Annotated in this window: 93 protein-coding genes (2 of these 93 cut by a window edge); 50 read left to right on the top strand and 43 right to left on the bottom strand. The window is 74.4% G+C overall.

Going from position 1 to position 115,343, the window contains the following annotated elements:
- Positions 1-87 carry the 5' portion of an ion transporter gene (locus ACZ501_RS15375; RefSeq protein ID WP_362456141.1) on the bottom strand. It extends 837 nt beyond the left edge of the window, so the window shows 87 of its 924 coding nt (coding positions 1-87); it begins with the start codon at positions 85-87; its stop codon lies off the left edge, out of view.
- 212 nt (positions 88-299) lie between these two features.
- Here ACZ501_RS15375 and ACZ501_RS15380 point away from each other — a divergent pair, with 212 nt between their 5' ends.
- Positions 300-1,487, top strand: coding sequence for a sensor histidine kinase (locus ACZ501_RS15380; RefSeq protein ID WP_468795678.1), 1,188 nt, complete (start codon positions 300-302; stop codon positions 1,485-1,487).
- A complete protein-coding gene (locus tag ACZ501_RS15385) occupies positions 1,484-2,155 on the top strand; it encodes a response regulator (protein WP_468795680.1) in 672 nt (223 codons plus the stop codon). Before ACZ501_RS15380 ends, ACZ501_RS15385 begins: the two co-directional genes overlap by 4 nt.
- Positions 2,156-2,242: 87 nt before the next feature.
- Here ACZ501_RS15385 and ACZ501_RS15390 read toward each other — a convergent pair whose 3' ends face one another.
- Positions 2,243-2,662: a DUF5997 family protein gene (locus ACZ501_RS15390; RefSeq protein WP_362456135.1), complete on the bottom strand. Its 420-nt coding sequence runs from the start codon at positions 2,660-2,662 to the stop codon at positions 2,243-2,245.
- Positions 2,663-2,720: 58 nt separating this feature from the next.
- Between ACZ501_RS15390 and ACZ501_RS15395 the strand changes: the two genes are divergently transcribed.
- On the top strand, positions 2,721-3,500 hold the full coding sequence (locus ACZ501_RS15395) for a LysR substrate-binding domain-containing protein (RefSeq protein ID WP_361608393.1): 780 nt from the start codon (positions 2,721-2,723) through the stop codon (positions 3,498-3,500).
- Between the two features lie 91 nt (positions 3,501-3,591).
- Positions 3,592-4,992, top strand: coding sequence for an NADP-dependent succinic semialdehyde dehydrogenase (locus ACZ501_RS15400; protein WP_468795683.1), 1,401 nt, complete (start codon positions 3,592-3,594; stop codon positions 4,990-4,992).
- Between the two features lie 4 nt (positions 4,993-4,996).
- Here the strand turns inward: ACZ501_RS15400 and ACZ501_RS15405 are convergent, their stop codons facing one another.
- Positions 4,997-5,590, bottom strand: coding sequence for a TetR/AcrR family transcriptional regulator (locus ACZ501_RS15405; RefSeq protein ID WP_468795686.1), 594 nt, complete (start codon positions 5,588-5,590; stop codon positions 4,997-4,999).
- 78 nt (positions 5,591-5,668) lie between these two features.
- Positions 5,669-7,678 carry a galactose-binding domain-containing protein gene (locus ACZ501_RS15410; RefSeq protein ID WP_361608409.1) on the bottom strand — a complete coding sequence of 670 codons (2,010 nt, stop codon included), beginning with the start codon at positions 7,676-7,678 and terminating at the stop codon, positions 5,669-5,671.
- Between the two features lie 322 nt (positions 7,679-8,000).
- On the opposite strand from ACZ501_RS15410, the gene ACZ501_RS15415 reads away from it, so the two are divergent.
- Positions 8,001-8,267 (top strand): hypothetical protein, encoded by a 267-nt coding sequence (locus tag ACZ501_RS15415; RefSeq protein WP_361608399.1) that lies wholly within the window; start codon positions 8,001-8,003, stop codon positions 8,265-8,267.
- Here ACZ501_RS15415 and ACZ501_RS15420 read toward each other — a convergent pair whose 3' ends face one another.
- Positions 8,268-8,723 carry a GNAT family N-acetyltransferase gene (locus ACZ501_RS15420; RefSeq protein ID WP_361608401.1) on the bottom strand — a complete coding sequence of 152 codons (456 nt, stop codon included), beginning with the start codon at positions 8,721-8,723 and terminating at the stop codon, positions 8,268-8,270.
- 169 nt (positions 8,724-8,892) lie between these two features.
- On the bottom strand, positions 8,893-12,372 hold the full coding sequence (locus ACZ501_RS15425; protein ID WP_468796598.1) for a M28 family peptidase: 3,480 nt from the start codon (positions 12,370-12,372) through the stop codon (positions 8,893-8,895).
- Between the two features lie 169 nt (positions 12,373-12,541).
- Here ACZ501_RS15425 and ACZ501_RS15430 point away from each other — a divergent pair, with 169 nt between their 5' ends.
- The 9 genes from ACZ501_RS15430 to ACZ501_RS15470 all read left to right on the top strand — a co-directional run bounded on the left by ACZ501_RS15430 (position 12,542) and on the right by ACZ501_RS15470 (position 26,317).
- Positions 12,542-13,501, top strand: a complete 960-nt coding sequence (locus ACZ501_RS15430) for a LysR family transcriptional regulator (RefSeq protein WP_361608405.1) — start codon at positions 12,542-12,544, stop codon at positions 13,499-13,501.
- Between the two features lie 126 nt (positions 13,502-13,627).
- Positions 13,628-15,073, top strand: a complete 1,446-nt coding sequence (locus tag ACZ501_RS15435) for a glyceraldehyde-3-phosphate dehydrogenase (protein WP_361608407.1) — start codon at positions 13,628-13,630, stop codon at positions 15,071-15,073.
- Between the two features lie 518 nt (positions 15,074-15,591).
- Positions 15,592-15,777, top strand: a complete 186-nt coding sequence (locus ACZ501_RS15440) for a thiazolylpeptide-type bacteriocin (protein ID WP_362456123.1) — start codon at positions 15,592-15,594, stop codon at positions 15,775-15,777.
- Positions 15,778-15,886: 109 nt separating this feature from the next.
- A complete protein-coding gene (locus tag ACZ501_RS15445) occupies positions 15,887-18,556 on the top strand; it encodes a lantibiotic dehydratase (protein ID WP_468795689.1) in 2,670 nt (889 codons plus the stop codon).
- Between the two features lie 29 nt (positions 18,557-18,585).
- Positions 18,586-19,725, top strand: a complete 1,140-nt coding sequence (locus ACZ501_RS15450; protein WP_468795692.1) for a hypothetical protein — start codon at positions 18,586-18,588, stop codon at positions 19,723-19,725.
- Positions 19,722-21,572, top strand: coding sequence for a hypothetical protein (locus tag ACZ501_RS15455; protein ID WP_468795695.1), 1,851 nt, complete (start codon positions 19,722-19,724; stop codon positions 21,570-21,572). Before ACZ501_RS15450 ends, ACZ501_RS15455 begins: the two co-directional genes overlap by 4 nt.
- Positions 21,572-23,506: a TOMM precursor leader peptide-binding protein gene (locus ACZ501_RS15460; RefSeq protein WP_468795697.1), complete on the top strand. Its 1,935-nt coding sequence runs from the start codon at positions 21,572-21,574 to the stop codon at positions 23,504-23,506. The genes ACZ501_RS15455 and ACZ501_RS15460 overlap by 1 nt, the downstream gene beginning before the upstream one ends.
- A gap of 89 nt (positions 23,507-23,595) precedes the next feature.
- Positions 23,596-25,248 carry a thiopeptide-type bacteriocin biosynthesis protein gene (locus ACZ501_RS15465; protein ID WP_468795700.1) on the top strand — a complete coding sequence of 551 codons (1,653 nt, stop codon included), beginning with the start codon at positions 23,596-23,598 and terminating at the stop codon, positions 25,246-25,248.
- 130 nt (positions 25,249-25,378) lie between these two features.
- Positions 25,379-26,317: a DMT family transporter gene (locus ACZ501_RS15470; protein ID WP_468795703.1), complete on the top strand. Its 939-nt coding sequence runs from the start codon at positions 25,379-25,381 to the stop codon at positions 26,315-26,317.
- Here ACZ501_RS15470 and ACZ501_RS15475 read toward each other — a convergent pair.
- Positions 26,314-27,711, bottom strand: a complete 1,398-nt coding sequence (locus ACZ501_RS15475) for an STM4012 family radical SAM protein (RefSeq protein ID WP_468795706.1) — start codon at positions 27,709-27,711, stop codon at positions 26,314-26,316. The genes ACZ501_RS15470 and ACZ501_RS15475 overlap by 4 nt on opposite strands.
- Before the next feature lie 235 nt (positions 27,712-27,946).
- Here ACZ501_RS15475 and ACZ501_RS15480 point away from each other — a divergent pair, with 235 nt between their 5' ends.
- Positions 27,947-29,059: a DUF1152 domain-containing protein gene (locus ACZ501_RS15480; RefSeq protein ID WP_468795709.1), complete on the top strand. Its 1,113-nt coding sequence runs from the start codon at positions 27,947-27,949 to the stop codon at positions 29,057-29,059.
- A gap of 58 nt (positions 29,060-29,117) precedes the next feature.
- Positions 29,118-31,142, top strand: a complete 2,025-nt coding sequence (recQ, locus tag ACZ501_RS15485) for a DNA helicase RecQ (RefSeq protein WP_468795712.1) — start codon at positions 29,118-29,120, stop codon at positions 31,140-31,142.
- A 277-nt stretch (positions 31,143-31,419) separates the two neighbouring features.
- Here the strand turns inward: recQ and ACZ501_RS15490 are convergent, their stop codons facing one another.
- Both ACZ501_RS15490 and ACZ501_RS15495 read right to left on the bottom strand, forming a co-directional pair.
- Positions 31,420-33,801, bottom strand: a complete 2,382-nt coding sequence (locus ACZ501_RS15490; RefSeq protein WP_468795715.1) for an ATP-binding cassette domain-containing protein — start codon at positions 33,799-33,801, stop codon at positions 31,420-31,422.
- 134 nt (positions 33,802-33,935) lie between these two features.
- Positions 33,936-34,967 (bottom strand): saccharopine dehydrogenase NADP-binding domain-containing protein, encoded by a 1,032-nt coding sequence (locus ACZ501_RS15495; protein ID WP_361608546.1) that lies wholly within the window; start codon positions 34,965-34,967, stop codon positions 33,936-33,938.
- Positions 34,968-35,064: 97 nt separating this feature from the next.
- On the opposite strand from ACZ501_RS15495, the gene ACZ501_RS15500 reads away from it, so the two are divergent.
- From ACZ501_RS15500 to ACZ501_RS15510, 3 genes are all read left to right on the top strand, one after another.
- Positions 35,065-36,012, top strand: coding sequence for a GlxA family transcriptional regulator (locus ACZ501_RS15500; protein WP_468795718.1), 948 nt, complete (start codon positions 35,065-35,067; stop codon positions 36,010-36,012).
- Positions 36,013-36,108: 96 nt separating this feature from the next.
- Positions 36,109-37,050 (top strand): NAD-dependent epimerase/dehydratase family protein, encoded by a 942-nt coding sequence (locus tag ACZ501_RS15505; RefSeq protein WP_361608542.1) that lies wholly within the window; start codon positions 36,109-36,111, stop codon positions 37,048-37,050.
- On the top strand, positions 37,047-40,382 hold the full coding sequence (locus ACZ501_RS15510; RefSeq protein ID WP_468795721.1) for an aminotransferase class I/II-fold pyridoxal phosphate-dependent enzyme: 3,336 nt from the start codon (positions 37,047-37,049) through the stop codon (positions 40,380-40,382). The genes ACZ501_RS15505 and ACZ501_RS15510 overlap by 4 nt, the downstream gene beginning before the upstream one ends.
- A 7-nt stretch (positions 40,383-40,389) precedes the next feature.
- Here the strand turns inward: ACZ501_RS15510 and ACZ501_RS15515 are convergent, their stop codons facing one another.
- The 9 genes from ACZ501_RS15515 to ACZ501_RS15555 form a co-directional block, all read right to left on the bottom strand.
- Positions 40,390-40,965 (bottom strand): ImmA/IrrE family metallo-endopeptidase, encoded by a 576-nt coding sequence (locus tag ACZ501_RS15515; RefSeq protein ID WP_468795724.1) that lies wholly within the window; start codon positions 40,963-40,965, stop codon positions 40,390-40,392.
- Complete coding sequence (locus tag ACZ501_RS15520; protein WP_361609143.1) at positions 40,962-41,414, bottom strand: helix-turn-helix domain-containing protein; 453 nt, start codon at positions 41,412-41,414, stop codon at positions 40,962-40,964. The genes ACZ501_RS15515 and ACZ501_RS15520 overlap by 4 nt, the downstream gene beginning before the upstream one ends.
- Positions 41,415-41,719: 305 nt before the next feature.
- Positions 41,720-42,874, bottom strand: a complete 1,155-nt coding sequence (locus ACZ501_RS15525; protein WP_468795727.1) for an MAB_1171c family putative transporter — start codon at positions 42,872-42,874, stop codon at positions 41,720-41,722.
- A 38-nt stretch (positions 42,875-42,912) separates the two neighbouring features.
- Positions 42,913-43,641 carry a TetR/AcrR family transcriptional regulator gene (locus tag ACZ501_RS15530; RefSeq protein ID WP_468795730.1) on the bottom strand — a complete coding sequence of 243 codons (729 nt, stop codon included), beginning with the start codon at positions 43,639-43,641 and terminating at the stop codon, positions 42,913-42,915.
- 112 nt (positions 43,642-43,753) lie between these two features.
- The gene (locus tag ACZ501_RS15535; RefSeq protein WP_468795733.1) at positions 43,754-45,172 is read right to left on the bottom strand and encodes a serine/threonine-protein kinase; all 1,419 of its coding nucleotides are present in this window, start codon (positions 45,170-45,172) and stop codon (positions 43,754-43,756) included.
- Positions 45,173-45,174: 2 nt separating this feature from the next.
- Positions 45,175-45,972: a serine/threonine protein kinase gene (locus ACZ501_RS15540; RefSeq protein ID WP_362462247.1), complete on the bottom strand. Its 798-nt coding sequence runs from the start codon at positions 45,970-45,972 to the stop codon at positions 45,175-45,177.
- A 105-nt stretch (positions 45,973-46,077) separates the two neighbouring features.
- On the bottom strand, positions 46,078-48,102 hold the full coding sequence (locus tag ACZ501_RS15545) for a DUF8189 domain-containing protein (RefSeq protein WP_468795736.1): 2,025 nt from the start codon (positions 48,100-48,102) through the stop codon (positions 46,078-46,080).
- Positions 48,103-48,115: 13 nt separating this feature from the next.
- Entirely contained in the window at positions 48,116-49,627 is a 1,512-nt protein-coding gene (locus ACZ501_RS15550; protein ID WP_468795739.1) for a DUF8189 domain-containing protein, read from the bottom strand.
- A gap of 14 nt (positions 49,628-49,641) precedes the next feature.
- On the bottom strand, positions 49,642-50,631 hold the full coding sequence (locus ACZ501_RS15555) for an alpha/beta hydrolase (RefSeq protein ID WP_361610000.1): 990 nt from the start codon (positions 50,629-50,631) through the stop codon (positions 49,642-49,644).
- 276 nt (positions 50,632-50,907) lie between these two features.
- On the opposite strand from ACZ501_RS15555, the gene ACZ501_RS15560 reads away from it, so the two are divergent.
- From ACZ501_RS15560 to ACZ501_RS15580, 5 genes are all read left to right on the top strand, one after another.
- Positions 50,908-51,330 carry a CBS domain-containing protein gene (locus tag ACZ501_RS15560; RefSeq protein WP_468795742.1) on the top strand — a complete coding sequence of 141 codons (423 nt, stop codon included), beginning with the start codon at positions 50,908-50,910 and terminating at the stop codon, positions 51,328-51,330.
- Positions 51,331-51,388: 58 nt separating this feature from the next.
- The gene (locus ACZ501_RS15565; RefSeq protein WP_468795745.1) at positions 51,389-51,625 is read left to right on the top strand and encodes a DUF6213 family protein; all 237 of its coding nucleotides are present in this window, start codon (positions 51,389-51,391) and stop codon (positions 51,623-51,625) included.
- A gap of 60 nt (positions 51,626-51,685) precedes the next feature.
- Positions 51,686-53,158, top strand: a complete 1,473-nt coding sequence (locus ACZ501_RS15570) for an amidase (protein ID WP_468795748.1) — start codon at positions 51,686-51,688, stop codon at positions 53,156-53,158.
- Positions 53,159-53,318: 160 nt separating this feature from the next.
- The gene (locus tag ACZ501_RS15575) at positions 53,319-54,863 is read left to right on the top strand and encodes an alpha/beta hydrolase (RefSeq protein ID WP_468795751.1); all 1,545 of its coding nucleotides are present in this window, start codon (positions 53,319-53,321) and stop codon (positions 54,861-54,863) included.
- Between the two features lie 12 nt (positions 54,864-54,875).
- On the top strand, positions 54,876-56,480 hold the full coding sequence (locus ACZ501_RS15580) for an alpha/beta fold hydrolase (protein ID WP_468795754.1): 1,605 nt from the start codon (positions 54,876-54,878) through the stop codon (positions 56,478-56,480).
- Between the two features lie 6 nt (positions 56,481-56,486).
- Here the strand turns inward: ACZ501_RS15580 and ACZ501_RS15585 are convergent, their stop codons facing one another.
- From ACZ501_RS15585 to ACZ501_RS15595, 3 genes are all read right to left on the bottom strand, one after another.
- Positions 56,487-57,698: a PP2C family protein-serine/threonine phosphatase gene (locus ACZ501_RS15585; protein WP_361606219.1), complete on the bottom strand. Its 1,212-nt coding sequence runs from the start codon at positions 57,696-57,698 to the stop codon at positions 56,487-56,489.
- 220 nt (positions 57,699-57,918) lie between these two features.
- Entirely contained in the window at positions 57,919-58,149 is a 231-nt protein-coding gene (locus ACZ501_RS15590) for a DUF6480 family protein (protein WP_362462277.1), read from the bottom strand.
- Between the two features lie 99 nt (positions 58,150-58,248).
- Complete coding sequence (locus ACZ501_RS15595; protein WP_361606213.1) at positions 58,249-58,812, bottom strand: hemerythrin domain-containing protein; 564 nt, start codon at positions 58,810-58,812, stop codon at positions 58,249-58,251.
- A gap of 154 nt (positions 58,813-58,966) precedes the next feature.
- On the opposite strand from ACZ501_RS15595, the gene ACZ501_RS15600 reads away from it, so the two are divergent.
- From ACZ501_RS15600 to ACZ501_RS15620, 5 genes are all read left to right on the top strand, one after another.
- Positions 58,967-59,491, top strand: a complete 525-nt coding sequence (locus ACZ501_RS15600) for a hypothetical protein (protein ID WP_361606210.1) — start codon at positions 58,967-58,969, stop codon at positions 59,489-59,491.
- Between the two features lie 439 nt (positions 59,492-59,930).
- Positions 59,931-61,454, top strand: a complete 1,524-nt coding sequence (locus ACZ501_RS15605; RefSeq protein WP_468795757.1) for a xanthine dehydrogenase small subunit — start codon at positions 59,931-59,933, stop codon at positions 61,452-61,454.
- Positions 61,451-63,844: a xanthine dehydrogenase molybdopterin binding subunit gene (gene xdhB, locus ACZ501_RS15610; RefSeq protein WP_468795760.1), complete on the top strand. Its 2,394-nt coding sequence runs from the start codon at positions 61,451-61,453 to the stop codon at positions 63,842-63,844. Before ACZ501_RS15605 ends, xdhB begins: the two co-directional genes overlap by 4 nt.
- Before the next feature lies 1 nt (position 63,845).
- A complete protein-coding gene (gene xdhC / locus ACZ501_RS15615; RefSeq protein WP_468795763.1) occupies positions 63,846-64,655 on the top strand; it encodes a xanthine dehydrogenase accessory protein XdhC in 810 nt (269 codons plus the stop codon).
- A 967-nt stretch (positions 64,656-65,622) separates the two neighbouring features.
- A complete protein-coding gene (locus ACZ501_RS15620) occupies positions 65,623-67,122 on the top strand; it encodes a DHA2 family efflux MFS transporter permease subunit (protein ID WP_361606199.1) in 1,500 nt (499 codons plus the stop codon).
- A 58-nt stretch (positions 67,123-67,180) separates the two neighbouring features.
- Here ACZ501_RS15620 and exaC read toward each other — a convergent pair whose 3' ends face one another.
- Both exaC and ACZ501_RS15630 read right to left on the bottom strand, forming a co-directional pair.
- Positions 67,181-68,704: an acetaldehyde dehydrogenase ExaC gene (gene exaC, locus ACZ501_RS15625; RefSeq protein ID WP_361606196.1), complete on the bottom strand. Its 1,524-nt coding sequence runs from the start codon at positions 68,702-68,704 to the stop codon at positions 67,181-67,183.
- Positions 68,705-68,759: 55 nt separating this feature from the next.
- Positions 68,760-70,046, bottom strand: a complete 1,287-nt coding sequence (locus ACZ501_RS15630) for a GAF domain-containing protein (RefSeq protein WP_468795766.1) — start codon at positions 70,044-70,046, stop codon at positions 68,760-68,762.
- A 198-nt stretch (positions 70,047-70,244) separates the two neighbouring features.
- Here ACZ501_RS15630 and ACZ501_RS15635 point away from each other — a divergent pair, with 198 nt between their 5' ends.
- Positions 70,245-70,895, top strand: coding sequence for an MOSC domain-containing protein (locus ACZ501_RS15635; protein WP_361606189.1), 651 nt, complete (start codon positions 70,245-70,247; stop codon positions 70,893-70,895).
- A gap of 28 nt (positions 70,896-70,923) precedes the next feature.
- On the opposite strand, the gene ACZ501_RS15640 is transcribed toward ACZ501_RS15635, so the two are convergent.
- Together ACZ501_RS15640 and ACZ501_RS15645 are read right to left on the bottom strand one after the other, a co-directional pair.
- The gene (locus ACZ501_RS15640) at positions 70,924-71,385 is read right to left on the bottom strand and encodes an SAM-dependent methyltransferase (RefSeq protein ID WP_361606186.1); all 462 of its coding nucleotides are present in this window, start codon (positions 71,383-71,385) and stop codon (positions 70,924-70,926) included.
- 139 nt (positions 71,386-71,524) lie between these two features.
- Positions 71,525-72,313, bottom strand: a complete 789-nt coding sequence (locus tag ACZ501_RS15645; RefSeq protein ID WP_468795769.1) for a hypothetical protein — start codon at positions 72,311-72,313, stop codon at positions 71,525-71,527.
- A 134-nt stretch (positions 72,314-72,447) separates the two neighbouring features.
- Here ACZ501_RS15645 and ACZ501_RS15650 point away from each other — a divergent pair, with 134 nt between their 5' ends.
- Positions 72,448-73,362, top strand: coding sequence for an oxygenase MpaB family protein (locus ACZ501_RS15650; protein WP_361611254.1), 915 nt, complete (start codon positions 72,448-72,450; stop codon positions 73,360-73,362).
- Positions 73,363-73,426: 64 nt separating this feature from the next.
- Here ACZ501_RS15650 and ACZ501_RS15655 read toward each other — a convergent pair whose 3' ends face one another.
- Positions 73,427-74,035, bottom strand: a complete 609-nt coding sequence (locus ACZ501_RS15655; RefSeq protein WP_361611258.1) for a class I SAM-dependent methyltransferase — start codon at positions 74,033-74,035, stop codon at positions 73,427-73,429.
- Between the two features lie 169 nt (positions 74,036-74,204).
- Here ACZ501_RS15655 and ACZ501_RS15660 point away from each other — a divergent pair, with 169 nt between their 5' ends.
- The 7 genes from ACZ501_RS15660 (at position 74,205) to ACZ501_RS15690 (ending at position 80,887) form a co-directional block, all read left to right on the top strand.
- Positions 74,205-75,041 (top strand): MHYT domain-containing protein, encoded by an 837-nt coding sequence (locus ACZ501_RS15660; RefSeq protein ID WP_468795772.1) that lies wholly within the window; start codon positions 74,205-74,207, stop codon positions 75,039-75,041.
- Between the two features lie 63 nt (positions 75,042-75,104).
- Positions 75,105-77,642 (top strand): sensor histidine kinase, encoded by a 2,538-nt coding sequence (locus ACZ501_RS15665; RefSeq protein WP_468795775.1) that lies wholly within the window; start codon positions 75,105-75,107, stop codon positions 77,640-77,642.
- The gene (locus ACZ501_RS15670) at positions 77,642-78,085 is read left to right on the top strand and encodes a roadblock/LC7 domain-containing protein (protein WP_361609966.1); all 444 of its coding nucleotides are present in this window, start codon (positions 77,642-77,644) and stop codon (positions 78,083-78,085) included. Before ACZ501_RS15665 ends, ACZ501_RS15670 begins: the two co-directional genes overlap by 1 nt.
- The gene (locus tag ACZ501_RS15675; RefSeq protein WP_361609965.1) at positions 78,082-78,483 is read left to right on the top strand and encodes a DUF742 domain-containing protein; all 402 of its coding nucleotides are present in this window, start codon (positions 78,082-78,084) and stop codon (positions 78,481-78,483) included. The genes ACZ501_RS15670 and ACZ501_RS15675 overlap by 4 nt, the downstream gene beginning before the upstream one ends.
- The gene (locus ACZ501_RS15680) at positions 78,483-79,124 is read left to right on the top strand and encodes a GTP-binding protein (RefSeq protein ID WP_361609964.1); all 642 of its coding nucleotides are present in this window, start codon (positions 78,483-78,485) and stop codon (positions 79,122-79,124) included. The genes ACZ501_RS15675 and ACZ501_RS15680 overlap by 1 nt, the downstream gene beginning before the upstream one ends.
- A 373-nt stretch (positions 79,125-79,497) precedes the next feature.
- The gene (locus ACZ501_RS15685) at positions 79,498-79,896 is read left to right on the top strand and encodes a roadblock/LC7 domain-containing protein (protein WP_351826093.1); all 399 of its coding nucleotides are present in this window, start codon (positions 79,498-79,500) and stop codon (positions 79,894-79,896) included.
- A 124-nt stretch (positions 79,897-80,020) separates the two neighbouring features.
- The gene (locus ACZ501_RS15690; RefSeq protein WP_468795778.1) at positions 80,021-80,887 is read left to right on the top strand and encodes a DUF6397 family protein; all 867 of its coding nucleotides are present in this window, start codon (positions 80,021-80,023) and stop codon (positions 80,885-80,887) included.
- Here ACZ501_RS15690 and ACZ501_RS15695 read toward each other — a convergent pair.
- The 3 genes from ACZ501_RS15695 to ACZ501_RS15705 form a co-directional block, all read right to left on the bottom strand.
- Positions 80,851-81,252 carry a YchJ family protein gene (locus tag ACZ501_RS15695; RefSeq protein WP_361609962.1) on the bottom strand — a complete coding sequence of 134 codons (402 nt, stop codon included), beginning with the start codon at positions 81,250-81,252 and terminating at the stop codon, positions 80,851-80,853. The genes ACZ501_RS15690 and ACZ501_RS15695 overlap by 37 nt on opposite strands.
- A gap of 56 nt (positions 81,253-81,308) precedes the next feature.
- Positions 81,309-82,211 carry an acyl-CoA thioesterase gene (locus tag ACZ501_RS15700; RefSeq protein ID WP_361609961.1) on the bottom strand — a complete coding sequence of 301 codons (903 nt, stop codon included), beginning with the start codon at positions 82,209-82,211 and terminating at the stop codon, positions 81,309-81,311.
- Between the two features lie 70 nt (positions 82,212-82,281).
- Positions 82,282-84,864, bottom strand: a complete 2,583-nt coding sequence (locus ACZ501_RS15705; protein WP_361609960.1) for a DEAD/DEAH box helicase — start codon at positions 84,862-84,864, stop codon at positions 82,282-82,284.
- 85 nt (positions 84,865-84,949) lie between these two features.
- On the opposite strand from ACZ501_RS15705, the gene ACZ501_RS15710 reads away from it, so the two are divergent.
- Positions 84,950-85,741, top strand: a complete 792-nt coding sequence (locus tag ACZ501_RS15710) for a metal-dependent hydrolase (RefSeq protein ID WP_362466434.1) — start codon at positions 84,950-84,952, stop codon at positions 85,739-85,741.
- Between the two features lie 191 nt (positions 85,742-85,932).
- Here the strand turns inward: ACZ501_RS15710 and ACZ501_RS15715 are convergent, their stop codons facing one another.
- The 4 genes from ACZ501_RS15715 to ACZ501_RS15730 form a co-directional block, all read right to left on the bottom strand.
- The gene (locus ACZ501_RS15715) at positions 85,933-87,714 is read right to left on the bottom strand and encodes an ABC transporter ATP-binding protein (protein ID WP_468795781.1); all 1,782 of its coding nucleotides are present in this window, start codon (positions 87,712-87,714) and stop codon (positions 85,933-85,935) included.
- On the bottom strand, positions 87,711-89,540 hold the full coding sequence (locus tag ACZ501_RS15720; protein WP_468795784.1) for an ABC transporter transmembrane domain-containing protein: 1,830 nt from the start codon (positions 89,538-89,540) through the stop codon (positions 87,711-87,713). The genes ACZ501_RS15715 and ACZ501_RS15720 overlap by 4 nt, the downstream gene beginning before the upstream one ends.
- Positions 89,541-89,691: 151 nt before the next feature.
- Positions 89,692-92,625: an FAD-binding and (Fe-S)-binding domain-containing protein gene (locus ACZ501_RS15725; RefSeq protein ID WP_468795787.1), complete on the bottom strand. Its 2,934-nt coding sequence runs from the start codon at positions 92,623-92,625 to the stop codon at positions 89,692-89,694.
- 58 nt (positions 92,626-92,683) lie between these two features.
- Positions 92,684-93,154, bottom strand: a complete 471-nt coding sequence (locus ACZ501_RS15730; RefSeq protein WP_362461712.1) for a MarR family winged helix-turn-helix transcriptional regulator — start codon at positions 93,152-93,154, stop codon at positions 92,684-92,686.
- 86 nt (positions 93,155-93,240) lie between these two features.
- On the opposite strand from ACZ501_RS15730, the gene ACZ501_RS15735 reads away from it, so the two are divergent.
- Complete coding sequence (locus ACZ501_RS15735) at positions 93,241-95,154, top strand: ABC transporter ATP-binding protein (RefSeq protein WP_468795790.1); 1,914 nt, start codon at positions 93,241-93,243, stop codon at positions 95,152-95,154.
- Positions 95,155-95,218: 64 nt separating this feature from the next.
- On the opposite strand, the gene ACZ501_RS15740 is transcribed toward ACZ501_RS15735, so the two are convergent.
- A complete protein-coding gene (locus ACZ501_RS15740; RefSeq protein WP_468796601.1) occupies positions 95,219-96,301 on the bottom strand; it encodes an FAD-dependent oxidoreductase in 1,083 nt (360 codons plus the stop codon).
- Positions 96,302-96,370: 69 nt separating this feature from the next.
- On the bottom strand, positions 96,371-97,225 hold the full coding sequence (locus tag ACZ501_RS15745; protein WP_468795793.1) for an MmyB family transcriptional regulator: 855 nt from the start codon (positions 97,223-97,225) through the stop codon (positions 96,371-96,373).
- Between the two features lie 101 nt (positions 97,226-97,326).
- Between ACZ501_RS15745 and ACZ501_RS15750 the strand changes: the two genes are divergently transcribed.
- Positions 97,327-98,802, top strand: coding sequence for an MFS transporter (locus ACZ501_RS15750; protein ID WP_468795796.1), 1,476 nt, complete (start codon positions 97,327-97,329; stop codon positions 98,800-98,802).
- A gap of 37 nt (positions 98,803-98,839) precedes the next feature.
- On the opposite strand, the gene ACZ501_RS15755 is transcribed toward ACZ501_RS15750, so the two are convergent.
- Positions 98,840-99,523, bottom strand: a complete 684-nt coding sequence (locus tag ACZ501_RS15755) for an HAD family hydrolase (protein ID WP_468795799.1) — start codon at positions 99,521-99,523, stop codon at positions 98,840-98,842.
- Positions 99,524-99,569: 46 nt separating this feature from the next.
- Positions 99,570-100,049 (bottom strand): Lrp/AsnC family transcriptional regulator, encoded by a 480-nt coding sequence (locus ACZ501_RS15760; RefSeq protein WP_468795802.1) that lies wholly within the window; start codon positions 100,047-100,049, stop codon positions 99,570-99,572.
- A gap of 121 nt (positions 100,050-100,170) precedes the next feature.
- Between ACZ501_RS15760 and ACZ501_RS15765 the strand changes: the two genes are divergently transcribed.
- Positions 100,171-101,568, top strand: a complete 1,398-nt coding sequence (locus ACZ501_RS15765) for a cryptochrome/photolyase family protein (RefSeq protein WP_468795805.1) — start codon at positions 100,171-100,173, stop codon at positions 101,566-101,568.
- Positions 101,569-101,572: 4 nt separating this feature from the next.
- On the top strand, positions 101,573-102,559 hold the full coding sequence (locus tag ACZ501_RS15770) for a MerR family transcriptional regulator (RefSeq protein ID WP_468795808.1): 987 nt from the start codon (positions 101,573-101,575) through the stop codon (positions 102,557-102,559).
- On the opposite strand, the gene ACZ501_RS15775 is transcribed toward ACZ501_RS15770, so the two are convergent.
- Positions 102,483-103,064: an RNA polymerase sigma factor gene (locus ACZ501_RS15775; RefSeq protein ID WP_468795811.1), complete on the bottom strand. Its 582-nt coding sequence runs from the start codon at positions 103,062-103,064 to the stop codon at positions 102,483-102,485. The two genes, ACZ501_RS15770 and ACZ501_RS15775, sit on opposite strands and share 77 nt — an antisense overlap.
- A gap of 81 nt (positions 103,065-103,145) precedes the next feature.
- Complete coding sequence (locus ACZ501_RS15780) at positions 103,146-103,853, bottom strand: YoaK family protein (protein ID WP_468795814.1); 708 nt, start codon at positions 103,851-103,853, stop codon at positions 103,146-103,148.
- Positions 103,854-103,933: 80 nt separating this feature from the next.
- Here ACZ501_RS15780 and ACZ501_RS15785 point away from each other — a divergent pair, with 80 nt between their 5' ends.
- On the top strand, positions 103,934-104,527 hold the full coding sequence (locus ACZ501_RS15785; RefSeq protein WP_362461738.1) for a histidine phosphatase family protein: 594 nt from the start codon (positions 103,934-103,936) through the stop codon (positions 104,525-104,527).
- A gap of 19 nt (positions 104,528-104,546) precedes the next feature.
- Here the strand turns inward: ACZ501_RS15785 and pdxR are convergent, their stop codons facing one another.
- A complete protein-coding gene (gene pdxR, locus ACZ501_RS15790; RefSeq protein WP_468795817.1) occupies positions 104,547-105,989 on the bottom strand; it encodes a MocR-like pyridoxine biosynthesis transcription factor PdxR in 1,443 nt (480 codons plus the stop codon).
- A 45-nt stretch (positions 105,990-106,034) separates the two neighbouring features.
- Here pdxR and ACZ501_RS15795 point away from each other — a divergent pair, with 45 nt between their 5' ends.
- From ACZ501_RS15795 to ACZ501_RS15820, 6 genes are all read left to right on the top strand, one after another.
- On the top strand, positions 106,035-106,487 hold the full coding sequence (locus tag ACZ501_RS15795; protein WP_468795820.1) for a carboxymuconolactone decarboxylase family protein: 453 nt from the start codon (positions 106,035-106,037) through the stop codon (positions 106,485-106,487).
- A 55-nt stretch (positions 106,488-106,542) separates the two neighbouring features.
- Entirely contained in the window at positions 106,543-108,060 is a 1,518-nt protein-coding gene (locus ACZ501_RS15800) for an APC family permease (protein ID WP_468795823.1), read from the top strand.
- A gap of 9 nt (positions 108,061-108,069) precedes the next feature.
- Positions 108,070-108,492: a universal stress protein gene (locus ACZ501_RS15805; protein WP_361610263.1), complete on the top strand. Its 423-nt coding sequence runs from the start codon at positions 108,070-108,072 to the stop codon at positions 108,490-108,492.
- 506 nt (positions 108,493-108,998) lie between these two features.
- Positions 108,999-110,495: an FUSC family protein gene (locus ACZ501_RS15810; protein WP_468796604.1), complete on the top strand. Its 1,497-nt coding sequence runs from the start codon at positions 108,999-109,001 to the stop codon at positions 110,493-110,495.
- 233 nt (positions 110,496-110,728) lie between these two features.
- Positions 110,729-111,868 (top strand): nitric oxide synthase oxygenase, encoded by a 1,140-nt coding sequence (locus tag ACZ501_RS15815; RefSeq protein ID WP_468795826.1) that lies wholly within the window; start codon positions 110,729-110,731, stop codon positions 111,866-111,868.
- A 59-nt stretch (positions 111,869-111,927) separates the two neighbouring features.
- Positions 111,928-113,028, top strand: coding sequence for a lactonase family protein (locus ACZ501_RS15820; protein WP_468796607.1), 1,101 nt, complete (start codon positions 111,928-111,930; stop codon positions 113,026-113,028).
- Between the two features lie 60 nt (positions 113,029-113,088).
- On the opposite strand, the gene ACZ501_RS15825 is transcribed toward ACZ501_RS15820, so the two are convergent.
- The 3 genes from ACZ501_RS15825 to ACZ501_RS15835 all read right to left on the bottom strand — a co-directional run.
- Positions 113,089-114,009: a sirohydrochlorin chelatase gene (locus tag ACZ501_RS15825; protein ID WP_468795829.1), complete on the bottom strand. Its 921-nt coding sequence runs from the start codon at positions 114,007-114,009 to the stop codon at positions 113,089-113,091.
- 110 nt (positions 114,010-114,119) lie between these two features.
- Positions 114,120-114,806, bottom strand: a complete 687-nt coding sequence (locus ACZ501_RS15830; protein ID WP_361604582.1) for a uracil-DNA glycosylase — start codon at positions 114,804-114,806, stop codon at positions 114,120-114,122.
- A gap of 42 nt (positions 114,807-114,848) precedes the next feature.
- Positions 114,849-115,343: the final stretch of a WD40/YVTN/BNR-like repeat-containing protein gene (locus ACZ501_RS15835; protein ID WP_361604585.1), read on the bottom strand. The gene runs 594 nt beyond the window's last position; only the last 495 of its 1,089 coding nucleotides appear in the window; its start codon lies beyond the right edge, outside the window — the gene reads right to left on this strand; the stop codon is at positions 114,849-114,851.

A 115,343-nucleotide genomic window follows, 5' to 3' on the forward strand; every position in this document is an offset into this window, starting at 1 on the left:
CATCCCGAACGACGGGGCCTCGGTGATGCTGCGGCAGCGGGCGGCCAGTCGCCTTCGGCCGGTTCCGGCCGGAGTGGGGTCCGTCATCTCGCTCCTCGTACTCGTGTCACTCGTGGTCGGCGTCGCGCGGACCGGCGCGTGGCGGGGGCGTACGCGCCGGTCCGTACCTCCTTCTAACGCCGTGCGGACGAACGGGTTTCAGAACGCTCGCGCAAGGGCGCCGCCACGGGCCGGACCCTGCCCGGGGCTTACGTCCCCGGGCCGATGTCCGTTCTGCGCGGGCTGGTTACTGTCGCGACATGGACAGAACAACACGCACAGCCCGCCCGCCCGCGGCACCGGACGCGGGGGCGGGTCCGGCCGTCCGCGCATGGGCCGGGGCCGCCGCCCACCTCCTCGTCGCGGGCCTGGTCATCGGCCTCGCCTCCAGCACCCCCTGGCCGGTGCTCGCCTGCACCCTCCTGCTCGCCGCCGGCCTGCTGGCCGGGCTGGTGCGGCGCAGGCCCCTCGCGGCGCTGGCCGTCACCCTGCTCAGCGGGACGCTCGTGGCCTTCTCCGTGCCGCACCACGGACCGGAGCACCTGCCGGTCTACCTCCCGGCGGAGCTGGTCCTCGGCGTCGTCGCCGCCACGCGTTCGCGCCGCACCGCCCTCGTCGCCGGCGCCGTCTGCGGAGCGGTCGTGCTGCCGGCCGTCGCCCTGCTGGTGCCGGGGCCGGCCGTGGGCGGCGCGGCCCTGGTCGCGGTCCTGTCTGGATGCCTCGCCTGGCTGGCCGGGCTGTCGCTGCGCCAGCGCCGCGAGCACGCGGTGGAACTGCGCGGCAGGGAGGTCTCCGAGGCCGTCACCGCCGAACGCCTGCGCATCGCCCGCGAGCTGCACGACATGGTCGCGCACAGCATCGGCGTGATCGCCATCCAAGCGGGCGCCGGAAGCCGGGTCATCACCACCCGGCCCGACGAGGCCCGCGACGCGCTGACCGCCATCGAGACCACCAGCCGCGAGACCTTGGCGGGGCTGCGCCGGACCCTGGTCGCCCTGCGCCGGGCCGAGCCGGACCCGGACGGCGGCGACACCGCGACCGGACCCGCGCCGGGGCTGGCCGACCTCGACGCGCTGGCGGCCTCCCCGGCCGCGGCGGGCGTACGGGTGGACGTCCGCAGGACCGGCGAGCCGCGCCGGCTCCCGCCGGAGATCGAGCTGTCGGCGTACCGCATCGTGCAGGAGGCGCTCACGAACGTGGTCCGGCACGCCGGCGCCGCGCAGGCCCGGGTGACCGTCGGCTTCCGGGACGAGGAGCTGACGGTGGAGGTCGTCGACGACGGCAGGGGAGCGGCCGGACGCGCGGCGGAGACCGGTTTCGGCATCACCGGCATGTACGAGCGGGTCAGCCTGCTCGGCGGCCGCTTCAGCGCCGGCCCCCGCCCCGAGGGCGGATTCCGGGTCGCGGCGGAGCTGCCCCTGCCCGCGGTGGCGGAGGCGGCCCGATGAACGCGGCTCCGGTGCGCGTCCTGCTCGTGGACGACCAGCCGCTCATCCGCTCCGGGCTGCGGATGCTCATGGCCGACAGCGAAGGGCTGGAGGTGGTCGGCGAGGCCGGCACCGGCGGGGACGCGGTCCGGCTGGCCGCCGAGCAGGGCCCCGACGTGGTGGTGATGGACATCAGGATGCCGGGCATGGACGGCATCGAGGCGACCCGCCGGATCACGAGCGGCCCGGGCGCGCCCCGGGTGCTCGTCCTGACGACCTTCGACGAGGACGAGCACGTCTACGGGGCGCTGCGCGCCGGCGCGAGCGGCTTCGCCGTCAAGGACATGGCCCTGGACGAGATCCTGGCGGCCGTCCGCCTGGTGGCCGCCGGGGACGCGCTGCTCGCCCCGGCCGTCACGCGCCGTCTGATCGCCGACTTCGTACGGGCGCCGGTCGCCCGGGAGCGGCCGCCCCGGGTGGTCGAGGGGATCACCGACCGGGAGCGGGAGGTCCTCACCCTGGTCGGGCGGGGCAGGTCGAACACGGAGATCGCCGAGGAGCTGTTCATCTCCGTGGCCACCGCCAAGGCGCACGTGGCGCGCCTGTTCAGCAAGCTGGGCGCGCGCGACCGGGTCCAGCTGGTGATCACGGCCTACGAGACGGGGCTGGTCACCCCGTCGGGCCGATGACCCGCGTGCCCGCGGGCGAGCGGCGCAAAACGGCCGGGCCGGGTCCCTCGGGGACCCGGCCCGGCCGTCCGTGTACGCGGGGGGAGGTCAGGAACGCGGACCGCGCTCCTGCTGCTCGGAGCGCCGCGCGGCCTCCTCCGCCTGCTTCTCCTTGATCCGCACGCTCTCCTTGCGGACCTCGGCCTGGGTGGCGCGCTCCTTCTGCAGCCACTCCGGGTTCTCCTGCTTGATCGCCTCGATCTGCTCGGTGGTGAGCGCCTCGGTGACTCCGCCGCGCGCGAGACCGGCGATGGACACGCCGAGCTTCGAGGCGACCACCGGGCGGGGGTGCGGGCCGTTGCGCCGCAGCTCCACCAGCCAGGCCGGCGGCTCGGCCTGGAGTGCGTTCAGCTCGGTGCGCGAGACGACACCCTCCTGGAACTCTGCGGGGGTGGCCTCGAGGTACACACCCAGCTTCTTCGCCGCGGTCGCGGGCTTCATCGTCTGGGTGCTCTGGTGGGACGTCATGGTGTCAAGGGTATCGAGCGTGTGCGCTACCTCCGACCACGACCGGTAGCCTTGCGGGGTGACAGGCTCGGATGTACCCCCTTCGTTCCGGCTCGCCTACGTCCCGGGAGTGACACCCACGAAGTGGGTGCGGATCTGGAACGAGCGGCTGCCCGACGTCCCGCTGGCCCTCGTCGGCGTGGCCGCCGCCGAGGTGTTCGCCGCGCTGCGCACGGGTGACGCCGACGCCGGGTTCGTACGGATGCCCGTGGACGGGGCGGACCTCAGCGCGATCCCGCTCTACACCGAGACGACCGTCGTGGTGGTCCCGAAGGACCACGTGGTGGCCGCCGTGGAAGAGGTCACCACCGGGGACCTGGCCGACGAGATCGTGCTCCACCCCCTCGACGACGTCCTGGAGTGGGAGGACCTCCCCGGACAGCCCGCGTTCGAACGGCCCGCCACCACGGCGGACGCCGTCGAGCTGGTGGCCGCGGGCATCGGCGTCCTCGTCGTCCCCCAGTCCCTCGCCCGCCTGCACCACCGCAAGGACCTCACCTACCGGACGGTCACCGACGCCCCCGCGTCGCGGGTCGCGCTGTCCTGGCCGCAGGAGAAGACCACCGACCTGGTGGAGGAGTTCATCGGGATCGTCCGCGGACGGACCGTGAACAGCACGCGCGGCCGCCCGCCCACCCCGCCGCAGCCCAAGCAGCGCAAGGCGGCCGGGAACGCCGCCGGCAAGGCGGGCGGCAAGACGGGTGCCGGCAAGGCCGGCGGCAGGACCGCGGGCGGCCCCGCGGCCCGCTCGGGCGGAAAGCCCGCCGCCAAGCGGGGCAAGCCGCGCGGTCGCCGCTAGGGGGTACGACCGGTGGCCGGTCCCCGCGTTGCGTCGCGGGGCTCCGGGGGGCAGGGTCGGTGGGGCGGCTCCCTCGCAGGAAGGTCGGACCATGCCCATCGCCACCGTCAACCCCACGACCGGCAAGACGCTGCTCTCCTTCGACGCCCTCGACGCCGCCGGCATCGAGCGCTGCCTGGCCCTGGCGGCGAGCACGGCCGCTTCCTACCGGCACACCGCCTTCGCCGAGCGTTCCGCGCTGCTCTGCCGCGCGGCGGACCTGCTGGAGGCGGAGGCCGAGGACGTCGCCCGCACCATGACGGTCGAGATGGGCAAACCGCTCGCTGCGGCCCGCGCGGAGGCGGCCAAGTGCGTCAAGGCGATGCGCTGGTACGCCGCCCACGCCGAGTCCCTCCTCGCCGACGAGCAGCCCGCCGACGCCGACGTGCGCGACGCGGGCGCCTCGGCCGTACGGGTCCGCTACCGGCCCCTAGGCGTGGTGCTCGCCGTCATGCCGTGGAACTTTCCCCTCTGGCAGGTCGTGCGCTTCGCCGCGCCCGCGCTCATGGCCGGCAACGTGGGCCTGCTCAAGCACTCGTCCAACGTCCCGCAGACCGCCCTGTACCTCGGCGACCTCTTCCACCGGGCGGGCTTCCCCCAGGGCTGCTTCCAGACCCTGCTCATCGGCTCGGGCCCCGTCGAGGGCATCCTGCGCGACCCCAGGGTGGCCGCGGCCACCCTCACGGGCAGTGAGCCGGCCGGGCGCGCGGTGGCCTCCGTCGCCGGGGACGAGGTCAAGAAGACCGTCCTGGAGCTCGGCGGCAGCGACCCGTACATCGTGATGCCGTCGGCCGACGTGGCCCGCGCGGCCCGTACGGCGGTCACGGCGCGGGTGCAGAACAACGGCCAGTCCTGCATCGCCGCCAAGCGGTTCATCGTCCACGACGACGTCTACGAGGAGTTCGCGCGGCTCTTCACGGACGGCATGCGGGCCCTGACCGTGGGCGACCCGATGGAGGAGTCCACCGACGTCGGCCCGCTGGCCACCGAGAGCGGCCGCGCCGACGTGGAGGAGCTGGTCGACGACGCCGTACGGCAGGGCGCCGCCGTCCTGTGCGGCGGCCGCCGCCCGCCCGGCCGCCCGGACGGCTGGTTCTACGAGCCGACGGTCCTGGCCGACGTCACCCCGGCCATGCGCATCGACCTGGAGGAGACCTTCGGCCCCGTCGCCACCCTGTACCGGGTGGGCAGCCCGGAGGAGGCCGTGGAGCGGGCCAACCACACGCCCTTCGGTCTCAGTTCGAACGTCTGGACCCGGGAGGACGCCGAGCTGGAGCGCTTCGTGCGCGACCTCGAAGCCGGCGGGATCTTCGTCAACGGCATGACCGCCTCCCACCCGGCCCTGCCCTTCGGCGGCGTCAAGCGGTCCGGGTACGGGCGCGAGCTGTCCGGGCACGGCATCCGGGAGTTCTGCAACATCACGACGGTCTGGCAGGCCGCGGACCAGGGCTGACGGGTCAGCCCTCCATCAGTCCCAGGACGTGGTCGGTGACCATGTCCAGGATCTCGGCGGCGGCCTTCTCGTCGCCCAGGACCAGCACGCTGAGGGTCAGCCCGTCGGTCATGGCCGCCAGGTACCGTGCCAGCGCGGGGGCAGGGACCTTCGGGACGAGCCCCATCTCCCGGCACAGCTGGCCGATCAGCTCCTCGTAGGTGTGGCAGTACAGCTCGTACTGGCGCCGCGCCAGGTGCTCGAACCCGGGCTGGCGCAGGGCGTACTGGGTGAGTTCGTAGGTGAGCATGTGCTCGCCGGGCTGGGCGCCGACGTGGTCCCAGTACGCCTGGAAGCCGGCCCGGACCGTCTCGCGGAGGGTGGGCTTCGGCCGGATCGCCTCCTTCACCACCGTGATGTAGTGCGCGGTGATCGCCTCGATGACGGACTCCAGCAGCTCCTGCTTGGAGTCGAAGCAGTAGTGGAAGACGCTCAGGGACACGCCCGCCTCGGCGGCGATCGACCGGGTCGTCGTGCGGGCGACGCCGTCGCGGGTCATCGCGCGGATCGCCGCCTCGGTCAGCTGGGTGCGCCGCTCGGCAGACGGCATCCGTGCCATGGAACTCCTCCCGGTGGGGCGGGCGCTGCGGGGTGCGGGCGCCGGGGGCCGGCCGGGCGGGCCGGCCCCCGACGCGGGTCAGCTGCCGTAGACGCCCACCTCGCGGAGGGAGTACCCCCACTGGGTGGCCCGTTGGACCCCCTGGACGCGCAGGTAGCGGGCCGTCACCCCGGCGAACCGGGCCGTGTCCAGGCCGCCGTCGCCGTCGGTGGTGGACCAGACCGTCTGCCAGTTCGTCCCGTCCGTGGAGGTCTCGAGCCGGTACGCCTTCGCGTACGCCTGCTCCCAGTCGAGGGTGACGCGCCCGATCCGGCTCGCGGAGCCCAGGTCGATGCGCAGCCACTGGCCGTCGTTCCACTCACTGGCCCAGCGGGAGCCCGGGTCGCCGTCCACGGCCCGGCCGGGCGAGTAGTCGACGAACGGGTTCCACCACTGCGAGGACGACGCCGAGGCGGAGGAGCCGGCGGCGAGGTTCACCCCGGACCTGTGCCGCTCGGACGCCCCCCAGGTGCCGAGGTAGGACTCGGCGCCCCGGAACAGGTCGTCCACCACGTCCTGGCCGCCGACGAGCCGGATGTCCTCGATCCAGTCGGGGACCAGGCCGTAGTGCGAGGCGCCGTCGGTGTTGAGGTCCCAGGTGCGCTGCCCGGTGGTCTGCTTGTCGACGACGGAGCCGCCGTCGGTGCTGCGGAAGGGGTACTTCACCGGATTCGGCGTGTTCGCGCCCCGCGGGCCGGGCCAGCCGCCGACGCCGTTCATGTCGGTGCCGTAGCCGTAGCCCACCTTGTACTTGTCGCGCAGGGCGTCGGTGCGCTTGGCCTCCGCGCTGAAGGCCTCGGAGCCGCTCATGTACTGGGCGGCGAAACCGCCCAGCTTGTAGAGCCGCTCGGTCCAGCCCAGGTCCATCCAGCTGTGCGAGGAGATGACGCCCGGGTACGACTCGGACTCCAGGATGTCGAAGGAGCGGCCCGCGGCCTTGACGCTCATGTGGTCGACTTCCAGCATCATCCCGCGCTTCATCATGCCGCGGACGGCGTACTCGCCGAGCTCCGTCAGGCCGCGCTTGTTGCAGCGCGCGTCAGCGGAGTACGAGGGGACCGACACCCCCGCCGGGAGCTCCTTCTGCGCCGACGGAGCCGCTGCGAGACCGATCGGGTTGTCCTGCTGCGGGCCGGAGCACTGCTCCGTCTGCCAGAAGGTGCCGGTCGACAGGAACTGGCCGACGTTGATCGCGGTGCCGAGCGCGCCCTGGTCGAAACGGACCCCGCACAGGGCGTTGTCGAACTTGTGGCACAGGAACATGCTGCGCACGCCCAGCTTGTGCAGCTCGTCCAGGCCCCGGTCGATGTCGTCCTTGCCGCACTGCGCGACGTCCAGGACCTGCTTGCAGCCGAAGGGCTCGGAGGTCTCGACGCCGAGGACGACGGCCAGCTTCCCCTGCTTGATCACCTCGCGGGCCTGGTCGGAGTCGGTGACGATGCGGAACCAGCCCTTGCCCGCGCCGCCGTACATCCGGTCGACGTAGGCCTGCATGTCGTACGTCTTCTGCGCCTCGAGGCGGATGGCGGTCATCTCGTCGCAGCCGCGGTCCTTGAAGAAGTAGACCGAGCAGATCACCCCGTTGGTGACGAGGTCGTTGACCAGGACCCGCTGGCCGCCGCGCCAGGCCCGCTCGACCCAGGCGTAGTAGTTCTGCTGGTGGGTGAGCGAGTCGTGGGCGGGCCAGTCCTTGAAGGTGGGCCAGCCGTTGGGGTCGTGCTTGCCGTCGCCGCCCTTGGTGATGAAGTCGAAGACCGCGAGGGTGCCGTCGGGATAGTGCTCGGGGCAGTCCTTGAGGGCGTCCGCGACGCCCAGTTCGGAGAAGGGCTTGCCGCAGATGAGGCGGCCGCCGAAGCCCTCGTTGGACATCAGGTGGTCGTGCGCGTCGACGAAGCCGCGCACCCGGCCCTGCGCGTCGGTGCCCTTGAAGGGCTCGCCGGTGACGTTGACGTCCGAATCGGGCTGGGGCCGTGCGGTGGGGTTCCACCAGCCGGCGTCGGCCGTGGAGCCGGCGTCGGCGGAGGAAGTGGGCGCGGGCCCCAGGAGCATGGCCAGCGCGGCGACGAGCGGGGTCAGGAGGGCGGCGCGGCGGCGCCGGCGGCGCGCCGCGCCGGGGTACGGCCGCGGGGGCGGGTCAGCGGTCAAGGTCATCACTCATGTCTTCGGTCGGCGGATGCGGCGCGGTCGAATCCAGGAATCAATTGTCATGCCCCGCACAAGGGTGGGTCGAGAATCCCGACTGGCCCCGAAGGAGTCAAGAGTCCGGGACGGATGACCTGATGGACCGTCGGACCCGGGTACGGCCGAGGCGTGCCGGCCCGGACGGCGGCCGTGCCCGGCGGTCCGCGGCCGGGCCGCTTATCGTCGGGGTATGAGCACTACGGTCGTGGTGTACGAGTACGAGGGCACGGCGGGAGCGGCGCCCGGTGGCGGGGCGGCGGTCCTGCGCGTGCACGCGGCCCCCGCCGCCCCCGGGCAGAGCGCCGTGCGGGGCCCGAGGACGCTGTGCGGCAAGGACACCTTCGCCATGGGGACGGCCCCGTGGCAGCCCTCCGGGCAGCCCGGCTCCGCCTGGTACCCCCCGGAACACGCGGACCGGATCTGCCCCGCCTGCGACGACGCGGTCGGCGAGGGGTGATCAGCGGCCGGGGGCCATGTCGTAGGTGACCCACATGGTCCGCTGGGCCACCTGGTCGTACTTGGAGCGCGCCCGGTGGTTGTCGTCGGCGGTGATCCACCGCACCACGCTCCAGCCGCGCTCGGCGGCGACCTCCCGCAGGGCCCCCAGCAGCAGGTCGGCGGCGCCCGAGCCGCGGTGCCCGGGGGCGACGAACAGGTCGTCCAGGAAGCAGCCGACCGTCGCGGACAGCGGGCGGGCGAAGGGACGGTAGTGCGCCAGCCCCAGCAGCCGCCCTTCGGCGTCCTCGGCGACCAGGGCGTTCACCTCGTGCCCGGCGTCGTTGACCCACGCCCACACCGTCGAGGCGGCCTCCTCGGTCTGCTCCACCCCGTAGAAGTCGGCGTACCCCCGGTACAGGGCGCGCCACTGGGCGAAGTCCCCGGGCTGGACGGGACGGACCTTGATGTCGGACATGTGCGGCACTCCTTGATCGGCGGACCGGGGCAACGTAACAACCGGGAACCGCGCCGATCTGTCCACGGTGGTGCGGGCGCCGCCCGGGTTTTCGACGGGGAGGCGGAAGGGGAACGCGGCGGAGCCCGGTCCGGCGGGGGCCGGACCGGGCTCCTGGGGCAGGGGGCCGTCAGCTCGTGCGGAGGGTGACGTCGTCCACCACGAAGGAGGTCTGGAGGGACTGGTCCTCCACCCCCTTGAACTGGAGGACCACGGTCTTCCCGGCGAAGGGGGAGACGTCGTAGCTCTTCAGGACGTAGCCGGAGCCGGCGTCCTGGTTGGAGAGGGTCTCCAGGGTCTGGCCGCCCACCGACACCGTGAAGGTGTCGTAGGCGACGTCCTCGGTCTCGTCCGTGTCGATGTGCAGGTAGAAGGAAAGCCGGGCCGAGGGGCAGCCGGCGGGGATGGTCAGGGACTGCGAGGCGCTGTCCGTGCGGGAGGAGCCCCAGCCGTTCAGCCAGGCCATGTACGAACCGCCGTGCGGCAGCTGTCCGGACTGGTTGGTGATGACTCCTGAGGTCGCCGACCAGGGGCTGGAACCGCTCTCGAAGCCGCCGTTGGCGACGACCTGGCTCGGCGAGCAGGTACCGCCGCCCCCGCCGACGGTCAGCGTGTACGTGGTGGTGTGGGTGGCGGTTCCGGTGCCGGTGACGGTCAGCGTGTGCGTGCCGGGGGCGGTGCCCGCGGCGACCTGGACGGAGAGGGTGGCGGACTGGCCGGACTGCACCGAGGCCGGGCTGAGGGACGCGGTCACGCCGGCGGGCGCGCCCGAGACGGACAGGGCGAGCGTCTGGGGGCTGCCGCTGACGGTGGCGGTGTTCACCGTGGAGGTGACGCTGCCGCCCGGGTTGGCGGAGCCGGCGGCCGGGCTGGTGCTGATCGAGAAGTCGGGCGCCGGGCTGGTGCCGCCGACGGCCTGCTTCCAGATGGTGTAGGCGACGCCGTCGGCGCTGCGGTCGAGGACCGTGGCGTTGATGTTGGACGGCGTGTCGCAGGAGCTGTGGTAGCAGGAGTCGTACGCCGCGTTCGCGGTGCCGCCCCACTTCGCCGCCTGTGCGGAGGTCTTGCGGGCGCTCGCCCCGGCGGCGTAGCCGGAGGTGGGGATGCCCGCCTGCTGGAAGGAGTAGTCGTCACTGCGGCCCTGGCCCTCGGTGTTCTCCTCCGGGGCGAGGTTCAGCGAGGTCCAGTAGGCCTTCAGGGGCGCGGCCGTCGTGGAGTTGACGTTGTTGATGAAGTAGCCGCCGTTGGGCGAGCCGACCATGTCGAAGTTGTAGTAGCCCTTGATGGCGCTGCGCTCGGCGCTGCTGAGCCGGCCGACGTAGTACTCGGAGCCGTTGAGGCCCTGCTCCTCGTCGGTCCACCAGGCGAAGCGCACGTGCCGGGTCATCGTCGGGTTCTTCTGCGCCAGGACGAGGGCGTTCTCCAGCAGGGTCGCGGAGCCGGAGCCGTTGTCGTTGATGCCCGGACCGGCCGAGACGCCGTCGAGGTGGGCGCCGAACATCACGGTCTGGTCGGCGGGGCCGCCCGGCCAGTCGGCGATGAGGTTGTTCGACGGGTAGGTGCAGGAGGTGCAGTTCTGCTCGGTGACGGTGTAGCCGGCGGCCTGGAGCTTGCCCTTGACGTACGCGAGGGACTGGGTGTGGCCGCCGCTGCCGGCCCGGCGGTTGCCGCCGTTCTGCGAGGCGATCGTGCCGAGCTGGGCCAGGTGCGCCTGGACGTTGGCGACGCTGATGTCCGGCGCGGTGGGGTCGGGCTGGGTGCCGCCGACGGTGAGCGCGTAGTCGACGGTGTGCGCGAGCGTGCCGCCCTGGGCCTTGACCGTGAGGGTGGAGGCCCCGGGCGCCGCGTTCGAGGAGGCGGAGAGGGTCAGCGTCGAGGACTGCCCGGACTGGACCGTGGCCGGGGCGAAGGAGGCGGTGATCCCGGCCGGCAGGCCCGTCGCGGAGAGGGTGAGCTGCTGGGCGGAGCCGCTGGTGGTGCTGGTGGTGACGGTGGTGGTGACGGAGCCGCCCTGCTGGACGGTGCCGGAGGCCGGGTTCAGCGCCAGCGAGAAGTCGTTCTGCCCGCTCGGGCTGCAGGTGGGGTCGGCGCTCTGGGCGGGCACGCTGATGGCGTCCCAGGCGGCCTTGGTCCGGTTGAACAGGTTGCAGGTGGCGTCGAGGGACTTGGCCGAGGAGAGCGTCGCCGTCCGGTACTTCTTGTAGGACATGCTGCTCGTCTTGAGCAGCATGCCGCCGTAGAAGATCTTGCCGGCGTTCTGCACGCCGACACCGGTCAGCGCGGACTGGTTGCAGGTGCTGCTGTCGGGCTTGCCGCCGCCCGGGCTGGTGCCCTCGGCCAGCAGGTAGAACCAGTGGTTCAGCGGCCCCGCGGCCGCGTGCACCTCCGTCCCGGGTATCGCCGAGCTGTAGCACGCCGGGTCGTTGTTGACGGCCGGCGGGTTGTACATGTTGCGGATCGGCCCGCGGCCCTGGAGGTTGATGACCTCGCCGACGGTGTAGTCGGGGGTGTCGTACGGGGCCGGCTCGTTGATGAAGGCCTCGGTCAGCGCTCCGAAGATGTCACCGGTGGCCTCGCCCAGACCGGCCTCCTGGCCGCTGGTGCCGCCGGGGGTGTTGGAGTCGATGGCGTGTCCGTACTCGTGGGCGACGACGTCCACGCCGGCGATCCACTCGTTGGCACTGTTGTGGCCGATGGTGACCGAGCTGCCGTCCCAGTAGGCGTTGAGGTCGCTCAGGCCGACCTTGCCCGGGAAGCTGCGCCCGTTGCCGCTGACGCCGTTGCGGCCGAGCCACTGGCCCAGCATGTCCCACTGCTTCTGCGCGGCGAACATCAGGTCCGTGCAGCCGGTCTCCTTGGAGGTCGGGTTGCCGGTGCCCCATGAGTCGGAGGACTTCGTGAAGACGCTCCCCGTGCTGTAGTCCGCGCAGCTCAGGCCCGGGCGGTTCGGGTCGCGCAGGGAGTACGAGCCGCCGGACGCGGTGGTGTCGATCGCGATCGGCCCCGGGCCGTTCCACTTGCTGTTGCCGGTGCCGGCCACGACGTCGTCGTAGCGGTCGACGACCTTGCCGGTGCGGGCGTCCACGAAGACGTGCAGCCTGCTGGGCGCCGTACGGGTGCGGCCCGACAGCACCGTCTCCCAGGCCAGCACGGGCTTGTCGTCCTTGAGCCGGACCACGAGCCGGCTGCTCTCGACCCGGTCGGTCTTCTCCAGCTCGGCCCGCGAGGCGGCCTCGGCCGCCTTGGCGCCGATGTCCGGGGTGGTCGCCACGTCGATGACGGTGGTGGAGGCCGACTGGAGCGCCCGGACCCGGCCCTCGCCGTCCGCGAGGACGACCGCGTCGCCGCCGACGACCGGCAGGCCCCGGTAGCTGCGCTCGTAGGCGACCGAGTACAGGTCCTGCACCCAGGGGGTGACCAGGCGGCGCTCGTACTGCTGCCGGGCGGAGTTGACCAGGGTGTCGAGGCCGCTGCGGACGGCCGCGTCCGCGGCGGCCACGGCCCGGTCGGCCTTGGAGGGGCGGGGCGGCACGGGATCCGGCTGCTGCGCGGCCGACGCGGTGCCGGCCAGCGCGCCGGCGAGGCTCGCGGTCAGCGCGAGGGCTGCCACGGACGCCGTCCATCTGGTGGGCTGCACGAGTCCACTCCGATCGTGTGTGGGGGGTGGCTGCTGTACGCCGTCGCCGAGTATGGGCGTGGACATGGCAAGATTGGGACATCTCTGCGGGCATAAGGCGCGGGTTATGGTGCGCCGCAGTGGCGCTTCGTAAGCTGCCCGGATGCAGCTGGAGTTGAGGCACCTGCAAGCCGTCTGCCGGATCGCGGAAGCGGGCAGTCTGGGCGAGGCGGCCAGGCGGCTCGGGATCTCACAGCCGGCGCTCTCCGCCCAGCTGCGCCGGATCGAGGCCGTCACGGGCGGCGAGCTCTTCGTCCGGGGCCGCAGCGGGGTGGAGCCCACCGCCCTCGGGCACTTCGTCCTGGGCAAGGCGCGCCGCGTGCTGGGCGAGATGGACGCCCTCGGCGCCGAGGCCCGCGCCCTGGCGGCCGACGCCCCGCTCAGGCTCGGCTGCATCCTGCTCGTCCTCCTGGACGGCCTGCTCGCCCGGACCGACCTGGCCCTCTCGGGGCGCGAGGTCACCGTGGACCTGGAGGATTCGGTCACGGCCCTGGTGCGGATGCTCGGCGCCGGCCAGTACGACGTGATCGTGTACGGCGAGGTGAACGACTACGAGGTCCCGCTGCCCGCGGGCGTCCTGGCCAGGACCGTCGTCCCGCAGGAGCCGTTCTGCATCCGGATGTCCTCCGGGCACCGCCTGGCGGGGCGCGAGCTGCTGGACCTGGCCGACCTGGCCGGCGAGCAGTGGATGACCCTGGTGGAGGACGACGACGGAGGCCCCGAGGCCCTCGTCGAGGCCTGCGCCAAGGCGGGCTTCACCCCCTCGCTGCGCCACCGGATCACCGACCGCCAGATGCGGCACGACCTGATCGCCGCGGGCCGCGCCATCGCCCTGTGCCAGCCCACGGCCCCGGCGGTGGCGGGGACGGTGATGCGGCCGCTGGCCGGCACCCCCGTCACGGGCCGGATCCGGCTCGCCTGGAACCGCTCGGCGGTCCCGGCGCAGCAGGCCGAGCTGCTCTACCGCGCGGCGGTCGAGGCGTACCTGGCGAACGTGGACAACAACGACTTCCACCGGGCGTGGTGGGACGCGCACCCGGAGGCGCGGCCGGTGCTCGGCTGACCCGCGCCGGGAGCCGCCCGCGCCCGGGGGCGCGGGGCCTCGCCGACGCTCAGGCGGTCCCCCTTGAAGGAACGTTCCGGCGGGGGGTTAGCATATGAGCGCCGCCTAGCTCGAAAGATAACGTCTGTGACTGTCAACGAGGACTCGTTCGCCAACTGGAAGACCCGCGAGGAGATCGCGGAGTCGATGATCCCCATCATCGGGAAGCTGCACCGGGAGCGGGACGTCACGATCCTGCTCCACAGCCGCTCCCTGGTGAACAAGTCGGTCGTGAGCATTCTCAAGGCCCACCGGTTCGCCCGCCAGATCGACGGCGAGGAGCTGTCGGTCACCGAGACGATGCCGTTCCTCCAGGCCCTCGCCGCCCTCGACCTGGGCCCGTCCCAGATCGACATCGGCATGCTCGCCGCCACGTACAAGACCGACGACCGCGGTCTGTCGGTCGAGGCCTTCACCGCCGAGGCCGTCGTCGGCGCCACCGGTGAGAACAAGATCGAGCGCCGCGAAGGCCGCGACGTCGTCCTCTACGGCTTCGGCCGCATCGGCCGCCTCGTCGCCCGTCTGCTCATCGAGAAGGCCGGCTCCGGCAACGGCCTGCGCCTGCGCGCCATCGTCGTGCGCGGCGGCGGCGAGGCGGACCTGGTCAAGCGCGCCTCGCTGCTGCGCCGCGACTCGATCCACGGCCAGTTCCAGGGCACCATCACCGTGGACGAGGCGACGAGCACGATCATCGCCAACGGCAACACCATCAAGGTGATCTACGCGAACGACCCCTCCGAGGTCGACTACACCGCGTACGGCATCAAGGACGCCATCCTCATCGACAACACGGGCAAGTGGCGCGACCGCGAGGGCCTCTCCAAGCACCTGCGCCCCGGCATCGACAAGGTCGTCCTGACCGCCCCGGGCAAGGGCGACGTCCCGAACATCGTCCACGGCGTCAACCACGACACCATCAAGCCGGACGAGCAGATCCTGTCCTGCGCCTCCTGCACCACCAACGCGATCGTCCCGCCGCTGAAGGCGATGGACGACGAGTACGGTGTGCTCCGCGGCCACGTGGAGACCGTCCACTCGTTCACGAACGACCAGAACCTGCTGGACAACTACCACAAGGCCGACCGCCGCGGCCGCTCCGCGCCGCTCAACATGGTCATCACGGAGACGGGCGCCGCCTCCGCCGTCGCCAAGGCGCTGCCCGACCTCAAGGCGCCGATCACCGGCAGCTCGATCCGCGTCCCCGTCCCGGACGTCTCGATCGCCATCCTGAGCCTGCGCCTGGGCCGCGAGACCACCCGCGAGGAGGTCCTCGACTACCTGCGCGGCGTCTCGCTGCACTCGCCGCTCAAGCGCCAGATCGACTTCACCACCGCTCCGGACGCGGTCTCGATGGACTTCGTCGGCTCGCGCCACGCGTCGATCGTCGACGCCGGCGCCACCAAGGTGGACGGCGACAACGCGATCCTCTACCTCTGGTACGACAACGAGTTCGGCTACTCGTGCCAGGTGATCCGCGTCGTCCAGCACGTCTCCGGGGTGGAGTACCCGACCTACCCGGTCCCGCAGGTCTGATCCCGCCCAGCGCGTGATCCGGTGCCCCGTCGGCTTCTGCCGGCGGGGCACCGCTGCGTCCGGCCACCGGTGGGGACACCTTTCCGGCCGCCTTGGCCGGAAGGGTCGCACGGGCGGCCGGGCCGCCGGCCCTTCCGGTGGGATCGGGCCACCGGTCCGTGCGAGCTGCGGCACGGGGGCTGGATCTCCGCTCTAGCGGTTCATATGCGCGGTGGGGGATCCTGGAAAAGGCCGGACGGACCGCCGGACGCCATCCGGAAAGAGGCCGTGCAAGGCAATTCCGCAATTCCGTGCAGGGTAATTCCGCAATGTGCTCCCACCGTCTCGGCGTCAATCGGTCGTGCCGCGTGCGGAGTGCGGCCATGCGGCTTCAGTTCACCGGGTCATACGGCTGTCCGCCCTGCGGAATTCCAGTCATGCGGCAGTGCGGTCATTCGACCCTTCGGCCATCGGATCCGCCCGGCGCGGATTCTGCCCAGTGCACCTTCGGCTTTCGCCTCCACTCATGGGAGACATGCATGTCCGACATCGCGCGCACCCCCGAATTCGACATCCAGGACCTGGAACTCGACCTGGACGACCTGACCGTGACCTCCATGCGGGACACCGTCGCGCTGCCCGAGGGCGGGGCGTCATGGGGTTCCTGTTCCTGCCAGGGCTCGTCCTCCTGCGCGCAGCCGACCACGGAGCCCATCCCCTCCTGACCGCGCGACCCCCGCCTCCACCCCCCACGCGCTTCCCGCCGCACCCCGAGTGCGGCGGGAAGCCCCCGCGCGCGCCCGCACACCCACCACCGACAGGACGGGGACGACCATGCCGCAGCCGGACCCCACGCCCGCCGCGGCCGGCCGCGGCGGCGACGGCTACCGCGTGCGGTCCGCGCCGTACGCGCTGGTCCGCGCCACCGTCCTCACCCACCCCGCCCAGCACCCGGACGCGGCGGAGTTCCGCGCCCGGCTCGGCCGCCTCCGGGACACCGAGCGGCAGCTGCTGGAGACCGCCGGGCCGCTCTGCGACGACCTGTACGACAGCCGGGACGGCCATCCGGCCCAGCTCCACCGCGATGTCGTCCTCCCGCTGCGCCGCGCCCTGCACAACGGACGCGAACCCCGGCCGGCCCTGCTGGACCGCCTCGGATACCTGCCGGCCCGCGTCCCCCGGCTCGCCGCGTGGACCGCACTGCGGGCCCGGCGCGCCGCACTCCACGCCGAGCTCGGTCCCGCCGCCGAGCGGGCCCTGGCCGCCGAACGCGCCTCGCTGGCCGCCCTGTGCCGCGAACCGGCCCTGGCCAAGGCCGTCGCCCTCACCAGCGCGGACCTGCTGCGGGCCGTGGAACGGGCCGCAGCCGGCGCGCAGGACCGCCGGGCCCGCAAGGAGGAGCCCGCCGTGCTCCGCTACGCCCTGCGGGCCAGCACCAAGACCAGCCCGCTGTCCTGGTTCACCGCCGTCGGCTGGGCTCCGCTGCCCGCCACCCCGGGCGCCCGCCCCGTCCCCGCCTGGGGCGCCCCGGCCCTGTTCGACGGCCCCCTGCGCTCGGTCGTCAAGGCCAACCGCACCCTGACCACCGCCCTCACCCTCGCCCTCCTCGACGCCCCGGACCGCCGGGCCGCCCTGCCCCACCGCATCACCAGCACCGCCCGCGTCAGCGGCGGCCGGGCGGCGTACTCCCGCGACCGGACCTCCTTCGCCGGCGGCCGCTACCTCGTCGCCGCCGAGGACGAGGCGCACCTGCCCCTCACGGGCCCGCTGCGCCTGATCACCGAGCACGCCGCGGCCCCCGTGCCGCTCGAAGAGCTGACCGGGCTGCTCACCGCGGCCCTGAGCGGCGCCGCCGACGCCCGCCCCGCCGCCGCCTTCCTCGGCCGGCTCACGGAGGCGGGCCTGCTGGTGCCGGGCGACCCCTTCCCGCCCGACGACCCGGATCCGCTGGCCCGTACCGCCGCCTGGCTGCGCACCTCCGCCGGCCCCGATGACGCCGCCCGCGCCGAGCGCGTCGCCGCACTCGCCCACGGCACCGCCGAGTTCGCCACCGCGCCCGCCGCGCGGCGCCCCGCCCTGCTCTCCGCCCTCTCCCGGGCCTGGACTGAGGAGCTGGCCGCCGCCGGACGGCCCGTCCCGCCCGGTGCCGCCCCGCTCACGGTGCTCTCCGAGGACGTCGTCGCCCCGCGCCCGCTCGCCGTCGACGGCTTCCTCGACGGCGCCGACCACCGGGCACTCGCGGAGGTCACCGCCCTCGCGGAGCTCTTCGACCTCGGGCACCTCGTACGCCGCCTCGTCCGCGACCGCTTCGTCGCGCGCTACGGCCCCGGCGGGAGCTGCCCCCACCCCTGGGAGTTCGGGGCCGACGTCGCCGAGGCCTGGGAGAGCGCCGGGCGGCTCACGGCCCTCGACCCGGCCGGCCCGGCCCCCCTGCCCACCGGGACCGACGCCCTGGCGGACCTGCGGACGGAGATCGCCGAGGGCCTGCGCGCGCGTGCGGCCGCCGGGGAGGCGGCCGCACAGGACGAACTGGTGCTGCCCGCCGAACTCGTAGGGAAGCTGGGCGAACGGCTGCCGGGCTGGGCCGTCGAGCGGCCTCTCAGCTACGCATACTTCCTCCAGCGCGACCCGCGCCGGGGCCTGCTCTGCGTCAACCACGTGTACGGCGGCTGGGGCCGCTTCACCAGCCGCTTCCTCGACGCCCTCGGCCCGGACGCCACCGCCGCGGTCTCCCGTCAGATCCGGCGCGGGCTCGGGCCCGGCGCCCGGGCCGCGCAGATCCGGCCCGTCGGCGGGTTCAACGCCAACCTCCACCCCCTGCTCGTCCCCGAGGAGGTGGGCCCCGACCGCCGCTGGGCCGCCCTCGGCGAAGCCGACCTGGACCTCGTCCACGACGAGCGCGCCGACCAGGTCCGCTTCCGGCTGCGGAACACCGGCGAACTCCTCGACGTCCTCTACCCCGGCTTCCTCGCCCCCGTCCTGCTGCCCCGGCGCATCGGCGCCCACCTGAGCGACCAGCCCCACGGCATGGTCGACTTCGGCCCCCTCGTCCCGCGCCACCCCCTCCCCGCCCCCGGCGGCCCGGTCACCCGCACCCCCCTGCTGCGCCACCGCCACGTCGTGCTCCGCCGCCGCCGCTGGCTGCTGCCGCCCGGCGTGGTGCGCGAGCTGCGCGCCGACCTCGGCACCGAAACCGTCCCCGCCCGGGCCGCCGCCCGCTGGCGCGCGCTGCTCGACCTCCCCGAACAGCTCTTCCTGCACCCGGCCGCCCCCGCGCCCACCGGGCGCGCCGCCGAGGACTTCCTGAGCGGGCTCAGCCGCCCCAAACCGCAGTTCGTGGACCTCGGCAACGCCCTGCACCTGCGCTGCCTGGCCAAATGGCTCTCCCGCCACGGTGCCGGCGCGGTCCTCGAAGAGGCACTGCCCGCACCCGGAGGACAGACCGGGCCCGCCCGCGCGGTGGAACTCGTCCTGGAGGTCTACCGGGCCGGGCGGGCCCGGTGACCCGCCCCCCGACAGCAGAGGAAGCAGCCATGCCGGCACACCCCAGCGGCGGCCTCGACGTGGTCGCCTACCACCACCACCCCGTCAAGGCCCCGCTGCTGCGCGAGGTGGTGCTGCCGCTCGCCGCGTCCTGCGCCCGGCAGGGACTGGCCGCGCACGTCGAACGGCACTGGCTGCACGGCCCCCACCTGCGGCTGTGCCTGCGGGGCCCGGACGCGCGGGTGGAGGCCGCCGCCGCGACGGCCGCGTCCCGGATCCGCGACTGGCTGCGGCTGCACCCCTCGCGGAGCGACCGCACCGAGGCGCAGCTGCTGGAGGCGGCGGCCGAAGCCGGGCGCGCCGAACTGATACCCCCGCCCTACGGGCCGCTCACCCCGGACAACACGGTCCGGACCGAGCCCGCCGACCGGTCCTCCGTACGCGCCCTGCTCGGCGACGACGGCGCCCGGCTGCGGGACGACCTGCTGCGGGGCGGCCTCGGTGCGCTGCGGGCCGGAGCCGCCTTCCTCGCCGCCCGCGCGGACACCGCGCCGGCGCGGCTCCGGCTCGCGGTGACCGCCCTCGCCGCACACGCGGGCTCCCACCCCGCGGGCCTGGCCGGCGGGCACTGGTCGTACGTGTCCCACCTGGAGGACTTCCTCCTCCACGACGACCCGGACGGACGGCTGCGGGCCTCCTTCGACGGCCACTGGGAGCGTGCCGGAGACGCCGTGACCGCGCTCGTCGGGCAGGTCGCCGGCGGCGGCGCCCAGGACGGAGCGGCGGACTGGGCCGCCTTCTCCGCCGCCGCCCGGGAACTGACGCGGAGCCGCTACGAGTCCGGCGCCGACCTGCACGGCAGCCCGCCCGCCTACCGTGACCGGGCCGCCGCCACGGGGGACCGGGCGGCGGCCGAGCGCTGGAACCCGGACACCCGCACCCGCTACAGCGCCTTCCACCGGCTGCTGCGCCGCGCCGACCCGCAGGGGGCGATGTTCGCCGACCCCGACTACCTCGTGTACCGGACCTGCACCAACGCCCTCTACCGGCTCCTCGCCATCTGCGACGTCCGCCCGCTGGAGCGGTACCTGGCGGCGCACCTGGTCGTGCGTGCGGTCCCCGCCCTGACCGGCTGCGACTGGCGTGCGGAACTCGGCGCGGCCGCCGACGCCGCGGAGCGCCGCGCATGACGGCCACCGGGGACGGCGCCACGGGCGGTGCCGCCGCGCCCCGTACGGCGCCCAGGCTCCGCCCGGGCGTCGCCGTGACCCCGCTGCGGGGCGGGCTCCACCTGCGGGGCCGGGCCGGCAGCGTCACCCTGGAGGGCAGTGCCGCGCTGCCCGCCCTGTGGCAGTGGCTGGAGCGGCCGCTGAGGGAGGGCCGCCTCGAAGACCTCCTGGACACCGCGGAAGCCGGCCCGGCCCTGCGCGCCGCCGTGGAGACCCTCCTCGGGCAGCTGGAGGCCCACGGCCTGCTCGTCGCCGAGCCCGCCGGGCAGGCGGCTGCGGACCCGGCGTACGGGGACCACCGACGCGACCCCGTCGCGCTGTGGCTCCGGGAGAGCGCCCGGGATCCCGCCGCCGCACGGGCCGCGCTCGCCGCGGCGCGGGCCGAGGTGGCGGCCGGCCCCGGGGGCGGGGACCTGGCCGAGGCCGCCGGGAGCGCGCTGGAGGCGGGTGGACTGCCCGTCGCCCGCACCACCGACCCGGCACTGCCCGCGGGCCGCATCCTGCTCCGCGTCCACGGCACCGGACCGGTGCGCGCCCTCGCGGCGGGGCTGTGCGCCGGGGGCGGCTACGCGACCGCCCCCGGCAGCCCGGCCCAGGCCCGCTCCGACGCGGCGGCCCTGGAGGCGCGCCTCGGCCCGGCGGGCGACGGCTTCGGCGACGGTGACGGCTTCGGCGACAGCGACGGCCCCGGCGGCGGGGACCCGGCGCTGGCACCCCTGCTCGGGGGAGCGGCGGCGCACCGGCTGCTGTGCGCGGCCGCCGGGCTCCCCGACCCGGCGGGCGAAGCCGGGGACGAGCGGCTGCTGCCCGGGCTCCCGGCGGTCCTCCTCGCCGGCACCGGGCCGCTGCGGGCCGACTACCGGACCTGGCTCGGGCCCGGCCGGCTGGACGCCGGCCGGCGGACGGACCTCGCCCCGGCGGCCACCCTCGGGGAAGCGCTGCGGCGGCTGGCGGCCCTGGGCGACGAGCGGTGCGGGGCCCTGCCCGCGCCGGTCCCGGTGGACCTTCCGCAGCTGCCCGTCCCGCTCGCCGTCTGTGAACTCCCCGGGGACGGGCCGGCGGGCGGACGCCTGATCGCCGGAGCGCCGAGGCTGGACCTGGCCCGGCTGGAGGTGTTCTGCCGGGCGGCGGAACTGCTGCTGGGCGGCGGAGGGTCCACCGTCGGCGCGAACCCGGGCCACGCCCGGGGCCGGGCCCTGCGCGCGGCGGCCGCCCGCCGCGCGGCCGCCGCCGGCCGGGCCGGGACGCCGGACGCCGATGAGGGGGTGGCGGAACCCCCCGCCGCGGCCGCGTGGTCCGGGCATCCGCAGTTCCGGCACTGGTGGACCACCCTGACGGCCCGTCTGGAGGTGGAGGCCCGCCTGGAGGTGGTCCGGCTCGGCCCCGGCGAGGTGTACCACGCAGCGGTCCGCCGGACCGGAGCCTCCCCGGTGCTGGGCGAGGCCGTGGAGGCCGACCCCGGCGACGCGGCGGCCTTCGCGGTGCTCGCCGCCGTGACCGCCGTCCGCACCGGGGGCCCGGGCGGCGGCGGCCGTACGCCGCCCTCCGGTGGCGCGGTCGCCGCGCTGGCCGCCGCCGGCGCCCGCACGGCCGGCTGGGAGGACACCGGCTGGACCGGCCGCTGGATGGAGCAGACGGCCGGACGGGAGGAGGCCTTCCAGGCCGCCCTGACCCGGCTGACCCGGCAGCCCCGACCGTCCCGTCCACCCCGGGGCGACGGGACCCCGGCCCCCGTCCGGGACCGCGGACTCCTCGCCCGGCTCCGGGCCTTCGGCTTCACCGTCCTGCACACCCCCGAGGAGCCGTGATGACCGCGACAGCCCGCCCCGCCCCGCCCGCGGCCGCCCTCTTCGCCTCCCTGCCCGTCCCGGTCCTCGACGCCGAAACCGCGAAGGCCGCCACCGCCGGCCCGGCCGCCGTCCTGCTGACCGAGTGGACCCCGGGGCTCGCCGAGGAGTTGAGCCGGCACGCGCTGGCCCACCCGGTCGCCCTGGTCCCCGTACGCTTCGACGGGCCGCTGGCGGTGGTCGGGCCGCTGCTCGCCCCCGGCGCCGCGGCCTGCCTGGCGTGCGCCGAGCACCAGCGGCTGGCGACGGCCGGCGGACGCGTGCCCCGGCAGAGCCCGGAGCTGGCGCTGGGCGGCGTACCGTCCCCCGCGCTGGCCGGGGCCCTCTGCGCCCTCGTACGCGACCTGCTGGACGGCCACGCCCGGCCGCGGCCCGGCGCGGACCCGCCCGCGGCCACCGTGTACCTGCTCCACCAGGGGCGCGGGACCTGGTCCACCCACCAGGTGCGCCCGGTCGGCGGCTGCGCCGTCTGCCACCCGCTGCCCGCGGACTCCGCCAGCGCGGCGGTCCCCCTGCCCGCGGCCCCCCGGCCGCTGCCCGACCCGTACGTGCTGCGCGCCCCCAACCCCCGGACCGGCGGCGGCAGGTTGCGCGCGGCCCTGCACGACGAGCGGTTCGGGCCGGTCCGCGCGCTGTTCCGCACCGAGGACTCGGCCTTCTGCCTGACCACCGCCTTCGTGACCGACGGCCGTCCCGTCGACGACGGCGGCTACGGCCGGGCCGGCGACTTCGCCGGCAGCGAGCGGATCGCCCTCTTCGAGGCCGTCGAGCGGTACGCCGGGATGCGGCCGGCCGGCCGGCGCACCGACCTGCGGGCCTCCTTCGCCGCACTGGGCCCCGGACGCGCCCTCGACCCGGAGCGGCTCGGACTGCCCGACCCCGCCCACCACGGGCATCCGGCCTCGCCGACCGTCCCGTACACGCCCGGCCTGGAACTGGACTGGGTACGGGGCTGGTCCCTCACCCGGCAGCGCCCGGTGGCCGTCCCCGAGCACGTGGCGTACTGGGACGTGCCCGGCGAGGGCCGGCCGCGCGTGGTGTACGAGTCCTCCAACGGCTGCGGCCTGGGCAACAGCCCCGAAGAGGCGGCCCTCTACGGCCTGTTCGAGGTGGCCGAGCGGGACGCCTTCCTGATGGCCTGGTACGCGGCCACCCCGCTGCGCCGCGTGGAGGTGCCGCCGGAGGACCTCGGGACGGCCCTGCTCGCGGACCGGGCGGCCCTGGCCGGCTACCGGCTCCGTCTCCTCGACGCGACGAACGACTTCGGCATCCCGGCGGTCGTGGCCGTCTGCCGCTACGAGGGCTCCCACCCGAACGCCCCGCGGATGTTCCTCGCCGCGGGCGCCCACCACGACCCGCGCGCGGCGATCCGCTCCGCCGTGGCCGAGGTCGTCACCAACGTGCTGGAGTCCGCGCAGCGCGCGCTCGCCGCGGACCGGCCGCGCGACCCGGCGCGGCTGCGGCCGATGCTGGACCGGCCCGAGCTGGTGGTCTCCCTCGACGACCACGTCGGGCTGAACGCCCTCCCCGAGGCGGCCCCGCGGCTGGAGTTCCTCTTCGCCGACACCCCGTGCCTGAGCGCCGCGCGGACCTGGCCGGGGGCGCCCGAGCCGGTGGACGACCTCTCCGCCCTGCTCACGGCGATGGTGGAACGGCTCGCGGCGGCCGGGCTGGAGGTGGTCACCGTCGACCAGAGCGAACCGGGGCTGCGCGACCGGCTCGGCCTGCACTGCGTGAAGGCCGTCGTACCCGGCTCGCTGCCGATGACCTTCGGCCACGTCAACCGCCGCACCCGGGGGCTGCCCCGGCTGCTGGAGGTGCCCCACCGGCTGGGCCGCACGGACCGCGTGCTGCGCCACGAGGACCTGGCGCTGCACCCGCACCCCTTCCCCTGAGCGACTCCCGAAGCGACTCCCGCACCGCAGTACCCCCGAACCGCACCTCCCCCAGCCGCACTTCCCGCCCAGCCGAACGAGGACCGGACGTGACGACCACCGACACCTGGCACAGCCACCACCTCTTCCTGCACTCCGCCACCGAGGACACCGACGCGTTCCTGGTCGGCGCCGCGGCCCCGCTCCTCGACGGCCTCGTGGCGGCGGGGGAGGCCGGCGCGTGGTTCTTCATCCGCTACGGCGAGGGCGGACCCCACGTGCGCATCCGGGTCCGCGGCCTGAGCGCGGCGGCCGCCGCCGAACTGCCCGGGGAGCTGGCCCGGGCCGCCGAGGAGGTGCCCGGCGTACCCGGCCCGTGGCCGTCGCGCCACGGCGAGGTGCGCGCCGTGGCCTACGCACCCGAGACCGGGCGCTACGGCGGGCCGCGGGCGCTGCCCGTCGCCGAGGAGGTCTTCGCCGCCTCCACGCACGTCGCCCTGGACGCCCTGCGGGCGCTGTCACGAAGGGGCGGGCCGGGAGCGCGGCTGACCCTCGCCGCCGACCTGGTCCACACGACGGTGTGCGCCCTCGGCATGGACCCGCTCACCGGGGCCCGCTGGCTGCGCCGGCACGCCGCCGGCTGGCGGTGGGTCACCGGGCTGGAGCTGCTGCCCGCGGCGTCCGTGCACGCGCGGGTCAACTCCGTGCACGCGGCGCAGCGTACGGGCCTGCGGCGGCGGGCCGCGGACCTGCGGGAGCGCCTCGGGACGGGCACCGCGGCGCCCTGGCTCGGCCGGTGGGCGGCCCGGGTCCGGGAGGCCGACGAGCAGCTGGCGGACCTGGGGGAGGAGCTGAGGGCCTGGGTGTGGGGCTCCCAGCTGCACATGCTGCTCAACCGGCTCGGGGCCACCCCCGACGAGGAGCGGGCGGTGTGCCGGCTGGCCGCCCGCACCCTGCTGGAGACCGACGAGCCGCCCGGGTTCTTCCCGCCCGGGCACACCGCCGCCGACCTCCAGTACCTGGAGCGGAGCAAGTTCCAGATCGGCCGCGGCGAGGACACCGCGCTGCGCCCGCTCCCGGACGGCCCGGCCCGGCCCGCACCGGCCGGCCCGGAGCTGGCCCTGCCCGCCGACCCGCTGCCCGAGGTGTCGCTGGGCGCCGCCCTGGCGGCCCGCACCTCGCTGCGGGGCCCACTGCGCGGACCGCTGGACGCCGGAACCCTGGGCTCCCTCCTGTGGCACTCCCTGTCCGGCGACGCCCCCGCCGGACCGGGGCAGCCGTCCCCGTCCCCGGGCCACCGCCCCTACCCGAGCGCGGGCGCCCTGTACACGGCCCGGGTGCGGGCGCTGGTGCTGGACGTGGCGGGGGTCCCGGCGGGTACGTACGACTGCCTCCCCGAGCGGCGCGCCCTGCGCCGCATCGGCCCGCCGCCGGAGGTGGCCGAGCTCAAGGCGCTCTCCACGTACCTGTCCCGCCCGGACACCGACCCGGACTGGATCGGCGTCGACGCGGCACCGGTGGTCCTGGCCGTCTACGCGGACCTCGGCCTGCTGCGCCGCCGCTACGGCCTGCGCGCCCTGCGCCTGGCCCTGCTGGAAACCGGCCACCTCACCCAGAACCTGCTCCTCGCCGGCGCCGCGCTGGACCTGGCCGGCACCCCGCTGGGGGGCTTCCACGACGACCTGGCGCACGAACTCCTCGGCCTGGACGATACGGAACAGCCGCTCCAGTACCTGCTGCCGCTCGGGCGCCGCCCCCGCTGACCCGCTTTGTGCGAAGGCACGGACGAGACCTCCCGCGCGGGGGAGATCCCATGGTTTTCCCCAGTAGGTCTGGTCGGTCCCGCCCCGATACGTTCGCCGGGTTCCGGAAGCGGTGGTGGAGGGGGAAGTCGTGGGAGCTGTGGCGGCCGTACTGGCGGCGGCGGTGCTGTGGGGGACGGTGGGTCCGGCCCAGCTGTGGGCCGACACCGGCGTGCACCCGGTGTCGCTCGGAGCCTGCCGGATGCTGCTGGGCGGGCTGGTGCTCAGCCTGCTGACGGTGCGTCCGGCCGGACTGCGCACGCTGCGCCGGCCCGGGGCGGGACGGTGGCTGGGGCTGGCCGTGCTGGTGACGGCGGCCTTCCAGGTCTGCTTCCTCCAGGCGGTGGAGCGCGGCGGGTCGGCGCTGGCGACGGCCGTGGCCTTCGGGACGGTGCCCCTGGCCGGCGGGCTGTGCGGCCGGTGGCTCTCCGGCGAGCGGCCGACCCGCCGCTGGCTGTGGGGGACGGGCTGCGCGGTGCCCGGCATCGGGCTGCTGCTGCTGCCCGGCAGCGGGGCGCGCGCCGATCTGCTCGGCGTGGTCTTCGCGGTGGTGGCGGGGGCGTCCTTCGGCGTGTACATCGCCGCGACGAAGGTGCTGGGGGCGCGCGGCGCGGACCTGGGCGCCGCGGCCCCGGTCAGCGTGCTGTGCGCGGGGCTGCTGGTCTCCCCGTACCTGCTGGTGGCCCCCGAGGGCCTGGCCGCGGGCCGCTCGCTCGCGCTGATCGGCTGGCTGGGCCTCGGCACGACCGCTTTGGGCTACCTGCTGTTCACCCGGGGCGTCGGCCGGCTCAGCGCCGCCACGACGGGGACGCTGAGCCTGACCGAACCGCTGGTCGCGACGGTGCTGGGCGTCGCGGTGCTGGGCGAGCGGCCCGCGCCGCCCGCGGCGGCCGGCGCGGCGCTCCTGCTGCTCGGGCTGGTCCTCGTGTCCCTGCCGGAGCGGCGCCGCGCCGGCCGGCCGCGCCCGGCCGGACCGGAGCCGGAACCGCGCGCGGTCCAGGCCGTCTCTTCCGGATCGGAGACGGCCTAGCGGTCCTGGTAGGTGCTCATCCGGGTGCGGACGCGGTCCGAGAAGAACATCGGGCCTATCGCGTCCGCCCACGCCATGCCGTCCGGGGTCAGCGCCAGGGTGCCGCCCTTCTCCCGCAGCCAGTTCCGCTTCAGCAGGGAGTCGAGCTGCGGTCCGAAGTCGTCCTCGAAGCGCGTCGCGAACTGCTGCTCGTAGGCGGCGGTGCGCAGGCCCGTGGACTCCAGCAGGTGCTGGAGCACGTACATCCGGCGCCGCTCGCCCCCGTCCATCCGGAAGGCCCACTGCGCGCGCCGGAACCGGTCGGTGGGGGTGGCGATGTAGTCGTCGATGATGCGCCGCACCTCGGGCACCGCGACCGCGTAGTCGGTGGTGTAGTGCAGGTCGGTGGTGAAGGAGCGGGCGCCGACGCCCAGGCCGACCATGCCGGCCTGCTGGTTGTACTCGCTGATGCTGCTGCCGTCGGTGTCCTCGACGGCAGCCGTGCCGGTCCGGCGGAAGACCCGCATGGAGGTCTGCTCGTACCCGGCGGAGAGCAGGTGGTCTCGGCCGTAGCGGTACAGCCTCAGCCGCTGGTCGTTCCACTCCTCGAGCGTCTTCGCATGGCGGGTGATCAGGCCGGTCAGCGGGCGCACGTACAGCGGGTAGAGGTAGACCTCCTCCGGCTCCCAGGCGAGGGCCGCGTCCAGCGAGACCTTGAAGGTGCGCTCGGTCTGGCCGTCGATGCCGTAGATGAGGTCGATGTTGAGGATGGGGAAGTCCGCCTCCTTGAGGCGGGCGAGCGAGGCCTCCACCTCCGCGCGCTTCTGGGGCCGTACCGCCGCGCGGGCCTCCTCGTCGATGAAGCTCTGCACGCCGATGCTCAGCCGGGTAGCGCCGCGCTCGGCGAGTACGGCGATCCGGTCGGCGGTGGCCGTCGCGGGTGAGGTCTCCACCGACCAGGAGGCGGCCTTGAGGTCGGCCCCCATGATGTTCTCGCTGATGTCGCAGAGGCGGGTGAGCTCGTCCGCGGTCAGGTAGGTCGGGGTGCCGCCGCCGAACGCGGCGAGGGTGAAGCGGATCGGCTCGCCCTTGGCCTCCAGCGCCTCGCGGGTCACGCGGGCCTGCCGCTCCAGGGTCCCGAGGAAGTCGCGGGTGACCTCCTCGGGGGCGCCGGTGCGGGTGAAGAGGTTGCAGAAGCCGCAGCGCATCTCGCAGAAGGGGATGTGCACGTAGAGGGAGAGCGCGTCGAGGCGTTCCCCGGACCACAGCTCGCTCAGCAGCGGGCCGTCCTCCAGGAGGCGGTAGGCCTTCTGGTGCGGGTAGGCGTACACGTACTGCTCGTACGGCGTTTCCGGGTCCGTGCCGGGAGCGGTGCCGGGAACGGTCGGCGTCGGAAGCAGAACAGGCGCGTTCATCAGGGGAATTGACCCTCTCTCAGGAAACGGGCGACGCGTCACCCTTCGTGACAAGGCGTCACCTTAGGGTCGTGCCCGGTCCGATTTCCGTAGTGCAATTCCCATGAGATGGGTTCCGGCGTGTAGAGGTTCATATGTACTTTTTGCGGAAGAGTTGATTCCGTACCGGTTCGCTCCCTTATCTGCGGATGGCCGGTTCGTGGCGGCGGGGCGCACTGGGGTATCCGTGTCCGGCATGGAGAACACGAAGAACACGAGGAGACTCCTCATCGCCGCAGGCGGCGGAGGCGACGCGATCACGGCGGCCATGGTCCACGCCGCCCTGTACGGCGCGGAGACCCCGGCGCTCGTCCTGACCTACGCGTGGGAGCGGCTGGTCGTCGACCCGGTCCCGGGACCCCGGCGGGCCACCGACTTCCACGGCACGGAGCCGGCCGCGCCGGACCTCGCCCTGGTCACCCCCGCGACCCGGCCCGTCGCCCCGGCCGGCTCGCTGCTGCCGCGCCTGTCCGGCGAACTGCGGCCGCGGCTCGGGCTGCTGGACCCCTACGGCGGCACCCTCGGCCTGGCCCGCCAGATCGCCGCGGCCGCCCGCTGGTGCCGGGCCGACCGGATCGACCTCGTCGACGTGGGCGGCGACATCGTGGCCCGCGGGGACGAGCCCACCCTGCGCAGCCCGCTGGGCGACGCCCTCGCCGTCGCCGCCGTCGCGGCCACGGGACTGCCCGCCACCGTGTACGTGGCCGGGCCCGGGCTGGACAACGAGGTGCCCCTGACCGCCCTGCTGCCGAGGCTCGGCGACCCCCTGTTCACCCTGGACGCCGCGCACACCGGCGTCGTGTCCGGGGTCTTCGGCTGGCACCCGTCCGAGGCCGGAGCTCTGCTGGTCGCCGCCGCCCGCGGGGTGCGCGGGGTCTGCGGCACCCGCGACGCGCCGCAGCCCGTCCACCTGGACGCCCCGGCCGCCGGCGTCCACCGGCTCACCCTCGACCGCGTCCTCGCGCTCAGCCCCCTGGCCAGGGCGCTGGCCGGCACCACCGGCCTGGAGGAAGCCGAGGAGGCCTCCCGCGCCGTGTGCGGCTTCTCGGAGATCGAGCGCGAACGCCACCGCGCGGGGGCACTGCCCGCCGCCCCGACCGCCCCCCGACCGGACCGCCGCCCCGACGAGGTCCGGGCCGGTTTCGCCGCCTGGGAGCGGGCGGCGCGGGCGGAGGGGCTCGCGTACGTCACCACGCGCAGGATCGTCGAGGAGCTCGCCCTGAGCGCCGGGGAGGCCCGCGCCCTGTTCGCGGCCCTGGGCGACCGCGCGGCGGCGCCGCTGTGGCGGCTGGGGCCCGCCGCCGGGTAGCCGCCCGGCGGCCGCCGTCCCGGGCGGAGGTGTCGGTGCGGGCCGCTAGGCTTCTCGAATGGCCCTTCCGGACGCTTCCCCCGAGATCTCCGACTCCCTGCAGGTGCTCCACCGCGTATTCGGATACAACTCCTTCCGCGGCGAGCAGCAGGAGATCATCGAGCAGGTCGCCGGGGGCGGCGACGCCCTCGTGCTGATGCCGACCGGCGGCGGAAAGTCGCTCTGCTACCAGATCCCGGCGCTCGTCAGAGAAGGCACCGGCATCGTCATCTCGCCGCTGATCGCGCTGATGCAGGACCAGGTGGACGCCCTCACCGCCCTCGGGGTGAGGGCCGGGTTCCTGAACTCCACGCAGGACCCGTACGAGCGCCAGGCCGTCGAGCAGGCCTTCCTCGACGACGGGCTGGACCTGCTCTACCTGGCCCCCGAGCGGCTGCGCTCCGAGGGCACCCAGCGGCTGCTCGACCGGGGCAAGGTGTCCCTGTTCGCGATCGACGAGGCGCACTGCGTCGCCCAGTGGGGCCACGACTTCCGGCCCGACTACCTCGCCCTGTCGATGCTGCACGAGCGCTGGCCGAAGGTGCCGAGGATCGCCCTGACGGCGACCGCCACCGAGACCACCCACGCCGAGATCGCCTCCCGCCTGGGCCTGCAGGACGCCCGGCACTTCGTCGCCAGCTTCGACCGGCCGAACATCCAGTACCGCATCGTCCCCAAGAACAACCCGCTCAAGCAGCTGCTGGAGCTGATCAGGACCGAGCACGACGGGGACGCCGGCGTCGTCTACTGCCTCTCGCGGGCCTCGGTGGAGAAGACCGCCGCCTTCCTGGTGGAGCAGGGCATCGACGCCGTCGCCTACCACGCCGGCATGGACGCGCGCACGCGCGCGGCGAACCAGGCGCGCTTCCTGCGGGAGGACGGGGTCGTGGTGGTGGCCACGATCGCCTTCGGCATGGGCATCGACAAGCCGGACGTGCGCTTCGTGGCCCACCTGGACCTGCCGAAGTCCGTCGAGGGCTACTACCAGGAGACCGGCCGGGCCGGCCGCGACGGCGAGCCGGCCACCGCCTGGCTGGCGTACGGCCTCCAGGACGTGGTCCAGCAGCGCAAGCTCATCGACGGCTCCGAGGGCGACGAGGCGCACCGCCGCTCCCTGGCCGCCCACCTGGACGCGATGCTGGCGCTGTGCGAGACCGTCGACTGCCGGCGGGTGCGACTGCTCGCCTACTTCGGGCAGTCCGGTGAGCCCTGCGGCAACTGCGACACCTGCCTGACGCCGGCCGAGTCCTGGGACGGGACGGTCGCGGCGCAGAAGCTGCTGTCCACGGTGTGGCGGCTGGCGCGGGAACGGCGCCAGAAGTTCGGTGCCGGCCAGATCATCGACATCCTCCAGGGCAAGAAGACGGCCAAGGTCATCCAGTTCGACCACGACGGGTTGTCGGTGTTCGGGGTCGGCGCGGACCTGAGCACCGCGGAGTGGCGCGGCGTCGTACGCCAGCTGCTGGCGCTCGGACTGCTGGCGGTGGAGGGCGACTACGGCACCCTCGTCCTCACGGACGCCAGCGGCGAGGTGCTGGGCGGGCGCCGCACCGTCCAGATGCGCAAGGAGAAGGCGCCGGCCGCCCCGGCCCGCAAGGAGTCCGGTTCGCGTTCCGGCAAGGGCGCCCGAGTGCCGGTCGACCTGCCGGCGGCCGCGGTACCGGTCTTCGAGGCCCTGCGCGCCTGGCGGGCCGCGACGGCGCGCGAGCAGGGCGTCCCGGCGTACGTGGTCTTCCACGACGCCACGCTGCGGGAGATCGCGACGCGCCTGCCCGGCACGGTCGAGGAGCTGGCCGGCATCGGAGGGGTCGGCGAGGCCAAGCTCACCAAGTACGGCGAGGGCCTCCTGGAGGCCCTGGCCGACTGCTCTGCCACCGCGACGGCCACCGCCACCGCGACCGCGACCGCGACCACGACCGCCACCGCGACCACGACCGCCACCGGTGTGGCCGGGCCCCCGCCCCTGCCCGAGCAGGCACCGCCGTACGACGAGGAGCCGCCGTACGACCTGGACGAGGACCCGCCCTGGGACGACTGGCGCTGAACGGCGTACGTCAAGGGAACGTCAAAGATCGGTCTGCATGTGCAAGGGGCACGTCAGGAAGTACCCCCTGGGGAGTCGGCCGGGCACAGACTGGTGATGCGACGGAGCCGGACGACGGCCGGCGGCACGCCGACCGGAGCACGGTCCCACCGTGGGGGTACGGACCGGGGCGCCGGGAGTGCGCGCCGTTCCCGTCGCACAGCAGGGGCCGTCCGGCCGCCCGGTGTGGGGATACCGGGGACCGGACGGCCCCTGTGCCGTCTCGGGGGAGCCCCGGTCACGCGCCGGTGTAGGCCACGAGGTGCTCGGCGGTGAGCGTGGACCCGGCGGCGACGAGGGCGGCGGGCGTGCCCTCGAAGACGATCCGGCCGCCGTCGTGGCCGGCGCCCGGCCCGAGGTCGATGATCCAGTCGGCGTGGGCCATGACCGCCGGGTGGTGTTCGACGACGATGACCGACTTGCCGGAGTCGACCAGCCGGTCCAGCAGGCCGAGCAGCTGCTCGACGTCGGCCAGGTGCAGGCCGGTGGTCGGCTCGTCCAGGACGTAGGTCCCGCCCTTGTCGGCCATGTGGGTGGCCAGCTTCAGCCGCTGCCGCTCGCCGCCGGACAGGGTGGTGAGCGGCTGGCCGAGGGTCAGGTAGCCCAGTCCGACGTCGGAGAGCCGGCCGAGGATGCGGTGCGCGGCCGGCAGGCGCGCCTCGCCGGACCCGAAGAACTCCTCGGCCTCGCGCACCGGCATCGCCAGCACCTCGCTGATGTCGCGGCCCGCGAGGCGGTAGTCGAGCACGGCCGCCTGGTAGCGCTTGCCCTCGCAGTCCTCGCACGTGCTGGAGACGCCCGCCATCATGCCCAGGTCCGTGAAGACGACCCCGGCGCCGTTGCAGCCCGGGCAGGCCCCCTCCGAATTGGCGCTGAACAGGGCCGGCTTCACGCCGTTGGCCTTGGCGAACGCCGAACGGATCGGGTCGAGCAGTCCCGTGTACGTCGCCGGGTTGCTCCGCCGGGACCCGCGGATGGCGCCCTGGTCGACGCGGACCACGCCTTCCTCCGCGGGGATCGACCCGTACACGAGCGAGCTCTTGCCGGAGCCGGCGACACCGGTGACCACCACCAGCACCCCGAGCGGGACGTCCACGTCGACCCCGCGCAGGTTGTGCGTGTCCGCCCCGCGGATCTCCAGGGCGCCGGAGGGCGTCCGTACGGTCTTCTTCAGGCCGGTGCGGTCGCCGAGGTGGCGGCCGGTGACGGTGCCCGCGGCGCGCAGCTCCTCCACGGTGCCCTCGAAGCAGACGGTGCCGCCGGCCGTGCCCGCCCCGGGGCCGAGGTCCACGACGTGGTCGGCGATCGCGATCGTCTGCGGCTTGTGCTCCACGACGAGCACGGTGTTGCCCTTGTCCCGCAACCGCAGCAGCAGGCCGTTCATCCGCTGGATGTCGTGGGGGTGCAGGCCCGTGGTGGGCTCGTCGAAGACGTAGGTGACGTCGGTGAGCGACGAGCCGAGGTGGCGGATCATCTTGACGCGCTGCGCCTCGCCGCCGGACAGCGTGCCCGCCGGGCGGTCGAGCGCGAGGTAGCCCAGCCCGATCTCCACGAAGGAGTCCAGGGTGTGCCGGAGCTTGTCGAGCAGCGGCGCCACCGAGGGCTCGTCCAGGCCGCGGACCCATGCGGCCAGGTCGCTGATCTGCAGGGCGCAGGCGTCGGCGATGCTGATCCGCCCGATCTTCGACGACCGGGCTTCGGCGGTGAGCCGGGTCCCCGCGCACTCCGGACAGGTGGCGGAGGTCGTCGCCCGTTCCACGAAGGCCCGGATGTGCGGCTGGAGCGCGTCGACGTCCTTGGACAGCATGGACTTCTGGATCTTCGGGATCAGGCCCTCGTAGGTGAGGTTGACGCCGTCGACCTTGATCTTGGTCGGCTCCTTGTGCAGGAGGTCGGCCAGCTCCCTCTCGGTGAACTCGCGGATCGGCTTGTCCGGGTCGAAGAAGCCGCAGCCGCCGAAGATCCGGCCGTACCAGCCGTCCATGCTGTAGCCGGGGATGGTGAGCGCACCCTCGTTGAGGGACTTGGAGTCGTCGTAGAGCTGGGTGAGGTCGATGTCGGATACGGAGCCGCGGCCCTCGCAGCGCGGACACATGCCGCCCGTGCGGTTGAAGGTCGCCTTCACCGTCTTCTTGGAGCCCTTCTCGACGGTGATCGCCCCGCTCGCCCGGACCGAGGGGACGTTGAAGGCGTAGGCGCCGGGCGGACCGATGTGGGGCTCGCCGAGGCGGCTGAAGAGGATGCGCAGCATCGCGTTGGCGTCGGTGGCGGTGCCGACGGTGGAGCGCGGGTCGGCGCCCATCCGCTGCTGGTCGACGATGATCGCCGTCGTCAGGCCCTCCAGTACGTCGGCGTCGGGCCGCGCCTGCGTGGGCATGAAGCCCTGTACGAAGGCGCTGTAGGTCTCGTTGATCATCCGCTGGGACTCCGCGGCGATCGTGTCGAACACCAGCGAGCTCTTGCCCGACCCCGAGACGCCGGTGAAGACCGTCAGCCGGCGCTTGGGGATCTCGATGCTGACGTCCTTGAGGTTGTTCACCCGCGCGCCGTGGACGCGGATGAGCCCGTGGCTGTCGGCGATGTGCGGCGCGGGCGGCCGCGTGTCCGTCCCTTTGGGCATGCTCTTCGTGTCTCCGTCGTTCGATCCGGCACCGTCAGGCCGCCACGCTATGCGGGGTGGGCCCCCGGCGCTTCTCGATTCCTGATCCGTATCACGGCCGGTTCCCGCGGGGGCCGCCGGGCACCCGTCGGGGATCAGTGCGGGATCTCCACCGACACGTGCGGGGCCAGTGCCCCGAGGAAGTCGGCCGCGTCGAACATCGCGCCCGCGGAGGCCACACCCGTCGTGCGCGTCCGCCCCGTCAGGACCCGTTCGAGGGCCTCGGCCACCAGCGGCGCCGTCACCGCGTAGATGTCCCGGCCGCGGGCGGTGGCGCGCCGCTCGCCCCCCTGCGCGCCGACCACGACGTCCACCACGAACGTCTGGTCCGAGCGCCCCAGCGCGTCGGCCGCCTCCGGCGCCGGGGTGTCCGCCCCGGCCAGGTCCCGCGCGGCCTCCACGGCCATGTAGGTCCGGACCTCGGGCACGGCCAGGTGGCTCGGCACGGTCACGACGTCGGCCATCGTGAACTCCGCGATCACCTCGCGCCGCCCCAGCGGCTCCGGGAAGTGCCACTCCTGCAGCGCCGGCTCCTCGTCGTGGTAGCGCAGCGCGCCGTCCGCGAAGCGCACCCGGCGGCCGCCGCGCCGCTCGTGGGACACCGCCCCGGCGGCCCGCGTGCCCGCCGTGGGGTGCCAGCTGCTCAGCCCGTACGCGACGTGCGCCACGTCCGCCGAGGTCCGCCCGCCCAGCGCGGCGGTGACCAGCAGGTCGCCCAGCCCGCCGAAGAACGCCATCGCCGGCACCACCGGCGTACCGGCCTCCCGCGCCGCCCGGGCGTACTGCGTGAACATCGCCGCGTTCGCCTCGATCTCCGCCGCGACGTCCAGGTACGGGATCCCCGCGCGCAGGGCGGCCTCCACGACCGGTCCCGCCGTCACCGCGAACGGACCGGCGCAGTTGACGACGGCGGCCGTCCCCGCGAGGGCCCGGTCCAGCGCGGCCGGGTCGTCCACCGCCGCCGGTCGCACCACCACGTCCCCCCAGCGCGCCGCGAGCGCCTCCAGCCGCGCCGCGTCCCGGCCCGAGACGACCGGTGCGAAGCCGCGCCGGCGCAGTTCGGCGACGACGAAACGGCCGGTGTGCCCGGTCGCCCCGTACACCAGGACCGCAGTGTCCTTGCTCATGTCTTCCCCGCTCTCGATGTGCTGGTGAGCCCAGTGTGGCCGCGGGCGGGGGCCGTTCGTGAGCGTCCGGAACGACACCACCCGTACACTTTCGGACATGACCACCGTCGCGTTGCTGACCGCCGGTCACCTGCTGCACTTCGAGCTGGCCGTGGCCCACGAGATCTTCGGGAACCCCCCGCGGGAGGCGGTGCGGGGCTGGTACGACGTACTGCTGTGCGGGCCGGAGCCGGTACGGGCCGGGCCCTTCACGGTCGAGCCCGACCACGGCCTGGAGCGCGCGGTCGGCGCCGACCTGGTGATCGTGCCCGCGCTGGCGGACATCGACGTACCCCCGCCGGCGGAGCTGGTCGACGCCGTACGCGCCGCCCACGCCTCGGGCGCCCGCGTCGCCTCCCTGTGCACCGGGGCGTTCGTGCTCGGCGCGGCGGGCCTGCTGGACGGCCGGCGGGCCACCACCCACTGGGCCCATGCCGCCGAGCTGAGCGCACGCCATCCGCGGGCCGAGGTCGACCCGGACGTGCTGTACACGGACAACGGCAGCGTGCTCACGGCCGCCGGCAAGGCCGCCGCCCTGGACCTCTGCCTGCACGTGGTCCACCTCGACCACGGCGCCGGCGTCGCCAACGCCGTCGCCCGCCGCCTCGTCGTGCAGCCGCACCGGCCGGGCGGCCAGGCGCAGTTCGCCGCCACGCCCGTGCCGGTCACGGGCGACCACACCCTCTCCCACGTCCTCGCCTGGGCCCGGCAGCGGCTGGACCGGCCCCTGACCGTGGCCGACATGGCGCGCCGGGCCAACACCAGCCCGCGCCACCTCGGACGGCAGTTCCGGGCGACGGTCGGGCAGACCCCCCTGCAGTGGCTGCTGACCCAGCGCGTCCGCCGCGCCCAGGAGCTGCTGGAGTCCGGCGACCAGACCGTCGAGGCGGTCGCCGCCGCCACCGGCATGGGTACGGCCACGACGCTGCGGCGCCAGTTCAAACGGATCGTCGGGGTGCCGCCCGACACCTACCGGCGTGCGTTCCGCAGCGCAAAGCCGGACTGAACGCCGCGGCTCCCAGGGCGTGTTCCGGCCAAACGAACCGGTGCGACCCAAGGGCACCGTGCCGGGTGGGGACACCGCTCGCGCTAGTGTGCGTCCGTGAACTCTCATGTCGTCATAGGTTTTGGGCCCGCCGGGGCCGCCACCGCGCGGCTGCTGGTCGAACGGGGCCATTCAGTAAGGGTCGTCACCGCCTCAGGCCGGGCCCCGGAGCCCGGTATCGAACACGTCGCACTGGACGCGAGGGACGGCGAACGGCTGACCGAGGTGGCGCGCGGCGCGGCCGCCCTCTACCACTGCGCGGCGCCGCCCTACCACCGCTGGGCGGCCCAATGGCCGCCGCTGACCGCGTCGGTGTGCGCCGCGGCCGAGGCCACCGGGGCGGTTCTGGTCATGCTCGGCAACCTCTACGGCTACGGCCCGGTGGACGCCCCCATGACGGAGGAGCTGCCGCTCGCCGCGACGGGCCCCAAGGGGCGGGTGCGCGCGGCCGGCTGGGAGCGGGCGCACGCCCTCCACGCACAGGGCCGCATCAAGGCCGTCGAGGTGCGGGCCTCGGACTTCTTCGGACCCGGTGTCACCGACGGCGGCCACCTGGCCGCCCGCGTGGTGCCCCCGCTGCTGCGCGGCAAGCCGGTCTCCACCCTCGGCGACCCGGACGCCCCCCACAGCTGGACCTACCTGCCCGACGTGGCCCGGGCCCTGGTGGAGGTCGCGGGGGAGGAGCGGGCCTGGGGCCGGCCCTGGCACGCGCCGACCGGACCCGCGCTGTCCGTGCGGGAGATGACCCGCCGGCTCGCCGCCGAGGCGGGAACCGCCCCGGTCCCGGTGCGCGGACTGCCCCGGGCCGTCCTCGGCGTGGGTTCGCTCTTCTCCCCGCTGCTGCGCGAACTGAAGGAGATCCGCTACCAGTTCGACCGGCCGTTCGTTGTCGACGCGAGCGCCTACGAAGCCGCGTTCACGGTGCGGGCCACCCCCGTCGACGAGCAGGTGAAGGCGACCGTGGCCTGGTGGCGCGAGCGGCTGGCAGCCACCGGATGACCCCTGTGACGCGCGATGACATCGCTGTCGTCGGGATGGCGTGCCGCTTCCCCGGGGCGCGCGACGTGAACCAGTACTGGCGGCTGCTGACGGACCCGCAGCCGCAGTTCACCGCCGTACCCGACGAGCGCTGGCGCAGGGCGGCGTTCCTGAGCGACGACTTCCGCGACACCTCGGCGGCGTACACCGACACCATGGCGCTGCTGCCGGACGTGGACCGCTTCGACGCCGCCCACTACGGCATCCCGCCCCGGCGCGCGAAGGCGATGGACCCCCAGCACCGGCTGCTGATCGACCTCGCCCGCGAGGCCGTTCAGGACGCGGGGTGGGAGGCCGACGGCTTCGACCGCGAGGAGACCTCGGTGATCACGGCGCTCACCGAGAGCGGCTACCGCCAGCTCAGCACCATGCAGCTCCGGATGCGCCAGCTGGCCGGCGGCGAGTTCGGGGCCCGGGCGGCCGACCCGCGGTGGCGGGAGACGGTCCGCGCGGTCGAGGGGCTGCACGGCACCTCCGCCGCGGGGCTCCTGCTCAACATGGGGCCCAACACGATCAGCTCGGTCTTCGACCTGCACGGCGAGAGCTACGCCCTGGACTCGGCCTGCTCCGGCGGCCTCATGGCCGTCGCCAACGCCGTGCACGCCCTGCGCGCGGGCCGCTCCCGCATCGCGCTCGCGGGCGGCGCCCAGATGGTGCTCACCCCCGACCTGCTGGTGGGGCTCTGCCGGATCGGCGCCATCTCGCGCAGCGGCAGGTGCCTGCCCTTCGGCGCCAAGGCCGACGGCTTCGTGCTGGGAGAGGGCGCCGGGGTGCTGGTACTGCGGCCCCTGTCCGACGCCCTCGCGGCCGGCGACCGCGTCTACGCGGTGATCCGGGGCGTGGGAACGGCCAACGACGGCACCGTGCAGGGCGGCATGCACCCCCAGGCGGCCGGTCAGCTGCGTGCGCTGCGCCGGGCGTACCGGGACGCGGGCCTGGCACCGGACGCGGTGGACTACCTGGAGGCGCACGGCACCGGCACCACGGTCGGCGACCCCGTCGAGCTCGACGTCCTGCGCGAACTGCGCGGCGAAGGGGCCCGGCCCGCCTACCTCGGCGCGGTGAAGGCGGTGGTCGGGCACTCGCTGAACTCCGCCGGCCTGGCGGGACTGATCAAGGCGGTCCTGGCCGTGCACCGGGGAGTGGTGCCGCCCCAGCCGGAGTTCGAGCCGGCCGACGGCTCCCTCCTCGACGCCGCACGGCTGACCGTCCCCGCCGCGCCCGTCCCGTGGCCGCGGACCGGTGCGCCGCGGCGGGCCGGAGTGAGCGCGTTCGGGTTCGGCGGGACCGGGGTGCACCTGGTGGTGGAGGAGCACGCCGCGGCAGCGGCCCCCGTCTCGGCGGGGGAGGGACCGCACGTACTGGTGCTCAGCGCCCGCGACCGGTCCGGGCTGGCCCGGTACGCACGGGAGCTGGCCCGGACCATCGCCGAGGACCGGCCGGAGCCGGCCGCGGTGGCGGACACCCTGGCCCGCCGGGCGCCGCTCGGGGAACGCCTCGCGGTGGTGGTGGAGGACGCCGACGACGCCGTCGCGAAGCTGGCCGGGGCGGCGGCGGAGGTGGAAGCCGGCCGTACGGGCGACCCCGGAGCGCAGCCGCGCGCGGTGCGGGGGGAGCGCGTCCCCCCGTGCACGCTGCCGCCGAGCCCGCTCGCGCCGCGCCGCCACTGGGCCGTGGACGAGTCGGCCCGGGAGGCCGCCGGCCCGGACGCGCGCGGGGACGCGTACGGGTGGGGGCAGCCGGATGCGGCCGCCGCGGTCCCGTCCGACGGCGGTCCGGTCGCGGCCGTCGTGCTCGAAGAGGTGTCGCGGGCCGGCGTCTTCCCGCTCACCGACCTGAGCCCGCGGATGACGCTCGTGGAGGACCTGGGCTTCGACTCCCTGATGCTCCAGGAGCTGGAGGTGAACATCGGCAGGCGCGTCCCCGGCTTCCGGGCCGAGGAGCTGTTCACGCCCGGCCTCACCATCGGCCGCCTGATCGTGCTGGCCGGCGGCGACGACGCCGTGACGCCGGGCCTCGCGCCGGTGCAGTCCGCGCCGGCACCCCTCGAAGAATCGTTTCCCCTGGCCGGGCCGCCGCAGTGGGGCGCCGACACCGCGAGCGTCGACGCGTTCCCCGAGGTGACCCGCTTCGAGGAGCGGCTGGAGGAGGTCACCCGCGGTGCGGGCTCCCCGTACTTCCGCGTCCACGAGGGCACGGTCTCCGACACCACGGTGATCGGGGGTCGCCCGTACCTGTCCTTCGGCAGCTACAACTACCTCGGCATCTCCGGGCACCCGGCGGTCAACGAGGCCGTGCACGAGGCCGTCGACCGGTACGGGACCTCCGTCTCGGCGAGCCGGGTCCTCTCCGGCGAACGGGACCTCACCGTCCGGCTGGAGCGGGCGCTGGCCGGCTTCCTCGGCGTCGAGGACTGCCTGACGCTGGTGAGCGGCCACGCCACCAACGTCACCGCGATAGGCCACCTCGTCGGCCCGGGGGACCTCGTGGTGCACGACGCCCTCGCCCACGACAGCATCCTCCAGGGCTGTGCCCTGTCCGGGGCGGCCCGGCGCCCCTTCGCCCACAACGACACGGGCCGGCTCGAGCAGATGCTGAGGCTCAACCGGTCCCGGTTCCGGCGGGTCCTGATCGCCGTCGAGGGCGCGTACAGCATGGACGGCGACCTCGTCGACCTGCCCGCCGTGATCGAGCTGAAGAAGCGCTACGGCGCCCTGCTGATGGTGGACGAGGCGCACAGCATCGGCACCGTGGGCGAACGCGGCCGTGGAGTCGGGGAGTTCTACGGCGTCGACCGCTCCGACGTGGACCTGTGGATGGGCACCCTCTCGAAGGCCTTCGCCGGCTGCGGCGGATACCTCGGCGGCTCGGCCCGGATGGTGCGCTGGCTGCGGCACACCCTCCCCGGCTTCGTCTACAGCGTCGGCATGACCCCGCCGAACGCGGCCGCGGCGCTGGCCGCGACCGAGCTGATCGTCGCGGAACCGGACCGGGTCCGTGCGCTGAGACGCAACTCCGAGCTCTTCCTGGGGCTCGCCGCCTCGGCCGGCCTGGCGACGGGCTCCAGCGCCGGCACGCCGATCGTGCCGTGCCTCCTCGGGGACTCGGCGCGGACCCTGCGCGTGGCGCGCGGCCTCTTCGACCGGGGCGTCGTCGCCGACCCCATCTTCCACCCCGCCGTGGAGGAGGGGCTGTCGCGGCTGAGGTTCTTCATCACCAGCGCGCACCGGGAGGAGGACATCCGGCGGGCCGTCGCCCTGCTGGCCGAGGAGGTGGCGGCCGCCGGGACGTGAAGCCACCTCAGATGAGGGTGCGTGCGACCCGGCTGAGGGTGGCGTCGCTCTTGGCGGGGCGGCCGTCCTCGTCCGCGTCCGGGGCCGGGCCGTGGCGCTGCTCGGCGCCGCCCATCCGCTGGGAGAGCAGGTAGGCGATGATCTCCGCCTCCTGCTCCTGGACGTCGTCGTAGGTCGCGCGCAGGAGCATGTCGCGCACGATGTCGGGGTCGAGGTCGGGGAACAGGAGGCGGGCGGCCGCCTCGTCCAGCCCGCCGGCCCCGCGGTGGCAGCAGATGATGTGACCCAGCTCGTGCAAGATGATGTGCTCCTGATGCGCGCTGGTCGTGTTGGCGTCGTAGAAGATCAGGTCCTCGTCGCGGGCGGCGACCCACATGCCGCACGGGTGCGACGAGGGCATCTGCATCGGGACCAGGATGATCGGGCGGCCGCGCACCTCGCCGAGGTGGCGGCAGAGCTCGGCCACGTCGGTGGTGTCGGGGAGGCCGAGTTCGGCGATCCGCCGGGCTCCGGCCTTCCGGAGCTTCCTGAGCCGGCTGCGGCGGTCGTGGTCGGCGGCCCGCTCCTTCCAGACGCCCTTCATCCGGGCTCGCCGGCGTCGGTGACCGGGGGAAGGCCCTGCAACTGCCGGTACTGGTCCATGATGGCCGTGATGGCCGCCAGGTTCTCCTTCTTCATCCCCGCCGCCCGCATCGCCACGGCGCGGACCCCGGACTGCCGCAGCGCCTCGATGGCGGCGACCTGGCTGAGCACGGACTCGGCGACCTTGTCGTCGAAGAAGTAGGCGACCGAGACGCCGAAGAAACGGGCGAGGGCCGCCAGGAGGTCGGGCGAGGGGTTGGAGCGCTTGCCCGTCCGCAACTGCGACAGGTACACGCCCCCGACTTTGAGTTCCGGATTGGCCCGCTTCAGCTCCTCCGCCACCTCGGCGTTGGTCCAGTGTCTGCCCTTGGGGCGGACGGTCTTGAAGAGGTCGTCGAGGCGCACTGCGAGCAGGGGCCGTTCGCAGGCCCCGGTCTCGGTCTCGTTCATGGTGATCCTTCCTCCCGTCACCTCCTCGGTATAGCCCTTGGCTATACGTCAGTTTCACAGATTAGCGGTTAGTTGACAATTGGCCGGGACTCCGCCAACGTTGGGTCTCGCCGATAGCTGGCAGCTAACTCGACTCACGGGGGGCTCGTGGGTTGGCAGCCGGTGAAAAGCGGACTGGCCCGGCCCTCGGGGGATGGGCCGGGCCAGTCCGGGCGGTGACCGCCCGTCCCGCCCCGTGCGGAGACGGGGGGCAACGGGGGAGCCACCCGCCCGGTTTGACGGGGGATGCAAACCGGGCGGGAGCTTCAACTCGCGGTGCCGAGCTTACTGTAGGCGGCCGCGACTTTGGTGAGCCATGCCACCTCCGCCGTGAAGTTGTCGGTGTCGCGGTCGTCGAAATCGCCCGCGTCCTTGTTGTCGTGGGGGACGGTGCCGGCCCGTTTGGCGAGCAGGGCCTGCTTGATCTGCGCCGCCTCCGTGAACGCCTGCCGCGACTCCTCGCCGGCCTCCTTGCCCGGGACCCCGGTGCCGGGGGCGCTGCGGTCGATGTACGGACGCAGTTCCCGCCATCCGTCGCGTATCTCCACCACCCGCCGGTGCAGGCGGTAGGTCAGGTCGGAGACCGAGGCGCCCGGCGGCTCCAGCGCGATGTCGGGGGAGGACTCGTACAGGTCGCGCCAGAGCGGGTAGAGGGACCGGTAGGCCCGGTAGTGGCGCGCCCACTCCAGCAGCCTGGTGGCCGAGGGGCCCCAGGAGGAGTTGGTCAGGCTCAGCGACAGGATCACGATGCCCGTCGCGCTGAAGACGTTCGAGGCGAGCTTCCACACCCCGAGGTCGACGCCGGCCGCCGCCGTCAGGATGTTGACCGTCCGCGCCGAGCAGTACAGGAAGAGGACCACCGCGGCGACGCGGAGCATCCGCAGCGCCTGCCGCAGCGAGGCGTTGTCGGTCATCCGGGCGTAGGGGCCGCACTGGCGGAAGATCGTGACGCACGGGATGGCCTGCGACACGATGAAGGCCAGCAGGTACGTCAGCACCAGCGGCCGGCCGCTGCCGGTGTCGAAGTCGGAGGCCGGCCGGCCCGGGCCGTCCGCGAGCAGGAACAGGGCCGTCAGGAGCACGTCCAGCGCGACACCGGTGACCATCCACCAGCGCGCCCTGCGGACCGCCTCCTCGCCGGCGTCCGCCCACTTCAGCAGGATGATCTGCGAGCTCACGCAGAAGGCCACCGCCGTCAGGTGCATGCAGAGGATGGCGAGGTTGCCGACCCCGAGGAAGCTGCCGCCGCCCATGGCGACGGCACCCATCGTGAAGGTCAGGGACTGGAGCAGGAGGGTGGTGATCAGCGCCCGGTAGGCGCTGTCCTTCCAGCTGCGCCGGGCCTGGCACAGCCGGTAGACGAGCGCCGCGTACGAGGACAGCGCCGCTATGACGAAGCAGAGGGTTCTGGTGGTGTTCACGTCCTGGATTTTCTGCGCGTGCCGCGGAGGCGGACGGTTCAGTCGGTGGGGTCGGCCAGGGGGACTTCGAGGCCGATGCCCTCGGCCGCCACGGCGATGGCGTAGTCGAAGAAGGCGGCCTCGTCGCCGACGCTGTCGTGGGTGCGGCTGAAGACCTGGAAGACCAGCAGGCCGATCAGGTTGCTCCACAGCACGATGCCGCGCTCGATGATGTCCGAGAACGGAGCCTGCGGCACCCCGCCGAACGCTTCGACGGCCGCGGGCAGGAGCAGCTGCCGCGCGGGCGGCGTCCGCCGGGGCGGGGTGAGTTCACCGGCCTCCAGCGCCGACCGGATGATGCCGGCCAGCACGGCGGGCGTCCGCGAGGCGGGCGGGACGGTGTCCTGCGGGGCGTGGTACCCCGGTACGGGCGAGCCGTAGATCAGCGTGAACTCGGCCGGGTTCTCGAACGACCACCGCCGCAGAGCCCGCGTCGCCGCGAGCAGCCGCGCCCCCGCCGAGGCGCCCTCGGCCGCGGCGGCCGCGTCGGCCCGCTCCATGGCGGCGCCCGACGCGTCGTAGGCGTCGACGACCAGGGCCGTCAGCAGGTCGTCCCGGTGCGGGAAGACGGCCTGCACGTCGGTGACGGCGAGACCGCTCTCGCGCGCCACGGCTTCCGGGGACAGTCCGGCGGCGCCCAGCTTCGCCAGCAGCTGACGCGCGGCGGCCAAGACCCCGGTCTCCGGGCCCGACTGACCGGCATTCGAACTCGTTGCGGAAACGTCCATGCCGGAACCGTACCCGCCGCCCGGCGGCCGCCGTGAGCGCGGCCTCGCGGCCACCCCGGTCGGGCGCCGGGTTCCGGCCACCGCGCCCCGCCCGAGCTGCCGCACCGTCCGGTCAGCGCGCCGCCGCAGGGGCCGGGCAGCGGGGGAGCGCCGGACGGTCCTTCGTCCGCACCTCCGGCAGCCAGGCCCGCTCCCGGGCGTCCGCACCGGGCAGGCGGACACGGAACCAGTGGGTGGAGCGCATGTCCGACTCGTCGATGACCACCTCCCCGCGCGTCAACCGGCAGTCCGCCTCGAGGACGTCGCCGTGCCACACCCGGGCCGGCGCCACGTTCCCCGCCGTGTAGGGGCGCGTCGGGTCCACCGCCAGGCCCAGACTGCACTGCGGGTCCCGGTCCGCGCGCTCCCGGCAGGCCCGTTCGGCGTTGAACACCCGGATCCGCGCAGGGCCCGCGCCGGAGCCGTCGGCCGTGCCCGGGGTCCCCGGCCGCCCCGCGTAGGACCACACGGCGGCGCCCACCGCACCGCACGCCGCGACCGCGAGGACGGCGGCCCGGGTCCACCGCCGCAGCCCCGCGGGACGCCGTGCAGGGGCGGCCTCCCGCTGCCCCTGCCGCCCGGCGGCGATGCGCGCGAGCAGGCTCTCGGCGGTGTGCTCGGCGCGAGCGGCGTGGGTCGGCGCCAGGCAGTCCGCCGCCAGATCACGCCAGAACGGCGGAACCCCGCCGTCCATGCGCAGGGGCGCGCGTCCGGCCGCGTACTCCTGTACCGCCGCCCCGCGCGCCATGGGCGTGGCACCCGGGAACAGCGGGGCCCCGGAGGTGAACACCTCGTGGATCACGATGCCGAGGGCCCAGACGTCGGCGCTGGGGCGGACCTGCACCCCGAGCTCGCCCAACGGCGCCTTCCAGCGCTCGGGCGGCAGGTAGTCCAGGGTGCCCATCGGCGGCGCGTATCCGTGCGTACCGGTCAGTTCCGTGGCGAGCCCGAAGTCCGAGAGCTTCACCGAGCCGTCGTCGCCGATCAGTACGTTCTCGGGCTTGAGGTCGGCGTGCACCCAGCCGCTGCGGTGCAGATGGGCGAGCCCCTCGCAGATCCCGGTGACCAGCCGGCCGCCCTCGGCCTCGTCCACTCCCGCGTCGAGGAGGTCCCGCAGACTGCGCGCCGCCCGCTCCATGACGAGCACGATCGCACCGTCCAGCAGGGGGTGCTCGGGGGCGCGGAGCACGACGGTGTCCAGCAGCCGGATGAGCCGGGGATGGCCCGCCCGGCGCCCGAGTTCGACCTCCCGGCGGGCGGATTCGGCCACGCTCCGGGCCTGGCGCGGCGCGAGCCCCGCCGTCGGCATCACCTTCAGGGCCACCTCGCCCGGTCCCGCCCCCGCCCGGGCCGGCCGTCCCGCGTAGACGGTCGCCCAGCCGCCGGCCCCGATCGGCTCGGCCACGACCCAGTCGCCCACCCGGTGGCCCGGGGGCAGCAGTTCCGTGTGGTCGCTGCCCCAGGAGGCGTCCAGGCTGCGCACCCGCGTCACCTCTACCGCCCCCGCGTGCCCGGTTCGGCCCGTGGCGGCAGCAGCGCCAGGTGCTCCTCCCGTACGATGCCGAACTTCAGGGCGAGCCCGACGACGGCGTCCCGCTTGCCGTTGCGGCGGTCGCCGCGGCCGGCTTCGGGCACGCCGGGAGCCTCGATCCGCAGCTTCTCCTCGGCCAGGTAGTCGATGTGGGAGCTGACCGCGCGCGCCGTCAGCCTGCCGCAGGCCGGGTGCGCCCGCAGCCGCTCCACCACCTGCGGAGTGGTCGGCACCGACACCGGCGACTGATCCCTCAGCCAGGGCTCGCACAGCGCGACGAGGACCAGGAAGTAGGTGGCCGTCTCGTCCAGCGAGTACGCCGTGACCGTACGGCTCGCCCCCGGACCGGCCGCGCCCCGCGGGTCCAGGTAGACGTGGTCGGGGGCGAACACCTGGAAGGAGACGGTGGTTCCGCGGCGCGTGGGCAGCACCACCCGGGCGAACTCGAACGGGATGGGCGCCCCGGCCCGTCGGGGCGGCACCCGCAGGTATTCGCCGGCCCCCTCCGGGTTCTCCACCAGGTAGCTCTGGGCCGCGCTGTGGTTGGTCAGCTGCCAGTGGTCCTCGGTGACCCGGATCTCCCCCGCCAGACGGGAGATCGCCTCGTCGGCGAGGCGCAGCTCCACCGGCGTGCGGGAGGAGCCGCGTCCGAACCGCGCGACCTCCCCGGGGCCGAGGCGTAACGTCACGGCCGCACCGCCCGGTTCCCCGCCGGCCGCGCCGCCGCTGCCCTGCGGCAGATGGACGACTATGCCGCTCACCGTTCCCCCTGTACGACGTGTTGACGGACGTCACCGCAGGGAACGTTACCGGCTGCGTGCGGGGCTGCACCGTGTGACATCAGCCAATCAGCCGGGTGGCGCGACTCAGTAGGCGGGGCTCCCGGGGCGCTGCGGTGCGACCGGGCGCTCGCCGAAGGCGGTCCAGGGACGCCAGCCTCCACCGGGCCGCTCCTGTACGCGGGTGCGCATCCGGCCGTCGGCGGTCACGGCGAAGAGGTGGATCCGCCCGCCGGCGTCGGCGGCGGCCGAGGGCGTCCCGGCGAGCACGACGCCGGGTTCGCCGAACTCCTCCTCCGTGCTCCAGGCTCCGCCCGGGTCGAGGTGCCGGCGGTGGCCGAGCCGGTCCCCGCCGGGGGACAGGGCGAAGGCCTCGAGCCGGCCGTCGGCACCGGGTACGAGCGTCGGGGCCGCGGCCGCCCAGCCGAACAGCGGCTGCCAGTCGCCCCAGCCGCCGCTCGGTGCGGTCTGCCGCCGGTGGAACACGGCCACGCCCGACGGGGCGGTCGCGGCGACGGTGAGCCTGCCGCTGCCGTCGCGGGCCACGCGCGGCGCCGAGCCGGCCGCCGTACCGAAGACCTGCCAGGGCGACCAGGCGCCGCCGGGAGTCTCCTGCCAGCGGTGGTGGATCGCGGAGCCGCCGGGCGCGAGGGCGAACACCTCGAGCCGGCCGTCGGCGTTGGCGGCGACGACCGGCGGGGCGCCCACCGGCCCGCCGAAGGTACCGTCCCACGCCTCCCAGGCCGTCGCGCCGGGCGAGCTCTGCCGGCGCCGGGCGAGGGAGGCACCCGCGGGAGCCGGCGCGTGGGCCTCCAGCCGGCCGTCGGCCCCCGCGGACACGGCCGGGGCGGCGCCCGCCGGGCCGCCGAACTCCTCCCAGTCGTACCAGCCGCCGTCGGTCCGCTGCACCCGGTGGTGCAGGTTGGCCCCGCCCGGGGCGAGGGAGAACACCTCCAGCCCGCCCCGGGGGGTGCGGCCGAGCGCGGGAACCGCCCCGGCCGGCCCGCCGAAGGACTCCCACTCCGTCCAGGTGTCGGACTCCGCGTCGAGCTGGACGCGCCGCAGCATCGCGCGGTCCCCGGCGTCGAGCGCGAACACCGTCATGCGGCCGTCCGCGTCCTGACCGGCGACCGGGTTGTCCGGGCTCTGCCAGGGCGGCGGTGTGTCCCGCCAGTGCAGCGGCGCCAGGTACAGGCCCCGGCGGAACCAGCCCGCCGCGCTGGCGAGCCAGTCCCGGCCGTCGTACAGCACCTCGACGGCATGACCGGGCACGTGGCCCGCGTACCCGCCGAGGTCGAAGCGGAAGGGGTCGCGGGACGCGAACACGTCGGTGCCGTCGTAGCCGCCCCGCGGTCCGATGAAGAGGTAGAACCAGCCGTCCCGCTCCACGACGAACGGCGACTCGGTGACCGACACCGTCGTGTCGGTGCTCGCGTCGGCGAACGCGGTGCCCGGATCACTCCAGTGCACCAGGTCGGCGGAGCGCCGGAAGGACACGACGTGCCGGCCGTGCGGGCCGGAGAGCTCGGTGTAGTACATGACCCACTCGCCGCCGACGCGCAGCACCATCGGATCACGCGCCACGAGCCCCCGGAACAGCGGGCCGGACGGCACGCGGGTCCAGGTGAACAGGTCGGTGGAGACGGCCAGGTTGACCGCGGCCCCGCTCCTGCCGCCCGCGGCGTAGAACATCCAGTGGTTCCCGCCGGCCTCGATGACGTGCGGCGCCCACAGGTGCTCCTCGCCGAAGTAGCCGGGGTCCACGGTCAGCGCGTCGGCGTGCGTGGTCCAGGGCCCGTACAGGTCGGGCGCGGAGGCGTGGCCGAAGGAGACCTCGGCCGCGCTGTCCGGGGACTCGCCCGGCCGCGCGCGGTCGCCGACGATGCCGAACAGGTGCCACCGGCCGGCGGCCCTGATCAGGGTGTGGTCGTTGAGGTAGCGATGCCGGCCGGCGGTGGAGGGGTCGTAGGCGTGGCCGAACGGCGTGGCCGTACCGACCCACTGGTGGGCGGCGGACCCGGCCGCTCCCGCTCTGCCGGACCCCGGCAGAGCGAGCGCGCCCGCTCCCGCTGCGGCGCCCCGCAACAGATGGCGTCTGCTGATCGGATGCACGGATCTCCCCGGGTCAGGTGACGGGCGGGCCGGAGGTGCTGCTCAGCCAGGCCCACTCGGACCAGCTGGAGAAGCCGGTCTGCCATTTGTGGTGGACGCCGGCGCTGCTCGTGCCGAACACCTCGATGCGTCCGTCGGCGTTCGCGGCCGCGGTGATCTCGGTGCCGCCGCCGCCGAAGGTGTCCCACGGGCCGTAGGGGGCGTTGACGCCGGTCTGCCAGAGGTGTTGTGCGGTGGTCCCGTTGATGGCGAAGACCTCGACCCGGCCGTCCGGCGACCGTCCACTGGTGAGTTGGGAATCGGCGGGGCCTCCGGTGGGTTCCCAGTCGGACCAGCTGGAGGGGCCGGTCTGGTATTTGTGGAAGACGCCGACGGGCCCGGAGGCGAAGACTTCGAGGCGGCCGTCCTGGTTGTGGTCGACGGTGAGGTCGTGGCCTCCGCCGCCGAAGGTGTCCCAGGTGGACCAGGTGCCGTTGGGGGCGGTCTGGTAGAGGTGTTGGAAGGTGTCGCCGTTGAGGGCGAAGACTTCCAGGCGTCCGTCGGGCGCCTTTTCCATTTCGATGCGGCTGTTGGCGGGGCCGCCCGGGGCGGGTTCCCATTCGGACCAGCCGCTGTTGGGGGCCGTCTGGTACTTGTGGAAGACGCCGGCGGGTCCGGAGGCGAAGGCTTCGAGGCGGCCGTCGGCGTTGGCGCCGACGGCGATGTCCTTGCCGCCGCCTCCGAAGGTTTCCCAGCCGGACCAGCCGCCGGAGGGTGAGAGTTGGTAGCGGTGCTGGAAGGTGGTGCCGTTGAGGGCGAACATCTCCAGCCGGCCGTCGGCGTTGGGGCCGATCGCAAGTTCGGCGCCGCCGGGGCCGCCGAGGGGCTCCCATTCCGACCAGGCGCCGTTGACGCCCGTCTGCCAGGCGTGGTGCACACCATCGGCCCCGGCCGCGAAGACCTCCAGCCGGCCGTCCGCGGAGCGCGCCGAGACAACCCGGCCCGACTCCGCCGGATACGTCAGCGGGGCGGGGCGCGGGCCGGTCCCGGGGGTGCACGGAAGCTCCACGCCGCGTTCGGCGAGGTAGGGCTCCGGGTCGATGCCGTACGAGGCGGACGGGTCACCCCAGATCCGCAGGTGGAGGTGGGGCCCCGTCGAGTTGCCCTCCTGGCCCATCAGGGCGATCCGCTGGCCGGCCACGACGCGGTCGCCGACGGACACGTCCCGCTGGTACATGTGCCCGTACTCGGAGATCCTCCCGTCGGGATGCTGGATGCGGATCCACTGGCCGTAGTCCCCGGAGTACCCGGAGATGGTCACCTCGCCGTCACCCACCGCGTAGATCGGCGTTCCGATCGCGTTGGCGATGTCCACGCCGTTGTGGCCGCTGTGGTAGTGCTGCGAGACGGGGCCGGCGGCCGGGCACGCCGCGGCGGGAGCGGCGGTCCGGGCGGTGGCCGCCGGGGCCGCTCCCAGCGCGGGCAGCAGGGCCGCGGCCGCCGTGAGCAGGACGCGCAGGGCGCGTCCGGAGAAGACGGGCAGCATGAGAGGTTCCCCCGTCACGCTTTGCGCAGGCGGCCGATGACGCCGTCGATGTCGCGCTGGAGCAGGTCGTGGCGGACGAAGTGGCCGCCGGGGACCTCGTACGACTCGTGAGGGATCCCGGCGCGGTCGAGGAGCGCCCGGAACTCCCGCTGACCGGCCAGTACCTGCGTCTCGTTGACCGTGTCGAACCAGTTGACCGGGTCGGGGCTGGTGCCCGCGACCAGGAAGACCCGCTTGTTGCGGTAGCTCTCGATGCGCTCCACCGGGTTGTCGGCGCTCACCCGGGCCTGGTCCCAGAAGGGGGCGCCGTAGATCGTCCCGCCGCCCAGGTCCAGGGCCGCCGCCGAGGCGTTGGCCCAGTGGCCCACGAGGCCGCCGTCGCGGCGCAGGCTGGCCGGGCCGGAGTGGGCGCTGACCGACGCGAAGTGGCCGTAGTACTTGGCGGCGTACTTCAGCGCGCCGAAGCCGCCCATCGAGAACCCGGCCACCGCCCGCCCGTCGTACTCGGCGTAGGTACGGAAGTTCGCCTCGACCCACGGCAGCAGCTGGGCGATGTGGAAGGTCTCCCAGTTCCGCGGGCCGACGTTGGAACTCACGGGGTTCGAGTACCAGCCCGCGTGGCCGCCGTCCGGCATCACCACGATGATCGGCTTGCCGGCCGTCCAGTCGCGGATGCGCTCGCGGTCGAAGGTGATGAAGTCCTGGTCCGTCCCGCCGCCGTGGAAGAGGTAGAGCACGGGATAGGTGCGCCCGCTCCAGTGGTAGTCGTCCGGGAGCAGGACGTTCACGGCCGGGTCCCAGCCGATGGCCTCGGTGTCGAACCGGTAGTACCACATCCGGGGGTCGCTCTCGTTGCGGTCCACGATGCGCAGGCCGAAGCCGTCACCGGCCGCCGAGGCCGGGGCCGCTGCGGCCAGGGCGCCCCCGGCTCCCAGGGCCATCGCCGCCGAAAGGCCGCCGGCGGACTTGAGGATGCTCCTGCGGGTGGGGTGCTGCGCGCTCAACGGGGCCTCCCGGTCGGAAAGGTACGGGCGTCACCGGGTCGGCTGAGGGGCCCGGCGCGGCCGTCGGAACTGGCGCTCGGGAACGTAGCAACGGAGCTGCGGCCGGGGGATCCGGAACATTCCGGGATGACACCCGGGCCGCCCTGGGCTAGGCCGCCTCTTCCGGATCTTGCTCCCCCAGCTACCGCTGTGCCGATCCCCGCCGGGGCGGGCGCGTACCGCACGCCGGGGCGGGTAGGCGCCCCGCAGCAACCGCTTCCAGCAGCGGGAGGAGTCATGACCCGACGCGTCCACGAGGTGATGACCGCGAATCCGGTGACCGTCGAGAAGCTGACCTCACTGGCAGAAGCCGCGCGCGTGATGCGGGACGCCGACATCGGGGACGTCCTCGTCGTCGACGAGGGCCGGCTCCTCGGCATCCTGACCGACCGCGACCTCGTCATCCGGGGCATGGCCGAGGGCCGGGACCCCGCCGAGACGACCGTGCACGCGATCTGCAGCACCGAACCGCTCACCGTCCAGCCCGGCGACGACGTCACCCAGGCCGTCACCCTCATGCGGCGCAACGTCCTGCGGCGCCTGCCCGTGCAGACCGACGAGGGCGAGCTGGTGGGCGTCGTCACCCTGGGTGACCTCGCGGTGGAGAGCGACCCCGGATCCGCCCTCGCGGCCATCGCGGCCGCCGAACCCGACAGCTGAGGTCCGCCGGGCCCGTGCGCGGGCCCGCCGACCGCCCAGGAGACGAGGAGGTGCCGCCGTGAACACGTCCGTCCCCCTGATCTCCCTGCCGGGCGGCCAGGTGCTGATCCCCGCCGACGAGGTCACCGCCCTGCTGCGGCACCTCGCGGGGGCGTGGCTGCACTCCGTGTACGAGGGGGAGACCGCTCTGGATCCGCGCACGACCCTCGGCCTGGCCGGGATCCTGATGTCCTACGCCGACCGGATCGACGCGGAGTGCATCGCGGCCATGCCCGCCCGTGAGGGCCCCGACTGACGCGCCGCGCCCGCGGGTCCGTGTGCCCGCACCCCCTCCCGTGTTACTCCGCAGTAGGCAATGATGGCGGCGACCACTCACACGGCGGGGGACGGGACAGCGGTGACCACTTTCGACGCAACCACTTTCGACGGCCGGACCAGGGTGCACGCGTTCCGGGACGACGCCCTGGGGGAGCACGACGCCGTCGGCCTCGCCGCGGCGATCCGGCGCCGAGAGGTGTCCGCCGCCGAGGCCGCCCGGGCCGCGCAGGAGCGGGTACGGGCCGTCGAGGCACGGCTCAACGCGGTCCAGTGGCACGTCGACGCCCCGGCCCCCGCCCCCGCGGCGGCGGGCGCCTTCGCCGGCGTACCGACCTTCGTCAAGGACAACACCGACTACCGCGGGCTGCCCACGGGCCACGGCAGCGCGGCCTTCCGTCCCAGGGCGGCGCGGCGGCACGCGCCGTTCGCCCGGCAGTTCCTGAGCAGCGGGGTCACCGTCCTGGGCAAGACCAGGCTGCCCGAGTTCGGCTTCAGCCCCAGCACCGAGTACGAGGGCGCCGAGCCGGTCCGCAACCCCTGGCACACCGGCCACTCCGCCGGCGGCTCGTCGGGCGGCAGCGCGGCGCTCGTCGCCGCCGGAGCGGTGCCCGTCGCCCACGCCAACGACGGCGGCGGCTCCATCCGGATCCCCGCCGCCTGCTGCGGACTCGTCGGCCTCAAGCCGACCCGCGGCCGCCTCGTCGCGAACGCCCAGAGCCGCCAACTGCCGCTCGACCTCGTCTGCGACGGCATCGTGAGCCGCTCCGTGCGAGACGCCGCGGCCTTCCTCGCCGCCGCCGAGACGTACTGGCGCAACCCGAAGCTGCCGCCCCTGGGCCTGGCCGAAGGCCCCTCGGGGCAGCGGCTGCGCATCGGGTTCCTGCTCGACTCGCCGAACGGCGTCCGCTCCGACACCGCCACCCGGGCGGCGGTCACGCGGACCGTGACGGCGCTCCAGCGGCTCGGCCACACCGTGGAGCCGGTGGAGATGGCCATCGACCCCGGTTTCACCGACGACTTCCTCACCTACTGGGGGATGCTGTCCTTCCTCCTCGGCGCCACCGGCCGCACCCTCGGCGCGGACTTCGACCGGCGCCGCATGGACTCCCTCAGCCGGGGGCTGCGCGAGACCTACCTGGAGAACTGGCAGCGCACCCCCGGCGTGCTGCGCAGGCTGAAGCGCACGAGGGAGGCGTACGCGGCCGCGTTCCGAGGGCTCGACCTCGTGCTGTCACCGGTGCTCGCCCACACCACGCCGCCGGTCGGCCACCTCAGCCCGGCCGTTCCCTACCCGACGCTGATCGAACGGATCCTCGCCTACGTGGCGTTCACCCCGGTCGACAACGTCGTCGGCACACCGTCCCTCTCGCTGCCCTCCGCTACCGCGACGCGCGAGGGCCTGCCCGTCGGCGTCATGTTCTCGGCCCGCCCCGGCGCTGAACTGACCCTGCTGGAGATCGCGTTCCAGCTGGAGGCCGAGCACCCGTTCCCGCGCATCCAGGACCTGTGACACGGCCGCTGCCGCCCCGCCCGGGGCCCGGCCGGCAGCGCCCCGGCCGACGTGCGGGGGGTCGGGCCGCACGGTAGCGTCGGTGGTGTGCGTGTGATCCGCACCGCTGGGCGCCGCCCAGCCGGGCAGCTCGGGGATGTCGGCCGAGGAGCGGGATCGTATGGCGCAGCACACCCTCCACGCGGCGGCCGCCGCGGCCGCCCTCGCCTGCCTGTCGGCGCTCGGCCCGGCAGCGGGCGGCAGCGCTGTCCCGGCACCGGTGCGGCCCGGCGCGGCGGCCGGGACGCGGTTCGTGCCCGGCCCGTGCCCGAAGACGCCCGAGCCGGTCGCCGCCCTGGCCAAGGCCCGGTGCGGCACCCTGGAAGTCCCCGAGAACCGGGCCCGTCCCGGCGGCCGGACCATCAAGCTGGCCGTGGCGCGCATCGAGGCGGCCTCGGCGAAACCCGCGCCGGACCCCGTGGTGTTCATGGCGGGCGGTCCCGGCGGGGACACGTTCGACGACCTCCCCTTCGTCATCGACTCCGGTCTGAACAAGGACCGCGAACTGATCGTCATGGCGCAGCGCGGGAACCTCTACGACCAGCCGAACCTCGCCTGCCCGGAGATCGACCGGTCCAACGAGAAGGCCGTCGGCCACGGCTGGGACGCAGCCCCGGCGAAACAGCTCGTGCTGAAGGCGGTGAAGGACTGCCGGGACCGCCTGACGGCCGACGGCACCGACCTGAACGCCTACAACAGCGCGGAGAACGCCGCGGACTTCGCCGACCTGCGCACCGCCCTCGGCATCGCGCAGTGGAACGTCTACGGGTACTCCTACGGCACCAACCTGGCCCTCACCTACCTGCGTACGCACCCCCGCGGGATCCGCGCGGTGGCCCTCGACTCGCCCAGCCCTCCGCAGGTCACGGCCCTGCCGTGGGGCTGGAGCAGCGCCCGCGAGGGGGCCGGCAGCATCTTCGACGCGTGCGCGGCCGAACCCCGCTGCAAGAGCCGCTACCCGGACCTGCGCCGGACCCTGGACGAGCAGGTGCGCATCCTGGAGGCGCGGCCCCTGACGCTGAACACCCGTCCGCCCGGCGGCGGAGACCCGGTGAAGGTCGTCCTCGACGGAGGCGCCCTGCTGAACCTGATGGTCGGCTCCAACGTCAAGCCCGCCGACCTCCCCGCGGCGCTCGACGAGCTCGCCAGGGGGAACCCGCAGCGCTTCGCGCAGGGCCGCGCCAAGGACTCGGTCCAGCCCGTGGGCCAGACCGCGCACGGGCTGACGCAGTCGGTGGCGTGCAGCGAATGGGTGCCCGGCACCTCGGAGCCCGACGTGCTGGACGCGGGCCGCCGGGCCTTCCCCGGGTGGCCGGAAACGGTCCTGGCACAGGTGCCGCAGCTGCCCTTCCAGTACGACGTCTGCCGGACGTGGAACGTCGAGAGCCAGGCGGCCGAGCACCGGGTGGCCACCGTGAGCGCGGTCCCCGCGCTCGTCATCTCCGGGTCCTTCGACATGAAGACGGGAGCGGGCTACGCGAAGGACGCCTCCCGCACCCTGTCCCGCTCCACCTCCGTCCTGGTCCCCGGGATCGGACACTGGGTGGTTCCCCAATCGCCCTGCGCCCAGCGGGTGCTGGCCTCGTTCCTCGCCGATCCGACCGCTCCCGACACCGGTTGCGTCGCCGGTCTCACCCCGAAACCGTTCACCATCACCCCGAAGTGACCGGGAGGGCAGATGGCTCGCCACACCCCGACCCACCGCCGCCGCACCGTGCGACGGCTGCCCGCCGGACCGGCCGCGGTGGCGGCGGGCGTCCTCGTCACGGGCCTGCTCGCCGCACCCGCCCACGCGCGGCCCGGCCCGGGTGCCGACGACGGAGCACCGCTCGGAACGGTGGCCCGCACGGTGGGCGACGCCCGTTACGAGCCCGGCCCCTGCCCGAAGACCGCGGACCCGGTCGCCGAACTCGAAGGCGCCCGCTGCGGAACCCTCACCGTGCCCGAGAACCGCACCAAGCCGGGCAGCCGGAAGATCACCCTCGGGGTCGCCATCGTCGCGGCGACGGCCGGGAAGCCCACATCCGACCCCGTCGTGTGGCTCGCCGGCGGACCCGGCGACGACGCGGTCGGCGAGGCGAAGATGGCGGTCGGCGGCGGCCTGAACCGCGACCGCGACCTGATCCTCATGTCCCAGCGCGGAACGTACTCGGCCGATCCGGCCCTCACCTGCCGCAACGTCGACGAGTTCAACGCCCGCGCGACCGGGCTCGTCTACGACGCGCCCTCCACCGAGCGCCTGCACGTCGAGGCCACGAAGGCCTGCCGCGACCAACTCGCGGCGACCGGCGCCGACCTCAGCGCCTACAACGACATCGAGAGCGCCGCCGACCTCGCGGACCTGCGCGCCGCCCTGGGCCTCGCACAGTGGAACGTGTTCGGCATCTCCTACGGCACCCAGCTGGCGCTGGTCTACATGCGCCTGCACCCCGAGGGCATCCGGTCGGTCGGCCTCGACGGCATCCTGCCCCCGTCCACGGGCGGGTCGGCCGTGACCTGGAACGCCGCCAAGCAGGGCTTCGGCGGCCTCTTCAAGGCCTGCGCGGAGCAGCCGGCCTGCAACCGCCGCTACCCGAACCTGTCGGCCACCTTCGAACGCCTCGTCCGCGACCTCGAAGCCAAGCCGGTCACCACCACCGTCACGCTCCCCGACAGCAGGAAGCAGGTGAAGGTCGTCCTCGACGGCGGCGCCCTGGTGAACTGGATGACGGCCGCCACCCACGTCGCACCCCAGGTGCCCCGCGCCCTCGACGAACTGGCCCGCGGCAGACCCCAGCGCATCGCCGAGCAGTGGGCGAGCGGCAAGTACAGCCCCCAGGCCGTCGGCCGGCTCTCCCACGGACTCGTCTACGGCGTCTTCTGCAGCGAGTGGACCCCCTACGAGACCCAGGCCGAAGCGCTCCGCGGAGGCCGGGCGGCCTTCCCGTCGTTCCCCCGCTCGGTCCAGGCGCAGGCCCCGCTGCTCACCTTCCTCCGCCCCGACTGCGACGTCTGGAAGGTCCCCGCGGCACCCCGCTCCATCCGCGACGTCACGAAGAGCGACATCCCCACCCTCGCCCTCTCGGGCGGGTTCGACGCCCAGACCGCGGCGGCCAACGGCCCTTACGTGGCCCGGACGCTGAGCAGGGCCACCGTCCTCACGATCCCCTACGAACCCCACGTGGTGTTCGCCACCTCGAAGTGCGCGCAGGAGATCACCGTCTCGTTCTTCGACACCCCGAAGGCGCCGAAGACCGGATGCCTGGGCGGGCTGGAGGCGCCCGCGTTCGAGATCGGCCCCTGACCCCGCTCACCCGGTGGGATGCCACTCCGACAGGAGGATGGTGGCGTCGTCCAGCAGCCTCTGGTCCTGGTGGTTGAGGAGGTCCAGGATCAGCCGGCGCAGGGCCTCGGGGGCGGTGGCGCCCGAGGCCATGGAGCGGATGACGGTGTCGGCCAGCCGCTCCTCGCCGAACAGTTCGCCCGCCGCCGAGCGGGCCTCGATGACCCCGTCGCTGTAGATCAGGACCCGGTCGCCGGGCTGGAGGCGCACCCGGTACTGCCGGGGAGCGTCCTGGCCGTGGAAGCCGACGCCGAAGGGCAGCTGGGCCGCCCGTTCCAGCGCCTCGGGCAGGACGTGGCCGTTGCGGATCAGCAGGGGCGGCGGGTGGCCGCAGTTGACCCAGGTGAACTCCCCGTCCGCGGTGTCGAGATTGGCGAGGATCCCGGTCATCAGCCGGTCGGGAATCCACTCCTGCAGGGTCCGTTCGATGGTGCCGGCGATGTCGGTCAGCGTGCCGCCGGACCGGCGGGTGGACCGGCACGCGGCCAGACCGGCCGAACTGGCACCTCCCGACGCCAGGTCGTGCCCCATGGCGTCCAGCAGCGTCAGGTGCAGCACGCCGTCACTGAAGTTGTGGTCGAAGGCGTCCCCGCCGATGTCGTACGCCGGCTCCAGCACGGCGGTCGAAGTCGCCTGGCTGGTGCCGATGGTGCGCGGCGGCAGGAACCCCCACACGAGTTCGGCCTGCAGGGTCATCGGCCGGCTGCGGCCCCTGACGACCAGGATGTCGTTGTGGGAGGACTTGGAGACGACGACCAGCGTCGCCAGGCTCGCCAGGGCCCCGCACACGTCGAGCTCCGCCCGGCCCAGCTCCGCGCCGGTGGCCTTCATGACCCCGACGCGCTCCACTCCGTCGATCATCGGCACCCAGGCGGTGGTGCGGTCGCGCGACAGCTGGGTGCGCTGCGTGCGGTAGGCCATGCCGGCCAGCGACCCGTCGATCTCCAGGACCTCCGCCTCGCGGTCCGCCTCGCTCGCCTCGGCCGGGCCCGGCCGGGGGGCGGCCAGCTGGGGCAGTGCCAGCAGGCGGACCTGCTGGACGTCGGCCAGGTACAGCCGGGTGCCGCCGAGCCCCAGCCGTCGGGCGGCCTGGTCGGTGAGCGCCGGGATCTGGCGGGCGGAGGCGTCGTGGGAGCGTTCCAGCAACCACGCCAGGACGGTGCCGGTCGCGGAGGTCACCGGCGCCGCTTCCCGTGCCGCCGCGGGCCCCGGGGGCCGCGGTTCCCGCCCGCGCGGGCGGTCAGCCGTCTCTGCATGGCAGGCACCGCCTCATGTGCTCCGTACGCCCGCCCCGCCCGGGGGCGGAGCGGGCGGCCGTCGCGGGGCGCCTGCCCGGCGCGCCCGCGTCCATGCGCGCGGCCGGGCGGGCGGGTCCGCGACGGGCCGGGCACGGCCCGCGTCACAGGGCCACGATGATCCCGTACGCGAGGAAGAACAGCGCCACCAGGATCGCCAGGATGACGATGAGCGCGAGCGGACCCTTGGCCCAGCCCCGCGTGAGCGGGCGGTAGGGACCGGCGCCGGAGGAGGTGCTCGACTCGCCGGGAGGGGTCTCGCCCGGCGGCACCGAGCCGCCTGGGTCCAGACCGGGGGTGTTGCGGGGGTCGGGGTCCGGGTTGTGGGTACTCATGTCCGGCGCCTCCCCGCAATCCGGACGCCCATGCCCGCTCGGGCGGACAACCCGGGACGGGTGCGCCGGCGCTCGCGTACGGGCCATGCAGCAAGCGCCTCAGGACTCCTTGCCGCGTCCGCTCAGCGCGTCGCGCAGGCGGTCCACGAGGCCCATGCCGGGCGCCAGGAGCTTGTTGGCGGGCGGGGTGTCGGGCGCCGACGGGTGCGGACGGGTCGGAGCGGTCTTCTTCGCGGTGCGCACCTTGTCGCCGAGCTTGCCGAGCATCTCGGGGCTGCACGCCGTGCGCAGCCGGGGGAACAGGTTCCCCTCCTCGTCGGCGATGTGTTCCCGGATCTCCGCCATCAGCTGCGTCATCAGGGCGTCGAAGCGGGGGTCGTCGGCCTCGCAGCCCTCCAGGTCCTTCATGATGCGCTCGGCCGTCGCGTGGTCGGCGAGCTCCTTGTCGGCCATGGCGTCGCCGTCCGGCAGCATGTCCCGTACGGCCGGGTACAGGTAGGACTCCTCCGCCACCGAATGGCGCACCAGTTCCATGATCGCCTGGTCCGCGAGGTCCTTCCTGCGCGAGTCGCCCGGGGGCAGTGCCTCGATCCTGCCGAAGATCTCCTCCACCTCCCGGTGGTCGGTGGTCAGCTCTGCGATGACGTCGCCGCCGTGTCCCATCGTGTCCTCCTCGATCCGTTCCTGGCTCCGCCGGGCGGTCCGTCGCCCGGAATCCGCCCGGCCCCTCCGCATGATCCACGCTTATCGCCTCTCATGCCGCGTATCCGGTCATTAGGGTGAGAGAAGGACACCCGCTCGGCCCTGGAGGACAGCCGTGACCACGGACCTCTCCCTGGCGCCGCTCATAGCGGCCACGGCGCAGTGGCTCGACCGCGCCTACCCGTCAGGACGCGGAGCCCTCCAGCGCGGACTCGCCCAGGCCCAGTCCCGCCAGGCCGTCACGCTCGCCGCCTGGCTCCGCTACCCGACGCGGATCGACGCGCACCTGGTGGCCCTGACCGGGCCCGGCGGCTCCGTCCGGCTGGACTGGATCGCCGGGTCCGACCTCGCCCGGGCGGCGGAGCCCGCGGACCCGCAGGACGGCGCCTGGCGGACCTGGGTGGACGAGGTGGTCGCGAGCTGGGCCGCGTGCCTGCTGACCACGCCGTCCCTCGCGGAGGCGGCGGCGCGGGCCGTCACGGCCACGGAGCACGTGGGCACGGTGCCCGTCTCCTTCCGCCGGCTGACCGAGCCGGACCCGTACGACCACCGGGCCGCGGCGCTGCTGCGCCACCCGGACCTGGTGGCCCCAGTGGCGGACCTCCACCGGTCCCGGCTGCTGGCCCGTCTGGCGGCCTGACGCCGCGGCGGCTGCCGGTCGGCGCAGGTGTCCCGGAGGGCATCCGGAACATCCGTAGCGACACCGGAAGAACCGGTTCACCGGCCCCGAACGGCCGCTTGACCGAAGGACCTGCGACAACGTAGCTTCTGGCGGACCGACTCGTGAGCTGATGGAAGGAGGCGCTGTCGGATGTCGACCCTCTCCGCACCGCGTCGCCTCGCTCACGAGATCGCCTGGGCTCCGGGCCGCGTAGCACACGGCTGCTGAACAGCCCCCCTCTCCGGCGTGCCCGATTGCGGCCCCGGCACCTTTTCGTTTTTCTGTCACCGCCTGCGGCACGCCGTCGCGTGCCGATGTGCGCTCTCCGGGTTCTCGAGCTGCGCCACCGAAACAGAAAGTCCTGAAAAATGGCGACTAGGACAACCAGATCCACCGCGCACCGAAATGAGGATCTGCCATGGTAGCGGCGCGGATCACCGTCAACGGGAAAGAAACCCCGATCTCACCCGCCGCGCCCCACACCACCGTGCTGGACTTCCTGCGCGAGCGCGGCCTCACCGGTACCAAGGAGGGCTGCGCCGAGGGCGAATGCGGCGCCTGTTCGGTCCTGGTGGCGCGTCCCGGGGTGGACAAGCCCACCGACTGGGTGGCGGTCAACGCCTGCCTGGTCCCGGCCGCGGCGCTCGACGGCCAGGAGGTCATCACGTCCGAAGGTCTCGCCACCGCCGGCGGGCCCGGCACACCGGCCGGCCTGCACCCCGTGCAGGAGGAGATGGCGGTCCGCGGCGGTTCCCAATGCGGTTACTGCACACCGGGCTTCATCTGCAGCATGGCCGCCGAGTACTACCGGCCCGGCCGCTGCGCGCACGCCGCCCCGGCCGGCGGCACGGACTGTGACGGTACGTCCCCCGGCAGCGCCGACTCCGGCAGCACCGGCTTCCGCAGCGCCGACCCCGAGCACGGCCCGAACGGCTTCGACCTGCACGCGCTCAGCGGAAACCTCTGCCGGTGCACCGGCTACCGCCCCATCCGCGACGCCGCGTACGCCGTCGGCGCGCCCACCGGCGACGACCCCCTGGCCCAGCGCCGCGAGCAGTCCCCGCCCGAACCGGCCGCCACCGCGTACACCCGGGACGACAGCACGTTCCTGCGCCCCGGCACCCTGGCCGACACCCTGCGGCTGCTGCGCGAGCGGCCCGACGCGGTGGTCGTGGCCGGCAGCACCGACTGGGGGGTGGAGGTCAACATCCGCTCCCGCCGGGCCCGTTGCGTGATCGCCGTCGACCGGCTGCCCGAACTGCGGGAACTGTGCGTCGAGTCGGACCACATCGAGATCGGAGCGGCGCTGACGCTCACCGAGATCGAACGCCGCCTCGACGGCAGCGTCCCGCTGCTGGCGGAACTGTTCCCGCAGTTCGCGTCCCAGCTCATCCGCAACAGCGCGACCCTCGGCGGCAACCTGGGGACCGGATCGCCCATCGGTGACAGCCCGCCCGTGCTCCTCGCGCTGGAGGCGTCGGTGGTGCTCGCCGGCGCCGACGGCGAGCGCGAGGTCCCGCTCGCGGACTACTTCACGGGCTACCGGCAGAGCGTGCGCCGCCCCGGAGAGCTGATCCGAGCGGTGCGCGTCCCGCTGCCGCTGTCGCCCGTCACGGCCTTCCACAAGATCGCCAAGCGCCGCTTCGACGACATCTCCAGCGTGGCGGTCGCCTTCGCGCTCGACATCGAGGACGGGACCGTCCGCAAGGCGCGCATCGGCCTGGGCGGCGTGGCAGCCACCCCGATCCGCGCCCTCGCCACCGAGGCCGCCCTGGAGGGCGAGCCGTGGTCGGCGCGGACCGTCGAGGCCGCGGCGCAGGTGCTGCGGGCCCAGGGCACCCCCATGGACGACCACCGCGCCAGCGCCGAGTACCGCTCCGCGATGCTCGGCCAGAGCCTGCTGAAGCTGTACGCACAGACCACCGAGGCGGTGTCGTCATGAGCCAACTGTCCGAGCGCCCCGAGAAGGCCGTCGTCGGGGTCTCCGTACCGCACGAGAGCGCCGGCCTGCACGTCACCGGCGCCGCGCTCTACACCGACGACCTGGTCCACCGCACCAAGGACGTACTGCACGCCCACCCGGTGCAGGTCATGAAGGCCCGCGGCAGGATCACCGCGCTGCGCACCGGGCCCGCGCTGGCCGTACCCGGCGTGGTGCGCGTCCTCACCGGTGCCGACGTGCCCGGCGTCAACGACGCCGGCATGAAGCACGACGAACCGCTGTTCCCCGACGAGGTCATGTTCCACGGCCACGCGGTCGCCTGGGTGCTCGGCGAGACCCTGGAGGCTGCTCGGCTCGGTGCGGCGGCCGTCGAGGTGGAACTCGACGAGCAGCCCTCCCTGATCACCCTGCGGGAGGCGATCGCGGCCGAGAGCTTCCACGGCGCCCGGCCCGTGATGCTGGCCGGCGACGTCGACGCGGGTTTCGCCGACTCCGCGCACGTGTTCACCGGCGAGTTCCAGTTCTCCGACCAGGAGCACTTCTACCTCGAGACGCACGCGGCGCTGGCCCACATCGACGAGGCCGGGCAGGTGTTCGTCCAGAGCAGCACCCAGCACCCCTCGGAGACGCAGGAGATCGTCGCGCACGTGCTCGGCCTGCACAGCCACGAGGTGACCGTGCAGTGCCTGCGCATGGGCGGCGGCTTCGGCGGCAAGGAGATGCAGCCGCACGGGTTCGCGGCCGTCGCCGCGCTCGGCGCCAAGCTGACCGGCCGGCCGGTGCGGGTACGGCTCAACCGGACCCAGGACCTGACCATGTCCGGCAAGCGGCACGGGTTCCACGCCGCCTGGAAGATCGGCTTCGACGCCGAGGGCCGCATCCAGGCCCTGGACGCCACCCTGACCGCCGACGGCGGCTGGAGCCTGGACCTGTCCGAGCCGGTGGTGGCCCGCGCGCTGTGCCACATCGACAACACCTACTGGATCCCCAACGCGCGCATCGCCGGCCGCGTCGCCCGCACCAACAAGGTCTCCAACACCGCCTTCCGCGGCTTCGGCGGACCCCAGGGCATGCTGGTGATCGAGGACATCATGGGCCGGTGCGCACCCCTGCTCGGCCTGGACCCGGCGGAGCTGCGGGAGCGCAACTTCTACCGCCGGGGCCAGCACACCCCGTACGGGCAGCCGGTCCTCCAGCCCGAACGGATCTCCGCGGTCTGGGAGCAGGTCAAGGAGAACGGCGCCGTCGCCGACCGCAAGAGGGAGATCGCGGCCTTCAACGCCGCGCACCCGCACACCAAGCGGGCCCTCGCGATCACCGGCATCAAGTTCGGCATCTCGTTCAACCTCACCGCCTTCAACCAGGGCGGCGCGTTGGTGCTGATCTACAAGGACGGCTCGGTCCTGATCAACCACGGCGGCACCGAGATGGGCCAGGGCCTGCACACCAAGATGCTCCAGGTGGCCGCGACCACGCTCGGCATCCCGCTGCGCAAGGTGCGACTGGCGCCGACGCGCACCGACAAGGTCCCCAACACCTCCGCCACCGCCGCCAGCGCCGGGACGGACCTCAACGGTGCGGCGGTGAAGAACGCCTGCGAGCAGCTGCGCGACCGCCTGCTGCACGTGGCCGCCTCCCAGCTCGGGGCGAACGCCTCGGACGTGCGGATCGTCGAGGGCGTCGCGCGCGTCCTCGGCAGGGACGAGGAACTGGCCTGGGACGACCTGGTGCGCACCGCGTACTTCCAGCGGGTCCAGCTGTCGGCGGCCGGCTTCTACCGGACCGAGGGCCTGCACTGGGACGCGAAGACGTTCCGGGGCTCGCCGTTCAAGTACTTCGCCCACGGCGCCGCGGCGACCGAGGTGGAGGTGGACGGCTTCACCGGCGCGTACCGCATCCGGCGGGTCGACATCGTCCACGACGTCGGCGACAGCCTCTCCCCGATGATCGACATCGGCCAGGTCGAGGGCGGCTTCGTGCAGGGCGCGGGCTGGCTGACCCTGGAGGACATGCGCTGGGACTCCGGTGACGGACCGAACCGCGGCCGGCTGCTGACCCAGGCCGCGAGCACCTACAAGCTGCCGAGCTTCTCGGAGATGCCCGAGGAGTTCAACGTCACGCTGCTGCAGAACGCCGCCGAAGAGGGCGCGGTCTACGGCTCCAAGGCGGTGGGCGAACCCCCGCTGATGCTGGCGTTCTCCGTGCGCGAAGCGCTGCGGCAGGCCGCAGCGGCCTTCGGGCCGGCCGGGGTCAGCGTGGAGCTCGCCTCCCCGGCGACACCGGAGGCGGTGTACTGGGCGGTCGAAACGGCCCGCGGCGGCCGTGCCCGCGACGGCGGCGGGGTCCCCGCCGGCACGAGCACCGACACGAGCGCCCTGAGCAATGCCTGACATGACCTGGGTGGCCGCGGTCGCGCGGTTGCGGGCCCGCCGGGAACCCGGCGCGCTCGTGACCGTCGCGACCGTACGCGGCCACGCACCCCGCCGGGCCGGCGCCAAACTCGTCGTGGGGCGGACCGAGACCTGGGGCTCGATCGGGGGCGGCAACATCGAGGCCGTCGCCATCGACCGGGCCCGCGAGGTCATCGGCACGCCCGACCAGGAGCCGGAGCTGATGGAGTTCGCCCTCAACGAGAAAGTCACCGGCCGGCACGGCGTGCAGTGCTGCGGCGGAGCCGTCAGCGTCCTGCTCGAACCGCTGCCGGTGGTACCGGCGGTGGCGGTCTTCGGCGTCGGACACGTCGGGCTGGAGCTGGCGCGCATCCTGGCCCGCCACGACCTGGACCTGCACCTGATCGACACCCGCCCCGGGCAGCTCACCGAGGAACGGCTCTCCGTGCTGGCGGACGCGGTCGCGCAGGTCCACGTGCACCACACGCCGCTGCTCCCGGAGGACGTCCTCGCGGAGCTGGCACCCGGTACCCACGTCCTGATCATGACCCACGACCACGCCGAGGACGCCGCACTGTGCGACGCCGCCCTGCGCACTGCGGGCCTCGGCTCGATCGGGCTGATCGGCTCGGCCGCCAAATGGGCCCGCTTCCGCCGGCGCCTGGCCACCGAGGGCGGCCACGACACCGCCGCGATCGACCGGATCAAGTCCCCGATCGGAATGCCCGAGCTCACCGGCAAGGAACCCGCCACCATCGCGGTGGGCGTCGCGGCGGACCTCCTGCGCACCTTCGAACAGGAGGGCCGCTGACCGGCGCCGGACCCGCCGGCGCCGGCTCGGCCTGACCAGGGGGCGCGTCACACGGTGAGCTCGACCCGACGCGCAGGACGGCGGCGCCGCGGGTCGGCGGGAGTGCCGGGGCGGTCCCCGATCCCAGGACACGACCCCGGAGGGGACAGGATGCCCGGCTCTGCATGACCGTCCCGTCCTTCCCGGGGCACGGGAACGGCGACGGGCCGGCGCGCTGTCCCAGAGGCCGGGCCTGAGCCTCGGCACCGTCACCATCAGCACCGCCGCCAGGCGCGGGACCTGCGCGTGCTGCCCTGGCTGGGGCGCCGTGGGGAGGCGAGAACGCCCTCGGGGACCGGTACGGGCGCGGCCTGCGGCGTGGGGGAGCTCGCGGGCGGGCGACCGGAGGGCGGGATGACGGCGTCGGGCCGGCCGACGGAGGGGTAGTGCCAGCGGTGTCGCGAGTGGCGCCGGCTGTACGGCGATTGCGGGTTGTGCTCCACCTGCCGCCGCTGTGGCGAAGACGCCGGCCAGGATGACGCAGAGCCCTGGCAGTTCGGCGACGGCAACCGCAACGGCGGCTCGAGCCGCGATGGTTCCGGCAGCGACGGCTGGTTGGGCGGGCAGGGCGGCGGCAACCCAGGCGGCCCCTCCGGCGGTTCGGGCGGCGGTCGCTGGTCCCGGTCCGGTGGCTCTGGTGGTTCCGGCGGTGGCTCGGGTGACGGCTGCGGCGGCGGTGGCTGCTGCAATCCGTGCAAGTGCTGCTGCGACTGGTGCGACTGAACGACGGATGAGCCCGCCCGCCCCGGGCTTCGGCAGCCGCCTGCTCGAGGAGGTCATGCCGTGGCCGTTCCGGTTCGGCAAAATGGTTTGAGCTCGGGCGGCGGCACCGTCACGATCGGAGGACACCGATGAGTTCTTCCCGGCGCCGCAGTCTGTCAGTGTGACCTGCCCCCGTGCGGAGGACACTCACATGACGGAAGGCGCCATGCCCGCACCACACGAAACGCCCACCCCCTCGCCCGCCCGCGTCACCGCCGTGCTGCGGATCCTCGTGCTGTCCACGTTCGTCGTCCTCCTCAACGAGACGATCATGGTCAACGCCATCCCGCGGCTCATGCGCGACTTCGAGGTCACCGCGGCCGCCGCAGGGTGGCTGTCCACGGCCTTCATGCTCACCATGGCCGTCGTCATCCCGGTGACGGGGTGGTTCCTCCAGCGCGTGACGACCCGGACCGCCTTCGGCCTCGCCATGGCACTGTTCCTCGCCGGCACGGCCCTGGCCGCGGCCGCGCCAGCCTTCCCCGTACTGCTGGCCGCCCGCGTCATCCAGGCCTCCGGCACCGCCGTCATGATGCCGCTGCTCATGACGACGCTGATGACCCTCGTGCCCCCGCACGACCGCGGCCGTGTCATGGGCAACATCACCCTCGTCATCTCCGTCGCACCCGCCCTCGGCCCCGCCGTCTCCGGTGTGCTGCTGCAGCTGGGGTCATGGCGCCTGCTGTTCCTGGCGGTGCTCCCCATCGCCGGGGCCATGGCCGTGTTCGGCCGGCGCAAACTGGTCAACATCGGCGAGCCGCAGGCCGGCCCGATCGACTGGCTGTCCGTCCCCCTGGCGGCAGCGGGCTTCGGCGCCCTGGTCTACGGCCTGAGCGGCCTCGGTGCCGGGAACGCGGACCAGGCCCCCGTGCCCCCGGAGGCCACGACCCTGGCCGGCGCCGTGCTGGTGGGGCTGTTCGTATGGCGACAGCTGGCACTGCAGCGCTCGTCCGCACCGCTGCTGGACCTGCGCGCCCTGACGTTCCGCCACTTCTCCGTGGCGCTCGGCCTGATGTGCCTGTCCTTCATGGCCCTCATGGGTGCCTTCATCCTGCTGCCGATCTACCTGCAGGAGGTGTGCGGCCTGACCTCGCTGCAGACCGGGCTGCTCCTCATTCCCGGCGGCTTGACCATGGGGCTGCTCGGACCACAGGTCGGCAAGCTCTATGACCGGCTCGGCGCACCGCGCCTGGTCGTGCCAGGGGCCGTACTCACAGCGCTGTGCCTCGCGCTGTTCGCCCTCACGGGCGAACAGACCTCGCCCTGGCTGGTGCTCGCCCTCCACGTGGCCCTGAGCGCGGGCATGGCGTTCGTCTTCACCCCCGTCTTCACCTCCGGCCTGTCCGTACTGCCGCCGCACCTCTACCCCCACGGCTCCGCCATCCTGGGCTCGCTCCAGCAGGTCGCGGCCGCCGCCGGCACCGCCCTGGTGATCAGCGTCATGTCGGGACGGGCCGCCACGGCGGCAGCCGGGGGCGCCGACACCACCGGCGCGCTCGCCACGGGCATCCGGTGGGGATTCGGCATCGGCGCCGTGCTCGGCGCCCTGGCCGTGCTGGTCGCCTTGCTGATCCGCACCCCGCCCGCTCCGCAACAGCCCGCAGCGTCGGAAACCCAGGACGAAGAAGGCACCACGACGAGCAAGACCGCGCAGACGCCCACCTGACGCCTGGACGACCCGCCCCGTGCCCCCGGCGACGAAGGGGGCACGGGGCGCCGTCGGCTCAGAACAGGCCGAGCTTCTTGGGGGAGTAGCTGGTGAGGATGTTCTTCGTCTGCTGGTAGTGCTCCAGCATCATCTTGTGGGTCTCGCGGCCGATGCCCGACTGCTTGTAGCCGCCGAAGGCGGCGTGGGCCGGGTAGGCGTGGTAGCAGTTCGTCCAGACGCGGCCCGCCTGGATCGCGCGGCCCGCGCGGTACGCGGTGTTGATGTCGCGGGTCCAGACGCCCGCGCCCAGGCCGTACGACGTGTCGTTCGCGATGCGGACGGCGTCGTCGAAGTCCTGGAAGGAGGTCACCGACACCACCGGTCCGAAGATCTCCTCCTGGAAGATCCGCATCCGGTTGTCGCCCTCGAAGACGGTCGGCTCCACGTAGAAACCGCCCGCCAGGTCGCCGCCGTGGTCGATGCGGTCGCCGCCGGTGAGGATCTTCGCGCCCTCCCGCCGACCTATCTCCACGTACGAGAGGATCTTGCGCAGCTGCTCCTCCGAGGCCTGGGCCCCGATCATCGTCTCCGTGTCCAACGGGTGGCCCGGGACGATGAGTTCGGTGCGGGCGACCGCCGCGTCCAGGAAGTCGCCGTACCGGCCCCGCTCGATCAGCGCGCGTGACGGGCTCGTACACACCTCGCCCTGGTTCAGCGCGAACATCGTGAACCCCTCCAGGGCCTTGTCGCGCAGGTCGTCGTCCAGCGCCCAGATGTCGTCGAAGAACAGGTTCGGGCTCTTGCCGCCGAGTTCGAGCGTGACCGGCTTCAGGTGCTCCGCCGCGTACTGCATGATCAGGCGCCCCGTGGAGGTCTCCCCGGTGAAGGCGATCTTCGCCACGCGCGGGCTCGACGCCAGCGGCTTCCCGGCCTCCTCGCCGAAGCCGTTGACGATGTTCACCACCCCCGGCGGCAGCAGGTCCGCCACCAGGCTCAGCCAGTAGTGCACCGAGGCCGGCGTCTGCTCGGCCGGCTTGAGGACCACCGTGTTCCCCGCGGCCAGCGCCGGCGCCAGCTTCCACACGGCCATCAGGATCGGGAAGTTCCACGGGATGATCTGGCCCACCACGCCCAGCGGCTCGTGGAAGTGGTAGGCGACCGTGTCGTCGTCCAGCTGGCTGAGGGAGCCCTCCTGGGCGCGCAGGGCGCCCGCGAAGTAGCGGAACTGGTCGACGGCCAGGGGCAGGTCGGCGGCGAGGGTCTCGCGGACCGGCTTGCCGTTCTCCCAGGTCTCCGCGACCGCCAGGGCCTCCAGGTTCTGCTCCATCCGGTCCGCCACCCGCAGCAGGACGGCGGAGCGCTCCGCGACGGACGTGCGGCCCCACGCCGGCGCCGCCGCGTGTGCGGCGTCCAGCGCCCGCTCCACGTCCTCCGCCGTCCCGCGCGCTACCTCGGTGAAGGGCCGGCCGGTGACGGGGGAGGGGTTCTCGAAGTACCGGCCGCGGGCGGGCTCCACGTACTCCCCGCCGATGAAGTGGCCGTAGCGGGACGCGTACGACATCAGCGAGCCCTCGGTACCGGGTGCGGTGTAACGGACCATGGGTGTCCTCCCCTGCCGGGCGCCGGCCGCCGTCGGACAGCGCTCGGTGCGGAGGCTAGGAGCGGGCAGGTTGCGGGGACGTTGCGCTCCGGACGCCGAACTCCTCGTCGAGGGCGCGTACGCGGGCCAGGGCGGCCGGCCGGCTCTGCGGCGGCAGGGCCGCGGCCAGCGCCCGCCACACCGCCGGGTCCTCGGCGCCCCACGGGCTGCACACCCAGTCGGTCAGCAGCCCCGCGTCCGCCCGGGCGATCACCGCCGCCCGCGCCTGCTCCTCGATCCGCCGGCGCAGCCGGACGACGCCGGGGGCCGAGGAGGCCGGCAGCAGCGGGCCGCGGTAGCGGGTGAGGGCGGCCGAGACCGCTCCCGCCGCCAAGTGCCGCGTCACAGCGGTGAAGTCGGCCTCCAGGGGGGCGGCGGTGCGGTAGGGGCGGGAGAGCAGGTTCCCGGTGCCGAGCAGGGCGCGCAGCCGGGACATCTCCGCCCGCAGCGTCACCGCCGCGACCGATTCCTCCTCGTACAGGGCGAAGGCCAGCTCCTCCCCCGACAGACCCCCGGGGTGGTGCGCGAGCAGCGCCATGATCTCGCTGTGCCGCCGCCCCAGCGGGATCCGGCGGCCGCCGAGCACCAGCAGCGCCTCGTCACGCCCGAGCGCGTCGAGGGTGTCGCGGGAGGCGGGCGGCTCCGGTGCCAGCAGCGCCAGCTGGGCCTCCGCGGCCCGCGCCACCGCCTGGACGAACGCCAGCGAATGGGGGTGGGCCAGCCCGTCACCGCCGGTGATGTCGACCGCGCCGAGCACCCGGCCGGTGCCGGGGTCCCGCACCGGGGCGGCCGCGCACGTCCAGGGGTGCACCCGGCGGCTGAAGTGCTCGGCGCCGAAGACCTGTACGGCCTCCCCGACGGCGACCGCCGTGCCGGGAGCGTTGGTCCCCATCGCCGTCTCCGCCCAGCGCGCGCCCGGTACGAAGCCGAGCCGCTCCGCCCGGCGCAGGGTGGCCGCCTCCCCCTCGACCCAGAGCAGCTCGCCCCGCGCGTCGCACACCGCGAGCAGATGGGCGCCGTGCGCCGCGAAAGCCCCCACCAGATCCCGGAACAGCGGCATCACCCGGGCCAGCGGATGCTGTTCGCGGTAGCCCAGCAGCTCCGCCTCCGCCCGGTCCAGGCGCGGCGCGCACTCCGGGCTGACCCGCGCCCGCACGCACCGCCGCCAGGACTTCGCGATCACCGCCCGGACCGGCGGCTCGACCCGCCCGTCCCGGGTGAAGGCCTCGTGCGCCCGTCGCAGGACGCGCGTGCGCTCGACGGGATCGGCCCCGCCCGGCAGCGCCAACGACGGATCGCCCATGTCACCCTCCCGAGGGACCGTGGAGCCGCGGTACGCGGAGCGGCCCCCATCGTCATGCGGCTCCCGGACCCCGGCAAGCGCCACGTCGGCCAGTCGGTGCCGAAACCGGCCGGGAACGCGCCGCCGCGTCCGCGCGTTGACCGAGGTGGCAGCAGCAATACGGCCGCCCGGGGCGGCAGGGGGGATGAGGACGTTCCGATGAGCACCGCCGAGAAGACCATCGAGACCACCGTCGCGGCCACGGCCGGGACCACCGCCGGGGACACCGCCGAGACCGCCGCCGGCCGCCGCGAGGGGGACGGCACGCGGGTCGCACGCGTCGCGGCGGTCAGCAGCAATCCCGAGTACTCGTTCACCAAGCCCAACCGGGAGAGCATCACGCTCCTCGCCGGCCTCGGCGTCGAGGGCGACGTGCACGCGGGGGTCACCGTCAAGCACCGCTCGCGGGTGGCGCAGGACCCGACCCGGCCGAACCTGCGCCAGGTGCACCTGATCCACCGGGAGCTGTTCGAGGAGGTGGCCGGAGCCGGCTTCAGCGTCTCCCCGGGCCAGCTCGGGGAGAACGTGACCACCGAGGGCATAGACCTGCACGCCCTGCCGACGGGCACGCTGCTGCGCATGGGCCAGGAGGCGGTGGTGGAGGTGACGGGCCTGCGCAATCCGTGTCCGCAGATCAACGCCTTCCAGGACGGACTCCTCAAGCAGGTCGTCGGCCGCGACGAGGAGGGCCGTCTGGTCCGCAAGGCAGGGATCATGGGCGTGGTGCGCCAGGGCGGCACGGTCCGCCCCGGCGACCCCGTCGAGGCCACCCTCCCGCCGCTGCCGCACGTCCCGCTGGAGCGCGTCTGACGGGCGGGGCAGGGCGGGAAGGGACGGCCTAGTAGTAGTCCCGCATGAGGGCTGTCGCCCAGGGCGGCTGGCGGGTCTCGCCGCGGGGGCCGAACTCCGCCATGTACGGCTTGAGGTCGAGCACGGGCGTGCCGTCCACCGCGTCCAGCCCCTCGACGTGCACCTCCAGGCCGTCCACCTTCAGGATCCTGCACCGGGAGAGGCCGATCCGGTTGGGCCGGTTCTTGCCGCGCTGGGCGAAGATCCCGACCAGGGGCCAGTCCTGGTTCCCCCGCGGGTGCCGCGCGCCCGTCTCGATCTTCTCCACCGGCACCCGGTCGAAGTGGTAGACGACCTCGACGTGGGAGAAGTCCTCGAGCCCGTACAGGGCCTCGGGGCCGAACCGGTCGGCGTCCAGCCGGATCACCGCCCGCTCCCGTCCCCAGTCGTCGTCCACGACCTCCGCCCGGCCCCCGACGACCACACCGACCGGCTCCGATTCCACCCTCATCCGTTCCCCCGTCTCCCTCTCGCGTGTCCCCGACGTCCGTGTCCCGGATGTTGCCCGCCCGGTCGCTCGCGTCACCGGGCGGCCCGCCCGCGTACCGCCCGCCCGGGGCCCGTCTGCGGCGCCGCCCGGCTCCGCAGGCTCAGGCCGGCCGCGCGGCCACGCCGTCCAGTGCGGTCAGCAGGCCGGCCAGCCCGGGCAGGCCGGCGCCCCCCTCGCGGGGGACCGCCAGGACCTCGCCCGGTTCCTCGTCCAGCAGGACGAAGGCCGGGCCGCCGGTACGGGCGACCAGCGACCACCCGGGCCCGTCGGCCCGCAGGGTCCGTACGCCCTCACCCGCGAAGGCCGATCGGACCCGGCCCGGCGGCGGCGCCTGCCGCGCGTAGTCGGCGGCCTCCCGCAGCGCCCGCGCCAGCCCCGGGTGCGCGGCGGCCGCCGCCCCGCCGTCCTCGGCGACGCGCCCGCTCCAGTCCGCCCACTCCCGGGCGATCTGGTCCGCGCCCAGGCGGCGCTGCACCGGGCCCCACCCCTCGGCCGAGGGCGGCGCCAGCGGCACCCGCCCGGTGCCGTCCGCCCCCTGCTCCGGATCGTGCGGCTCCGCGATGCCCGACGCCGACACCGTCAGCTCCAGCGGCCAGCCCGCCAGCGACGCCACGACCGTGCGCTCGTCGGGCGACAGGTCGTACTCCATGCCGCAGTCCCAGGCCGCGATGGCGCCGGCCACGAGCGAGACGTCGTCCACGACGACCGTCCAGCGCGCGCCCTCCTCGTCCTGGCCCAGCACCAGCCCGTACCCGTCGGCGGCCGGCGGTACCCCCAGCAGCGCGCAGGCCTGCGGGAAGTCGTCGCCGAACACCGCCGGGAACTGCGTGGGGGTCAGCAGCACGGCCGTCAGCACGTACAGCGAGCCCCCGTCCTCCTCGTCGGACACGTGGCCTCCCGATCGCGTTCTCGTCGGCGCACCTTAACCAGCGGGTAACTCGCACGTCGAGACCCGACGGGGACCGATTTCCAAGCCCGCTACCTGCACGTAGAGTTGGGGACCCGCCACAGAAAGGGAGACCGGTGCAGCGTTACGACCGGCTGAGGGAGATCCTCCGGCTCGACCCCGAGAAGGACTTCCTCGCCATCTACCGGCTCACCGCCACCTACGAGTTCCCCTGGGACTTCACCCGCGCCCTGGAACTCGCCCTCTTCAGGACATACGCCGTGCCCTCCATCGGCGCCCTGCTGGCCGAGACCGCCGAGTTCACCGACCGCGCCCAGAAGCGCTACGACGACACCGCCCTCCTCCTCGACGCCGTCGTGGAACACGGCTTCGGGAGCGACACGGCCCGCACCGCGATCCGCCGCGTCAACCAGATGCACCGCAGCTACGACATCTCCAACGACGACATGCGCTACGTGCTGTGCACGTTCGTGGTGATTCCCGCGCGCTGGGTCGACGCCTACGGCTGGCGCCGGCTGACCCACCACGAACGCCGCGCCTGCGCCCAGTACTACGCCACCCTCGGCCGGCACCTGGGCATCACCGACATTCCGGACTCCTACGAGGAGTTCGAGGCCACCCTCGACGCCTACGAGCAGGCCCACTTCGGATGGGACGAGGGGGGCCGCGCGGTCGCCGACTCCACCCTGGACCTGATGGCCTCCTGGTACCCCGCGCCGCTCGCCCCCGCCGTGCGCCGCGCCGGCCTCGCCCTGCTGGACGAGCCGCTGCTCAGCGCGTTCCGGTACGAGTCCCCCCGCCCCGGCGTCCGGCGCCTGGTGCGCGGCGCCCTGCGGCTGCGCGGACGCGCGGTACGGCTGCTGCCCCCGCGCCGCGCACCGCACTACGCCCGCCAGAACCCGGAGATCAAGGGCTACCCCCACGGCTACGACGTCGGCGAGCTCGGCACCTTCCCCGTGCCCGGCGCGGGCGGCTGCCCCGTGCCGCACCCGCGCCGCCCGGCCGGAGCCGAGGCCCAGCCTCCCGCGTAGCCCCCGGTACGGGCGGGCGCGGGCGCGCGGGGCGACGTACGAAAAGGCCCCCGCGCCGGGTGTCTCAGGCGTCGCGCAGGGCCAGGACCAGGAAGCGGGTGTCCTCGTCCGCGTACGAGGTCATCCGCCAGCCGGACCCGGACAGGAGCGGGCCGAGGTTGTGCTCCGCCCGCAGGTCGTCCGGGGTCAGCTCGCGGCCGTGGCGCGCGGCCAGCGCGGCACGCCCGATCGGGTGAAAGAGCGCGAGCCGGCCGCCGGGGCGGACGACGCGGGCGAGCTCGCGCAGGTTGGCGGCCGGATCGGGCAGGTGGGCGATCAGCCCGGCGGCGAACACCGCGTCCAGGACCCCGTCGCGCAGCGGCAGGCGGGCCACGTCGGCGCGCAGCAGCGTCCCCTCGCGGTCGCGCCCGGCCCCGCGCGCCGCGGCCAGCATCTCCTCGGTGAGGTCGACGCCGAGCACGGTTCCGGACGGCCCGACGGCCGCGCGGAGGGGGACCAGCGCCCGGCCGGTCCCGCAGCCCGCGTCGAGCACCCGGTCCCCGGGGCCGACACCGAACTCCGCCACGGCGGTCGCGAAGGCGGGCGCGTCCTCGGGGAACTTGCCGTCCCAGGCGGCCGCGCGCGACCCGAAGAACTCCTGCACGCGCGTGTGGTCTTCGTTCATACGGCTCATACGGCTCATGCGCACATGATCCCGCACCCCGCGGTTCCCGCGGGCCGTGCGCAAGGTGGCACGCGGCGTGATCGGAGACGAACGTAGCTCTGTCATATTCCAGCAGTTACAGCGTCTTTCGAAATGCGCCCCTTGTTCGCGCCCTCACCCGGACTAGCGTCCCGTGGCCATGGGACACCTGGACCACGCCGCCTATGGCTGGCTGACACCCGCACTGTCATATGTGATGGCATCGATCGGCGCCGCCCTCGGCCTGCGCTGCACCGTCCGCGCGCTCGCCGCGACCGGCGCCTCCCGCCGCAACTGGCTCCTCACCGCGGCCTCGGCCATCGGCACCGGCATCTGGACGATGCACTTCGTCGCCATGCTCGGCTTCCACGTCACCGGCACCGAGATCCACTACGACGTGCCGATGACCCTCCTCAGCCTGCTCGTCGCCGTGGCCGTCGTCGGCGCCGGGGTCTTCGCCGTCGGCTACGGCAGGGACCGTGGCCGCTCCCTCGTCCTCGGCGGCCTGACCACCGGACTCGGGGTCGCGAGCATGCACTACCTCGGCATGGCCGCCCTGCGCCTGCACGGACGGATCGACTACGACCCGCTCACCGTCGCGCTCTCGGTCGCCATCGCCGTCGTCGCCGCCACCGCCGCGCTCTGGGCCGCCCTGAACATCAAGTCGCCGGTGGCCGTCGCCGGGGCCTCCCTCGTCATGTGCGCGGCCGTCAGCAGCATGCACTACACCGGGATGGCGGCCGTCGCCGTCCGCGTCGCCCCCTCGGGCGCCGCGCTGCCCGGAGCCACCGCGATGCAGTTCATCTTCCCGCTCGCGGTCGGGCTCGGCTCCTACCTCTTCATCACCGCGGCCTTCGTGGCGCTCTCCCCGGGGGCGGACGAGGGGGCGGCTCCGGCTCCGGGCTCCGCGTCGGCCCCGGCTCCGTCCGCCGCGGCCGCCGGGTACGCGCCCGCCGCCACCCGGCGTCCGGGCGGCGGCGCCCTCCCCTCCCGCTGACCTGCCCTCCCCCCCCTGAAGACCCGCACCTGAGGACCCGCACCGCCCCGGAACGAGGAGCCCATGCGCACACCCCGCACCAGACCGGCAGCAGCGGCGCCGCGGCTCCCCGCGCCGCCGCCGCCGTCGCGCGGCCGCCGCGCGCACGCCGGTCCCCCCGCGGCGGAACCCCGGGAACCCGCGTCCCCCCGGCCCGTCCCCGCCGGGGGCGCCGGCGGCCCGACCGGACCGTGGGCCCGGCTGCGGCCCGCCACCGTCCGCGCGAAGATCGTCTCGCTGCTGATGGTCCCGGTCGTCTCCCTGCTCGCCCTCTGGGGCTTCGCCACCGTCAGCACCGCCCAGGAGATGGCCCGGCTCGGCCGCATCCGCCAGGCCGACGCGGAGATACGCACCCCCCTCGCCGCCGCCCTCACGGAGATCCAGGCCGAGCGCCGGGCCGCCGTCCGCTTCCTGGCCGACGCCGCGTCCGGAGAGGCGGCCGCCCTCGAGCAGCAGTCCCGGCGCACCGACGAGGCCGTACGCCGGCTGCGCCTCGGCGACCGGCACACCGTCGCCGACTCCGGCGAGTACCGCTCCGACACGGCCGTGCGGCTCGGCGCCTTCGTCGCCGACGTGCAGGCGCTCGGCTCCGCCCGCAAGGACATCGCCGCCCGCCGCGCCACCCCGGACGGGGCCTACGAGGCGTACACCCGCGCGGCCGACGCCGCCCTCGCCGCCGAGGGCGCCCTCTCCGGCGGCTCCGACGCCGAACTCGGCCCGGAAGCCCGGGTCCTGCTGGAGTTCACCCGGGCCGCTGAGCTGCTGTCCCGCGAGGACGCGCTGCTCGCCCTGCCCGGCCCGCGCACCGCCGAGGCGCTGCGCCGCCTGACCGGCGCCGTGGAGAGCCGCCGGACCCTTACCGCCGCCACCGCCCGGGACCTGCCGGCGGACCAGCGGGCCGCGTGGGAGTCCGTGTCGAAGAGCGCCTCCTACGCCGACCTCACCGCCGCCGAGGACAAGGCGCTGGCCGCAGCCCCGGCCGCGCCGGTCCCCGCCGCCGCGACCTCCGCCGCGGCTTCCGCGGCCGCCTCGGCGGCTGCGTCGTCCCCGCGCGAGGCCCATGGCCCGCCCGCCGGGTGGGACGCCGCCTATGCCGGCGTGAGCGGCTCGATGCGCGAGATCCGGCAGGCCGCGCACGCCCGTGCCGCCGGGCGGTCCGGTCCGCTCGCCGAAGGCGCGCTCAGCCCGGCCGGCGCCGCCGTCCTGCTCGGGCTGGCGGCGGTGGCCACCTCGCTGGTGATCTCCGTACGCATCGGCCGCGCCCTGGTGGTGGAGCTGGTGTCGCTGCGCGACACCGCCCTGGAGATCGCCCGGCACAAGCTGCCGCAGGCCATGGAACGGCTGCGGGCCGGGCGCCCCGAGGACATCGACATCGACGCCGAGGCGCCGCCCGGGCCGCCCGCGCAGGACGAGATCGCCCAGGTCGGCGAGGCCCTGTCCACCGTCCACCGGGCCGCCCTCGGCGCCGCCGTCGAGCGCGCCGAACTCGCCGGCGGGGTGAGCGGGGTCTTCGTCAACCTCGCCCGCCGCAGCCAGGTCCTGGTGCACAAGCAGCTCAGCCTCCTCGACTCGATGGAGCGCCGCGCCGACGACCCGGGCGAACTCGGCGACCTCTTCCGGCTCGACCACCTCACGACGCGGATGCGCCGCCACGCGGAGAGCCTGATCATCCTCTCGGGTGCCGCCCCGGGCCGGGCCTGGCGGACGCCGGTCCCGCTGACGAACGTCGTGCGCGCCGCCGTCTCCGAGATCGAGGACTACCCGCGCGTGGAGGTCAGCCGGCTCGCCGAGGCCGCCGTGGCCGGCGGATCGGTCGCGGACCTCACGCACCTGCTCGCCGAACTGATAGAGAACGCCGCCCAGTTCTCCCCGCCGCACACCAAGGTCCGGGTCAGCGGCGAACCCGTCGGTGCCGGCTACGTCCTGGAGGTCGAGGACCGCGGGCTCGGCATGGGCCGTGAGGCGCTCGCGGAGGCCAACCGCCGCATCGAGCACTGCGAGGACCTCGACCTCTTCGACAGCGACCGCCTCGGCCTGTTCGTGGTCAGCCGGCTCTCCGCCCGCCACGGGATCCAGGTGCATCTGCGGCCCTCGCCGTACGGGGGGACCACCGCCGTGGTGCTGCTGCCCAACTCCCTCCTCCAGGGGGCGATCGAGGCCCCGCCGACCCCCGCCCCCGGGCCGCCCGCCGCCCCCGGGCCGCACGCCGACCCCGAGCCGCAGGCCGGTCCCGGGCCGCAGGCGCCCGCCGCCGCGGTGGCGCCGCTGCGGCCGCGCGGCGCCGGGGGCGCGGTCATCCGTACCGTCCCGGCACCGGCACCGGCCGTTCCCGGCGCCTCCGTCACCGAACTGCCGCGACGCGTACGCCAGGCCAGCCTGGTCCCGCAGCTGCGCGAGGCACCCGCCGCCGAGGCCCCGCCGGGTCCCCGGCCCCCGGGGGACCCCGCGACCGCGGCCCGCAGCCCGGAGCAGGCGCGGGAGCGGATGGCCGCCTACCGGGCCGGGTGGGCGCGCGGCGCCCGGGACGAGTCCCCCCACGCAGGCAGCGAAGGAGAAGCGTGATGACCGAACACCACAGGGCCGCCCCCGGGGGCGGCCGCAGATCCGGCGAACTGGACTGGCTGCTCGACGACCTCGTCCTGCGCGTCCGCGAGGTCCGGCACGCGGTGGTCCTGTCCAACGACGGTCTGCCGGTGGGTTCCTCCAGTGCGCTGAGCCGGGAGGACGCCGAGCACCTCGCGGCGGTCGCCTCCGGCTTCCACAGCCTCGCCAAGGGCGCGGGCCGGCACTTCCACGCCGGGGGCGTACGCCAGACGATGGTCGAGATGGACGAGGGGTTCCTCTTCGTCGCCGCCGCCGGGGAAGGCTCCTGCCTGGCCGTCCTCAGTTCCGCCGGCGCCGACGTCGGGCTGATCGCGTACGAGATGGCCCGGCTGGTCAAGCGGGTCGGCGAGCACCTGTACACGCCGCCCCGGTTCGCGGCCCACCCGCCGGCCGCCGGGTGAGAGCGGCGGTCCGGGACGTGGGCGGCCAGTGGTACGACGCCGAGGCGGGCCCGCTCGTGCGCCCGTACGCCATGACCGGAGGGCGTACGAAGCCGGGCCCCCACGGGGTCCGGTTCGACCTGATCGCCCTGGTGGTGGTGGATCCGGAGGCGGCCGGCGCGGGGGACGAGGCGCTGCTCGGCCCGGAGCACCGGGCCCTGCTCGGGCTCTGCCGCGCCGAGACCCAGTCGGTCGCGGAGCTCGCGGCGGAGGCCGACCTTCCGGTGGGGGTGGTGCGGGTGCTGCTGGGCGACCTGCTGGAGGCGGGACACGTCAAGGTCAGCCGGCCGGTGCCGCCCGCCCGGCTCCCGGACGAGCGGATTCTGCGGGAAGTCATCGAGGGATTGCGAGCGCTGTGATGGGACTGCACGACAACGGCACGGCGGAGACCGGAGGTTCCGCGGCCGGGCCCGGCGCCGAGGAGGAACTCGCCGCGCTCGCCCTGAAGATCCTGGTGGCCGGCGGCTTCGGGGTCGGCAAGACCACGCTGGTGGGCGCGGTCAGTGAGATCAAACCGCTGCGGACGGAGGAGTCGCTGAGCGAGGCGGGCGAACTGGTCGACGACACGGGAGGGGTGGACCAGAAGACCACGACCACGGTGGCGATGGACTTCGGGCGGATCACCATCCGGGAGGGCCTGTCGCTCTACCTGTTCGGGACGCCGGGCCAGGACCGGTTCTGGTTCCTGTGGGACGAGCTCGCGCAGGGCGCGCTGGGGGCGGTCGTGCTCGCCGACACCCGGAGGCTGGAGGACTGCTTTCCGGCGGTGGACTACTTCGAGCACCGGCGCATCCCCTTCGTGGTCGCCGTCAACTGCTTCGCCGGAGCCCGCGGTTACGGTTCGGACGAGGTGTCCCGGGCGCTGGACCTGGAGCAGGGGACGCCGGTGGTGCTGTGCGACGCGCGGGACAAGGACTCGGGGAAGGAAGTGCTGATCCGGCTGGTGGAGTACGCCGGGCGGGTGCACACCGCGCGGCTGCTCGACTCGGTGGGACCGTAGTCCGCCCCGGCGGCGGCGAGGGACGCCCGCCGGCGAGGGCGGCCCGCGCACCGCGCAGCCGTGGGGTGCGACCCGGCCGTAGGGGGCCGGATTCCGCCCCTTGACGGTGTTCCCGCCGGTGCCGGAGAGGGGGGAATCCCCGCCGGGAACGGACCGGATGGGAGCGATGTGCGCGCTTCCGTCCTCGCGGGGCGCGGACGGCTTTCCGGCGCCGGCGGAGCGGGGGAGGAACGCACGCCAGTCCTCTTGAGTCATCTTCCGGGCCAAGCGTCCGTCCTCCTTGCCGGAAAGCCCCTGGTGGGCAAGGCTTGCGGCACGACCGAACGGGGTGGGGCGCGGCCACGTCGGCCGGGTCAACGGGGAGGGGCTGGAAATGGCACTGGACAAGCAGCTCGACTGGTTGCTGGACGATCTGACCCGCAGGGTCCCGCAGGTCCGGCACGCGGTGGTCCTGTCGAACGACGGGCTCGTCACGGCGGCGAGCGCCGGGCTGGCGCGCGAGGACGCGGAGCACCTGGCGGCGGTCGCGGCCGGCCTGCAGAGCCTGGCGAAGGGCTCCGGGCGGCACTTCCGGGCGGGTGAGGTCCGCCAGACGATGGTCGAGTACGACGAGGGGTTCCTCTTCGTCGTGGCGGCCGGCTCGGGCAGCTGCCTGTGCGCGCTCAGCGCCGCGGAGGCGGACATCGTGCAGGTGGCGTACGAGATGACGCTGCTGGTCAACCGGGTCGGGGAGCACCTGGGCGTCGCGGAGCGGCGGATCACCGGGGGCTGACGGCCGCTCCGGTCGGGCTGACCTCCGGCCGGGACGGGAAGTTATCCACAGGCCTCGCGCACTGTCGTCACGCCCGGTTACGGTCTTCACACAGAGTGATCGCCACTCGTGGGGGAGGACTGTGATGAAGGTGGACATGCTGGAGCGGGCGTCCGTGGGCGGGGACGCGAGCGCGGGCGTCGCGGACCGGGGCGTACGACTGGACCCACGGGCGGAGGCGCCGCCGCAGCAGACGCCGCTGAGCGGAATCCGCGCGGCAGAGGAACTGGGGCTGAGCCGCAGCGAGTTCGCCCGGGCCGTCCAGCTGGGACTGGTACGCCCGGCCCCCCGGGCCGCGAGCGGAACCGCCCGCTTCACCCGGGACGAGCTGGACCGGGTCAAGGCGGAGGAGGGCTTCCCGCAGGCGCTGCGCACGCGGATCGAAACCGTGGCCGGCACCGACGCGGGGGCGCGGGTGCTGGAGGTCGGGCCGAGCCGGTTCACCCGGCTCGCGCGCTGCGGGCACCTCACGCCCGTCGGCTACCGGATCAACCGCTACCGGGCCGTCGTCTGGCTCTATCTGGCCGCGGAGCTGCGGGAGTTCGCGGCCCGGGAGCCGGGGATGCTGGCGGGGGCCGCGCCGCCGCCCGACCGGGAGCTGATGGCGGCCGGGGCGGACCTGAGGCCGCGCAGGTGGCGGGGGCGGCATGTGGGGCTCCTGCTCAGAGGCACCGCCGACCCCTGGGAGCGGGCGGCCGTACTGGCCTCCGTCCTCCCCGAGGAGGAAGTACGGGCGGCCGTGCCCGACCCGGCGGAGCGCATCGTGCTCGCCGCCCTCGCGCCGCCCCCGCCCTACGGCCACCCGCAGGTGCCGGCGGCCGCGGAGGTCGCGGGACGGCTGCTGCGGGCGGAGCCGCCGGAGGAGGTCCACTGGTACCGCGCCAGCCTGGACTTCGCCCTGACCGGCGCGCGGGATCAGTCGAACTCGACGGGGGAGAGGGGGCCGACGTAGACCCAGGCTCCCCCTTCGCGGGAGAAGGAGCTGTGCTCGTGCAGCGAGCCGGTGTGGCCGCCCTCGCGGTAGTGGGCGCGGAACTCCACCGACCCCTGCGTCTCGAACATCCCGCCGCGTTCGGTGTCCAGGATCTCCAGGCGCTCCCAGCGCTGCTCCGGATCCAGGTCGAGCCGGCCCGGACGCGTCGAGGAGTGCCAGGAGCGCAGGAGGTAGGCGGTGTCGCCGACCGCGAAGGCGCTGAAGCGGGAACGCATCAGCAGCTCGGCGGTGGGCGCCTGCCCGGCGCCCGAGTGGAAGCGGCCGCAGCAGTCCGGGTAGGCGGCGGGCAGCCCGCAGGGGCAGGGGAGGGCCGGGGTGGGCATCGGTGCGATCAGCTCTTCGGTGAGGAGGGCGGGGAGGAGGTGCGGCGCTCCGGCCGCTACTGGGGCGAGACGGCGGGCGTGGACTTCTCGGCCGGGTACGGGCGGAAGAGGCCCTCCTGGACCACGGAGACCAGCAGCCTGCCCTCCACGTCGTAGATGCGGCCGCGGGCCAGACCACGGCCGCCGTGCGCGATGGGCGACTCCTGGTCGTACAGGAACCACTCGTCCGCACGGAACGGCCGGTGGAACCACATGGCGTGGTCCAGGGAGGCCATGTCGAAACCGCGCATGCCCCACAGCGGTTCCACGGGGATGCGCACGGCGTCCAGGAGGGTCATGTCACTGGCGTAGGTGAGGGCGCAGGTGTGCACGAGGGGGTCGTCGCCGAGCGGGCCGACCGCCCGCATCCACACCGCGCTGCGCGGATCGGCGTCCTTGAGGTCCTCGGGGGTCCAGCGGAGCCGGTCCACGTACCGGATGTCGAAGGGCTGGCGACGGGCCATCCGCTCCAGCGCCTCGGGCAGCGCGCCCAGGTGCTCGCGGATCTCGTCCACGACCTTCGGGAGCGTGTCCGGGTGGGGGAAGTCGAGGCGGGGAGGCAGCTGGTGCTCGATGCCGCCCTCCTCCGGGTGATGGAAGGAGGCGGTCAGGTTGAAGATGGTCTTGCCCTGCTGGACGGCGGTGACCCGGCGCGTGGTGAAGGAGCGCCCGTCGCGCACCCGCTCCACCTGGTACACGATCGGGACCCCGGGGATGCCCGGGCGCAGGAAGTACGCGTGCAGCGAGTGGACCGGCCGGTCGCTCTCGGTGGTCCGGCCGGCGGCCACCAGCGCCTGGCCGGCGACCTGGCCGCCGAACACGCGCTGGAGGGACTCCTGGGGGCTGGCCCCCCGGAAGATGTTGACCTCGATCTGCTCCAGGTCGAGCAGATCGACCAGTCTCTCGGCGGGGTTCGTCATCACAGGTTCTCCACTGTCGGGTCCGGCGGGCCGGGCGGGGCCGCCCGGGGCGGTGGCTCGTGAGGTGCGGTCAGGGGGTGCCGAGCTCGCCGACGGAGGTGACCCGGATGACGGCCCGGCCCTCCTCGTCGGACGCGGCGAGGTCGACCTCGGCGCTGATGCCCCAGCCGTGGTCGCCGTCGGGGTCGGCGAAGGCCTGGCGGACGCGCCACAGGCCGTGCGCCGGGTCCTCCTCGATCTGCAGGAGCTTGGGGCCGCGCGCGTCGGGTCCCGTGCCGAGGTCGTCGTACTCGTCCCAGTACGCGTCCATGGCCTCGCCCCAGGCGTCGGCGTCCCAGCCGGACTCGGCGTCCAGCTCACCCAGCTGGCCGACGTGGTCCAGGGCCGCCAGCTCGACCCGGCGGAACATGGCGTTGCGGACCAACACGCGGAAGGCGCGGGCGTTGGCCGTGACCGGCTTGACCTGGTCGGCCTTCTCCTGGGCCTGCTCCGCCGTCTCCACCTCCGGGTTCGCCAGCTGCTCCCACTCGTCCAGCAGGCTGGAGTCGACCTGGCGGACCAGTTCGCCCAGCCAGGCGATGAGGTCTTCGAGGTCCTCGGACTTCAGGTCGTCGGGGATGGTGTGGTCCAGCGCCTTGTACGCGCTCGCCAGGTAGCGCAGCACGATGCCCTCGGTACGGGCCAGCTCGTAGAAGGAGGTGAACTCGGTGAAGGTCATCGCGCGCTCGTACATGTCGCGGATGATCGACTTCGGGGAGACCGGGTGGTCGCGGACCCACGGGTGGCTCTTGCTGTAGACCTCGTAGGCGTGGACCAGCAGTTCCTCGAGGGGCTTGGGATACGTGACCTCCTGGAGGCGCTCCATCCGCTCCTCGTACTCGATCCCGTCGGCCTTCATCGCACCGACCGCGATGCCCCGCTCCTTGTTCTGCTGGGCCGCCAGGATCTGGCGCGGATCGTCCAGCGTGGACTCCACGACGGAGACCATGTCCAGCGCGTAGGACGGGGACTCCGGGTCCAGCAGGTCGAAGGCGGCCAGCGCGAAGGTGGACAGCGGCTGGTTCAGCGCGAAGTCCTGCTGGAGGTCGACGGTGAGCCGGATGGTGCGTCCCTCGGCGTCCGGGGTGTCGAGCTTCTCGACGACCCCGCCGTCCAGCAGCGACCGGTAGATCGCGATGGCCCGGCGGATGTGGCGCAGCTGGGCCTTGCGCGGCTCGTGGTTGTCCTCCAGGAGGTGGCGCATCGCCTTGAAGGCGTCGCCCGGGCGGGCGATCACCGAGAGCAGCATGATGTTGGTGACCTTGAAGCGGGAGGTCAGCGGCTCCGGGTCGGCGGCGATCAGCTTCTCGAAGGTGGTGTCCGACCAGGCCACGAAGCCTTCGGGGGCCTTCTTGCGGACGACCTTGCGGCGCTTCTTCGGGTCGTCACCGGCCTTCGCGAGGGCCTTCTCGTTCTCGATGACGTGCTCGGGCGCCTGCGCGACCACGAACCCGGCCGTGTCGAACCCGGCCCGGCCCGCCCGGCCGGCGATCTGGTGGAACTCCCGCGCGCGCAGCGTGCGGACGCGGTTGCCGTCGTACTTGGTGAGCGCGGTGAACAGCACCGTGCGGATCGGGACGTTGACGCCGACGCCGAGGGTGTCGGTGCCGCAGATGACCTTCAGCAGGCCGGCCTGCGCCAGCTTCTCCACGAGCCGCCGGTACTTGGGCAGCATGCCCGCGTGGTGCACGCCGATGCCGTGGCGGACGTAGCGGGAGAGGTTCTGGCCGAACTTCGTGGTGAAGCGGAAGTTGCCGATCAGCTCCGCGATCTTGTCCTTCTCCTCGCGGGTGCACATGTTGATGCTCATCAGCGACTGCGCCCGCTCGACCGCCTGAGCCTGGGTGAAGTGCACGATGTACACGGGCGCCTGCCGGGTCTCCAGCAGCTCGGTGATGGTGTCGGTGATCGGCGTGGTCACGTACTCGTACGAGAGCGGGACCGGCCGGGTCGCGGAGCGCACCACGGTGGTCGGGCGGCCGGTCCTGCGGGTCAGGTCGTCCTCGAACCGCTTCACGTCGCCGAGGGTCGCCGACATCAGGACGAACTGCGCCTGCGGCAGCTCCAGCAGCGGGATCTGCCAGGCCCAGCCGCGGTCCGGCTCCGCGTAGAAGTGGAACTCGTCCATCACGACCTGGCCGATGTCGGCGTACTTGCCGTCGCGCAGCGCGATGGAGGCCAGCACCTCGGCGGTGCAGCAGATCACCGGGGCGTCGGCGTTGACCGAGGCGTCACCGGTCAGCATGCCGACGTTCTCGGTGCCGAAGAGCTTGCACAGGTCGAAGAACTTCTCCGACACCAGCGCCTTGATCGGCGCGGTGTAGAAGGTGACCTTGTCCTGGGCCAGCGCGGTGAAGTGCGCCCCGGCCGCCACCAGGCTCTTGCCGGAGCCGGTCGGGGTCGACAGGACCACGTTCGCGCCGGAGACGACCTCGATCAGCGCCTCCTCCTGCGCCGGGTACAGGGTGATGCCCTGGTCCTCCGCCCACGAGGAGAAAGCCTCGAAGAGGGCGTCGGGGTCGGCGGTCGGCGGGAGCTGATCAATGAGGGTCACGCCCCCATCTTGCCTGGCTTCCCCCCGGAAGAGGGAACCGGCGGACGGGAGGAAGATCATCGCCGGTACGCTGGGCCGTCGAGGCGGCCCGAGCGAATCCCTTCACCGGGCCCCAACCACAACAGAACCGGGGCGGGGAACGAGCATGATGGGTCCGGCGCACTCACTGTCGGGGGCTGCGGCCTGGCTGGGGGTGGGCGCCGCGGCAGCGGCCGCCGGACATCCGATGCCCTGGCCCGTCCTGGTCGTCGGCGCCCTGATCTGCGCCGGAGCGGCCCTGGCCCCCGACCTCGACCACAAGTCGGCGACGATCTCCCGCGCCTTCGGGCCCCTGTCCCGGGGCCTGTGCGAGGTGGTCGACAAGATCTCCTACGCCGTCTACAAGGCGACCCGCTCACCGCGCGACGCCCGCCGTACCGGGGGCCACCGCACGCTGACCCATACCTGGCTCTGGGCGGTCCTGGTCGGCGCGGGATCCTCCGCGCTCGCGGCGTCCGCCGACCGCTGGGGCGTGCTGGCGCTGCTCTTCGTGCACCTGGTGCTGGCCGTCGAAGGCCTCCTGTGGCGGGCGGCCCGGATGTCCAGCGACATCCTGGTCTGGCTGCTCGGCGCGACCAGCGCCTGGATCCTCGCCGGGGTGCTCGCCGAACCGGGCAACGGCGCGGGCTGGCTCTTCACCGAGCCGGGCCAGGAGTACCTCTGGCTCGGCCTGCCGATCATGCTCGGTGCGCTGGTCCACGACATCGGAGACGCGCTGACCGTCTCCGGCTGCCCGGTCCTGTGGCCGCTGCCCATCGCGGGCAAGCGCTGGTACCCGGTGGGGCCGCCGAAGATGCTGCGCTTCCGCGCCGGCAGCTGGGTCGAGCTGAAGGTGCTCATGCCGGTGTTCATGCTGCTCGGGGGCATGGGCGGAGCCGCGGCCCTCGGCTTCATCTGACAACCCGCCCCTCGGGGCTCCGGGCCCACTCGGGCCCGGGACCGCCGCCCGGGGTGCCCGCCGGGGCGCCCGTGTCGGGGCGCCCGTGCCGAGTCGTGCCAGGCCGCCGCGTCCCGGGCCGTCCGCGCGAGCGTCCGCCGCCCGGCAGGGCCGGTCCGCCCCGGGCGGGGCGCCGCTCGGGGCGGTGGCCGTCATCCGTGCCAGGACCGCCACAGGGCCGCGTAGGCCCCGTCCGCCGCCACCAGCTCCTCGTGCGAACCCAGCTCGCTGATCCGCCCGGCCTCGACCACCGCGATCACGTCCGCGTCGTGCGCCGTGTGCAGCCGGTGCGCGATCGCGATAACCGTCCGGCCCTCCAGCACCCGCGCCAGCGAACGCTCCAGATGCCGGGCCGCCCGCGGATCCAGCAGCGAGGTCGCCTCGTCCAGCACCAGCGTGTGCGGATCCGCCAGCACCAGCCGGGCCAGCGCGACCTGCTGCGCCTGCGCCGGGGTCAGCGCGCTCCCGCCCGAACCGACCTCGGTGTCCAGGCCCGACTCCAGGGCCCGCGCCCAGCCGTCTGCGTCCACCGCGCCCAGCGCCGCCCACAGCTCGGCGTCCGCAGCATCCGTCCGGGCCAGGCGCAGGTTGTCCCGCAGGGTGCCGACGAACACGTGGTGCTCCTGGTTGACCAGCGCCACGTGCTCGCGGACCCGCTCGGCGGGCATCCGCGACAGCCGGGCCCCGCCGAGGGTGACCTCACCGGTCCGGGGCGCGTAGATGCCCGCCAGCAGCCGGCCCAGCGTGGACTTGCCCGCTCCCGAAGGGCCCACCAGCGCCATCCGGGTACCGGGCGGCACGGACAGCGACACCCGGTGCAGGACGTCCACGCCCTCCCGGTAGCCGAAGCGCACCTCCCGCGCCCGCACGTCCCGCCCCTGCGGGGCGAGCGCCCGGTCACCCGCGTCCGGCTCGATCTCCCGCACCCCCACCAGCCGCGCCAGCGACACCTGGGCGATCTGCAACTCGTCGTACCAGCGCAGGATCAGCCCGATCGGGTCGATCATCATCTGCGCCAGCAGCGCCCCCGTGATCAGCCGGCCCACCGACATCCAGCCCCGCAGCACGCAGTAGCCGCCGATCATCAGCACCGCGCCGAGGATGGTGACGAAGGTGACGTTCACGACGGAGAACAGGACCGTCCGCAGGAACAGCGTGTACCGCTCCCAGGCCGTCCACTCCACGATCCGCCGCTCCGACAGCTCGGTCCGGCGCACGCCCAGGCGGTGCGCCTCGACCGTGCGGCCCGCGTCGACCGTCTCGGTCAGCGCCGCCGCCACCGCCGCGTACCCGGCCGCCTCCGAACGGTAGGCCGAGGGCGCCCGCCGGAAGTACCAGCGGCACCCGGCGACCAGCACGGGCAGCGCCACCAGCGCGGCCAGCGCCAGCGGCGGCGCGGTGACCGCGAGCGCGCCGTAGAGCAGCCCCGCCCACACCACGCCGATCGTCAGCTGTGGCACGGCCTCGCGCATGGCGTTGCCCAGCCGGTCGATGTCGGTGGTGATCCGCGACAGCAGGTCACCGGTGCCGGCCCGCTCCAGAACCCCCGGCGGCAGGCCGACCGAGCGCACCAGGAAGTCCTCGCGCAGATCGGCCAGCATCTCCTCGCCGAGCATCGCCCCCCGCAGCCGCACCAGCCGCACGAAGCAGGTCTGCGCGGCCACCGCCAGCGCGAACAGCAGCGTCACCCGCCCCAGGTGCACCTCGGGCACCCCCGACGCGAGGTCGTCCACGACCCGCCCCAGCAGGTAGGGGCCGACCATGGAGGCGACCACCGCGACGGCGTTGACCGCCACGAGCACCACGAAGGCGCGCCGCTGCCGCCGCAGCAGCCCGCGCACGTAGCCCCGTACGGTCGCCGACGTGCCCACGGGCAGGGTCGCGGCCGTCTCGGGGGCCGCCGGATCGTAGTGCGGCGGAGCGACGCCGATCATGCGGATTCCTCGATTCCTGTGAGTTCCTCTGCCGGCCCGGCCGTGCCGGGGTCGGCCGCACCCTGTTCCTCTTCCGTCTCCCGGGTGACGACCGCCCGGTAGCGCGGGTCGCCCTGCAGCAGTTCCCGGTGGGTGCCCGACGCCAGCGCCCGGCCCTCGTGGACCAGGACGACCCGGTCCGCGCGGTCCAGCAGCAACGGCGAGGAAGCCAGCACCACCGTGGTGCGCCCGGCGCGCAGGGCGGCGATGCCGTCCGCGATCCGCGCCTCGGTGTGCGAGTCCACCGCGGACGTCGGCTCGTCCAGCACCAGCACCTCGGGATCGGTGACCAGCGACCTGGCCAGCGCGAGCCGCTGGCGCTGCCCGCCCGACAGGGACCGGCCGCGCTCGGTGATCCGCGCGTCCATCGCGTCGTCCACCCCCTCGGGAGCCGACTCCAGCAGTGCCGCGAGGACGTCCCCGCACTGCGCCGCGGCCAGCGCGTCCCCGGCCGTGACCGCCCCCGAAGCCGGTACGTCGAGCAGCTCGCGCAGCGTCCCGGACAGCAGCACCGGATCCTTGTCCTGTACGAGGACCAGCGCACGCGCCGCGTCCAGCGCGAGTTCGTCCAGCGCGACCCCGCCGAGCAGCGCCGAGGGCGCCCCGGCTCCGGTGTGCACCGGGTGCCCGCCCAGGCGCTCCGCGAGCCGCCCCGCGAGATCCGGGTCCCCGCACACGACCGCCGTGAACCGCCCGGCCGGAGCCAGCAGCCCCGTCGCCGGGTCGTACAGGTCCCCACCCGGCGCCGGAACGGCCGCGTGCCCGGCGGCGGGAACAGCGGCCCCGTCCTGCGTACGCGTCAGCGACAGCACTCGGGCGGCCCGCGCGGCGGAGGGCCGCGAGAAGGAGTACGCCATCGCGATCTCCTGGAAGAGGCCCAGGGGATAGAGCATGGTGGCCACCGCGCTGAAGGCCGCCACGAGTTCGCCGACCGCCAGCCGGCCGTCCCGGACGAGCAGCGCGCCGTACCAGACGACGGCCACCATCAGGGCGCCCGGCAGCAGCACCTGGACCGCCGCGATCAGGGCCCACATCCGGGCGCTGCGCACGGCGGCCTCGCGGACCTCCTGCGAGGCCTCGCGGTAGCGGCCCAGGAACAGCTCCTCACCTCCGATGCCGCGCAGTACCCGCAGCCCCGCGACCGTGTCGGAGGCCAGCTCGGTGGCCTTGCCGGCCTTCTCGCGCTGGAGGTCCGCGCGCCGGGTGGCGCGCGGCAGCAGCGGCAGCACCGACAGGGCCAGCACCGGCACGCCCGCCGCGACGACCACCCCGATGGAAGGCGCGTAGAACAGCAGGCCCACGCAGATGGCGCCGACCGCGAAGGCGGCGGCGAGGAAGCGGGAGACCGCCTCCACGAACCATCCGATCTTCTCCACGTCGCCCGTCGAAACCGCCGTCACTTCTCCCGCCGCGACCCGGCGGGTCAGCGCGGAGCCCAGTTCGGCGGTCTTGCGGGCGAGCAGCTGCTGCACCCGCGCGGCGGCGGTGATCCAGTTGGTGACGGCGGTGCGGTGGAGCATGGCGTCACCCACCGCCATGGCCGCGCCGACGAGCAGGAGCAGCCCGCCCGCCGACAGCAGCCCCGCGCCGTCGCGGTCCACGACGGCCTCGACGCCCTGGCCCACCACGTACGGAAGTCCGGCGACCCCGCAGAAGTGCAGGAGCCCCCAGGCCAGGCTGCGGGCCTGACCGCCGAGCTGTCCCCTGCCCAGCCACCAGAGGAAACGGGGGCCGGAGCGGGCGTCGGGTACCCCGGGGTCCGGATAGGGAAGATCGCTGATCTGCATGACGCCCCATGACTGGTCGAGGACTGCGACCCGCGCAAGGTTCGTCTTCCCGACCCGGTCCCGGCAATCGAATTTCCGGCCCGGGGGCGGGCGCGCGGCGCGTGTTCCGGCGCACGCGCCCCTGGCTGCCTGTTCCTGCCCCGGCGCGCGCTCAGGGCCGCGTCGCCCGCTCCAGTTCGATCAGCACCGAGTGGTAACGGCGCCCGGTGGCCCGGTCCATGCCCACCTCGCACATCCGGTTCGAGGACAGGTGTGCGTCGAACCGGCGTGCCGTCACCTCCGCGGCCTCCCGCGCCGTCGCCGACGCCGTCAGCTCCGGGTGCAGCATCCCCCGGTCGCCCGCGAAAGCGCAGCAGCCCGCCTCGTCCGGGACCACCACCTCCCCGGCGCAGGCCTCGGCCACCGCGCGCAGCTGCGCCTCGTCGCCCAGGTGGCGCGTCGCGCAGGTCGGGTGCAGCACCGCCGAGCCGGCCGTCCGCCGGACCTCCAGGTGCGGCAGCAGTTCCTCCGCCGCCCAGACGACGGAGTCGAGGATCCGCAGCCCGGCGTGCAGGGCGCGGTTGTCCCGCGTCAGGTACGGGACGACCTCCCGCGCGAGCCCCAGGGCGCAGGACGAGGCGTCGACCACCAGCGGGAGCCGGCCCCCGGCCGTCCACCCCCAGGCGGCCTCGACGACCCGGTTGGCCATCAGCCGGTTGCCGGCCTCGTAGCCCTTGGAGTGCCAGATCGTCGCACAGCAGGTGCCGGCCACGTCATGCGGGATCCACACCGGCTTCCCGGCCCGTTCCGACACGGCCACCACCGCCTCCGGCAGCGACGGCAGCAGGCCCCCGGGGCCGCCGAAGATGCGGTTCACGCAGGCCGGGTAGTACACGGCGGCCGCGCCCGCCCGCCCGGTCACCGGCAGCCGGCGCGCCGCGGCCCCGGGAAGCTGCGGCAGCCACTGGGGCACCAGGCCGGGGCGCAGGGCCCTGCGCGCGGCTGCCGTCGCGGCGCCCGGCACCCGGTCCCCGAGCAGGCCGGTGATCTTCTCGGACGCGGCCACGGCCAGCCGGGCGGCGGCCTCGACGGTACGGAACCGCCGGGCGGCCAGTTCGGCGGCCCGCTCCTCGCGCGGGCCGTGCCGGCGGTGGCGGAAATCCCTCATCAGCGCACCGGTGTCGATCCCGACGGGACAGGCGAGCTTGCAGGTGGAGTCGCCCGCGCAGGTGTCGACGGCGTCGTAGCCGTAGGCGTCGAGCAGCCCGGCGAGCACGGGGGAGCCCGGCGGCTGCCGCGTCATCTCGCGGCGCAGCACGATCCGCTGGCGCGGAGTGGTCGTCAGGTCACCGCTCGGGCAGGTCGGTTCGCAGAACCCGCACTCGATGCACGGGTCGGCCACTGCCTCCACCCGCGGGATCGTCTTCAGGCCCCGCAGATGGGCCCGCGGGTCGCGGTCGAGGAGGACGCGCGGGGCGAGGACCGCGTCCGGGTCGACGATCCGCTTGGTCCGCCACATGAGTTCGGCCGCCTTCGACCCCCACTCCAGTTCCAGGAAGGGGGCCATGTTGCGGCCGGTCGAGTGCTCGGCCTTCAGGGAGCCGTCGAACCGTTCCACCGTGAGGTGGCAGAAGGCGTCCATGAAGGCCGCGTACCGCGCCACGTCGGCCGGCTCGGACGCGTCGAAGGCGAGCAGGAAGTGCAGGTTGCCGTGGGCGGCGTGCCCGGCGACGGCCGCGTCGAAACCGTGCTCCGCCTGGAGCGCGAGCAGGGCCTCGCACGCTTCGGCCAGCCGGGAGGGCGGCACGGCGAAGTCCTCGGTGATCAGCGTGGTGCCCGGGGGACGGGCCCCGCCGACGGCGGTGACGAAGGCCTTGCGCGCCTTCCAGTAACCGGCGATGGCGGCCGGATCACCGGTGAAGGCGTTGGTGACGGAGGGAACCGGCGCGACCAGTTCCAGCGCGGGCAGCACCGCGGCCGCACGCCGCTCGCACGCGGCGCGCCCCGCCGCGTCCGGCGCCCGGAACTCCACCAGCAGCGCCGCCGTCTCCTTCGGCAGCTCCGCCCAGTCGCCGGGCACGCCCGCGACCCTGACCGAGGCGCGCAGGGTGTTGCCGTCCATCAGCTCGACGGCGACGGCGCCGGCCTCGTTGAACAGCGGTACGGCGGCGGCCGCGGCAGGCAGGGAGGGGAAGAAGAGCAGCGCGCTGGTGAGCTCGCGGTCCAGGGGGAGGGTGTCGAAGACGACCTCGGCGATGAAGCCGAGCGTGCCCTCCGAGCCGACCATCAGGCCGCGCAGGATCTCGACGGGGGTGGTGCCGTCCAGGTACGCGTCGAGGCGGTACCCGGTGGTGTTCTTGATCTCGTACTTGGCGCGGATCCGGGCGACGAGGGCCGGGTCCGCCTCGATCTCCCCCTTGACCTCCATCAGGCCGCGGCAGAGGGCCGGTTCGGCGCGCGCCAGCTCCTCGTCGGCGAGCGGGTCGGCGGTGTCCACGACGGTGCCGGTCGGCAGGACCAGGGTCAGCGAGGACAGGGTGCGGTAGGAGTTCCTCGTGGTCCCCGCGGTCATGCCGGAGGAGTTGTTCGCGACGACCCCGCCCAGGGTGCAGGCGACGGCGCTGGCCGGATCGGGCCCCAGGATCCGGCCGTGCCGGGCCAGGGCGGCATTGGCCCGGAACACGGTGGTGCCGGGCCGGATCCGGGCCCGGCGGCCGCCGTCCAGGACCTCGATCCCGGCCCAGTGGCGGCGTACGTCGACCAGGATGTCCTCGCCCTGCGCCTGCCCGTTCAGCGAGGTCCCGGCGGCGCGGAAGACCACCTCGCGCTGCCGGCCGTGGGCGTAGGAGAGGACCGCGGAGATGTCGTCGATGTCCTCGGCGACCACCACGACCTGCGGCACGAACCGGTAGGGCGAGGCGTCGGAGGCGTAGCGGACCAGGTCGGAGACCTTCCACAGCACCTTCTCGGCGCCGAGCAGTTCGGTCAGCTCGGCGCGCAGGGCCGGCGGGGTCCCGGCGGCCAGCCGGTCGGGCACCCGGTCGGGGGCGGGGGCGCGCAGGCCGTGCGGGCGCAGGGCCCCGGGCTTCGGTCCGTGCAGCGGCATGAGCAGCCCCTTGTGTCTCGCGGTCCGGCGCGGCGGCGCCGGCGTCCGCCCGCCCGTCTCAGCAGCGGCGCTCCGCGGGAAAGTCCGCCAGCGCGTTCAGCAGCCCGCCGAGCACCTCGCGCTGCCCGGCGGTCAACGGAGCAAGGATCTCCTCCGCCGCGTCGGTTCGCGCGTTGCGCAGACGGCGCAGCGTGGCGCGGCCGGTTTCGGTGAGTTCGATCCGGATGACGCGCCGGTTCGCCGGGTCGGGCACGCGGCGTACGCAGTCGGCGGCCTCGAGCCCGTCCACGAGGGTGGTCACGGCGCGCGGCACGACCTCGAGCCGCGTGGCCAGATCGGCCATTCGGGGCGGCTGGTCACCGCCGTAGTGCGAGACGAGGCGCAGCAGCCGCCCCTGGGCGGGGGTGATTCCGAGCGGCTCCATGTGGCGCTTCTGGATGCGGTGGAGTCGGCGCGTGAGGCGCAGCAGCTGCTCGGCGAGGACGCCGTCGGTGGAATCGCGGGTGTCGGTCTCGGAACCGGTGCTCATACTGGGAAACAGTACCAGGACCGGATTCATTGTGAGCATAGGTAACAATGAGCTATGCTCATCGGAGTCCCGTCAGAAGGAGGCCCATGCGCCACGACGAACCGAAGTGGACCCCATCGAACGAAGCACTCGACCCCACCCTCCCGGCCCCGGCGGACCGCCCGCGCGAACTGCGCCGCATCCTCGGCCTGTTCCGCCCCTACCGCGGCCGGCTCGCCGTCGTCGGAGCGCTGGTCGGGGCGTCCTCGCTGGTCGGCGTGGCCTCGCCGTTCCTGCTCAAGGAGATCCTGGACGTCGCGATCCCTCAGGGCCGCACCGGGCTGCTCAGCCTGCTCGCGCTCGGCATGATCCTCACGGCGGTCGTGACCAGCGTCTTCGGCGTCCTCCAGACGCTGATCTCCACCACGGTCGGCCAGCGCGTCATGCACGACCTGCGCACCGCCGTCTACGCCCAGCTCCAGCGGATGCCCCTGGCCTTCTTCACCCGCACCCGCACCGGCGAGGTGCAGTCCCGCATAGCCAACGACATCGGCGGCATGCAGGCCACGGTCACCTCGACCGCGACCTCGCTCGTGTCGAACCTGACCGCCGTGATCGCCTCCGTCGTCGCGATGCTCGCGCTCGACTGGCGGCTGACCGTCGTCTCCCTCCTGCTGCTGCCCGTGTTCGTGTGGATCAGCCGGCGGGTCGGCCGCGAGCGCAAGAAGATCACCACGCAGCGGCAGAAGCAGATGGCCGCCATGGCGGCGACCGTCACCGAGTCCCTCTCGGTCAGCGGGATCCTGCTCGGCCGCACCATGGGCCGCTCGCAGTCCCTCACCGCCGCGTTCTCCGAGGAGTCCGAGAAGCTCGTCGGCCTGGAAGTGCGCTCCAGCATGGCCGGGCGCTGGCGGATGTCCACCATCGGCATCGTCATGGCCGCCATGCCCGCGCTGATCTACTGGGCCGCGGGCATAGCCCTGCAGACCGGTGCCCCTTCGCTCTCCGTCGGCACCCTCGTCGCCTTCGTCACCCTCCAGCAGGGCCTGTTCCGGCCCGCCGTGAGCCTGCTGTCGACCGGCGTGCAGATTCAGACCTCCCTCGCGCTGTTCGCCCGCATCTTCGAGTACCTCGACCTGCCGGTCGACATCACCGAGCGGGACGAGCCCGTGCGGCTGGACCGCGCGAAGGGCGAGGTTCGCCTGGAGGACGTGCACTTCGCCTACGAGGCCGAGGCCGGCCCCACCCTCACCGGCATCGACATCACCGTCCCGGCCGGCGGCTCCCTGGCCGTGGTCGGCCCGACCGGCTCCGGCAAGAGCACGCTCAGCTATCTGGTGCCGAGGCTCTACGACGTGACCGGCGGACGGGTCACCCTGGACGGGGTGGACGTACGTGATCTGGACTTCGACTCGTTGGCCCGGTCCATAGGCGTGGTCTCGCAGGAGACCTACCTCTTCCACGCCTCGGTCGCCGACAACCTGCGCTTCGCCAAGCCGGACGCCACCGACGAGGAACTCGTCGCGGCGGCCCGCGCGGCACAGATCCACGACCACATCGCGTCCCTGCCCGACGGCTACGACACCCTGGTCGGGGAGCGCGGCTACCGCTTCTCGGGCGGCGAGAAGCAGCGGCTCGCCATCGCGCGCACGGTCCTGCGGGATCCGCCGGTGCTCATCCTCGACGAGGCGACCAGCGCCCTCGACACCCGTACCGAGCACGCCGTGCAGCGGGCCATCGACAACCTCTCGAAGGGCCGCACCACCATCACCATCGCCCATCGCCTCTCCACCATCCGCGACGCCGACCAGATCGTGGTCCTGGACGCCGGCCGCATCGCCGAGCGGGGGACGCACGAGGAACTGCTGGGAGCCGGCGGCCGCTACGCCGCACTCGTCCGCCGGGACCGTGATGCCGCGCAGGCAGTGCCGGCCGGGGAGCGGGGAGACTCCGCCGCAGGGCCGGGTGAGCCCGGCAGGGGAGGCGCGGGGGAGCCCGTGCCCACACCGGTGAACGTGTGATCGTACGGCCGCGCCGGACTGCGACACCGGGAAGGTGGTCCCCGAAGCCGGCCGGCAGGTGTGATCAGACCGCCGGTACCGCCCGGTCCCGGGCCAGCAGGCGGCGGATCTCGCGGACCGCGGCGGCGCCCGCCCGGTTCGCGCCGATGGTGGAGGCCGAGGGGCCGTAGCCGACCAGGTGGACCCGCTCGTCGCGCACCGCTCTGGTGCCCTCGACCCGGATCCCGCCGCCCGGCTCGCGCAACCGCAGCGGCGCCAGGTGGTCGACGGCCGGCCGGAAGCCGGTGGCCCACAGGATCACGTCCGCGTCCTCGCTCCGCCCGTCCGCCCACGCCACCCCTGACGGGGTGATCCGTTCGAAGACGGGCCGCCGCGCCAGTACCCCCGCGTCCAGCCCCGCCCGCACGGCGTCGGTCAGGGCCAGCCCGGTCACGCTGACCACGCTCTGCGGCGGCAGGCCCCGCCGGACCCGCTCCTCCACCAGCGCCACCGCCGCCCGGCCCTCCGCCTCGCCGAAGCCCCCTTCGCGGAACACGGGCGGCCTGCGGGTGACCCAGGTGGTCCGGGCCGCCACCTCGGAGATCTCCAGCAGGTGCTGCACCGCCGAGGTGCCGCCGCCCACCACGACCACCCGGGCCCCGGCGAACTCCCCCGGCCCGGGATAGTTCGCGGTGTGCAGCTGGCGGCCCCGGAACAGCTCCTGGCCCGGGTAGCGCGGCCAGAACGGGCGGTCCCAGGTACCGGTGGCGTTGACCAGCGCCCGCGCCGACCAGCTGCCGAACGCGGACTCCACCAGCAGCCGCCCGCCGGCGCCCCCGCCGCCGTCGCGCACGGCGGTGACGTCCACGGGGCGGCGTACGCGCAGGCCGAAGCGCTCCTCGTACGCCGCGAAGTACTCCCCGATCACCTCGGACGACGGCCGCAGCGGATCGGCGCCGGTCAGCTCCATGCCGGGCAGCGCGTGCATCCCGTGCACCCTGCCGTAGGTCAGCGAGGGCCACCGGAACTGCCAGGCGCCGCCCGGCCGGGGCGAGTGGTCCAGCACCACGTGGTCGATCCCGGCCCGGGCCAGGTGGTAGGCGCTGGACAGGCCCGCCTGCCCGGCGCCGACGACCACGACGTCCACGTCCGCGGCGTCCCTCAGCAATTCGTTCACGGTTCTACTAACTTGCGGGCTCCGCGGGATCTTCCCGGGTGGCGTCTCCGACGCCGGCCCTCAGGCCGTGGTCCGGCACAGGTCGTGGAGGCGCTCCAGGCCGAGGCGGCTCTCCTCGTCCAGCGGGACGAACGTCGTCAGCCGTGCGCCCGACGCCGGACCCAGCCACAGGCTGGTGTGCTCCAGGCGCAGCAGCCCCACGTGGGCGTTGCGGATGTACTTGGTGTTGCCGCCCGCCCCCACCACCTCGTGCCGGGCCCAGATCTCCCGGAACTCCGGCGAGGCCGCCTCCAGCCGGGCCAGCAGGGTCTTCCAGGCGGGCTCCGCCAGGTGCCCGGCCATGGAGGCCCGGAACTTGGCCGCCAGCAGCCTGTTCACACCCGGCACGTCCACCAGGGAGGCCCGCCATTCCGCGTTGGTGAACGCCAGCCACACGCAGTTGCGGTCCTCGGGGGGCAGCGCGTCCAGGTCGCACAGCAGCCGCCCGTACGTGCTGTTGTAGGCGCGGATGTCGTACCGGCTGTTCTGTACGCACGCCGGGATCGGGTCGAGCTGGTCGAGCATGGCCCGCAGGGCCGGGGTCACGCTCGGGCAGGGGGTGTTCGGCGCCGGATCGGAGATGCCCGCCAGCGCGAACAGGTGCGCGCGCTCGCTGGAGTCCAGCAGCAGGGCCCGCGCCAGCGCGTCCAGCACCTGCGGGGACACCTGGATCTCGCGGGCCTGCTCCAGCCAGGTGTACCAGGTGACACCGACGGCGGAGAGCTGCGCGACCTCCTCGCGGCGCAGCCCGGGGGTGCGCCGGCGCCGGCCCCGGACCAGCCCGACCTGCTCGGGTGTGATCCGCTCGCGGCGGCTGCGCAGGAAGTCGGCGAGCTCGTGGCGGCGCAGGTCGCTCTCCGGGGCAACGGTGGTCATGGCACCAGGGTGCCGCACCGCTCATCCCGTTGCCAGGTACTCCTGGTACCAGGATGAGGAGACTCTGGTACCAGGCTGAGCGGCGGTGGATCGTCTCCTGCGTGAGCGAAACAACCGTACGCACGACCCACCCGTCCCCGTCCGTTCCCACGGCCCCGACCGCCCCGGCCACCGCCGCGTCCGCGGTCGCGGGGCCCGCCGTCCTCACGCCCCTCGGGCTGTTCACCGTCCTGCTGGGCGCCGCTCTCCCCCTGATCGACTTCTTCATCGTCAACGTGGCGCTGCCCGCCATCGACGCCGACCTCGCCGCCGGTCCGGCCATGCTGGAACTGGTCGTCGGCGGCTACGGGGTCGCGTACTCGGTGCTGCTGGTGCTGGGCGGGCGGATCGGTGACACGGTCGGCCGGCGGCGCCTCTTCGTCATCGGGATGGCCGCCTTCGGGCTGACCTCCCTGGCCTGCGGGCTGGCGCCCACCGCCTGGACCCTGGTCGGGGCACGGGTGGCGCAGGGCGCCGCGGCGGCGCTGATGCTGCCGCAGGTGCTGGCCACCATCCAGGCCACCACCCAGGGCCCGCGCCGCGCCCGCGCGATGAGCCTGTACGGGGCCACCGCCGGCCTGTCCATGGTCGCCGGGCAGATCCTGGGCGGGGTGCTGGTCGCCGCCGACGTGGCCGGGTCCGGCTGGCGCTCGGTGTTCCTCGTCAACGTGCCCGTGGTGGTGGCCGGGCTGGTGCTCGCCGTCCGGGCCGTCCCGGAGACCCGCTCGGACCGTCCGGCGTCGGTGGACGTCCCCGGGACGCTGCTGCTCGGCCTCACCCTGGTGTCCCTGCTGCTGCCGCTGACCGAGGGGCGGGCGGCCGGCTGGCCGCTGTGGACCTGGGTGGTGCTGGCCGTGTCGCCCTTCGCTGCCCTGGCCTTCTACCTGACGGAGCGCCGCGCCGACCGGCTGGGGCGCACCCCGCTGGTGCCGCCGAGCCTGCTGCGGCTGGTGTCCCTGCGCCGCGGGCTGGTGATGATGCTGCCGTTCTCGATGGGCTTCAGCGGTTTCATGTTCGTGGTCGCCGTCGCCCTCCAGCAGGGCCTGCGCATGGGCCCGGTGGCCGCGGGGCTCGCGCTGGTGCCGATGGCCCTGGCCTTCTTCGGCGCCTCGCTCGCGGGACCCCGGCTGGTCGGCAGGTTCGGCAGCCGGGTCGTCACCGCCGGCGGGCTGATCCAGGGCCTCGGCATCGCCCTGGTGCTGGCGGCCGTCTGGTACGGCTGGCCGGACCTCGGTCTCGCCGGACTGGCTCCGGGGGTCGCGGTCGCGGGCCTCGGCCAGGGCCTCCAGCTGCCCGTGCTGATGCGGATGATGCTCTCCGACGTCCCGGCGGACCGGGCCGGGGTGGGCAGCGGGGTCATGGTCACCACCCAGCAGTCCTCGCTGGCCCTGGGCGTGGCGACCGTGGGCACCCTCTTCCTCGCGCTGGCCGACTCGCTCGGGATGCGCGCCGCCCTCGCGGTGACCCTGCTCGTCCAGCTCGCCCTGATCGCCCTGACGGTGGCCCTCAGCCTGCGCCTGCCGCGCGTGATGCGCTGAAGGCGGGCCCCCCGCCGACGCGTCCGGACGGGTGCCGTCAGGCGGTGGTGGCTGCGAGGGCGAACAGCCAGTCCTCGGCGGCGTCCGCGCTGAACTCCCGCTGGCCGCCCGCGAACAGCAGGCCGGCCGCGGCGAAGGCGGGGTCGCCCGCGGTGCCGGCCACGTACGGGACCGCCACGCACCGCATCCCGGCGGCGTGCGCGGCCAGCGCCCCCGGCGCCGCGTCCTCGACGACCACGCAGTCGCCGGGCGGGGCGCCGAGCCGGCGGGCCGCCTCCAGGAACACGTCGGGGGCGGGCTTGCCCCGCCCGACCTCCTCGGCGGAGACCGCGGTGGGCAGCAGCGCGGCCAGCCCGGTGCCCTCCAGTACGGCGTCGATCGCCTCCCGCGAGGAGCCGGAGGCCACCGCCATCGGAACCCCCCGCCCGTGCAGCCGCTCCACGAACGCCCGCATCTGCGGGAAGGTCCGCGTGCGGGTCCGGGCCAGCTCCAGGTAGGCGGCGTTCTGCTCCGCCAGTAGCTGCTCCACCGGGGCCCGCAGGCCGTAGCGGTCCTTGAGGACCTCCAGCGTCTCCAGGGTGCCGATTCCGATGAAGCGGGAGTGCTGCTCCCACGTGAAGTCGGGGACGCCGTGGCGCTCCAGGGTGCGGCGCCCCGACTCGTAGTAGTTCGGCTCGCTGTCCACGAGGGTGCCGTCGAGATCGAATATGACGGAGATCATCCGCTCTGCCCGTCCTGCCGGTGGTATGCCTGTATCGGCCATCGTGTCAGGGTTTGCGGGCCGCCCGCCCCACGGACTCCACCAGCGGCAGCAGCCGGTGCGCGACCCGCTCGCGCAGGGCGACCTCCGTCCGGGTGCGGACCACGCCCGGAAGCCGGATCAGCTGCTGGATCACGTCCTCCAGGTGGCCTGCGTCCCGGGCCACCACCCGGGTCAGCAGGTCCCCGCCGCCCGTGATCGAGAATGCCTCGACGATCTCGGGAACCGTCGCCAGCGCCTCCCCGACCTCGTCCAGACGCCCCTGCGTGACCTCGATGTGCACGAAGGCGAGCACCGGATGCCCCAGAGCGGCGGGGGAGAGCACCGGACCGCTGCCGGTGATCACCCCGGTGCGCTCCAGCCGGTCCAGCCGGGCCTGGAGGGTGCCGCGGGCCACACCGAGGATCCGGGCGTACTCGCGGACGCTCGTACGCGGCTGCTCGAGCAGCAGGCGCAGGATCCGGGTGTCGAGCTCGTCCACCGCCATGCCAGGACTGTACCAATGGCCCGGATCGTCCCGCTCCGGCGAAGCCGCATCCGATCACGCCCCGGTGCCGAAGAACAGGGGGACAGCCGCCCCCCACAGCCCCGACACGGAGCCGAGAGCCATGAACACCGCCGTGGTCCTGTACACCTCCGACCTGCGCCTGCACGACCATCCGCCGCTGCGCGCGGCCCTCTCCTCCTGCGACCGGGTCGTCCCGCTGTTCGTCCGGGACCGGGCCATCGAGGCATCCGGCTTCGCGGCGCCCAACCGGCTGGCCTTCCTCGCCGACTGCCTCGCCGACCTCGACGCCGGGCTGCGCGAACGCGGCGGCCGCCTCGTGCTGCGCTCCGGGGACGCCGTCGCCGAGGTCTGCGCCCTGGTGCTGGAGGCCGACGCCGACGAGGTGCACATGGCCGCCGGGGTCAGCGGTTACGCCCATGCCCGCGAGGAACGGCTGCGGGAGGCCCTGGAAGCGCAGGGGCGCCGGCTGTACACGCACGACACGGTCGTCACGGCGGTGGCCCCGGGGGCGGTAGTGCCCACCGGTTCGGGTGCCGACCACTTCTCCGTGTTCACCCCGTACCTGCGGCGCTGGACGGAGCTGCACCAGCGGCCGGTGACCGCCGCCCCGCGCGCCGTCCGCGTACCCGAGGGCCTCGGCTCCGAGGAGCTGCCCCGCCGCGACGCCGTCGGCGCGACTTCCCCGGGTCTCGCGCGCGGCGGCGAACGCGAGGCCCGGCGGCTGCTGGCCTCCTGGCTGCGCTCCGGAGTCACCCGCTACGAGGACACCCACGACGACCTCGCCGCCGACGCCACCTCCCGGCTCTCCCCGCACCTGCACTTCGGCACCCTGTCGGCCACCGAGGCCGTCCACCGCTGCCGCACCGCGAGAGGCCCCGGAGCCGAGGCCTTCGTCCGCCAGCTGTGCTGGCGCGACTTCCACCACCAGGTCCTCGCCGCCCGGCCCGGTGCCGCGCGTGAGGACTACCGGCCGCGCCTCGACCACTGGCGCACCGGCCCCGCCGCGCAGGAGGAGATCCGCGCCTGGAAGGAAGGCCGCACCGGCTATCCCGTGGTCGACGCCGCCATGCGCCAGCTGCGCCAGGAGGGCTGGATGCCGGGCCGCGCCCGCCTGCTGGCCGCGAGCTTCCTCACCAAGAGCCTCTACGTGGACTGGCGCGTCGGCGCCCGGCACTTCCTCGAGCTCCTCGTGGACGGCGATCTGGCCAACAACCAGCTCAACTGGCAGTGGGCGGCGGGCACCGGCACCGACACCCGCCCCAACCGGGTCCTCAACCCCGTCCGCCAGGGCCTGCGCTACGACCCCGAGGGCCGCTACGTCCACCGCTGGGTGCCCGAGCTGGCCGGCCTGCCCGCGCCCCGGGTCCACGAGCCCTGGCGGCTGCCCGAGACCGAACGGGCGCGCTACGACTACCCGCCGCCGGTGGTGGACCTCGCCGACGCCCTCGGCCGCCTCCGTCAGGCGCGGCCCGGGGCGGCACCGGGCGGCGTACCGTAGGCCGGTGGACCCCGAACCCGCCCTGAGCACCGGCGCCGTCGCCCGCCGCCTCGGGGTCTCCCCGACCACGCTGCGCTCCTGGGAGCGCCGCTACGCCATCGGCCCCGCCCACCGCGAGGACGGCCGGCACCGCCGCTGGACGCCCCGGGACATCGCCCGCCTGGAGGAGATGTGCCGGCTCACCGCGCGGGGCGTGCCCCCGTCCGAGGCGGCGCGGGCCGCGCTCGGCGCAGCACCCGCCGCCCGCGCGGCGGGGAGGGCGGCGGCCGGGGCACCGGGCGGGCCCGGTGCCCTCCCCCTCGGGGAGGCGCGGCCGGAGGGCCGGGGGCTCGCGCGGGCCGCCGTACGACTGGACGCGCCGGCCGTGGCCGAACTGCTGGAGGCGGCCCTCGCGGAACACGGCCTGGCCGCGGCCTGGGAGGAGGTCATCGCGCCGACCCTGCACGCCGTCGGCCGCAAATGGGCCTCGGCCGGGGAGCGCTACATCGAGGTGGAACACCTGCTGTCGTGGCAGGTCTCCGCGGCCCTCCACCGGATCCGCCCCGCGCCGGAACGGGCGCGGGTGCCCCCGGTGCTCCTCGCGTGCGCGCCCGGGGAACTGCACAGTCTGCCCGTCGAGGCCCTGGCCGCCGCGCTGGGGGAACGCGGCGTGCCGGTGCGGATGTTCGGTGCCGCCCTGCCCGCCGGGGCGCTGTGTGACGCGGTACGGCGTACGGGTCCCCGTGCCGCCGTGCTCTGGTCGCAGTCCCGCACCACCGCGGACCGGGCCCTGGCCCGCTCGGTCGCCGGCATCGAATGGGGGCTGCGCGGCGCCCGCGGCCACTCGGCGCTGCTGCTGGCCGGCCCCGGCTGGGGCCCGGAGGCCCAGGGGCCGCGGACCGGACGACTGTTCGGACTGCGGTCCGGCCTCGCCGTCATCGCGGAACTGGTGGCCGCAGCGGATCCAGCGACCGCCGCAGCGCGCACAGGGCCCGCCGCATATGGCTCTTGACGGTGCCCAACGGCAGCCCGGTGCGCTCCGCGATCTGGCTCTGGCTCAGATCCGCGTAGAAGGCCAGGCACAGGACCCGCCGCTGCGCCACGGGCAGCCGGGCCAGCTCCCCGAGGACCAGCACCCGGTCCAGGGCGTGCTCCGCAGGTGCCTGCACCCCGGCCGGCCGTCCGCCGGCGCCCAGCGCGGTGGCCCGTGCCACGCGGGCCTGCCTGCCGCGGGCCTCCAGCGCGTCGGCGACCTTGTGGCGGGTGATGCCGGTCAGCCAGGCCCCCATCCCGCCGTGCCCCGGACGGTACCCGGCCCGGCCCCGCCAGGCGGCGAGGAACACCTGCTGGGTGACGTCCTCGGCCTCCCGCGCGTCGCCCAGGGCGCGCCGGGCGAGGCCCTGCACCAGCGGCCGCCACCGCCGGTAGACGGCCTCCGCGCACCCCTCGTCACCGGCGGCGAACCCGGACTCCAGGGCGCGGTCGGGAGCGGCTTCCTGCGGGGGAGCGGTGTCCATGGCACGAGCCTCCCGAGCCGGGGGCCCGAGGGCCACTTGCACCGTTTCCGCATCGATTCCGGCCGGGCCCGGACCCGCGGCTCAGCCGGTCCCGGCGTGCAGCGGCTGCTGCCGTCGGCCCGCCAGCGAGACCCCCAGCACGACCACGGCCGCCGGCAGCAGCAGCCAGTTCACCGCGCACCCCGCCCGCACCAGCAGGCCCCCCGTCACCCCGCCGGTGAACATCGCCCCGATCGCCCACGCGCGCCGCCCCCAGACCCCCGTGCCGTACCCGAACGCACTGTCGTGGCCCAGCGCCGAGCCGCCGAGGAAGGCCGTCATCGACCGGGTGACCAGCGTGGTCGGCACCCCCGGCAGGTTGACCCGCATGCTGGAGACGTTGCGGAACCCCATCGCCACCGCCAGGACGGCCGCCGTCAGCAGATGCCGCGCGGCGGGGTTCCCGTACCGGGGCGCCAAGCCCCACCCGGCGCAGGCGGCCGCCAGGATCAGCGTCGCCTCCACCGCCAGGCCGATCACGAACCAGTGCCGCCCCCGGGCCTCCGCCGCCCCCTCCAGCCGGGCCGCGCACACCGCTCCGGCCGCGAAGGACACCAGCGACACCCCCGGCGCCAACGCGGGCAGACCCCCCTGGTGGGCCGTGCCGAAGGCCAGGAACAGCACGTTGCCCGTCTGCATGGCGGTGAACACCGGCCCCAGCGCCAGCAGGCTCACGGCCTCGATCAGCCCGGTCACCCAGGTCAGCACCAGCAGCAGGACGGTCAGCCGCCCGCGCCCACCCACATCCATGAGGCCCGACAGTGACACGCCCGCCGGGCTCCAGCGGCCCGACATGCCGGGCACCAGCCCACCGCCGTAGGGTCCGGACCATGAGTGATCTGCTGCTGGTGAGGCACGGCGAGACGGCGTGGAGCGCGGGCGGGCGCCACACGGGGCTGACCGACGTGCCGCTGACCGCCCGGGGCGTCGAGGAGGCCCTCTCACTGGCCCCCTACTTCCGCGACCGCAAGCCCGCCCTGGTGCTGACCAGCCCGCTGAGCCGGGCCGTCGCCACGGCCCAACTCGCGGGACTGACCGACGGGGTACCCGAACCGGGTCTCCACGAATGGGACTACGGCGGCTACGAGGGCGTCACCACCGCCGAGATCCAGCGGACCCGGCCCGACTGGTCGCTGTGGACCGACGGGGTGCCGGCGGGCGACGCGGACCACCCCGGCGAGGACGCCGCCCAGGTCGGCGCCCGCGCGGACCGGGTCCTCGCCCGCGTCCACGAGACGCTGCGCGCCGGCCGGGGCGACGTCGTGCTCGTCGCCCACGGCCACTTCCTGCGGGTCCTGACGGCCCGCTACCTCGGTCTGCCCCCGCAGGAGGGCCGGCTCTTCCTCCTGCTCACCGGCACCGTCAGCGTGCTGTCCACCGAGCACGGGCTCCCGGTCGTGGCGGGCTGGAACACCCGCCCCTGACCCCGTGCCCGGCGCCACCTCACCCCGCGGCGGGCCCCGGCGGCGGGTCGGGCAGGGCCAGGCACAGCGCGTCCAGCGCCGCCGCGAACGCGTGGTCGGGCGGGGTGCCGTAGCCGAGAACCAGCCCGTCCCGCGGGGCCATGGCGCTGTCCGGGTGCAGGTACGGCCGCAGCCCGTCCAGGGCCAGGCCCGCCCGCCGTGCCGCGCGCAGGGCGGCCTCCTCGGTGCCCGGCGGCAGCTCCAGCACCGCGTGCAGCCCCGCCGCCACACCGCTGACCCGCACGTGCGGCGCCCCCGCCGCGAGCCGCGCCGCCAGCAGGTCCCGCCGGCGCCGGTACACCTGCCGCACGCGGCGCAGGTGGCGGTCGTACCCGCCCGAGGAAACGAACTCGGCCAGGGTGAGCTGGTCCGTGACCCCCGACCACATCTCGCGGGGCCCCTTCGCCGCCAGGACCTCGTCCACGAGCCGGCCCGGCAGCACCATCCAGCCCAGGCGCAGCGCCGGCGACAGGCTCTTGCTGACGGAGCCGACGTAGACGATCCGCTCCGGGTCGAGGCCCTGGACGGCGCCGACCGGCTGGCGGTCGTAGCGGAACTCCCCGTCGTAGTCGTCCTCGACCACCACCCCGCCCGTGGCCCGCGCCCAGTCCACCACCGCCGCCCGCCGCTCCGGGTGCAGCGGCCCGCCGGTCGGGAACTGGTGCGCGGGCGTGAGCAGCACGGCCCGCGCCCCGGTGCCCGCGAGCTCCCCGACCCGGGCGCCCCGGCCGTCGACGGTGAGCGGCACCGTCGCCGTCCCGGCCCGCTCCAGGACCTCCCGGTGGAAGGGCAGCCCGTACGACTCGACGGCGAACGGGCCCGGCAGGATGCCGCCCAGCAGTTCCAGCGCGTGGGCGAAGCCGGAGCACACGACGATCCGGTCCGGCGCGGTCCGTACGCCCCGCGCCCGCGCCAGGTACTGCGTCAGGGCGCCGCGGAGCTCGATCCGGCCGCGCGGGTCGCCCACCCCGAAGGCATCGTGCGGGGCGGCGGCCAGGGCCCGGCGGGCCGCGCTCAGCCAGGCCGTACGGGGGAAGGCGGAGGCGTCCGGTGAGCTGGGCAGCAGATCGTGCACGGTACGCCGCCGCGTGGGCCGCGCCGGTCCGCGCGGGCCCTCGCCCTCCAGCGGGACGGCCCGCTCCGCGACCCGGGTGCCCGACCCCTGACGCGCCGACAGCCAGCCCTCCTCCACCAGCTCGGCATAGGCGTCGGCGACGGTGTTGCGGGCGATCCCGAGGTCGGCGGCGAGCGTCCGGTAGGGCGGCAGCCGGGTCCCCGGTGCCAGCCGGCCCGAATGGACCGCCTCCCGCAGGGCGCGCATCAGCCGGCCGCGCAGACTGCCCGGGCCGCTCAGGTCCAGATGCAGATCGCTGCCCGCGTCGGAAGCGGGCGCCGCCGAGGAATTGACCCATGATCCCTGCATGGAAATGAACCCTACGCCCGGTCGATCACCCCCTAGGTTCCTCACATGACAACGTTCCAGGTTCCCGAACGCATGAACTTCTCCGCCGTCGCCCCGCACGTCTTCAAGGCCGTCCTCGCCCTCGACGCCGCCGCCCGCAAGGGCCTGGACCCGGTCCTGCTGGAACTGGTCCAGATCCGCGCCTCGCAGATCAACCGGTGCGCCTACTGCATCGACTACCACACCGGCGACGCCCGCAAGGGCGGCGAGTCGGAGGAGCGGATGCACCAGCTCTCCGCCTGGCACGATTCGAGCCTGTTCACAGAGAAGGAGCGCGCCGCGCTCGCCCTGACCGAGGAGGTCACCCTCCTGCCGGGCGGCGTCTCCGACGCCGTCTACGACGAGGCCGCCCGGCACTTCGGCGAGGGGGAGCTGGCCCAGCTGATCGCCCTCGTCTTCACCGTGAACACGTGGAACCGGATGAACGTCACCACCCGCAAGACCCCCGGCACCGAGTAACCCGGCCCGCCGCGCCCGCCTCGCGCGCCGCCGCCGGCTGCGTGACGATGCGTACATGAACGACGGCGACCTCGCCGAGGCGGGCAGCACCACTCCGGACGCCGGTCCCGAGGAGGGCCTCAAGGCCAACGCGATCGGCTTCCTCGACGCGCTCGTCATCGGCCTGAACTCCACCTCGCCCGCCTACTCCCTGGCCGCCGTCATCGGCCCGATCGTGGCCCTGGCCGGTCTCTACGCGCCCGGCGTGATGCTGGCCTCGTTCGTGCCCATGCTGCTCATCGCCGCCGCGTTCTACTACCTCAACAAGGTCGACCAGGACTGCGGCACCACCTTCTCCTGGGTGACGCGGGCCATGGGCCCCTGGGCGGGGTGGCTCGGCGGCTGGGCCATCACCATGACCGGCGTGCTCGTCATCGGCTCCCTCGCCGACGTCGCCGTCCACTTCGGCCTGCTCGCCGCGGGCCTCGACGGCTGGGCCGCGAACCAGGTGGTCCGCCAGACGCTCACGGTCGTGGTCATCCTCGCCATGACCGCCGTCTGCGTCATCGGCACGGAACTGTCCGCCCACCTCCAGGACGTCCTGATCCTCGCCCAGGTCTTCTTCCTCCTCGTCTTCGCCGTCGTGGCCATCTACCGCGTGTACGCCGGCACCAGCACCCTCGACGGGATCGAACCCTCCGTCGGCTGGCTCAACCCCTTCGGCGCGGGCGGCTCCGCCCTCACCGGCGGACTGCTGCTCGGCGTGTTCATCTACTGGGGCTGGGAGTCGGCCGTGAACCTCACGGAGGAGGTCGAGGACTCCGCCAGCGCGCCCGGCAAGGCGGGCATCTGGTCCACCGTCGTGCTGCTCGTGACCTACCTGTCCGTCGGCTTCGCCGTCGTCGGCTACGCCGGGACGAAGTTCCTCGCCGAGAACGCCGGCGAGGAGGAAGCCGTCTTCGCGGTCCTCGCGCACGAGGTGATGGGCGGCTGGGACTGGGTGGTGCTCCTCGCCGTCTGCACCTCCGCCCTCGCCTCCACCCAGACGACGATCATCCCGGCTTCCCGCACCGCCCTGTCCATGGCCCGCCGGCACGCGCTGCCGCCGCGCCTCGCGCACATCCACCCCCGCTTCCGCACCCCGGAGGTGAGCACCTGGTGGGTGGCCGGCATCGCCATCGCCTGGTACCTCGTCGTCAACCAGATCAGCGAGAACGCCCTCCTCGACTCCCTCACCGCGCTCTCCCTGCTCATCGCCTTCTACTACGCGCTCACCGGCGTGGCCTGCGCCGTCTACTACCGCCGCCATCTCCTGGAGAACCTGCACAACCTGCTGCTCATCGGCGTGGGCCCGCTGCTCGGCGCCGGCCTGCTGAGCTGGCTGCTGGTGGAGTCCGTCATCGACATGTCCGACCCGGGCAACTCCGCCGGCGGGGTCTCCTGGTTCGGACTCGGCCCCCCGCTGGTCATCGGCATCGGCATCGCGGCCCTCGGCGTGCTCCTCATGTGCTTCTGGCGGGTCCGCGACGGAAGGTTCTGGCAGGAACGCCGGGGCGTGGTCGACCCGGCCCTCGTACGCGGCCGCAAGAGCTAGGAGGTCCGGATGTCCGTGGTCCTCGGGTACGACGAGTCCCCCGGCGCCGAGCGGGCGCTGCGGGTGGCGCTGGAGGTGGCCACCGCCTTCGGAGAACCGCTGATCCTCGTCTACGGGGCCGCCGCTCCCGGACCCACGGGGGAGGAGTACCGCGCCCACCGGGAGGCCGTCCTCCAGGCCGGCCGCACCGCCCTCGCCCGGGCCGTCGACGCCGCCGACGAGGCGGGGGTCCCCTCGGCGGTCGAGGTGGTGGACGACAAGCCCGCCCAGGCCCTGCTCGCCGCCGCCGAACGCCACCACGCCCGGGTCATCATCGTGGGCAGCTGGGGTGACAGCCCGATCCGGGGCGCCCTGCTCGGCTCCACCCCGCACAAGCTCCTGCACCTCTCGCCGGTCCCCGTCCTGTGCGTGCCGACCGAAAACACCCCCTGACTCCCGCCGCCCCCGGCCCCCACAGCCGGGCGAGCGCGCCCCGCGCGTCGCGGTACACCGGCCGCGCAGCCCCCGGCGGACGCGGTCCCGCCCTCGGTGAGGACCGCGTACGCCGTGAGGCGGGGCGAACCCGTCTCGTCCCGCACCCTTCCATCGTCGGCGCCGCGGCGCCCGCCCGCACGGCGGCGGGCGGGCGCGTCCGTACCGCTCCCGCCCGGAGCGGCGGTCGCCGCCCGGCCCGGTCCGTTGGCCTTCCAGTGGCCGGAAATGATGCTTTCCGGCTGGGCCAACGGCCCAGCGTGACGTACCTCGCTTGAGCCATTGCCCCCGCAGATGCTTATCTGTGTCATATCCATGTACTTTCGGCGCCGCGCAGCGCCGGACGGCGACGAGGCCGGTCCGGAGCGCGGTGCCTTCGCCGTGCGCGACCGCCGCCCACCACCCCCGGGCGGACGCCGGGCCGGCGTGCAGCATCGCGAGGGGGGCGGCACACCGCCGTGAAGAGGATGTTCGTGGCTCCGGACCCGGGGCGCACCAGACTGCGGAACTCGCTCCGCGCGGTGATCGGCACCGGACTCGCCGTCGCCGTCGCCGAACTGGCGGGACTCTCGCTCACCGCCTCCATCACCGGCGGACTCGCGGCGCTGCTCGCGCTCTTCACCGTCCTGGACGCGGACGTCCGCGCCCAGCGGGCGACCACGGCCCTGCTGCCCGCCGCCGGCTTCCCCGTCCTGGCGCTGGCCACCGGACTGCACGGGATCCCGGCCGCCCGCGACGCGGCCTTCCTCGCCGTCGTCTTCGCCGGGGTGTACGCACGCCGCTGGGGGCCGCGCGGGCACGCCCTCGGCATCTTCGGCTTCATGATGTTCTTCGTCACCCAGTTCCTGCACGCCGTGCCCGCCCAGCTGCCCGAGCTGTTCGCCGCCGTCGGCCTCGCGCTGCTGTCGGCCGGGACGGTGCGGTTCCTGCTGTGGCCCATCGAGCGCCGCACCCCGCCCACCCCCGCGCCGCCGCAGCTGCCCGGCACCGGCCTGGCCCGGCCCACCACCCGCCAGGCCTTCCAGGCGACCGCCGCCTGCGCCTTCGCCCTCGCCATCGGCCAGGTGCTGTCCGAGGACCGCTGGTACTGGGCCGTCGGCACCGCCTGGTGGATCTTCGTCAACACCGCCTCGCGCGGGGAGACCCTGGTCCGCGGCTTCCGCCGGGTCCTGGGCACCGTCCTCGGCATCGCCGCCGGGCTGCTGATCGCCGTACCGCTGCACGGAGCGCCCGCGCCCACCGCGGCCCTCGTCGCCGTCTGCGTCTTCGGCATCTTCTACACGGCGGCCCCCTCCTACTCCTGGATGATGTTCTTCGTCACCGTCATGGCCGGGCTGCTCTACGGGCTCCTGGGCGTGCTGCACCCCGGGCTGCTGCTCCTGCGCTTCGAGGAGACGGCGGTCGGCGCGCTCGGCGCCGCCCTCGCCGTGGTGCTGATCCTCCCCGTGACCACCCACGGCGCCAACGACGCCTGGATCCAGCGTGTCCTGCACTGCGTACGGGCCGCGACCGCCGCCTCCCTCGACCGCCTCGCCGGAGACCCCGGGGCCGACCCCGCCCCGCACGCCGCCGAACTGGAACTCCTGCTGGGCCGCGCGCGGATCGCCCTCGCGCCGCTCGTCCACCCGCTGAGCCCGCTGCGCGCCCGCAAGGCCCGGGCCCGGCAGGTCATGGCGCTGCTCGACGACTGCGCCCGCCAGGTGCGCGGGCTCGCGGCCGTCGCCGCCGACCCGCAGGCCTCCCACGACGCCCGGCTCGCCGCCGCCTGCTGGAGGGTGGAGGCGGCCGTCGAGGCGCTGACCGCCCCCGGGGAGGCCCCGGAGCCCGCCGCGCCGCACACCGCGCCCCAGCTCCCGGGTGCCGAACCCGCCCTGGCCCACTTGCACGGCCTGGAGCAGGCCCTCGTCGCCCTGGCCACCCCGCTGCGCACGGACCCGAGGTCCCCGCTGGTGATCACCGCCTGATCCCGCGCGGGCGGTCCCGCCGCCGGCCCGGCCTCAACCCCGGGAATGCCGCGGATGATACGTCCGTGCGGGCTCTCACCGCAGGCCGATGCGTCAAGATCACTCGGAGGAGTGTTCCGGGCGCTCAAGCGGCTCCGGGCTGACCTGCCCCGTGTACAACGGGTGAGCGCTCATTGCACATTCATCCGGCACGTACAGGGTGGATCTGGTCGGACAGGGGGTAACGGCCCGGGATGGAAATCCAGCAGAAGCACGCGAGCACCGCTCAGGTGGGGGAGGAAGCCGAGGAGTTCGTCCGGCTCTTCCACCGCGAGAACCCGCAGGCCGGTGATCCGCGGCCGCGGCTCGCCGCCGTGCGGGCCGAGCTGGCGGAGACCGGCACCTACCGCCACACCCCGCAGGAGCTGGCCCACGGGGCCCGCGTGGCCTGGCGCAACAGCAACCGCTGCATAGGCCGGCTCTACTGGAACTCGCTGCGGGTCCGCGACCGGCGCGGGCTGACCGCGGGCGAGGACATCGCGGCCGAGTGCTTCGAGCACCTGCGCGAGGCGACCAACGGCGGACGGATCCGGCCCACCATCACGGTCTTCGCCCCCGACGTGCCCGGCCGGCCGGGCCCGCTGATCTGGAGCGAACAGCTGGTGCGCTACGCCGGCTACGGGGACCACCACTCCATAACGGTGGGCGACGCCCGCAACGCGCCGCTCACCGAGGCCCTGCTCGGCCTGGGCTGGCCGGGCGGGGCGGGTACCCCCTTCGACCTGCTGCCGCTGGTCGTGCAGGGCGTCGACGACAAGCCCCGCTGGTTCGAGACCCCCGCCGACGCCGTGCTGGAGGTCCCCATCCGGCACCCCGACGGGCGCGACGACTGGAGCGACTGGGGCCTGCGCTGGCACGCGGTGCCCGCCATCTCCAACATGTGCCTGGAGATCGGCGGCCTCCACTACCCGGCCGCGCCCTTCAACGGCTGGTACATGGGCACCGAGATCGGCGCCCGCAACCTCGCCGACACCGACCGCTACAACCTCCTGCCGGCCGTCGCCCGCAGACTCGGCCTGGACACCTCCAGCGACCGCTCGCTGTGGAAGGACCGGGCACTGGTGGAGCTCAACCGGGCGGTGCTGGACTCCTTCGACCGCGCCGGGGTCACCATCGCCGACCACCACACCGAGTCCCGCCGGTTCCTCTCGCACCTGGAGCGCGAAGAGCGCAAGGGCCGTGAGGTGGGCGCGGACTGGTCCTGGATCGTCCCCCCGATCTCGGGGTCCGCCACCCCGGTCTTCCACCGCACCTACGACGACCGTCCGAGCTCCACGGCCTACGTCCACCACGACGGCGCGCGGGAACGCGCCGAGGGACGGGACTTGGTCTAGACCTTCTGTTACGGTCGCCCCGACGGAGCGCAACGGCGGAAGGGCGACCTGTGGACGACGTGAACGGCGCACGCGGCGGGACCGGTACGGAGGATGCGGCGCGCGACGACCGGTACCTGGCCTACATCGGCTCCTTCACCTCGGGGGGCGGCCGCGGCATCACCACCGCCGCCGTGGACCCCGCCACCGGGGCGCTGACCCCGCTCGCGGTGACCGCCACCCCCGAGAACCCCTCGTGCCTCGCGCTCGGCCCGGACGGCCGCGTGCTCTACGCGGTCAGCGAGACCGAACGGGGCGCCGCGCTCGCCTTCCGCACCGGATCCGGGGAGCTGGAACCGCTCGGGAGCCCCGTTCCGGTCGGGGCCTGCGGTCCCACCCACCTCAGCACGGCCGGCGGCAGGCTGCTGACCGCCAACTACACCTCCGGCAGCGTCAGCAGCCTGCCGCTCGCCGACGGCGGGGGCCTCCTCGGGCCCGCTGCCGTCCTCGTCCACCGGGGCGGCGGCCCGGACCCGGAGCGGCAGGAGGGCCCGCACGCCCACCAGGTCCGGCCCGACCCGAGCGGCCGCTGGGTGCTGAGCGTCGACCTGGGAACCGACTCCGTCCGGGTCTGCGCCGCCGACCCGGACACCGGGGAACTGCGCGTGCACGCCGAGACCGTGCTCCGGGCCGGCTCCGGGCCCCGCCACCTCGCCTTCCACCCCGACGGCGACGTGGCGTACGTCCTGCACGAGCTGGAGCCGCAGATGACCGTCTGCCGCTGGAACGCGGCTGCCGGGGAGCTGGAGCCGGTGTCCGAGGTTCCGGTCGCCCCGGAGGGCGCTCCGGGCGCTCCGCGGGCCTATCCCTCGGTGGTCGCCGTGTCGCCCGACGGGCGCTTCGTCTGGGCCGCGGTCCGCGGCACCGACACCCTGGCCACCTTCTCGCTCGCCGACGGAGCCGAGAAGCCGCAGGCCACTGACGTGACGGAGTGCGGGGGCAGTTGGCCGCGCGATCTCGTCGCCGAGCCCTCGGGACGCCGGCTGTACGTGGCCAACGAGTGGTCCGGGGACGTCACCTGGTTCGAGGTGGACCGGCGGACCGGGCACCCGCGCCGGGCCGGCTCGGTGGCCGTCCCCGCCGCCGCCTGCGTGGTGTTCGCCCGGGAAACCACCCGGTGACGCGGCGGGGGCCCGCCCGGAACGGATTCCGGACGGGCCCCCGCCATCATGTCCGCGCGCCTACTGGGCGGCGGCGCCCAGCTGGATCCCCAGGGCGGCGCTGTACTGCGCGACGGCCAGCTTGCCGAGCGCCGGGTAGGCCCCGAGCACCTCGGCCGCGGTGCAGTCGGCCTCCTTGCAGGCGGTGTCCAGCAGGCCGTCGGCCGCTTCCGGCCCGATCAGGTACGGGGCCAGCGCGAGCTGGACCGACCCGGAACCGCGCAGCTCGGCGGCGACCGCCGCCACGGAGCCCTCCTGGTCCAGCGCGGCGGCGATGACCGGCACCGCGAGCCGGGCGGCCAGCAGCATGCCGGTGATCCCGGCCGCCTGGACGGCCTCCTCGCCGCCGGTGGTGGCCAGGATGATGCCGTCGGCGGCGGTGGCCACGGTGAACAGCCGCGCCCGGTCGGCGCGGGCCAGGCCGGCCTCCGAGAGCCGCACGTGCAGGCCCTCGGCGAGCAGCGGGTGCGGGCCCAGCACGTCGGCCAGCTCGGCGGCGGCCGAGGAGTCCATCAGGGCCTGGCGCGCCCGGCGCAGCAGGTCGCCGTCGGGACCGGCCAGCAGGGGCACGACCACGGCGTCGGGGCCGATCGGCGCGGGCACGTCGAGTCCGGCGGCGCGGGCGAACTCCGCACGCGCGGTGCGCTCCTGCGCGACGGCGGTCAGCACACCGGACAGCGAGGGGAACTCGCTGTCCCCGCCGTCCGCACCCTCGAGGTAGCCGATGCGGGCGTCCAGGCCCGGCAGCTCGGAGCGGCCGATGCTGATGACCTCTTCGGCGAGCCCCCGCGAGGCGGCCGAGGGGGCACCGGGCACGGCGAGCACCAGCGCGGGAGCGCCCTCGGGCGCCACCGCGGGCTCGGGTCGGCGGTGCCGCCCGGTCTGGCGGGGTCGCGGCATTCGTACGGGCAGGCCATTCGCGGGCCCAGTGGGGGAGCTCATGGCGCCGCATGCTACTGGCTTATCGGAACCACGTGTTCGGGCAGGGCCCGCTCGGGTGGCATCTGTCCGTATTTATCCAGTGAATGTCGTAGCTGAATGTCATATATGTTTCAACTGACTGTGGGCAGGCGCCAGTCGACGGGCTGCGCTCCCTGGCTGACCAGCAGCTCGTTCGTCCGGCTGAACGGCCTGGAGCCGAAGAAGCCGCGGTCGGCGGACATGGGGGAGGGGTGGACGGACTCCACGGCGGGCAGGTCGCCCAGCAGCGGTCGCAGGCGGCGGGCGTCGCTGCCCCACAGGACGGACACCAGCGGCTTGCCGCGCGCGGCGAGGGCGCGGATCGCCTGCTCGGTGACCGCCTCCCAGCCCTTGCCCCGGTGGGCGTTGGGCTTGCGCGGGGCCGTGGTGAGCGAGCGGTTCAGCAGCAGCACGCCCTGCCGGGTCCACGGGGTCAGGTCGCCGTTCAGCGGCCGGCCCGTCCCCATGTCCGCGTGCATCTCGCGGAAGATGTTGTCCAGGCTGGGCGGCCAGGGGCTCACCTCGGGAGCCACCGAGAAGGACAGGCCCATCGCGTGCCCCGGGGTCGGATAGGGGTCCTGTCCGACGATCAGTACCTTCACCTCGTCGAAGGGCTGCTGGAACGCGCGCAGGACGTTCGCCCCCGCGGGGACGTACGTCCTCCCGGCCGCGATCTCGGCGCGCAGGAAGTCCCCCATCGCGGCGATCTGCCCCGCCACCGGCTCCAGAGCCCGGGCCCAGCCCGGCTCGACGATCTCGTTCAACGGTCGTGCTGCCATGGGTGATCACTCTACTGGCCCACACCGACAGCGGGTCCACGCTCAGCGCAGAACGGCCGCCCGGACGCACAGGACGTCCGGCAGGTGCTCCGCCAGCAGCTGCCAGCTGTCGCCGTCGTCGTGGCTGGCGTACAGCTCGCCGTTGCGGTTGCCGAAGTAGATGCCCGCCGGGTCGGCGTCGTCCGTACACAGGGCGTCGCGCAGGACCGTGCCGTAGTGGTCGCCGGCCGGCAGTCCCTTCGCGAGGGGCTCCCAGGTGGCGCCCGCGTCCCGGGTGCGGAAGACCCGGCAGCGGTGCTGCGCCGGGACGCGGTCGGAGTCGGCGTTGAGCGGGAAGACGTAGGCGGTGTCCGGTCGGTGCGGGTGGGCGGCCACCGCGAAGCCGAAGTCGGAGGGCAGTCCGGTGCCGATGTCGGTCCACTCGGCGCCCGCGTCGTCGCTGCGGTAGACCCCCCAGTGGTTCTGGAGGTAGAGCCGGGCGGGGTCTCCGGCGTCCTGGGCGATCTTGTGGACGCACTGGCCGAACTCCGGGTCCGG

The sequence above is a fragment of the Streptomyces sp. NPDC034085 genome, from assembly GCF_055575555.1.

Coding starts and splice junctions, on each gene's coding strand:
- ACZ501_RS15735 (WP_468795790.1), top strand. CDS start 93,241: ATGCGCCACGACGAACCGAAGTGGACCCCATCGAACGAAGCACTCGAC.
- ACZ501_RS15605 (WP_468795757.1), top strand. CDS start 59,931: ATGGTAGCGGCGCGGATCACCGTCAACGGGAAAGAAACCCCGATCTCA.
- ACZ501_RS15510 (WP_468795721.1), top strand. CDS start 37,047: ATGACCCCTGTGACGCGCGATGACATCGCTGTCGTCGGGATGGCGTGC.
- ACZ501_RS15760 (WP_468795802.1), bottom strand. CDS start 100,049: ATGGCGGTGGACGAGCTCGACACCCGGATCCTGCGCCTGCTGCTCGAG.
- ACZ501_RS15830 (WP_361604582.1), bottom strand. CDS start 114,806: ATGGCAGCACGACCGTTGAACGAGATCGTCGAGCCGGGCTGGGCCCGG.
- ACZ501_RS15720 (WP_468795784.1), bottom strand. CDS start 89,540: ATGCAGATCAGCGATCTTCCCTATCCGGACCCCGGGGTACCCGACGCC.
- ACZ501_RS15640 (WP_361606186.1), bottom strand. CDS start 71,385: ATGAGGGTGGAATCGGAGCCGGTCGGTGTGGTCGTCGGGGGCCGGGCG.
- ACZ501_RS15410 (WP_361608409.1), bottom strand. CDS start 7,678: ATGCTCCTGGGGCCCGCGCCCACTTCCTCCGCCGACGCCGGCTCCACG.
- ACZ501_RS15475 (WP_468795706.1), bottom strand. CDS start 27,711: ATGAACGCGCCTGTTCTGCTTCCGACGCCGACCGTTCCCGGCACCGCT.
- ACZ501_RS15765 (WP_468795805.1), top strand. CDS start 100,171: ATGAACACCGCCGTGGTCCTGTACACCTCCGACCTGCGCCTGCACGAC.
- ACZ501_RS15685 (WP_351826093.1), top strand. CDS start 79,498: ATGGCACTGGACAAGCAGCTCGACTGGTTGCTGGACGATCTGACCCGC.
- ACZ501_RS15795 (WP_468795820.1), top strand. CDS start 106,035: ATGACAACGTTCCAGGTTCCCGAACGCATGAACTTCTCCGCCGTCGCC.
- ACZ501_RS15680 (WP_361609964.1), top strand. CDS start 78,483: ATGGGACTGCACGACAACGGCACGGCGGAGACCGGAGGTTCCGCGGCC.
- recQ (WP_468795712.1), top strand. CDS start 29,118: ATGGCCCTTCCGGACGCTTCCCCCGAGATCTCCGACTCCCTGCAGGTG.
- ACZ501_RS15515 (WP_468795724.1), bottom strand. CDS start 40,965: ATGAAGGGCGTCTGGAAGGAGCGGGCCGCCGACCACGACCGCCGCAGC.
- exaC (WP_361606196.1), bottom strand. CDS start 68,704: ATGGTCCGTTACACCGCACCCGGTACCGAGGGCTCGCTGATGTCGTAC.
- ACZ501_RS15715 (WP_468795781.1), bottom strand. CDS start 87,714: ATGATCGGCGTCGCTCCGCCGCACTACGATCCGGCGGCCCCCGAGACG.
- ACZ501_RS15490 (WP_468795715.1), bottom strand. CDS start 33,801: ATGCCCAAAGGGACGGACACGCGGCCGCCCGCGCCGCACATCGCCGAC.
- ACZ501_RS15580 (WP_468795754.1), top strand. CDS start 54,876: ATGGCTCGCCACACCCCGACCCACCGCCGCCGCACCGTGCGACGGCTG.
- xdhB (WP_468795760.1), top strand. CDS start 61,451: ATGAGCCAACTGTCCGAGCGCCCCGAGAAGGCCGTCGTCGGGGTCTCC.
- ACZ501_RS15655 (WP_361611258.1), bottom strand. CDS start 74,035: ATGAGCCGTATGAACGAAGACCACACGCGCGTGCAGGAGTTCTTCGGG.
- ACZ501_RS15400 (WP_468795683.1), top strand. CDS start 3,592: ATGCCCATCGCCACCGTCAACCCCACGACCGGCAAGACGCTGCTCTCC.
- ACZ501_RS15745 (WP_468795793.1), bottom strand. CDS start 97,225: ATGACCACCGTTGCCCCGGAGAGCGACCTGCGCCGCCACGAGCTCGCC.
- ACZ501_RS15825 (WP_468795829.1), bottom strand. CDS start 114,009: ATGAGCTCCCCCACTGGGCCCGCGAATGGCCTGCCCGTACGAATGCCG.
- ACZ501_RS15630 (WP_468795766.1), bottom strand. CDS start 70,046: ATGGGCGATCCGTCGTTGGCGCTGCCGGGCGGGGCCGATCCCGTCGAG.
- xdhC (WP_468795763.1), top strand. CDS start 63,846: ATGACCTGGGTGGCCGCGGTCGCGCGGTTGCGGGCCCGCCGGGAACCC.
- ACZ501_RS15730 (WP_362461712.1), bottom strand. CDS start 93,154: ATGAGCACCGGTTCCGAGACCGACACCCGCGATTCCACCGACGGCGTC.
- ACZ501_RS15690 (WP_468795778.1), top strand. CDS start 80,021: ATGAAGGTGGACATGCTGGAGCGGGCGTCCGTGGGCGGGGACGCGAGC.
- ACZ501_RS15670 (WP_361609966.1), top strand. CDS start 77,642: ATGACCGAACACCACAGGGCCGCCCCCGGGGGCGGCCGCAGATCCGGC.
- ACZ501_RS15785 (WP_362461738.1), top strand. CDS start 103,934: ATGAGTGATCTGCTGCTGGTGAGGCACGGCGAGACGGCGTGGAGCGCG.
- ACZ501_RS15495 (WP_361608546.1), bottom strand. CDS start 34,967: ATGAGCAAGGACACTGCGGTCCTGGTGTACGGGGCGACCGGGCACACC.
- ACZ501_RS15570 (WP_468795748.1), top strand. CDS start 51,686: ATGATGGCGGCGACCACTCACACGGCGGGGGACGGGACAGCGGTGACC.
- ACZ501_RS15815 (WP_468795826.1), top strand. CDS start 110,729: ATGGAAATCCAGCAGAAGCACGCGAGCACCGCTCAGGTGGGGGAGGAA.
- ACZ501_RS15635 (WP_361606189.1), top strand. CDS start 70,245: ATGAGCACCGCCGAGAAGACCATCGAGACCACCGTCGCGGCCACGGCC.
- ACZ501_RS15385 (WP_468795680.1), top strand. CDS start 1,484: ATGAACGCGGCTCCGGTGCGCGTCCTGCTCGTGGACGACCAGCCGCTC.
- ACZ501_RS15695 (WP_361609962.1), bottom strand. CDS start 81,252: ATGCCCACCCCGGCCCTCCCCTGCCCCTGCGGGCTGCCCGCCGCCTAC.
- ACZ501_RS15430 (WP_361608405.1), top strand. CDS start 12,542: ATGCAGCTGGAGTTGAGGCACCTGCAAGCCGTCTGCCGGATCGCGGAA.
- ACZ501_RS15405 (WP_468795686.1), bottom strand. CDS start 5,590: ATGGCACGGATGCCGTCTGCCGAGCGGCGCACCCAGCTGACCGAGGCG.
- ACZ501_RS15420 (WP_361608401.1), bottom strand. CDS start 8,723: ATGTCCGACATCAAGGTCCGTCCCGTCCAGCCCGGGGACTTCGCCCAG.
- ACZ501_RS15380 (WP_468795678.1), top strand. CDS start 300: ATGGACAGAACAACACGCACAGCCCGCCCGCCCGCGGCACCGGACGCG.
- ACZ501_RS15445 (WP_468795689.1), top strand. CDS start 15,887: ATGCCGCAGCCGGACCCCACGCCCGCCGCGGCCGGCCGCGGCGGCGAC.
- ACZ501_RS15700 (WP_361609961.1), bottom strand. CDS start 82,211: ATGACGAACCCCGCCGAGAGACTGGTCGATCTGCTCGACCTGGAGCAG.
- ACZ501_RS15805 (WP_361610263.1), top strand. CDS start 108,070: ATGTCCGTGGTCCTCGGGTACGACGAGTCCCCCGGCGCCGAGCGGGCG.
- ACZ501_RS15500 (WP_468795718.1), top strand. CDS start 35,065: ATGACCACCGTCGCGTTGCTGACCGCCGGTCACCTGCTGCACTTCGAG.
- ACZ501_RS15460 (WP_468795697.1), top strand. CDS start 21,572: ATGACCGCGACAGCCCGCCCCGCCCCGCCCGCGGCCGCCCTCTTCGCC.
- ACZ501_RS15775 (WP_468795811.1), bottom strand. CDS start 103,064: ATGGACACCGCTCCCCCGCAGGAAGCCGCTCCCGACCGCGCCCTGGAG.
- ACZ501_RS15800 (WP_468795823.1), top strand. CDS start 106,543: ATGAACGACGGCGACCTCGCCGAGGCGGGCAGCACCACTCCGGACGCC.
- ACZ501_RS15705 (WP_361609960.1), bottom strand. CDS start 84,864: ATGATCTTCCTCCCGTCCGCCGGTTCCCTCTTCCGGGGGGAAGCCAGG.
- ACZ501_RS15810 (WP_468796604.1), top strand. CDS start 108,999: ATGTTCGTGGCTCCGGACCCGGGGCGCACCAGACTGCGGAACTCGCTC.
- ACZ501_RS15415 (WP_361608399.1), top strand. CDS start 8,001: ATGAGCACTACGGTCGTGGTGTACGAGTACGAGGGCACGGCGGGAGCG.
- ACZ501_RS15440 (WP_362456123.1), top strand. CDS start 15,592: ATGTCCGACATCGCGCGCACCCCCGAATTCGACATCCAGGACCTGGAA.
- ACZ501_RS15755 (WP_468795799.1), bottom strand. CDS start 99,523: ATGATCTCCGTCATATTCGATCTCGACGGCACCCTCGTGGACAGCGAG.
- ACZ501_RS15530 (WP_468795730.1), bottom strand. CDS start 43,641: ATGGACGTTTCCGCAACGAGTTCGAATGCCGGTCAGTCGGGCCCGGAG.
- ACZ501_RS15455 (WP_468795695.1), top strand. CDS start 19,722: ATGACGGCCACCGGGGACGGCGCCACGGGCGGTGCCGCCGCGCCCCGT.
- ACZ501_RS15560 (WP_468795742.1), top strand. CDS start 50,908: ATGACCCGACGCGTCCACGAGGTGATGACCGCGAATCCGGTGACCGTC.
- ACZ501_RS15725 (WP_468795787.1), bottom strand. CDS start 92,625: ATGCCGCTGCACGGACCGAAGCCCGGGGCCCTGCGCCCGCACGGCCTG.
- ACZ501_RS15575 (WP_468795751.1), top strand. CDS start 53,319: ATGGCGCAGCACACCCTCCACGCGGCGGCCGCCGCGGCCGCCCTCGCC.
- ACZ501_RS15390 (WP_362456135.1), bottom strand. CDS start 2,662: ATGACGTCCCACCAGAGCACCCAGACGATGAAGCCCGCGACCGCGGCG.
- ACZ501_RS15450 (WP_468795692.1), top strand. CDS start 18,586: ATGCCGGCACACCCCAGCGGCGGCCTCGACGTGGTCGCCTACCACCAC.
- ACZ501_RS15480 (WP_468795709.1), top strand. CDS start 27,947: ATGGAGAACACGAAGAACACGAGGAGACTCCTCATCGCCGCAGGCGGC.
- ACZ501_RS15780 (WP_468795814.1), bottom strand. CDS start 103,853: ATGGATGTGGGTGGGCGCGGGCGGCTGACCGTCCTGCTGCTGGTGCTG.
- ACZ501_RS15550 (WP_468795739.1), bottom strand. CDS start 49,627: ATGCTGCCCGTCTTCTCCGGACGCGCCCTGCGCGTCCTGCTCACGGCG.
- ACZ501_RS15660 (WP_468795772.1), top strand. CDS start 74,205: ATGGGACACCTGGACCACGCCGCCTATGGCTGGCTGACACCCGCACTG.
- pdxR (WP_468795817.1), bottom strand. CDS start 105,989: ATGCAGGGATCATGGGTCAATTCCTCGGCGGCGCCCGCTTCCGACGCG.
- ACZ501_RS15590 (WP_362462277.1), bottom strand. CDS start 58,149: ATGAGTACCCACAACCCGGACCCCGACCCCCGCAACACCCCCGGTCTG.
- ACZ501_RS15520 (WP_361609143.1), bottom strand. CDS start 41,414: ATGAACGAGACCGAGACCGGGGCCTGCGAACGGCCCCTGCTCGCAGTG.
- ACZ501_RS15620 (WP_361606199.1), top strand. CDS start 65,623: ATGCCCGCACCACACGAAACGCCCACCCCCTCGCCCGCCCGCGTCACC.
- ACZ501_RS15665 (WP_468795775.1), top strand. CDS start 75,105: ATGCGCACACCCCGCACCAGACCGGCAGCAGCGGCGCCGCGGCTCCCC.
- ACZ501_RS15710 (WP_362466434.1), top strand. CDS start 84,950: ATGATGGGTCCGGCGCACTCACTGTCGGGGGCTGCGGCCTGGCTGGGG.
- ACZ501_RS15595 (WP_361606213.1), bottom strand. CDS start 58,812: ATGGGACACGGCGGCGACGTCATCGCAGAGCTGACCACCGACCACCGG.